Below are 115,343 nucleotides of genomic sequence, written 5' to 3'. Positions count from 1 at the left end.
TCGGCCACCGTGGCCTCAGGCGGCAGGATGACGGGTACGGGGGTCATCAGGCCGCCGGCGGTGTCCTCGTCGTATTCCAGCAGGCGCCGGACGTCCTCCGCGCCCTCGGGCTCCATCAGCTGGAGCAGTTCCTCCGCCTGCGCGGAGGGAAGCTCGCCAAGGAGGTCGGCGGCGTCGTCGGGGTCCATCTCCTCCAGCACGTCTGCAGCACGCTGGACGTCCAGGGCGGACAGGATCTCCACCTGGTCATCCTCAGGCAGTTCCTGGAGGACGTCCGCCAGGCGTTCGTCCTGCAGCTCACTGGCCACCTCGAAGCGGCGTTTGTCGCTCATCTCCTGGAGAGCCTCGGCGAAGTCCGCGGGCTTGAGGTCTTCGTGGTTCGCCACGAACTGGGTGGCAGCCTGCGGTTCGGTCCTTGGGCCCTGCAGGGCGTCCGCCCAGTCAATGATGAGGGTTTCGTTACGGCGGAGCCGGCTCAGCGGCGAGAGGGAATGGCCCCGCCTGACAAAGAGCTTGCTGACGAACCAGTCGCGAGAGCGGTGCTGGTCCATGGCAATGTCTTCGATGGTGGCATCACCGCTGCCGTCCCGGAGCGTGACGCGGCGGTCGAACATTTCCGCGACCACCAGTGTTTCGGCGCCGCGCTGCTCGAAGCGGCGCAGGTTTACCAGGCCGGTGCAAATGATCTGGGTCTGGTCTATGGAGGTGATCCGCGTCATGGGCACAAAGACCCGCTTCTTTCCGGGTACTTCCACCACGATGCCCACCACGTGCGGGGCGCCCTGGGCGCCGCGGGAAAGCACAACAACATCACGCAGCCGGCCCAGCCGGTCGCCCAGCGGGTCAAAGACGTCCAGGCCCAGCAGGCGCGCCACAAAGACGCGGGTAGGAGTTGTGCTCACTCCTACAGGCTACCGAGTCTGCTCTCTTTTAGCTGAATTTACAGGCGGCACACATAGTCATGGGCAAGAATGGGACTATGGCAAACATTTTTGGTGCTCCCAAAGCTGGCGGGCCCAACGGCGTGGACGAAGCCCGCGCAGTTCCCACCGGCGAAACCGTGGGCTCCTACACTTCCTATCTTGACGCGCAGAAGGCCGTGGACTACCTCGCGGACCAGCAGTTTCCGGTCCACATGGTATCCATCGTGGGCAACGAACTGAAGATGGTGGAACGGGTCACGGGGCGCCTGAGCTACCCGCGCGTGGCTCTGTCCGGAGCGCTGAGCGGCATGTGGTTCGGCCTGTTCGTGGGCGTTATGCTCTCCTTCTTCGCGCCGTCACCGGGATACTTCTCCATCCTGACGTCCGTGTTGATGGGCGCTGCGTTCTTTATGCTCTTCGGCATCGTCACCTACGCCATGCAGCGCGGAAAGCGCGACTTCACCTCCACCAGCCAGGTGGTGGCCACCAGCTATGACGTCGTCGTCTCGCCCGAGGCGGCCCACGAGGCACGCCGGCTGCTGCAGCAGCTGCCCATGACCCGCTCGGACGCGGCCGCGGGCAACGGGCCCTACACCCAGCGGGACTACCAGAACCAGCCCTACCAGCAGCCGGGCCAGGGTCCTGCCCGTCCCTCGGGCTGGAACGACCCCTACGGCCAGTCTTCGGGCAACCAGCCGTCGGGGTCTTCAGTGCAGGGGAGTTCCGCGTACGGAACGCCAACCGGGCAGCAGCCCGACGCCGGCGATCAGCAGCAGCCTGCGCCGTCACCTGCGCGGGCGGTGCGGTACCCCGACCTGCCGGACGGCCGGCCCCAGTACGGCGTCCGTCTTCCGCAGGGTCCCGCGGGCGAGGCGTCCGACGCCGGGCAGTCCCCGGCGCCGCACGTACCGGCGCGGCATTCGGCAGAACAGGCCGACGCCGGGCAGCCGGCGGACCATCGTCCGGCAGACGACCAGCGCCCGGATGATCTCCGGCAGTAATTCCCAGGCAGCAAGCCAAAAACAGAAGCGGGGCCACCGGAACTTTTTCCGGTGGCCCCGCTTTTTGGTGTGCCTAGCTGGCGCCGTCGGCCTCGCGGTAGATGCCCGCCATCCAGTCCTCCACGTCGTCCGCCTTGCGCGGCAGGGCGGCGCTGAGGTTCACCGGGCCCCCGGCGGTCATCAGGATGTCATCCTCGATCCGCACACCGATGCCCCGGTATTCAGCGGGAATGGCGAGGTCCTCTTCCTTGAAGTACAGGCCGGGTTCGATGGTGAACACCATGCCTTCGGTAAGGATGCCGTCCAGGTACAGCTCGCGCTTGGCCTGGGCGCAGTCGTGCACATCGAGGCCAAGGTGGTGGCTGGTTCCGTGCGGCATCCAGCGGCGGTGCTGCTGGCCCTCGGGGCTGATCGCTTCTTCGACGGTAACGGGCAGGAGGCCCCACTCCGCGAGGCGTTCGGCCAGGACCGTCGTGGCGGCGGTGTGGATGTCACGGAACCGTGTTCCTGGCTGAGCGGCAGCAAAGCCGGCATCCGCTGCGTCGAGCACCGCTTCGTACACTTTGCGCTGGACCTCCGAGAACACCCCGGTCGCCGGCAGGGTCCGCGTGATGTCGGCGGTGTACAGCGAGTCGACTTCCACGCCGGCGTCCAGCAGCAGCAGCTCACCGGCGTTGATGTTTCCGGTGTTGCGGGTCCAGTGCAGGACGGTGGCGTTGTTGCCCGAGGCAGCAATGGTGTCGTAGCCGAGCTCGTTACCCACCTCCCGGGCGCGGGCGAAGAAGGCGCCCTCCACGACGCGTTCGCCGCGGACGTGCGTCAGTGCCCGGGGCAATGCCTTGACTACTTCCTCGAACCCCTCCACGGTGGCGGCGACTGCGAGCTTCATCTGCTCAATCTCCCACTCATCCTTGAGCAGGCGCAGCTCAGAGAGCGCTTCGCTGAGCTTTTCGTCGAGGGCGTCGAGGACGGCGAGGTCCAGGTTGTCGGGGTCCTTGGCGGTGTTGTACCGGGCGGTGTCCACAAGGGCGTCGATGTTTTCGTCCACCTTGCGGACCAGGCGGATGGAGATGCCGCCAATTTCAGGGGCGCCCACGTTCTTGGTGATGGCCGTTTCGAGCTGGTCGATATGTGCCGTGGCAAGGCCGAGGCGGGCTTCGAACTCAGCGAGCGTGGGACGTGCGCCGATCCAGAACTCGCCTGAGCGTGAGTCGGCGTAAAACTGTTCGGTGTCGCGCCCGGCGAGCGGCCGGAAGTAAAGCGCGGCGCGGTGGTTGCCGCCGTCGTCGCCCTTACCTTCTTCAACGGGTTCCAAAATCAGGACAGCGTCCGGCTCGTGGTCAAGGCCAAGCCCGGTGAGGTGCGCGAAGCCCGAGTGCGGACGGAAGCGGTAGTCGCAGTCATTCGAGCGCACCTTCAGCGGTCCGGCGGGGATGACCAGGCGTTCGCCCTTGAACTGGTCGGAGATGGCTTTGCGCCGGGTCGCGGCGTGGCCGGCGACGGCGTCACGGGCCGGAAGTTCCTGGCTGGACGGCGCCCAGTTGCTGGCCATGAAGGCCTTGAAGGCGTCGGAACTGGGCCGCTGGGAGCGGTTGTTGACGCGCTCTTCCAGAGGCTGGGCAGCAGAATTTTGGGTGTTATCGGCATCGTTCACGGCACCATCGTCTCACCAGCATGAAGGCTTGGGCGAATACCGGAATGAACGGGGGAGCCGGGGTCTACTAGGCTGGGATGGTGAGGATTGACCTGCATGCCCACTCCAATGTTTCCGACGGCACGGAAAAGCCCGCCGACGTGATGGCCTCGGCAGCCCGCGCCGGGTTGGACGTGGTGGCCCTGACCGACCACGATTCCACCGCCGGCTGGGTGGAGGCGTCCGCTGCGGCAGCGGAGCACGGCGTGGCCCTGGTGCCCGGGATGGAAGTTTCGTGCCGAACCGAGCAGGGCATCAGCGTCCACCTGTTGAGTTACCTGCATGATCCTGCACATCTGGGGCTGCTGGAGGAAATCACCAAGGCCAAGGATGCCCGGCAGACCCGCGCCGAGCGGATGGTCACGCTGCTCGCTGAGGATTACCCGCTTACCTGGGACGACGTCATCCACCATGTGGCGCCGGGCGCCACCCTGGGCCGCCCGCACATCGCGGACGCGCTCGTGGCTGCAGGTGTGGTGGAGGACCGCTCCGAGGCCTTCGCCTCCATCCTCACCTCCCGGTCCCGCTACTTCATCCAGCACTACGCGCCGGACCCGGCCACCGCCGTCGAACTGGTCCGGGCAGCAGGCGGCGTACCCGTGTTCGCCCATCCGGTGGCCTCCTCGCGCGGCCGCATCGTGGGGGAGCAGGTGTATCAGGAGATGATTGACGCCGGGCTCGCCGGCCTGGAGATCGACCACCGGGACAACTCCGAGGACGGCCGCGGGTTCCTCCGCAGGCTCGCCGCCCGGCATGACCTGCTGATCACCGGATCGTCCGACTACCACGGGACCGGCAAACCCAACCTGCTCGGCGAAAACCTGACGGCGCCCGAGGTCCTGGCCCGCATCGAGGACATGGGGACCGGGACCGCCGTCGTCCGCCCCTGACCGCTCCCGCCCACCCATCTGACTGGCATTAGATGTCGTTTTGAGCGGTCAAAACGACATCTAATGCGAGCTAGTTGGGTGGGAACGAGCTGAACTCGGCGTGCGCACCCAGGCGCTTGGCCATGATGTCGATCGCGGGCTGGTTCTGGTCCACGCACACAAACTTCCGGCCGAGCTTTGCGGCGACGGCTCCCAGCGTGCCGGAGCCCGCAAAGAAGTCCAGGCACCAGTCACCGGGCCGGCTTGAGGCCGCCACCACGCGGCGGACCAGGCCTTCCGGCTTCTGGGTGGGGTAGCCGGTTTTTTCCTTGCCGGTGGGCGAGACGATGGTGTGCCACCAGACGTCCGTGGGCAGCTTTCCCAGTTCCCGCTTGGCGGGGGTGACAAGCCCGGGAGCCATGTAGGGTTCCCGGTCCACCTCGGCACTGTCGAAGTGGTACTTGGCCGGGTTTTTCACGTACACAAGAATGTTGTCGTGCTTTGTGGGCCAGCGGTTCTTGGCACGGGCGCCGTAGTCGTAGGCCCAGATGATCTCGTTAAGAAAGCATTCCCGGCCGAAGATGGCGTCCAGCATCACCTTGGCGTAGTGCACTTCGCGGTAGTCGAGGTGCAGGTACAGGGTGCCGTCCTCAGCCAGCAGGCGCCAGGCCTCGACGAGCCGCGGTTCCAGGAACGACCAATAATCGCTGAACGCGTCGTCGTAGCGGTGCAACGCCCCTTTGACGGTGTCGTAGGAGCGCCCCTTGAAACCCACCCGGTCGCCGGTGCCGCCTGCGTTGGCCACCATGGTGGTCTGCTGGCGCTGCTGTGGGCGGCCGGTGTTGAACGGCGGATCCACGTATATCAGTGTGAAGGCGCCGTCCGGCAGCGAGGGGAGGAACTCCGCGTTGTCCGCGTGTACCACCAGGCTGCTGCCGTCCGGCGCCCAGACAGTGTCAGTCATGAAGGGGATTAGGCCTCGGTGCTGCCATGCTGTGCCGCGGTGTCGCTGCCGGCCACTACCTCGCCGTTGCGCCGGCGGGTACGTGTCCGGGAACGGCGGGCACGCGAGGGCTGCTCGCCCTCGGTTGCAGCGGGGGCAGCGGCGGGTACGTCGCCGGCGGCAGCGGGGGCTGCAGCTGCATCGGAGGTACGACGGCGGCGCTCGCCCGTGCGGGCTGGGGAGTCACCGCCGGTGCGTCCGCCGTCGCGGGTTCCGCCCCTGCTGTCACGGCCGCGGCTGGTGCGGTCCCGCCCGTCGCGCTCACGGGACGGGCCGCCGTCACGGGTGCCGCGGCTGTTGTTCTTCTTGCCGGTTTCGCCCAGGTCCTCGAGGACCTCTGCATCCACCCCGGCAAGGGTGCGCTTGTCACGGGGCAGGCGGCCCTTGGTGCCCTCGGGGATGTCCAGGTCTTCGTAGAGGTGCGGGGAGGAGGAGTAGGTTTCGACGGGCTCGGGCACGCTGAGGCCCAGGGCCTTGTTGATGAGGCCCCAGCGCGGCATGTCGTCCCAGTCGACGAAGGTCACGGCGGTGCCCTTGTTGCCCGCGCGGCCGGTGCGGCCGACGCGGTGCAGGTAGATTTTTTCGTCTTCCACGCACTGGTAGTTGATCACGTGGGTGACGTCGTCCACGTCGATGCCGCGGGCGGCGACGTCGGTGGCCACCAGGACGTCCACCTTGTTGTTGCGGAAGGCACGCAGTGCCTGTTCGCGGGCGCCCTGGCCCAGGTCGCCGTGGATGGCAGCGGCGGCAAAGCCGCGGTCCACGAGTTCCTCCGCCACCTTGGCCGCGGTCCGTTTGGTCTTCGTGAAGATAATGGTGCGGCCGCGGCCGCGGGCCTGCAGGATGCGGGCCACCACTTCGGTCTTGTCCATGCTGTGGGCACGGTAGATCAGCTGCCGGATATCGCGCTTGGTCAGGCCCTCGTCGTCCGGATCTGCGGCGCGGATGTGGGTGGGCTGGGTCATGTAGCGGCGGGCCATGGCGATGACCGGGCCGGGCATGGTGGCGGAGAAGAGCAGGGTCTGGCGGACAGCGGGGGTCCCGGCAATGAGCGTTTCGACGTCGGGCAGGAAGCCGAGGTCGAGCATCTCGTCAGCTTCGTCCAGGATGACGATCTTGACGTTCTTCAGGCTCAGGTGCTTCTGCTTGTAGAGGTCGATGAGGCGGCCGGGCGTGCCCACCACGATCTCCACGCCCTTCGTCAAGGCCTCCACCTGGGGCTCGTAGGCACGGCCGCCATAGATGGTGGCGATGCGGGCGTTGCGTTTCCGAGACGCTGTCTGCAGGTCGTTGGCCACCTGCACGGCAAGTTCACGGGTAGGCACGATCACCAGGGCCTGGGGCGCGCCGGGAACGGCCAGCTTCTCATAGCCCGGGTCGTCCTGGCCCACCACGCGCTGAAGGGCGGGGATGCCGAAACCCAGAGTCTTGCCGGTACCGGTCTTGGCTTGGCCGATGATGTCGTGGCCGGACAGGGCAACCGGCAGGGTCATGGCCTGGATGGGGAACGGGTGGGTGATTCCCGCGTCGGCCAGAGATTCAACGATGTCAGCGCGGACGTTGTAGTCCGCGAAGGACTTTTCCTCGATCTCGTGGGGCAACTCGTCCGAGATGATGGTTTCTTCGGGCTCGATAACTTCGGTGCCGGTCTCGTCGGTCAGAAGCTGGTGGGTATGCAATTCACTCACTGGGGAGTTTCCTTATTCATTTGGGCAATGGCGCTGCCTGCTCAACGGGCCGGCCGCAAGGCTGTTCCGGAGCACGCTCGGGCGCACACGCAATTCCAGTGGAAGCCGATCGCGGGCTATCTAATTGCTGGCACTGGTGACCAACGGGTGTATCTCAAGATCGCGTAGGGGCGGGCTTGTTGGTTTCAAATCAAGGAAATCAACGACCGGGCATCCATTTCTACTTCTTCAGTCTAGCCGCAACAGCCCGATTCCCGGCTTTGGCCGCCAGGGGCCGTAGTTGCGGGCCGTGCCGCCGCTACTCGACGAGCTCGAAATGGACTTCCCGCGTGGCGATATCGGAGGAGACCAGGCGGACCCGGACCTTGGTGCCGGACTCCAGTTCGCCGGCGCAGCGGGCAGTCACCGCCGGATCTGCGATCTGGACGATCCCCGAACCGCCGTTGCCATTGCCGTTCTTCCCGTTGCCGTTGCCGTTCCTGCCGTTCTCTTTTTGCGGTTTGGACCCGGAGATGACAATGGCATCAAACTCCTGCCCCACGTGGTTGACCAGCAGGGCCGCCTCCACGGTATCCAGGGCCGTGCGCTCCATCCGGGATGCCAGCTGGTCGGAGCCGGCCATGATCTCGGGCAGGGACGGAAGGGCCTCCCTCGCCCATCCCGGCACTTCGCCGCCGCTGCTCAAAGCCTCGCAAATCACCAGCACAAAGCGGTCCACCAGCCGGCGCAGCGGGGCGGTGGTGTGCGCATAGGCGGCGCCGATGGCCGATTGCACCGCGTCCTCCGGGACGGACCCGTCAAAGGCCGTGTAGGCGGCGCCCCGGAACAGCATGCCGGCGGAGTGCATGATGGCCAGCTGGCGGGGTTCCGTCGGGTCCAGGCTCCGCAGGTATTCGCCGTAGCTGACTTCACCGTCCCAAGGCTTGCCCAAGGCCTCGGTCTGCAGCCGGAAGTGATTCAGGGAGCGCTCGTCCGGGGATGGCATGGTGCGCAGGATGCCCACCTTCCCCGCCAGCATGAGCTGGGCCGCAGCCATTCCGGTCATGAGGGATATCTGTGCGTTCCAGTCCTCCACCGGAAGCTGGGGAGCGGCGGCAATCCGGTAGCCGCCGTCGGGAAGCTGGACGATCTCCTGTTCCGGCATGTTCAGGCTGGCGCCGCCGCGGGCCCGCTCCAGCTCCACGCGCTTGAGCCCCACCTCCCTAAGGAGCAGCAGCACCGGGGCCGCGGTGCCGGCGTCGAGCTCGGCCTGCACGCCCTTGTAGCTGAGCTTCGCGCGGCTGCGCATCCGGGCCCGCTTTACCGCTACGGACTGCACCCCGGCGGCGCTGTCCAGGCGGAAGTCCCAGACGAACGCGGAGCAGTCCTGGCCGGGGAGGAGGCTTCCGGCCTGTTCGCTGATGACCTCCGGATGCAAGGGGATCCGCCCGTCGGGGGCATAGAACGTCTGGCCGCGCCGGCGCGTTTCCGCGTCCAGGGGCCCGCCGGGGGCCACGAAGGCGGGCACATCCGCAATGGCATACAGCACGTGGTAGCCGTCGCCGTCCGGCTCGATGAACAGGGCCTGGTCCAGGTCCGTCGACGACGCCGGATCGATGGTGATGAATTCGATGCCGGTGAGGTCATGGCTGGGGAGCTGCAGGGACTCGACGGCCGCCTTTGCGTCAGCCACCGCGTCCTCCGGGTAGGCGCCCGGCAACTCCAGCTCGGTCCGCAGGGCGCTCAGGGCCGCCTCGAGCGCGTTGTTGTGCTCGTGGACGTTGGGAGCCAGCCGATGGTGTGACACGAAAATCAGCCTAGTCCGAATTCCGGCCATAATGCAGGCGCCGTGCCCGGATCGCCGCACTTGGCTGATCCCGCCGCGGACGCCGCCGCTCTGGCGCCCGAAGTCAGGGCTTCCGGGCGTCCAGCGCCGCGAGCAGCGCAGCGGCGGCCGCTGCCGGATCGGAAGCTTCCGTAATGGCGCGGACCACCACGATCCTGCGCGCGCCTGCAGCCACCACCTGCTCCACGTTGCCATGGTCAATGCCCCCAATCGCGAACCAGGGGAGGCCGTCGTCGGACTGCCCTTCCAGGCCGGCCGTCCGCGCAGCTTCTGCGGCGTACTTCACCAGGTCGAGCCCTACCGCGGCCCGTCCCGGTTTGGTGGGGGTGGCCCAAACCGGGCCTACACAGAAGTAATCCAAGCCCGCCGGAGCCGAGGCTGCAGCCAGGGCGGCGTCCACCTGCGCCGGGCTGTGGCTGGAGAGGCCAATGGCGGCATTGCCGTTGAGCAGGGTCCGCGCAGCCTCGAGGGGCAGGTCCTTTTGGCCGATATGGAACACCGGGGCACCGGACAATACGGCGATATCCGCCCTGTCATTGACGGCCCAAAGCCGGCCGTGCCGCTCTGCCGCTTCCTTGAGGACGGCCAGCAGTTCGAGCTCCTCGGATGCCTCGATGTTCTTGTCCCTGAGCTGGATGATGTCCACGCCACCGGAAAAAGCGGCATCAACGAAATCCCCGAAATCCCCGCGGTCCGTGCGCGCATCGGTGCAGAGATAAAGGCGGGCAGCGTGAAGGCCGTTGCTGATCTTCGCGCTGCCAAGGACGTCAGTGCCGGCGGCAGGGGTGTGGGACACATTCATGGAGGAAAGCCTAGTTCCTCTACACTGGCCTCGTACTGCGGGAGCCCGCGGCAGCTGTCACAAAGCGCCGGGCTGAGAGGGCGTCAGAGCCGACCGCTTGACCTGATCCGGTTAATGCCGGCGTAGGGAAGGAGACACATGGGCGCACCTTCAGGCGCCCGCCCGGACGCGCCGTCCGGGCGGGCGGACAACATCGTCCACGCCGACGTCGCCGTCATCGGCGGCGGAGTCATCGGCCACAGCATCGCGTGGGAGGCGCAGCGCTCCGGCCGCGCAGTGGTGGTCATCGACGACGCGCCGGGGTCGGGGGCGAGCTGGGCTGCCGCAGGAATGCTGGCTCCGGTGAGCGAGCTGCACTACCAGGAGGAGGACCTCCTGGAATTCATGCTGGAGGCCTCCGTACGCTGGCCGGCTTTCGCCGCCGGCCTCGCTGCAGCTTCAGGGACAGATCCGGGATACATTACGACGCCGACCCTCGCCGTGGGAGCCGACGCCGGGGACCGCCGCGCCCTGATGGACCTGCGCACAGTCCAGCAGGCGAACGGCCTCTCCGTTGAACCGCTCACCGTCCGGGCAGCGCGGCAGCGGGAGCCGCTGCTCAGTCCCGGGATTTCCTGTGCACTGGACACCCCGGCGGACCACCAGGTGGATCCGCGGCTGCTGGTGGCCTGCCTGCAGGCCGCCCTGGCCGGCGGGCGTGCGGGTAACGGAGGCGGGAGCAGGGGCCGCGCCGCAGGGCACGGCACCGCAGCAGCCGGCGCCGTCGACGGTTATGCAGTCCCTGCCCGCGCGGCCGGGCTGCTGTGGCAGAACGGAAGGGTCGCCGGGGTACGCCTGGCAGGCGGGGGTGCCGTGTTGGCCGCCGAAACGGTGGTGGCGAACGGGCTGCACGCGGCAGCGCTGGAAGCACTGCCCGGCAATCTGCATCTGCCGCTGCGGCCCGTCTACGGGGACATCCTGCGCCTTGCCGTTCCCAAGCATGTGCAACCCCTGGTCACGTCCACCGTCCGCGGGCTGGTGCACGGCGTCCCGGTCTACATCGTCCCGCGCCGGGACGGCACAGTGGTGGTCGGGGCAACCCAGCGCGAGGATGCCCCCTCGGCCGCTGATGCCGTTTCCGCCGGCGGCGTATACCAGCTGCTCCGGGACGCGCTGGTGCTGGTCCCCGCCGTCGCCGAACTTGAACTGCTGGAAGCCACCGCCCGGGCCCGCCCCGGAACGCCGGACAACGCACCGCTGCTCGGGCGGGTACCCGCGGCGTCCGGGCCGGCCGGCCGGGACGCCCGTTATGTCGCCGGGCTCATCATTGCCACCGGCTTCTTCCGCCACGGAGTCCTGCTGGCTCCGGCGGCTGCCGCCGTCTGCCGGGACCTCCTGGACGGCGGGCCGGACCCGCGGTGGGCGGCCTTCAACCCTGGCCGTTTCTCCCGCTCCGGCTACCCGTCCACCAACCGCTTACGCCAAAAGGAAACAGCATGAACATCACCTTGAACGGAACCCGGCACCTTGTACCCGAGGGCGCCTCCATCAGCGCGCTCGTCAGCGAGGTCACCGGACGCCCCCTCGCTGCCACCGGCCAGGCCACCGACGGCCGGAAGCTTGGCGTGGCTGTCGCGCACAACTCCGAGGTAGTGCCGCGCAGCCAGTGGTCCGCCACCGCGCTCGCGGACGGCGACGAAGTCGAGCTCGTCACGGCCGTGCAGGGAGGCTGACACCATGACCGAAACCATCACCACCTCAAGCTCAACCGGCCAGGACGATCCGCTGGTGATCGACGGCGTCGCGCTGACCTCCCGGCTCATCATGGGCACCGGCGGTGCCCCCAGTCTTGACGGCCTGGGGGCGGCCCTCCTGGCCTCCGGAACCGCCCTGACCACCGTGGCCATGCGGCGGTACTCCACCGCGGAAACGGGCTCACTTTTCCAGCTGCTCGTGAACCACGGCATCCGCGTATTGCCCAACACGGCCGGCTGCTTTACTGCCCGGGACGCCGTGCTGACCGCCGAACTGGCCCGTGAGGCGCTGGAAACAGATTGGGTGAAGCTGGAAGTCATTGCCGACGAACAGACCCTGCTGCCGGACGCCGTCGAACTGGTGGACGCCACGGAGCAGCTCGTCAACAGGGGATTCAAGGTTTTTGCGTACACCAACGACGACCCTGTCCTTGCCCTGCGGCTCGAGAACCTCGGGGCCACTGCCGTGATGCCGCTGGGGGCACCGATCGGCACGGGACTGGGCATCCTTAACCCGCACAATATCGAGCTGATCGTCGCCCGCGCCTCAGTGCCGGTGGTTCTGGACGCCGGCATCGGCACTGCCTCGGACGCGGCCCTGGCCATGGAACTGGGCTGCGACGCCGTCCTGCTGGCCACGGCCGTGACCCGGGCACAGAATCCTGCCCTGATGGGGGAAGCCTTCAAACACGCGGTGATCGCCGGTAGGCTGGCACAAGCGGCCGGCAGGATACCGCGCCGCGAACATGCACTGGCGTCCTCGGCCATGGAGGGCCGGGCCGAGTTCCTCTAGGCCTCCCCCTGGTGCTGCGGGCGCCGGCCACCAGGCAAGGAGCAGCTATGGCCGGCAAGGACGTTCTTTCTCCCGAGCGGCTCGAGGACGCCTTGGCGGTCCTGCCGGACTGGCAGTACAGCGGGGGTGCGCTGGTGACCGCATACAAACTGCCGACGGCGGCTGCAGCGCTTGAGCTGATTGCCGCCGTCGGGCGCCTCTCCGAGGAGCAAAACCACCACCCTGACCTGGAGTGGCGGTACAACCTGGTGTACCTCCGGTATACCTCCCACGACGCCGGGGGAGAGGTCACGGCCCGCGACGTGCGCGCGGCCGAGGCAGTACGTGAAGCTGCAGCCGCGCTGCAGGCGGTTGCCGAGCCTAAGAAGCATCCCGCCGGCTCTTAACCGCCTGTGGCCACTGCCCCGGGCAGTGGCCACAGTATTGCGGTCCGGTTAGAGCTTTAGGGCGGCAGTAAGCCGTTCCAGGTCCTGCCTGGCCCTTGTGCGTCCCAGATAGAGGACAACGGCCACCGCCGCCGCAGTACCCAAAATAATGGGGAGGACCCACGGCAGCCACGTCATTCCCGGCCGGTAACCGAAGCCCGCAGCCATCAAAATGATCCAGGTAACAGCCCCCACACCCACGCTGACGGCGGCGGGAAGGACTGCCCCGTATTTTGTGTGCCGTTTGTCATTGGCCCAGACGATGAAACCTGCAGCTGCTGTTACCAGCACCACGATGGTCAGCGAAAGCATGCCTCTCCTTGGAATGCCGGCCCCGGGCCGGGGCTCGGGACTAGAACTGGCCGAAACCTACGCGGCGGACTTCTTCGGCTCCGATCTCGACGTAGGCGAGGGCCTTGCCGGGAACAATGATCAGGCGTCCCTTGTCATCCTTGAGCCGCAGTTCGCCGCCGCTGGTGATGGCTTCCTCCACAACTTTGGCTACGGAGTCTGCGTCCTGGACAGATTCCAGCACAATCTCGCGGCCAACATTCTGCACGCCGATCTTAATTTCCACAGGGGCCTCCCAGCCGTTCACGTTTCTCGGTTTATGTCTTATTTGTAGTCTAGGACTCTTTGGGGAAGCGAGAGATTCCGCGCCAAGCTAAACGGTAAATGAGGTCACTGGCCACATCCAGGTCCAGGTTCCCGTCTGTTTCGAGCCAGTACCGGGCACTGACCTGCGCCATCCCGGCAAGCCCGCGTCCCAGCAGCTCTGCCTCCAGGTGGGGGAGCTTTGTGTCCTCCGCGATGACGTGGGCAATGGCATCGGCAAACGTCCGGTTGAAGGTTTCCAGCCGCGAGCTGACGTCCGGATCGTTAATGAGGTCTGATTCGAAAACCAGCCGGTGGGCCTGGTCATCGTTGGCGATGAACTGGAAATAGGCGCGCATCACGGCCTGAACACGTTCGTCGTTGTCCGTGGTGGAGTTCAGCGCTCCCAGCATCAGTTCCGTGAGGGACGCCAGGTGGCTCTCGAGCAGGGCAAGGTACAGTTCCCGCTTCGAGGGGAAGTGCTGGTACAGGACAGGTTTGCTGACATGGGCGGTTTCGGCGATTTCGTCCATGGCGGCGCCGTGATAACCGTTGGCAACAAAGACTTCCTGTGCTGCGGTAAGAAGTTGTGCTCGCCGTTCGTCCCTTGGAAGCCGGGCGGACCGTTGCCCCGCGGGGCGCGAAGCGGTTTGGGGTTCGGCTGCGGACGGGCGGTCAGCCCGTGCTTCGTGGACCACAGTTGTCCTTCTTTCCCTTGCAGTTACCCCCACTCTACTTCGGGGTAATATGACCCGGCGGTATCCCGGGGCATACATTGAAGTATGGCTTCGTCATTCACGGCAAATGTTTCGGCTGTCTCACTGGATCCCCTGGTTGAACCGGCGGGTGCGCTCACTCCTGGCGAGGTGGAGCGCTACTCGCGGCACCTCATCATTCCCGAGATCGGCGCGCTGGGGCAGCGGCGGCTGAAAAACGCAAAAGTACTGGTGATCGGCGCCGGCGGGCTCGGATCACCCGCGCTGCTCTACCTGGCGGCCGCCGGGGTGGGAACAATCGGAATCATCGACGACGACGCCGTTGACCTCAGCAACCTGCAGCGCCAGGTCATCCACGGCGTGGCGGACGTGGGCCGGCCGAAGATTGAATCGGCGCGGGACGCCATCGCCGCCCTCAATCCGCTGGTGGACGTCCGGCTGCATAACGTCAGGCTCGATGCCTCCAACGCCCTGGAGCTGTTCGCCGGCTACGACCTCATCATGGACGGTGCCGACAACTTTGCCACCCGCTACCTGGTGAATGACGCCGCCGCCATCCTTGGCAAGCCATACGTGTGGGGCTCCATCTTCCGGTTTGACGGGCAGGTGAGTGTCTTTTGGGAAAAGCACGGGCCCACCTACCGTGACCTCTATCCTGAAGCGCCGCCGGCGGGCTCCGTTCCGTCCTGCGGCGAGGGCGGCGTGTTCGGGATGCTCTGCGCAGCCGTGGGGTCGCTGATGGTGACTGAGGCAGTGAAGCTGATTACCGGCGTCGGACGTTCATTGCTGGGCAGGGTGGCCCTGTTCGACGCCCTGGGCGGCAGCTGGCGGGAGATCCGCGTGTCCAAGGACCCGGCAGCAGAGCCCATCACTGAGCTGACCGACTACGAGGCGTTCTGCGGCATCACCCCGGCAGCGCAGGCGGACACGGAACACACGGTCACCGCAACGCAGCTGGCCACCATGCTGGCGTCCAGGAACGCGGGCCTGAAGGACTTCGAGCTGGTGGATGTGCGGGAGCCCGGCGAGTACGACATTGTGCGCATCGACGGCGCCGTGCTCATCCCGCAGGGACGGATCCTCGCCGGTGAGGCGTGGCAGGAGCTTCCGCAGGACCGGGACATTGTGTTCCTGTGCAAGGCCGGTACCCGCTCTGCGAACGTGCTGGCGGCGGCCCAAAAGGCGGGTTATCAGCGGGTCAGCCATCTCGACGGCGGAATCCTGGCCTGGGTGCGCGAGGTGGAGCCCAGCAAGCCGGTCTACTGACCCGCACCCCCTGCCACGCTCTCTCACTTACTGCACCTTTTTGCGGAACCTTCTCTCACTTCCGTGTGAATAGTGAGAGAGGGTTGCCGGAAAGTCTGCAGGATCTGAGAGAGGGTTGCCTGGGCGGTGGGTGGTCAGGCGCTTTCGAGGCCGCTGTGGTCCACCGGGCACTCGGCCTGTGGAGCTGCACGTGCTGCCGGCTGCTCCACGGTGATCCCGTAGAGGGCTTCCAGCGCTGCCACGTACTCGTCCTGCTGTCCGTTGGCGGCAAGTTCCCGGGCGCGCACCGTGGGGACGTGAAGAAGCTGTTTGACCATGCGCCGAAGTGCGAACTCCACTTCCTCGGCCGCGGCGGTGCAGCCGTGCCGGGCGCGGACTTTTTCCATCTCGGCGTCCAGGACGTCCATGGTGTGCCGCCGCAGCGCGACAATCGCGGAATCCACGGAACGGGCCTCCCGTTCCTGTTCAAAGGCCTTGGCGGCGCCGCTGACAATGCCGCTGGCCTGGGTGAGTGATTCAGCCTGTTCCTGCGGTGCGGCGAGGCGTACGGACTCCAGCGTCAGCAGCTCAACGCCGTCCAGTTCGCCCACGCCGGGGTCGAAGTCGTGTGTCAGGGCGAGGTCGATGGCAATCAACGGCTGCGGCGAATCCACACGTACCAGGGCAAGTTCGTCAGCTTCCACCCGGGTGTCGGAACCGCTGCAGCCGATCATCACGTCGGCTGCGGCAACGGCGGAATGGAGCGATTCGGCGTCGAGCGCAGTGCCGCCGCGAGTAGCGACAAACCCTTCAGCGCGGCCCGAAGAGGAGAAAACGGAGATGTCGGTGCAGCCGCGCTCACGCAGCAGAGCCATTGTGGCACCTGCGTAGGCTCCGGTGCCGAAGACCACTACCTTCTTGTTGGACCAGTCCGGGTTCTCGGACAGATCCGTAGCCAGGTCCAACGCCACGGAAACGATGGACAGGCCCCTGGAACCGAGGGCGGTCTGCGCGCCGACGTCCTTGGCGGTCTTGGAGGCGGCCTGGAAAAGGCGGACAAGCCCGGAACTTGCGGTTCCTTCATGCTGTGCGGTGATCAGTGCACGGCGTACCTGGCCGGCGATTTCACGCTCTCCAACCACCGCTGAATCCAGTCCGGCGCTGACGGCGAAGAGGTGCTGGCTTACTTCGGGTCCGGTGCGGGTGCTGAAGGAGCGGGAGACGAGCGGCTCGCTCAGTCCGCTGACTTCGCTGATCTGTGCGACGAGGGCGGCCCGGGCGGCCTCAACATCGTCCGGGTGGGGTGCTTCGCCGTAGATTTCGTACCGGTTGCAGGTGGCAAGGACCACTGCACCCGTCACTGCCGGCGATCCGGAGAGAGCGGATGTGGCGATCCCCGAAGCACCGCTGCTCAACTGAGCAACGGTCTCAAGATCGATGTCGGCGTGTGTAGCCACCAATGAGAAAAGAACCACAGCAGGTCAATCATAGCTTTTTCGTTCCTCGGTAGAACAACTGCCCGGCACCGAAGCGGGCGGCCGGGGCTGTGATTCCTGCCACGACGCGGGCGGGGCGCTCTGCCATGACAGCCTGTCGTTATCTTTTACTGCCGTTTTTGGGCACAATCAAAGGCATGACTTCGACCCCTGCCACGTCCGCTGCCGGCGCCCTTGCTGCAGACCATCCACTGGTGGATGGCCGCACCGCAGACTCGCCGCTGATCACGGCCTACCGGGGTGGAAAGCCGTCCCGCCGTCCTGTCTGGTTCATGCGGCAGGCCGGACGCTCCCTGCCGGAGTACCTCAAGGTCCGGGAAGGCATCGCCATGCTGGACTCCTGCCTGCGGCCGGAGCTTGCCTCGGAGATCACGCTCCAGCCGGTCCGCCGTCACGACGTGGACGCCGGCATCTTCTTTTCCGACATCGTTATCCCCCTGAAGCTCGCAGGGGTGGGCGTGGATATCGTCCCCGGAGTAGGTCCGGTCCTGGACAGGCCCGTGCGGACCGCCGCCGACGTCGCAGCCCTGCCGCAGCTGACCTGGGAGGCGCTTGAGCCCATCCGGGAAGCGGTTCGCCTTACCGTGGCAGAACTCGGCAGCACCCCCCTGATAGGTTTCGCCGGGGCGCCTTTCACCTTGGCGGCCTACATGGTGGAGGGCAAGCCGTCCCGCGACCACCTCGGACCGCGCACCATGATGCACGCGGACCCGGAGACTTGGCAGGCCCTCGCCAGCTGGGCCGCCGATGCGTCCGGCCTGTTCCTGCAGGCCCAGCTGGAAGCCGGCGCCTCCGCCGGGCAGCTGTTCGACTCCTGGGCGGGCTCACTGGGCCTGGCCGACTACTCAAAGTTTGTGGCGCCGGCATCCACCCGGGCCCTCGACCACGTGCGGCACCTGGGCGCGCCGCTCATCCACTTCGGGACCGGCACCTCCGAGCTGCTCGTGGCCATGCGGGACGTCGGCGTGGACGTGGTGGGCGTTGACTACCGCCTGCCGCTGGACGAGGCCAACCGCCGGCTGGGCGGGTCCGTCCCGCTCCAGGGCAACATCGACCCTGCCCTCCTCCCGGCCCCCTGGGAAATCCTCGAAGCCCACGTCCGCTCTGTTATCGCCGCCGGAGCGGCGGCACCCGGCCATGTCCTCAACCTGGGCCACGGCGTTCCTCCCGAGACCGACCCGGCCGTCCTGACCCGGGTCGTGGAACTCATTCACTCCATCTCGCCGGAGTAAACCGTGACGGGTCACCCGGCTGGTGCCCGGTCCGCGCTGGTGCTGGGCGGCGGGATAGCAGGCCTCCTGTCTGCCCGGGAGCTCGCTGCTGCCGGACACCGCGTCACAGTCCTCGAGGCCGGCGGGGAGTGGGGCGGCTGCGTAGGCAGCCACGTCGTAGCGGGCCTGACATTGGACAGCGGCGCAGAGTCCTTCGCCACCCGGTCCGACGCCGTCGCGGACCTGGCCGCCCAGTTGGGCCTTGCGGACAGGATCGTTGCGCCCCGGCCTGGCGGCGCCTGGGTACAGCTCCCGGACGGCCCCCGCGAACTTCCCAAGACCGGCGTTTTGGGAATTCCCGCCAACCCCTGGGATCCCGAAGTCCGCCGGTCCCTGGGCCTGCCGGGCTCGCTCCGGGCCTCCCTCGACAGGATCCTGCCGGCGTCCATCGGAACGAGTGCGGACGTTGTCAGCGTGTCCGCGCTCGTCCGAGCCCGTATGGGACGGCGTGTTCTTGAGCGGCTGGTAGAGCCCGTAGTGGGCGGCGTCCACTCTGCAGATCCGGGACTGCTCGACGTCGACATGGTGGCCCCCGGGCTTCGCGCCGGACTGCGGAAGCACGGCTCCCTGGCCGACGCGGTGGCTGCGCAGCGGCGCAACCGCAGCGGACCGGCCAAGGCAGGATCCGCCGTCGCGGGCCTCGAAGGCGGCATGCACACCCTGGTCAGCGCCCTCGTTCGTGACCTCCGTGGCCGGGGCATCACGCTCCTCGCCAATGTCCGCGCAACCTCGGTGGTGCGGACAGCGGATGGGTGGCGCGTTGGCGCCGCCGGGGAAACGTTCGACGCCGGTTTGCTGGCTGTGGCAGTGGACGGACCGGCCGCCGTCGGGCTGCTGCAGCACGAGGTCCCGGCCATAGCGGGAAAGCAACCCGGTTCTGGGCCCGACGTGCAGCTCGTCACCCTGGTCCTGGACAAGCCCGAACTGGACCGCCGACCCCGCGGCACCGGCATCCTCGTTGCGCCCCAAACTTCCGGCGTCCAGGCAAAGGCCCTGACCCATGCCACCGGCAAGTGGGATTGGCTGGCGGCCGCCGCAGGCCCCGGGCGGCACGTCCTCCGGCTTTCCTACGGACGGGTTGACGGCGGCGGCAACCAATTGGGCAGGCCGGATACGGACGATGGGCTCCTGGCAGCAGCACTTTCCGACGCATCGGCACTGCTGGGCGTGGGCATCAGCCGGCAGGACGTCGTGGACTGGGACGTTGTCAGGTGGGGCGGCTCCCTGCCCTTTGCCGCCGTCGGGCACCGTGCCAAGGTGATGGCAATTCGGGAAGCATGCAACGCCGTCGGCGGCCTGGCCGTGGTGGGCGGCTGGGCAGCCGGGAACGGACTGGCCGCAGTGGTGTCCGACACGGTGACGCAGATCCGGAGCCTGGCCGGCTGAACGTTGGTGCTGGTCAGCGGGACTACTGCGCCAAACACGCCGGCCTGGAAGCGTTGTTCGGCGCCCCACCGGTTTTTAGATCGGGCGACCCCGTAGTTAGGGTCGATGACTATGGTTTACAACAGGTCCGAGCTTTCCATGTCCCGGACCGGTACCAACGGGGGAGTCCGGCGCGGCGCAGCAGCCGCGGCAATCGGAGCGGTACTGGTTCTAGCCACAGGCGTCCCGGCGTCCCAGGCGGCTGAGGGATCCCCGAGCACTGGTGACCCGGCGGTTCCTGCCGTGGACACTCAATCCCTCCCGGTGGTAGCCCAGTTCCGGGGCAGTTCGGAGGATGCGCGCGAGGACGCGCCCGGGCAGAACCGCGGGAAGGACGCCAACGGTAAGGCTCCGGGAGGGAACGGGCATGGCCCTGGTTCTAAGCAGCACGCCGGTCCCAGCCCCGCTGCCACTCCTTCCGCGGTCCCGTCAGTACTTCGGCCAGCCGTAACGGCTAACCCGAAGCCCGACTCAACGCCCGCGCCCACTGCCCCTGCCGCAGTGTCACCGGCGCCGACATCCAGCGCCGCCGCATCCGGTACTCCGGCCGCCAGCCGCCCTGCGGCGCCCACCCCTGCCGGTTCCGCACCCGCATCGTCGGGGAAGGCGCCCGGCGTCGCGCCCACGGTTCCTGCCGCCGCTCCCGAGCTGCCCGCCGGCAGCGCCCCCGCGCCGGCCGCTCCGGCTGTTCCGGAAACGCCTGCAGCGGCGGGCGGGATCACGCCGGCAAAGCCGGCTTCGCCTGGATCGGACGCAGCCGGGAATTTCCCATCGGCAGAAAAAGACGGTGCCGTGACGGGCGCCGTGCCGGATGCAGCCCCGGCGGCCCGCGCCGCGGAAGGTGACCTCTCAGCGACCGGCGGGCAGGGGGCATATGTGCCGGTCTACTCGATGCCGCAGGCCCTGCCGGCGTGGACGCCCTACACCGCAGCGGTACCTGGCAACAGTGCCCGGACCAGTGCCAGCCTCACTGCCCAGCCGGAACCTAAGAGTGCCCTGGTATGGCTTGGCTCAGGGCTGGTAGGGGTTGCCGGCGCCGCGGGAATGGTTTTCTTCCGGCTGCGGAATCCCTAGGCCCGGCTGCCGGGAGCGCCGGAACAGCTGCCGATACTGTGACCTTAGTCACTTCTACGCACTGTAGAACTCGCTGGTTTCGACTTGACGGGTACGAGGGGGCAAACTTGTAACCATGAGCCACACTTCTGCCGAATCTGTCACTAAAACCGAAGAATCAGCCGAGCAGTTCTTTACCCTTTGGACGGTCTTCAAGCGCTCCGAAGCCCTGATCCGCAGCGCTGATGCTGCCGCCGACTTCGAAGCCCTGCTGGAACGGCTCGCCGAGGCGGGCGTGACGCATCGCGGCAGCTACGACGTTTCCGCAATGCGCGCAGATGCCGACGTGATGGTGTGGCTCCACGGCCCCAAGCCGGAAGCGCTTCAGCAGGCAATCCGCGATATCCGCCGGAGTACCCTTTTTGCCGGAACCGAGATCGTCTGGTCCGCGATGGGCGTGCACCGTGAGGCCGAGTTCGCGAAGAACCACACTCCCGCGTACTCCCGGGGGGTGGCACCTGCCGAGTGGCTGTGCGTTTACCCGTTTGTCCGCTCCTACGAGTGGTACATCCTGCCGGACGCTGAGCGCGGGAAGATGCTTCGCGACCACGGGCTGCTGGGCCGCGACTTCCCGCAGGTCATCTCCAACACCGTCTCTTCCTTCGCGCTGGGCGACTGGGAATGGATCCTGGGCCTGGAGGCGCCCGAGCTCGTGGACCTGGTGGACCTCATGCGCCACCTGCGCGCCACGGAAGCACGCAACCACGTCCGCGAGGAGATACCCTTCTACACCGGACGCCGGATTTCTCCCGCGGAAGTTGCAGAGGTGCTGGCATGAGCCCCCTTGACGCCCGGGATCCCGCGGGAGTTACCGCTCTCAATCCCGTAACCGAGGCGGGCCGGATGGCCCCCAAGGATTACGACGCCGTCCTGCTCGCGTCCTTCGGTGGCCCCGAAGGGCAGGAGGACGTGATTCCGTTCCTCCGCAACGTCACCCGCGGCCGGGGCATCCCGGACGAACGGCTCGAAGAAGTCTCGCACCACTACCGTGCCAACGGCGGCATCAGCCCCATCAACCAGCAGAACCGTGAGCTGAAGGCGGCCCTTGAGGCAGAGCTTGCCGCCCGGGGCATCGACCTTCCGGTGCTCTGGGGCAACCGCAACTGGGCCCCGTACATTCCGGAGACCCTGCAGGACGCCTACGACGCCGGGCACCGCCGCCTGCTCATGATCACCACCAGTGCCTACTCCTGTTACTCCAGTTGCCGCCAGTACCGCGAGGACATCGGCATGGCACTGACCGAGACCGGCCTGGACGGCCGGCTCGAGGTGGACAAGGTGCGCCAGTACTTCGACCACCCCGGCTTCGTGGAGCCTTTCGTCGAAGGCACCGCCGCGGGCCTGGCGGACGTGCAGGCAAAGCTTGCCGCCGCCGGCACGCCCGACGCTCCGGTTCAGATCCTGTTCGCCACCCACTCCATCCCCACGCGTGACGCAGACGCCGCAGGCCGGTCCGAGGGCGAACCCCGCGAATTCGAAGAGGGCTCGGCGTATGTTGCCCAGCACCTTGCCACCGCTGCCGTTGTAATCCAGCGTGTGGAAGAGGAATCAGGCCTCACCGCCCCCTGGAGCCTTGTCTACCAGTCCCGGTCGGGCGCCCCGCACGTGCCGTGGCTCGAGCCGGACATCAACGACGCCATCGAGGAGCTGGCAGGCCAGGGCGTCAAAGGCATCGTCATTGTGCCGCTCGGTTTTGTCAGCGACCACATGGAAGTTGTCTGGGACCTGGACACGGAAGCCCTGGAGACCTGCGCAAACCTCGGTCTCGCCGCGACACGCGTTCCAACACCCGGCACGCACCGCAAGTTCGTCAATGGCATGGTGGACCTGATTTCAGAGCGTACCGCCACCAACAACATCAGCGAACGCCCGGCCGTGACCGCCCTGGGGCCCTGGTACGACGTCTGCCGTCCGGGATGCTGCGCGAACTTCCGGGGTGAAAAGCCGACCATCGCAGGAGCGGACACCACTATCGGGACCGGCCACGATCCCTACCCCGGTGAAGCCGCCGGGGACCAGTCCGCCGCAGGCCAGTCCAGCCCGGCCGGGGGAGCGCCGCACCAGTGACGGTCCGTATCGGAACCCGTGCCAGCAAGCTGGCACTGACCCAGACGCAGCAGACTGCCGACCAGCTCGCCGCCGTCGGAGGCTTCCCCGTGGAGCTCGTCCACATCCGGACCGACGGCGACGTCCTCACCGGTTCCTTGTCGCAGATGGGCGGCACAGGCGTTTTCGTCGCTGCCCTGCGGGATGCGCTGCTGCGCAACGAGTGCGACGTGGCGATTCATTCGCTCAAGGATTTGCCCACCGGCCCGGCAGTAGGGCTGAGCCTGGCGGCGACGCCCAAGCGGGTGGATGTGCGGGATGTCCTCTGCGCGCGGGACGGCCTGAAACTGGCCGACCTTCCGCACGGCGCCACTGTGGGCACGGGCTCGCCCCGCCGTGCGGCGCAGCTCCGCACAGCCCGGCCCGATCTCGACATCATGGACATCCGCGGCAACGTGGACACCCGGCTGGGCAGGGTACCCGGGCTGCCCGGCAACGCAACGGATGAGGTGGCTGCGGGCAAGTCCTGCGACCTCGATGCCGTGGTTCTTGCTGCCGCAGGTCTGGAGCGCATCGGCCGGCTGGACGCCGTCAGCGAATTCCTCGAAACGGACGTTATGCTGCCCGCTGCCGGCCAGGGCTCGCTCGCCATTGAATGCCGCACCGCCGACGCCCCGCCCCGGCCGGGTTCCACCGACGGCTCGAGGGAAGTCCTGGCACAGGCACTTGGCGCGCTGGACGATCCGGATACCCGGCTCGCCGTCACCGCTGAGCGTGCCCTGCTGGCCCGGCTGGAAGCCGGCTGTGCAGCACCGGTGGGCGCCTATGCCTTCCGTAAGGGCAGCATGCTTCACCTTGAAGCCGTGGTCTGTGCCGTGGACGGCACCGCTTCGGTCAGGGACAAGCGGGCAACTGACGGGCTCACGGAAGTAGGGGCCACCCTGCTGGGCATCGAACTCGCAGAAATCCTCCTGGCCGCCGGTGCCGCCGATATCGCGGACCTGCAGGCCTCCTGAGCCGGCCGTGGAAGTGCCTGCCCGTGGTGTCCAGTACCCGCCAGACGGGGAGACCTGACCATGACGGACAGCAGCACGGCCGGCGCCGCTGCGGAGCTAGGGAGCGGGAAGCCGCTGGGCGGTGCCAAGGTACTGATAACCCGCAGCCCGGAACGGTCACTGCAATTTTTGGCGGCGCTTGCGGAGGCCGGCGCGGAGCCGCTCCTGCTTCCACTGATCGACTTCGAACGCGCCGCGGACCAGCACTCCCTGGATGTCGCCTGCGATGCGCTCGGCGCTGGCGCTTTCGACTGGCTGGTGGTGAGCAGTGCAACCACAGTCCACGTACTCAACGCCAAGGCAAGTGAACGGGGAGTGACGCTTCAGCAGTGGATTCCTGCGCGCACGCGGGTCGCTGCAATAGGACCGGCCTGCCGACGGCTCCTCGAAGCCGCCGGCCTTCCGGTGGCGCTGACGCCCAGTAACGAACAGTCCGCCGCCGGACTCCTGGAGGTCTGGCCTGCCGGCGCCGGGAAGGTACTGCTGCCCCAGGCGGACATCGCCCCGCCACGCCTCGCCGAAGGTTTGACGGCGGCGGGCAGCACCGTCACCGCAATCACCGCGTACCGTACGGTTGACTACCCGGCGGCAGCGGAGCGCAGGCTGGCAATACCGTCTGAGGATGCGGGACCGGGGCAGCCGACGCCGTCTTACTCCCTCCTGGCACCGGAGGCAGCCGCCGCAGACATCGCAGCCGGGAGGATCCACGCAGTGGTGGCGGCTTCGCCCAGCGCCGTGAGGCGCATCTTCGCGCTCCCGCTGTTGCGCCGATGCCGCCTGGTGGTGATCGGGCGGTCGACGGCGGAACAGGCCGCTGCTTTGGGCCTCCCCGTGGCAGCAGTCGCCGAAGAACCAACGCCCCGGGGGCTGGTTGCCGCCGTCGAAACGGCGCTCGGTGCAGGACAGCCCGCAGGTGAGCCGCCGTAAGGGGCAGCAAACGCCAGTTGGAACTTTCCCGCTTTACCCTCACCGTGAAGGACACCGAATGACTTTTCCGAGCCAACGCCCCCGCCGCCTGCGCACCACCCCCGCCATGCGCCGATTGACCGCTGAAACCCGGCTGGCCCCGGCAGAGCTGATTTTGCCGGCTTTCATCCGGGAAGGCCTCAGCGAGCCGAACCCCATCAGTTCGATGCCCGGCGTCGTCCAGCACACCACGGAGACGCTCAGGCGGGCAGCGGCAGAAGCCGTGCAGCTGGGCCTGGGCGGGATCATGCTGTTCGGCATCCCGGAGACCCGCGACGCAGAGGGCACTGCCTCCCTTGACCCTGAGGGAGTCCTGAACAAGGCCATCCGGGACGTCCGGGCAGAGGTGGGCGACGACCTGGTGATCATGAGCGATGTTTGCCTGGACGAGTTCACAGACCACGGGCACTGCGGCGTACTGGATGCCGGGGGGTACGTGGACAACGACCGTACCGTTGGGATCTACGCGCAGATGGCGGTAGCGCAGGCGGAGGCCGGAGCCCACATGCTAGGTCCCTCCGGCATGATGGACGGGCAGGTCGCGGCGATCCGCACCGCCCTGGACCAGGCAGGCCACACCAACACGTCCGTCATTGCCTATGCTGCAAAGTACGCATCGGCCTTCTACGGACCGTTCCGGGAAGCCGTGGACTCCCAGCTCAAGGGGGACCGCCGGACCTACCAGATGGACGCGGGCAACCGCACCGAAGCCCTCCGCGAGGTGGAACTCGACCTCGCCGAGGGTGCAGACGTAGTGATGGTGAAACCGGCCATGAGCTACCTTGACATCGTTGCCGACGTGGCGGCCATGAGCCCTGTCCCGGTGGCGGCCTACCAAATCTCGGGGGAGTACGCCATGATCGAGGCTGCGGCCGCGAACGGCTGGATCGACAGGCGGGCGGCCATCACCGAATCCGTGCTCGGTATCCGCCGCGCGGGTGCCCACATGGTGCTGACCTACTGGGCAGCGGAACTGGCCGGCTGGCTGAAGGAGTCGTCATGAGTGAAACAAGCACCGGCGGGGGAGCCGGTCTGGATCCGGCATCCTCGGGCCGCCTGCCGCAGCCCGCGGCGGGTCCCACCGTTTTGGGGCCCACGGAACCGGTGGGCGAAGGCCGCATCCTGATCGGGCTGAATACCTTTGGCGACGTGGGGGAGCATCGGGACGGCAGCTCCCAGTCGCATGCGCAAGTTCTGCGCCAGCTGCTGGAGCAGGCGGAGCTGGCGGACGCCGTCGGACTTCACGCCTTTGATGTTGGGGAGCACCACCGCAAGGACTACGCCGTGTCTGCGCCCGAGGTCTTCCTCGCCGCGGCTGCCGCCCGCACCACCCGGATCCGCCTCGGTTCGGCCGTTACGGTCCTCAGCTCCGACGATCCCATCCGGGTGTTCCAGCGCTTTTCCACCGTTGACGCGCTCTCCAACGGCCGCGCCGAAGTGATGCTGGGCCGCGGATCATTCGTTGAGTCCTTCCCCTTGTTCGGGCTGGATCTGGCGGACTACGAGGTGCTGTTTGAAGAGAAGCTTGAGCTCTTCGACAAGGTGCGTGCCCAGAAGCCGGTGCATTGGGAAGGCCGGACCCGGCCAGCAATTGCCGGGCTGAGCGTGTACCCGCCCCTGGAACGGCACCTGCTGCCCACCTGGATCGGCGTCGGCGGAACACCCGAATCGGTGCTCCGGTGCGCGCAGTACGGCTACCCCATTATTTTCGCGATCATCGGCGGGCAGCCGCGCGCGTTCCGCCCGCTGGTGGACCTGTACCGGGAGGCCATGTCCAAGTACGGCCACCCAATGCAGCAGGTTGCCACGCATTCGCCCGGCCACGTGGCAGATACGGACGAGCAGGCCCGGGAGGAGCTCTTTCCGCACTGGCTGAAGCTGCGGAACAAGATCGGGGCCGAGCGCGGCTGGGGTCCTGGCGGAAGGGGAGAGTTCGACGCCCTGTGTGCGCCCGAGGGGGCCCTCTACGTCGGCTCACCGGAAACCGTCGCCCGAAAAATTGTCCTGCTCAAACAGACCCTGGGCGTGGACCGTTTCGACCTCAAGTACAGCAACGGCCCGTTGCCGCACTCTGCCATGATGCGTTCCATTGAACTGCTGGGCACGGCGGTGGCGCCCCGGGTGTCGGAACTGCTCGGCAACTGACACGCCGGCCAGCTGAGAGAATAGGAACCATGACTTCCAGCAACCCTCGCAACGAGGCACTCTTCGACCGCGCCCGCCAGCTGATGCCGGGCGGGGTCAACTCTCCTGTACGGGCGTTCGGGTCCGTCGGCGGAACCCCGCGCTTTATGGTCGCTGCCAAGGGCCCCTACCTGACGGACGCCGACGGCAAGGAATACGTGGACCTGGTCTGCTCGTGGGGCCCCGCCCTGCTGGGCCACGCGCACCCCGCCGTACTCGATGCGGTCCACACAGCTGTGGACCGCGGCCTGTCCTTCGGCGCATCCACCCCGGACGAGGCGAACCTCGCGGCCATCGTCAAGGAACGTGTTCCTGCCGCCGAACGGGTCCGGATGGTTTCCACAGGCACCGAAGCCACCATGACGGCTGTCCGGCTTGCCCGCGGCTTCACCGGCCGGAACCTCATCATCAAGTTCGCCGGCTGCTACCATGGCCACCTGGATGGACTGCTGGCCTCGGCCGGCTCCGGCGTAGCCACCCTGGCAATGCCCGGTTCCGCCGGTGTCACCGAGGCCACGGCTGCTGAGACCCTGGTGCTGCCTTACAACGACCTCACTGCCGTCAAGGAAGCATTCGCCGCCCACGGACCCAACATCGCAGCAGTAATCACCGAGGCGGCTCCGGCCAACATGGGCGTAGTCACGCCCGGCGAAGGCTTCAACCTCGGCCTGTCCCGCATCACCCGCGAACACGGCGCGCTGCTCATCGTCGACGAGGTCCTCACAGGGTTCCGCACCGGTTATTCCGGCTACTGGGGCCTCACGGGCGGTGCGCCGGATGCCGCCGAGCCATGGGCCCCGGACCTGCTCACCTTCGGCAAGGTCATCGGCGGCGGAATGCCGACGGCCGCCCTCGGCGGACGTGCGGACATCATGGACTACCTTGCCCCCATCGGTTCGGTGTACCAGGCCGGGACGCTCTCCGGGAATCCCGTGGCGATGGCTGCGGGTGTGGCTACGCTGACCCACGCCACCCGCGACGTCTACTCCTACATCGACGTGCGGTCGCTGGAACTGTCCTCCGCCCTGTCCAGCGCCCTGGACGATGCCGGCGTGGACCACTCCATCCAGTTCGCCGGCAACCTGTTCTCGGTGGCTTTCGGAACCTCGGCCAGCGGCGTGCAGAACTACGCCGACGCCCAGGCGCAGGAGAGCTTCCGGTACGCGCCGTTCTTCCACTCGATGCTGGAATCCGGCGTCTACCTGCCCCCGTCTGTCTTCGAAGCCTGGTTCCTGTCCGCCGCGCACGATGACGCAGCCATGAACCGGATCTTCGACGCCCTTCCGGCCGCAGCAAAAGCAGCAGCCGCCGCCCGCGGCTAGGAAGCCAGGGCAGTCCCGGCGCCGGACACCCGGCGCCGGACAGCAAAAATCCCCGGTTGCATCATGCAACCGGGGATTTTTGTCAGCCCTTGGCAGTTGCTACAAGACGTCCGACAGGAAGTTCTTCAGGCGGTCCGTCCGGGGCTCGCTGAAGATCTGCTGGGGCGGTCCCGACTCGACCACCACGCCCGCGTCCATAAACGTCACCATGTCCGACACGTTGCGGGAGAAGCCCATCTCGTGGGTCACCACCACCATGGTCATGCCGCCCTTTGCGAGGTCCGTCATAAGCGCCAGGACGCCCTTGACGAGCTCAGGGTCCAGCGCGGATGTGGCCTCGTCGAAGAACATTACTTCCGGCTTCATGGCCAGCGCCCGGGCGATCGCCACGCGTTGCTGCTGGCCTCCGGAGAGGTTGGCCGGGCGGGCGTCTGCCTTGTGCTTAAGGCCCACCAGGTCCAGCTGCTCCAGGGCCTCGGCGCGGGCCTGCTCCTGCGACAGCTTCCGGAGCTTCCGCAGCGCCAGGGACACGTTGTCCACCACGGTCTTGTGCGGGAACAGGTTGAACTGCTGGAACACCATGCCGATCCGCTGCCGGAGTTCATCCGGGTTGTCCTTCAGGACCGAGCGGCCATCCAGCAGGATGTCGCCCTGGTCGGGTTCGATCAGCCGGTTCATCACCCGCAGCAGCGTGGACTTGCCCGATCCCGACGGACCGATCACAGAAGCCGTGGTGCCCTTCTCCACGTGCAGGTCAATGCCGCGGAGAACATGGTTGTGGCCGAACGAGAGGTGCAGGTTCTTGCCGGTCAGGGTTCCGGAAGCGAATTCCGTCATGCGTGTGCCCCCTTGCCGATAGGCGCTGCCAGCTCATCCGGTTCCTTCTTCTCCGGCTTGCCGGTACGCAGCCGGTTGTCGATGAAGTTCACGAAGTGCGTCAGCGGGACGGTCAGGATCAGATACAGCACCCCGGCGGCCACCAGCGGAGAAAGGTTGCCCGTGTTGGCCATGGCGTCATTTCCGATCCGAAAGATTTCCCGGTCGGAGGCAGCCAACCCCAGCATGAAGACCAGCGATGAATCCTTCAACAGCGAAATGAACTGGTTCACCAGTGCCGGAAGGACCCGCCGGATGCCCTGCGGCACCACCACCAGCCGCATGGAACTGCCGTAGCTGAATCCGAGCGCCCTGGATGCCTCCAACTGGCCCTTCTCCACGCTCTGAATGCCCGAACGGAAGATCTCACCGATGTAGGCGGCCGCGATCAGCGTCAGGGCCAGGATGCCCAGGGGGTAGGGGTTCCTGGACCCGGTGATTTCACGGGCTATGGGACTTAGCCCAATGCCGATGACAAGGATTACCAGGATGGCGGGGAGGCCCCGGAAGATGTCGGTGTAGATGCGCGCCAGCCAACGGACTCCCGCGTTGCGCGAGATCGCCATCATGGCCAGCCCCAGTCCCAGCAGGGAGCCGAGGACGCCGGAGGCTATGGCCAGGATCAGGGTGTTGGGCAAGCCCACCATGAAGAGGGCGGGAATGACTTTGGCCATTTCCTCCCAGTTGAAGAAGGTGTCAGCCAACTGGTCCAAGAGATCCATAAACGTCCCGGCTCAATCAGCTCTGGGGAACCGTGGCGGCCTTGCTGCCCGGCTTCCAGTCGCTCGGCGTTTCGCGGTCCGGGTACCACTCCTTGGTCAGCTTGGACCAGGTTCCGTCAGCGATTACGGCGTCCAGGCCGGAGTTCAGCGCGTCGATCAGCGGCTGGTTCTCCTTGGCGACGGCGTAGGCAGTGAAGTTCTGCGTGTTGACGACGGACTCGGCGATGACGGTGCCGTCGCCTTCCTTGACCTGTCCGGTGGCCTGCTGCGACGGAGCGACCCACGCGTCCACCTGGCCGTTGCGCACGTTGGCGTAAACGGTGGCGTAGTCCGGGAAGCGGATCGGCTCGAGCTTCAGGGTGTTGGTGACGTAGTCGTCCTGGACGGTGCCCTGGACAACGCCGATCCGGAGATCGCCCTTGAGGTCGGCGAACCCCTTGACGTCGCTGTCGGTCTTGGCCACTACTGCCATGAAGCCGAAGTCGTAGCCGTTGGTGAAGCCGACGTTTTGGCGGCGGGCGTCCGTGGTGGAGATGGAGGAGGAGCCGACGTCGAACTGTTTGGTCTGCACCTGGGAAAGCAGCGCCGAGAAGTCCGTGGCGACGAATTCGACCTCGAGGCCGAGCTTGCCGGCGATGGCGCGCAGCAGTTCGTTGTCGTAACCGGTGAACTTGCCGGAGGGGTCAATGAAGATGTTCGGCGGGGCGTCCGAGAGGGTGCCTACCTCGAGCTTGCCTTCAGTGTTGAGGCCGAGCTTTGTCTTGTCGATCTGATCGATCGGGGTGACGTCGGCGGTGGTGTACTTGTCCAGCGTCTGCTGGTCACTGCCGGCGAGGGCGTCCGTGGGCGTTCCGCTGGGCTCGGCAGAGCCTGAGCCGCCGCCGCACGCTGCGAGGGAAACCGCGAGGGCTAGTGCCACGGGAGCGGTAGTGAGCCACTTCATCGCTTTGATTTTCATCAGGTTGTCACTTTCATTGAGTCATAAGTCAACCGGGCCGCAAGGCTGCGCTGTTGGCGCCTGGCACCTGCCCGGTGCTGGTCAAGCAGGGCCGTGGCAGGGGTGACCGCAAAACTTTATTGTCTCACTACCGCTAATCCCACCCTGATGTCGAACAGCAGAGTACCGAGTCCGGATTCTAGCGAATCTTGTTCGCCCGAATGGTGCTCCGGCGGTCCGTCCTATCCCTCGGGGCGATTAGCAACGAATCCGCGGAGCCGTGAACGGGCCACCACATGAAGCGATATGACTGTGAAATATGTCTCCATGTGCTGTCCGGGACCTGCCGGTCAGAAGCCGCCGGTGCCGGCATCCTGCGGGGGGAGCACTGGCCAGTCGCCTTCAATGACAGCGGCCGGCTTGGTCTTGCGGAGGTAGCCCTGGAAATCGGCGGCCTGGCTCACGGCCCAGTCCACCTGAAGCTGGTGCAACTGACTGGCGGGCATGCTCAACGTCGGGAATTTCCCGGCCATGGCATCCAGGACCTTGAGGGTAGCCAGCGCATCAGCGGCGGACGTGTGGGCGTTGTCCAGGACTACGCCATACTCTTCGCACAAGGCCGTCAGTGTCCGCTTGCCCTTGCGGTAGCGGTCCACCTGCTTATTCATGATGTACGGGTCCAGGACCGGAAACCGCGTGAGCTGCGGGACGCCGTAGCGTGCCGATTCAGCAGCCAGGACCGTGAAATCATAGCTGGCATTGAACGCAATGACGGGAGTGCCGTCGTCGAAAAGCGCCTGCAGCACCGCGGCAAGCTCCTGTGTCACCTCTTGGGCAGGCCTGCCGTCACGCCTGGCCTGCTCAGTGGTGATTCCGTGCACATCACTGGCTTCGGCAGGTATTTCAACTCCCGGATCGGCCAGCCACTCATGTTCTGTGATGACCTCGCCCTTGTGATCCACAACAGTGACTGACGCCGTAACAATGCGGGCGGCGCGCGAGTTGCGGCCGGTGGTTTCGAGGTCGAAGGCTGCGCGGGGAAGGGTGTTCCAGGTGCTCATGCCACAACGCTAACGGGGGCCACCGACAATTCCCGGGAGCGCCACTGCGGCTACATTGGATCAATGCGGATTGAGTATGTGGAGGCGGTACTGGCCATTGTGAGGCTGGTTCCGGCAGGGTCCGCAGTTGCGTACGGCGACGTCGCTGAACTCCTGGGAGCGGGCGGCCCCAGGCAGGTGGGCTCAGTCATGAGCTCCTGCGGAAGCGGTGTTCCGTGGTGGCGCATCGTCAAGGCCAGCGGACAGGCGCCGGAGGGCCACCAGGCCGAAGCCCTCCGCCGCTACCTCCAGGAAGGAACCGTGTTGACCGGTGCCTACGAGTCCTATCTGCGGACGGGGGAGGGTTCCTGGCGTGTTGACCTCTCCGTCGCGCGCTGGGCGCCCGATGATGACGATTTGGACCGCATCGATACCGTCGCCGCAGAGCTGCAGCGCCGGGCCGGCAGAATGTCAGTGGCCGATGATGGAATGTCGGCGTGACAGTAACAGCTCCCTTTACAGGTCCCCGCGACGAGTACTGGCAGGAAACGGCAGAAGGCCTTGAAGCAGGGTTTGCTTCAGCAACAGAAGCCATGCCCGACGCCGGGACCGGGCTCCCTGCCCAGTCCGGCTTTCCGGGCCTCAGACTGCTGCCGCCACGGCACTTTCATGCCGACGCCCCGCTGCTGTCGTCGGATCAGCAGGCAGCTGTTGACGTGGCACAGGGCTCCGGGCCTGTCCTGGTTCCAGGGGCACCGGGAACGGGAAAAACAACGGTCCTGGTCGAAGCCGCGGTCACCCGCGTTTTTCGGGACGGAGTGGACCCTGAACGCATGCTCATCTTGGCTCCCTCGAGGCTGGCGGCGGACTCGCTGCGGGACCGGTTCACCGCCCGTCTGGACAGAAGCCTGAGCACCACCCCCGCCCGCACCTGGGCGTCCTACGCCTTCGATGTCCTCCGGCGTGCCAAGGCCGAAGGCGTGCTGCCCCTGCCAAGGCCGCCACGCCTCCTTTCCGGTCCGGAGCAGGACCTCATCATCAAGGAACTCCTTGAAGGCCACCGCCTGCCCGGGCTGGAGCTGCCGTGGCCGGAGGATCTCGCAGGAGCGCTGGAGACGCGCGGTTTCCGCCAGGAAGTACGGCAACTGTTCGATCGCGTTATCGAGTCCGGGCTGACGGCCGCTGACCTTGCTGACCTGGGCCGGCAGTGCGGCCGGCCTGACTGGATTGCCGCCGCGGGGCTGTATGCAGAGTACCGGGACGTCCTGGACCTGCGTATGCCTGAGGCTTTTGATCCGGCCGGGATCATCACCGCTGTGCGCCAGATCTTCCAGGACGTTCCAGAATTCCTGGAAGCCGAGCGCGAGCGGCTGCAGGTGGTCATCGTCGATGACGTGCAGGAGGCAAACCCGGCTGTCTTTGAGCTTCTGGCTGACATAGCCCGCAGGAAGGATTGCTTCGTATCCTTTTCCCCGGACACCGTAGTCCAGGGTTTCCGCGGGGCTCGCCCCGACCTTGTGGCCGAACTGCCGCAGCTGTTGTCGCCGGGTGCCCCGGTCCTGGAGCGGCCGCTGCGCTATGCACACCGGCACGGCCGGGTATTGGCAGACGCATGGCTGGGGGTTGCCGGCCGCATCTCCCAGCGGGCAGGCGGCCAGCTGGCACGCCAACTGGAGCAGCCGGCGGGGGACCGGGAGCAGGGCACGGTCGAAGCGCACCTGATGCCGTCACCGGTTCACGAACTGCGTTATGTGGCACAGCGCATTTTGGACCAGCACATCAACCATGGCAGGGACCTGGCCGGCATCGCAGTCATTGTGCGCAACGGCGCGCAGGTCAGCGAGCTGCAGCGTTACCTGTCCGGGCAGGGGATCCCGGTCCGGGTGCCCGTGGCCGAATCGGCCGTCCGGGACGAAGTGGCGGTTCGCCCCCTGCTCGACGCGTTCGCCGTCGCGCTGGATCCGGCGTTGCTGACCCCGGAAACAGCTGTATCCCTTTTGACGTCCCGTATCGGCGGTGCCACGTCCATCGAGCTGCGGCGGCTCCGGCAGTCGCTGAGGCGGGAGGAGCTCCTGGGCGGAGGAGGACGCACCAGCGACGACCTTCTCGTCGAAGCCCTGCTGGAACCGGGAGCGCTCTCTTCCCTCGGCATGGAAGGCCGCGCGGCGCGACGCACAGCAGGGATGATCCAGGCTGGACGGAAAGCTGCCTTCGAGCCCGGGGCCAACGCTGAGTCTGTACTGTGGGCGCTCTGGAACGCAACCGGCCTCTCGGCTGCCTGGACGGAAACGGCGCTGGCCGGCGGGCCGCACGGCGCCCGGGCCGACCGGGATCTCGATGCGATGATGGCGCTCTTCCACACGGCTGAGCGTTACGTGGACCAGATGCCCGGCGCCGGTCCGGAGCAGTTCCTTGAGTACCTGCTCAACCAGGAACTTCCCATGGACACCCTGGCCGCCCGGGCCCAGCTGGAGGACGCCGTGGAATTGATGACTCCGGCAAGTGCGGCAGGGCGGGAATGGCCTGTGGTGCTGGTGCCCGGACTCCAGGAAGGTGTGTGGCCGAACACGCGGCTCCGCGGCGAGTTGCTGGGCAGCACCCTGTACGCAGACGCCTTTGAACACGGAGCAGGTTACGCGCTGCAGCGGGATCCGCTGAGCCGGTTGCGGGACATCCGGTACGACGAACTGCGGAGCTTCTCGACGGCGGTGTCACGGGCACGTGAACTTCTGATCTGCACTGCCGTCTCCTCGGAGGACGATCAGCCGTCCTCCTTCCTGGATTATGTTTCACCCCTTCATCCGGATCAGCACGCCCGGTCCTACACACCGGTGGAGCGCCCCTTGACCTTGCGCGCTCTGGTTGCCGAACTCCGGCAGTATGCCCAACTGGACGGCCGGCATGCTGCTGAGGCGGCGGAAGCGGTGCGCGTCCTCGCGCGGCTTGCTGCTGTCGAGCCTCCCGTGGCCGGCGCGCACCCCGGAAGCTGGTGGGGGCTGCCACAGTTGACCTCTTCCGATGCCGTGGTTCCCCCCGGCGGGACAGTATTTGTGTCGCCGTCGAAAGTGGAGACCGTCCACAAGTCGCCGCTCGACTGGTTTGTGCAGGCAGCCGGCGGTGAAGCGGCCACCGATTTCGCCAGGAGCCTGGGCACTTTGGTTCACAGCATCGCCCAGGAATTACCTGAGGCGTCAGGAGCAGAATACGTAGCCGAACTCGTGCGGCGCTGGCCTGCGCTGGGGATGAAGGACAACTGGGAAGGAAGGCTTGATTTCCAGCGGGCCGAAGCGATGGTACGCAAGCTGGCCCAGTACGTGCTGGTCATGAGGAGCGAAGGCCGGAGCCTGCTGGGGGTGGAGCAGGACTTTGAGGTGAAGCTCCCCGATGTAGCTGTTGACCACGGTGCGCCCCGTGCAGCCGTCCTCCGCGGACAGGTGGACCGGCTGGAAATCGACAGCGAGGGCAGGCTGGTCATCGTGGATCTCAAGACAGGAAAACGCCAGCCGGGCAAAACCGAACTTGGCACGCATCCCCAGCTTGGCTCCTACCAGGCCGCGGTCCTTGCCGGGGCTTTCAATGACAACGCTGAAGGAGGTACCCCTGCGGTCCCGGGTGGTGCGATACTCGCCCAGCTTGGTACAGGCGCAAAAAACCCCGGCATCCAGCAGCAGGAGGCACTCGACCCGAAGGACAACTGGGCAATGGACATGGTGAAGGAGGCAGCTGCAGTGATGGGCGGCAGCGAATTTATGGCACGGCACGATCCATCAAAGGGCAGCCACGGCGGCCATGGCTGCCGGCTACCTGAAGTGTGCCCGCTGTGTGTACGGGGAAGGCAAGTAACGGAATGAGCGGGACAACAGTCTCCGCCGGGGCGCCGGAACCGCGCTTCACGCCGGAAAAGCTCTCTTTCCTGCTGGGCGAGAAGAACGTCCCCACGCCGGAACAGTCAGCCATTATCAGTTCACCGCTGACGCCGCGGCTGGTCATCGCGGGTGCAGGGTCCGGCAAAACCGCCACCATGGCGGACCGCGTGGTCTGGCTGGTGGCCAACGGCTGGGTCAGGCCTGAGGAAGTTCTCGGGGTGACATTCACCCGGAAGGCAGCCGGCGAGCTCGCGTCCCGCATCCGGGCCAAGCTGGCGGCCCTCCAGCGGCTGGCCGGGCAGGACACGGGGCACCGGCTGTTCCCGAAGGACGTGGCCACCAGTGAGTCCCTCGAGCCTAAAGTTTCCACCTACCACTCCTTTGCCAGCGGCATTGTTTCAGATTACGGACTCCGGCTGGGCGTGGAGCGGGACGTGGTCCTCCTCGGCGGCGCCCAGGCCTGGCAGCTGGCCACTGAAGTGGTGGAAGCCTACGACGGCGAATACGCGCACTTCCGTTCTGCCAAATCCACCCTGGTGAAGGCTGTCATCCAGCTTGCCGGAGAATGCGCGGAGCACCTTCAGGAGCCTGAGGACGTGGAAGCATGGCTGATGGCTCGGCTGTCCGAATTTGAGTCCCTGCCGTATCAGGAGGGCAAAAAGAAAAACCCGCCCCAGGCGGCGGCCGAGCTCGCCGGGATGCTCCGGACCCGAGCGAGCGTAGCGGACATGGTAGGCCGGTACGCGGCAGCCAAGCGGGCGCGGGGCGCCCTTGACTTCGGAGACCTGGTGGCCCTCGCGGCGAAGGTGGCGCAGGATGTCCCCTTGGCCGCCACCATGGAACGGCAGCGGTACAAGGTGGTGCTGCTCGATGAGTTCCAGGACACCTCCTACGCCCAGCTGGTGCTGTTCTCCCGGCTTTTCGGCGGAGGGCACGCGGTGACCGCAGTGGGCGACCCCAACCAGTCAATCTATGGCTTCCGCGGGGCCTCGGCCGGTCAACTCTTCCACTTCGTCCGTGCATTCCCTGTCCGCAATGGTCCAGCGGAGGCCGGGCAGTGGGCTCCTGCCCCCACCTCCTACCTGACAACGGCCTGGCGGAACGGCCGCTCCATCCTCGCGGTAGCCAATGTCATGTCGGAGTCCCTTGGGAAGGCGGAAGCCCAGCGGGGACCGGCGGGCGGGGGAGGGCGGGCTGCAGCGGATGTGCCTCCGCTGCAGCCGAGCCCGCATGCAGTTGAGGGAACAGTGGTGTTGGGGCGCTTCGGGACAGATGTTGATGAAGCGTGCGCGCTGGCTGATGACGTTCTCAAGTACCGGGTAACGGACTTCGAGCTCAAAACCGACGGCACGCCCGTACCGCCGGCCATTGCCGTCCTCTGCCGCCGCCGCGCGCAGATGGAAACTGTCCGGCGGCAGTTTGAGGCCAGGGGAATTCCCTATGAAATTGTCGGGCTGGGCGGGCTCCTGGATACTCCAGAGATCGTGGACCTTGTGGCCACCCTGCGTGTGCTGGCCGACCCTGGGCGCTCCGATTCGCTGATGCGCCTCCTGGCCGGTGCCCGTTGGCGCATCGGGCCCGCAGACCTGATGGCGCTGCGCGACTGGTCCAGCCAACTGGCGCGCCGTCGCGGGCAGGCTGCCGAAAAAACACCTGACGAGCCGTCGGATGAAGCCGGCGGAACTGTCGTCGAAAGCGATCTGACTGACGGGGCCAGCCTGGTGGAGGCCCTGGACTGGTTGCCCCGGGAGGGCTGGGTTTCTGCCAATGGCCGGTCCCTTAGCGCTGGCGCCCGCGGCAGGCTTGCGCGGCTGTCATTGGAGCTGCGGCAGCTTCGAAGCTACCTCGGTGACGACCTCACCACCCTGCTGGGTGAAGTTGAGCGGGCCATGCTGCTGGACATTGAAGTGGCAGCGCGGCCGGGCATCAGCATCCACCAGGCCCGCCGCAACCTAGATGCCTTCCAGGACGCTGCGGCAGGCTTCCTGCGGACGTCACAGCGCGTGGATATCCTCGCGTTCCTGTCCTGGCTGGAAGCTGCAGCTGTGGAGGAAAACGGCTTGGACGCGCCGGCCGCCGACGTCAACCGGGAGGCCGTGCAACTCCTGACGGTCCATGCATCCAAAGGCCTCGAATGGGATGTGGTCTTTGTCCCCGGACTCAATGCGGGGGCCTTTCCCAGTGACAGGGATTCCCGCTGGAGCAGCGGTTCGGCGGCACTGCCCTGGCCGCTCCGGGGTGACCGCGCCGACCTTCCCCAGTGGGACCTGGACCAGCCGGACCAAAAAGGCTGGCTGGACGCGGAAAAAGACTTCAAAGCGGACGTGCAGGCCCACGGGGAGTCAGAAGAACGCCGCCTCGCCTACGTCGCCTACACCAGGGCCAAGCATGTCCTCTGGGCATCCAGCCCTGCATGGGTCGGCGCAAGGGCAGGGCGTGCGCACATGTCACCGTTTCTTACCGAGCTCGAGAAACTCACAACGGTAACAGGGGTTTTGCCCCGCGCGGCTGCGACAGTCCATCCCAGGTCACTCAAGGAAGCTTCCCTTCCGGAGGAAAGCCCCCTGACCCTTGAGGCCGAAGTTGCCGTTTGGCCGTACGACCCCCTGGAGGGGCCCGTGGATCCTTGCACCGGCGAGCGGCTGCGTCTTTCGCGCGGACGGCGCGAAGCCATGGAAGCAGCTGCCGCCAATGTTCTTGCCGCCCTGGGAAACGCGCACGGGGAATCGCCCGTACCGGGCCAACCGGAAGTACCCGCAGCTGAGCCTGAGCCCGGCAAGGAGCTGACCGGCGTGGCCCGGGGATGGGCCCGCGAAGCGGCGCTGCTGCTGGAACGCCGCGCCAGGAGGAATGCCGGCAGGGACGTACACCTGCCCGGCCACATTTCCGCGTCTACCCTGGTGGAACTCCGGGAGGACCCCGCCGCAGTCCTTGGCAGGCTCCGCAGGCCTGTACCACGGGAACCGGGCATGTCGGCCCGGAAGGGCACCGCATTCCATGCATGGGTGGAGGAGTATTTCGGTACCGCCGGAATGCTGGACCTCGGCGAAGCTCCAGGCTCCGATGACCACATCGATGCTGCCTACGACCTTGACGCCATGGTGGCCACCTTCAAGGCGTCACCCTGGGCCGACCGGTCGCCGGCCTTTGTGGAGGTTCCTGTCGAAACCCGCGTGGGCGGCGTGGTCGTACGCGGCCGCATCGACGCCGTCTTCCAGGATGCCGACGGCCGGTGGGACCTGGTGGACTGGAAGACCGGACGGCGGCCGTCCGCTGCGCAGCTGAGGACCAAGGCCGTGCAGCTTGCCGTGTACCGCCTGGCCTGGGCCCGGCTGAAGGCAGTGCCTTTACAGGAAGTACGGGCAGCCTTTTTCTACGTCGCGGACAATGAGGTGGTGCGCCCCCACGATCTTGGAACAGCCGCAGAGCTCGAGGACATCGTGGCCGCTGCCCTTAGGTCCTCGTGACGTCGACAATGGAGATGGCGGCGGTGGAGGTGTCGTCCACTACTTTCCTCTCCTCCGCCTTGGGCTGAGGTTTGTTCTCCGCCCGGCTGCCGCTCTGCGCCTTGTCTGCGTCAGCGGCCTCTTTGCCGGTCTTGGCCGCGGGCTCCGCCGGGATGGCGGTGACGTGAACCGCCGGCTGGGCGGGGGCCTGGACGGGCAGCGGGACTACTGTGACGGAAGGCACCGCAACGGCAGTGCCGGCGTCGGCTGCCCGCATGACCGGCACGCCGGCAGCTGCGGGCACGTTGCCCACTGCGGGCACACTGCCCGTAGCCGGAGTCCCCGGGGCCGGCTGTGGCTCCACGCTGATAGGCTGCCCGCCGTACTCTTCGATGTCCCGGGCAAGGCTGCGAAGCATTTCCTCTGCTTCGGAAACCATGCCGGGGTCATCCGACGCGATTCCCTTCACCAGGTACTGGGCAAGGGCGAACTCGGCGGACAGTGCTGCCCGCCGCAGGAGGTGGTTGTCCGGCGTGTCGCGGCGCCCGGCAGTATAGGCACCCAGCACCGCGTCCACGAAGTCCTGCTCGTTAGAGGCTACAAGCCAGGCGAAATCGTCGGCAGGATCGCCGATCCGCAGATCGGTCCACCCGGTCACGGCAGTCACCCGCTGGCCTTCCACCAGGAGGTTATCTTCGTGAAGGTCGCCGTGCACCACACTGGGGTTGAAGCGCCACAACGAGACGTCTTCCATCGCGTGCTCCCAGCGGAGCAGCAGGGCCGGGGGGATTTTCCCGGTGGTTGCAGCCTGGTCAAGTTCATTCAGCCGGCGCTGCCGGAACTCGTTTGGCGTGTAGCTGGGCAGGTCGGCGTTGCTGACCAGCGAACGGGGCAGGTCATGGATGGCGGCAAGGGCAACGCCAATTTCGCGGGCAAGGGCATCCGGGCCAGCGGTCAATTCCTCGACGCTGCGCGTGCTGCCGGCCAGGTGCGAGTAGACGAACGTGCTCAAGGTTCCCAGCCGTACACTGCCGGCAACGGTGGGCATAAGGAAAGGCAGCTCGGCGCGGATGCCCGGGGCGAACGCCCGCAGCACGAGGAATTCCGTCTCCAGCCGGGCGCTTGCCTCGGCGTGGCGCGGCGAGCGGACCCGCCACCGCTTGCCCTCGGAATCGAGAAGGAGGGCAGAGTCGAAGTCCGCGGGGTCGTCCGGGGCAGAGCTAACGGCCGTCGGGGTCAGTCCGGGGACTGCCGCGGTTGCAACGGCTGCCAGTTCAATCGGTTTTCTTCTCACCGTTCCACGGTAGATTGCGTCCAGTCCAAGACACCGGTCCAAGGACGGCGAGTCTTCAGATAGTCCAAAACAGGGTAGGCATGCGGGCCCCGTGGGTGCGACGTGCCCCTGAATATCAATTGTCCGTTCCAGTCAGTACGGTGGACCCATGAGCCATGCGGAGTCTGTGACACCGGTCCAACCGGGAAAGGCAGCCCGGCTGCCGGCGAACCACCTGACGGAAACGGTACTCCCGGTCCCTCCTGCCCTGATCGACCGCGGATCTGTCGCCCGGGCCCAACCGGGGATGGTGGAAGAACTCCTGGCCGCAACCGACACCATGGCAGTGGTCATTTCCGGCCGGCAGGGCCTGGTCCAGGGCGGCGGACTGTTTATGGCGAAGGCAGGAGCACTGCGTGATGACCTTGCCGCTGCCGGTGCCGCACCGCGGCTGACCGTATACCTTGGTTCTGCCCTTCCTGACTCGGACCTGGCCCCGGGTACCCAGCTGCTGCTCTTCGTCCTGCCCGAAACAGTTGAGCCCGGAACGGCCGGCGTCCCTTTGGATGCAGCGTGGTCAGGGTTCCGCGATGTTGCCGGCGGACTGACCCCAACGCAGACCGCACTCTTCGTGGAAGCCAGCGCCATCGCCAACTGGCACGCCACCCACACGCATTGCCCGCGCTGCGGTTCGCTCACGGGCGTCGAGGCCGGGGGATGGGTACGGCGCTGCCCGGTTGATTCCTCGGAGCACTACCCCCGCACCGATCCCGCCATCATCGTCACCGTAGTGGGCCCGGACGGCCGCCTGCTCCTCGGCGGCGGCGGAGACCCTGCTGCCACAAATTATTCGACCCTGGCGGGGTTCGTGGAGCCCGGGGAGTCGCTGGAACAGGCGGTGGTCCGGGAGATCCACGAGGAAGTGGGAGTGCGGGTTACCGCGTGCCAGTATCTTGGCTCGCAGTCCTGGCCGTTCCCGGCCTCCCTTATGCTTGGATTTACCGCCGTCACTGAAGACGCAGAGGCAACGCCCGACGGCGTGGAGGTCACCAGGGCGCGCTGGTTCAGCCGCGAGGAACTCCAGGACGCCGTGCTCGCCGGTGAGATCACCATCTCCAGCCGGTTATCGATTGCCCGCTCCCTGATAGAGCACTGGTTCGGCGGACGTATTCAGGACCTGTCAGGTTCCTGAAACTTTAGTTATCCACCAGACTCCAGCACGCGGTAGTCGAGACGAAAAAGCAGCAAGAGTGACTACAGATATTTTTGACAGTGCAGCTTCCGTGGAGGACCGCATTCTTGGCGGGCTGGACGCGGAACAGCGCGAGGTGGCGAGCACGCTCAAGGGTCCCTTGTGTGTCCTTGCCGGTGCCGGGACCGGCAAGACCCGCGCCATCACGCACCGCATCGCCTACGGTGTGCACACCGGGGTTTACACCCCCCAGCGGCTGCTGGCCGTGACCTTCACTGCCCGTGCGGCGGCGGAGATGCGCAGCCGGCTGCGGGACCTTGGCGCAGGCAACGTCCAGGCCCGCACCTTCCACGCTGCGGCTCTGCGGCAGCTCCAGTTTTTCTGGCCGCAGTCTGTCGGCGGAACGCTGCCCAACCTGCTCGACCACAAAGCCCAGATACTTGCCGAAGCGGCCCGGCGGCTTCGGCTGAGCACGGACAGGGCCTCCATCCGGGACCTTGCCTCGGAAATAGAGTGGGCAAAAGTATCCATGCTGACCCCCGCCAATTACCTGGAAAACGCGCAGGACCGTGGCGCTCCGGGCGGTTTCGACCTCACCGCCGTCGCGAGGGTCTTCCAGTCTTATGAGGATGTCAAGACAGACCGCAACGTCATTGACTTCGAAGACGTCCTGCTGATTACCGTGGGCATCCTGCAGGAGGACGAAAAGGTCGCCGCCACCGTCCGCGAGCAGTACCGGCACTTTGTTGTGGACGAGTACCAGGACGTTTCACCGCTGCAGCAGCGGCTCCTTGAGCTGTGGCTGGGAGGAAGGGACGAGCTGTGCGTCGTCGGGGATGCAAGCCAGACCATTTACTCGTTCACCGGTGCCTCGCCGAAACACCTCCTGGAGTTCAAGGCCCGCTATCCACAGGCCAATGTGGTCAAACTGGTCAGGGACTACCGCTCCACGCCGCAGGTGGTCAAGCTCGCCAACGATCTGCTGGCCGGCCGGCGGAGCGGAGGAGCCGTTGCCGACGCGGCCTGGGCCGCGCCGCTCCAGCTGGTGGCGCAGCGGCCGTCCGGGCCGGCGCCCCAGTTCACGGAGTGCACGGACGATGAAGCGGAAGCCGCCACGGTGGCGCAGAAGATCAAGGCACTGCTCGACGCCGGCACTCCGGCCAGCGAGGTGGCTGTCCTGTTCCGCACCAACGGCCAGTCCGAAGCTTACGAACAGGCGCTTGCTGCCGCCGGCATTGGTTACCAGCTGCGCGGCGGCGAGCGCTTCTTTGCCCGCAAGGAAGTACGCGATGCCATCCTGCAGCTGCGGGCAGCCACCCGGGCAATTTCCGCCGAATCGCCGGAACCGCTGGGCCAGCTGGTCCGTGACATCGTGGCTTCCCTTGGCTACACGGATGCCGCCCCCCACAGCGGCGGTGCGCTCCGGGAACGCTGGGAATCCCTTGCGGCGCTGGTTGCCCTCGCCGATGAACTCGTCAAGAGCCGGGGGCCGGAGTTTGGCCTTGCTGAATTTGTCAACGAGCTTCAGGAACGTTCACTGGCCCAGCATGCACCCACGATGCAGGGCGTCACCCTTGCTTCCCTGCACGCGGCCAAGGGCCTGGAATGGGACGCCGTGTTCCTGGTGGGGCTCAGCGAAGGACTGATGCCCATCTCCTTCGCCGACTCGCCCGAATCGGTGGACGAGGAACGGCGGCTCCTCTACGTCGGAATCACCCGCGCGCGGGAACACCTGTCTCTGTCCTGGTCCACGGCCAGGACTCCCGGCGGCCGCGCCAACCGCAAACCGTCCAGGTTCCTGGACGGCCTGCGCCCGGATTCCGTGGCCGGCTCAAACATCAGGGGCAAAGGACCGGCTCCCCGCCGCAAGGCTGCCGCCCCGGCTGTATGCCGGGTTTGCGGCAGCATGCTGACCACCGGAGCCGAACGGAAGGTGGGGCGGTGCAGTGCCTGCCCGCCAAGCTATGAGGAACAGACCTTCGACGCCCTGAGAACCTGGCGGCGCGAGGTGGCGCTCGCTGCCGATGTACCCGCGTTCGTGGTGTTTACGGATGCAACACTCACCGCCATCGCGGAGGCCCGGCCGGCGTCGCTGGAGGAACTTGCGACGCTGGCGGGAGTCGGACCGTCAAAGCTGGAACGCTACGGGGAAGATGTCCTGCGGGTCCTGGTGGAAAGCACGTCCCTGTGATCACCACGGAGGGCGGTGCTCCCGTTGAGGTCCGCCGTTCCGCCCGCCGCACCCGCACGGTTGCGGCGTTCTGGGAAAACGGAACCGCCGTGGTCGCCATCCCGGCGCGGTTCACGGCAGCCCAGGAGAAGGAATGGGTTCACCGGATGCTGGCCAAACTGCACCGGCAGGGGGACCGGCGCTCAGCTTCCGCCAGGAGGCGTCCCGCCTCAGACGCCGCCCTGGCCGCCCACGCAGCCCAGCTCTCGGAAAGGTACCTCGGCGGAAAGGCCGTGCCGGCGTCGGTACGCTGGGTCGGTAACCAGAACTCGAGATGGGGTTCGGCCACCCCTGCGGACGGCACCATCCGCCTCTCGGACAAGCTGCGTCCCATGCCGCAGTGGGTCATCGACTACGTACTGCTCCATGAGCTCGCACACCTCCTGGTGGCCGGGCACAACGCCGCGTTTTGGAAGCTGCTGGAGGCTTACCCGGAGACTGCACGGGCGAAGGCCTTTTTGGAAGGAGTGTCCTTCGCCATGGCCCGCGGCCTGCCCGGCAGTAAAGCAGGGGACGCTACCGGCGTCACCCGTCCAGGGCAGGAGCACTGGGCGGACGACGCCGACTAGTCCTTAGCTCTTGGGCCCGCCGCCGGGCCCGTCCTGTCCGTCCTCCTGGCTGCCGGCGCCCGTCCCGTTGGTATCCGTGCCATCGGCAAGCTTGCCGTCCTGCCCGCCGTCGGCTTCTTCGGCTCCGCTGGAAGGAGCGTCGTCAAAGCCACCGCTCAGCAGCTTCTGCAGGGCATCGTCCACCTCAGTGTCGCTGGCTTCAGCGAGTTTCCGGCGTCCGCTGAAGCCACGGGGATCGTCCAGGTCCTCGGCAGTGGGCAGCAGGTCGGGGTGGTGCCAGATGGCGTCACGGCCTTCAACGCCGCGTTCTTCCTTCAGCGTTGCCCACAGCGTGGCCGCATCCCGCAGGCGGCGGGGACGAAGTTCGAGTCCCACCAAAGAGGCGAAGGCGTGCTCTGCCGGGCCACCCGTGGCACGGCGCCGGCGGACTGTTTCCCGCAGGGCGCTTGCGGATGGCAGGACCTTCTCCGTGGCCGCGGCAGTGAGTTCATCCACCCAGCCCTCCACCAGTGCGAGCGCTGTTTCCAGCTTTTCCAGGGCCTGGTCCTGGGCGGGCGTCCGCTGGGGCATGAACACGCCCTGGGAAAGGGCTTCCTGGATACCCTCCGGATTGCTGGGATCAAGGTCCCGGGCCAATTCCTCTATGCGGGAAGTATCAATGTGGATTCCTCGGGCGTAGGCCTCGATGGCGCCCAGCAGGTGGCCACGCAGCCAGGGAACCTGGACAAAGAGGCGGGCGTGGGCAGCTTCCCGGACAGCCAGGAAAAGCCGGATATCGTTCTCAGGCAGCGAAAGCCCTTCGCCGAAGGCAGCGACGTTGGTGGGCAGCAGGGCCATCTCCAGGTCTGCGAGGGGAACACCGATGTCGGTGGAGCTCACGACGTCGGTGGAGAGGGCGCCGATTGCCTGCCCCAACTGCATACCGAAGATCGCACCGCCCATGTTCTGGAGCATCGACGAGGCCCCGCCCATCATGGACTTCATTTCTTCGGGCATCTGCTCGGTCATCGCCGATGACAGTGCATTGGCGATGCTGTTCGCCACCGGCTCCGTCAGTCTCTTCCAGGTGCCGAGGGTGGCTTCGACCCACTCCGCCCGTGACCAAGCGCGCCCGATCAGGCCGGTGGCGGGAAGATCGGTGACAGGGTCGAGCCACAGTTCGGCGAGCCGGAGGGCTTCGTCCACTTCGCGGGACTGCTGGGGGTTGACTGACGGGTCAGCGCTGCCGGCTGCGACCCGCCTGGCGTTCTCGTGGGCCAGCTTCCAGTTCACCGGTCCTTCGGACGGTGCGCTCATCATGGCCTGCACCTGGGAAAACATCTGGGCCAGCAGGTTGGGGTCGTTGGGCAGGCCGGCCGCCTTGGCCAGTTCGGCAGGGTCGAAGTTTTCCATCCCCTGGCCGCCCATCAGGTTTTGCAGCATCTCTGTCAACGGGTCCTTGGGGGTGTCGTCGCCGTTGGACGGATTAAGTGGGTTGGAGGTCATGATCCCGCCGATCGTCGGTGTGACTGTTGATCAACCTTCACGGTACCCCGGTGGTGGTCGGCTGTCTGCCGCACCAGGTTGCCGTTCGCTGTCGGCAAAGAACTCCGCACGGCGGGCACCGGTAGTGTTGGTTCAGTGACTACGACCCGTGGCGGCAACCCCTCAGAGGACCACGCCGCCGAACTTTCCTCCCGCCCCTGGCACGGGGTGTCAGAGGGCTTTGAAACCGGCGCGCCGGCAGGTACCCCGGAAGCTGGAACGGCAGCGGTTCCGGGCGGACAGGAGCGCCGGGACAAAAAGGTTTCGGCCATGATGGTGGCCGGAGTAAGCGCCCTGGTGCTCGGACTCGCTGTGGGCACCCTGCCGGTGCCGTACGTCGTCGAAACACCCGGCCCGGCGTACAACACCCTGGGCCAGAGCCAGGGCAGACCGGTCATCACTGTCACCGGCCGGGGGACCTATCCTGCAGCGGGCAACCTTGACCTGACTACTGTGTACGTGAGCGGCGGTCCCAGCAGCCCGGTGAGCATCATGGGCGTTTTCTCCGCTTGGCTCGACCCGTCCAAGGCGGTGTACCCGCAGGAGTTGATCTACCCCACCGGGACCAGCAAGGAAGAGGCCGAGGAACAGAGCTCGGTCGCCATGGCCACGTCCCAGGAGAACGCTGTGGCGTCCGCCCTTAAGGAACTGGAGATTCCTTTCGGGCAGCAGCTCCAGGCTGCAGATCTTTCCGAGGGCTCTGCCGCGGCCGGAAAAATTGAGCCCGGCGACATCCTCAAAACCATCAACGGCAAGGACATCACGTCCCTCGCTGTTATACAGCAGGAACTGGCGGCAGGAAAGGGTGCCCCCGCCACAGTGGTGGTGGAACGCGCCGGCCGGCAGGTCACGCAGGAGATCACCCCGAAGGACAACGGTGCGGGGCGGTTTATTCTCGGTGTGATGCTCAAATACCTGTTCACCTTCCCCTTCAACGTGGAGATCTCGCTGGACAAAGTGGGCGGGCCCAGCGCGGGACTGATGTTTTCCCTCGGCATCATCGACACCGTCACTCCCGGAGACCTCACCGGAGGAAAACATGTAGCGGGTACCGGCACCATCACCCCCGACGGCGTGGTGGGGCCCATCGGCGGCATCGCTCAGAAGATGCAGGGCGCAAGGGCAGCAGGAGCCACCCTGTTCCTCGCCCCGGCTGCCAACTGCGGTGACGTGGTGGGCCATGTTCCTGACGGCCTGCAAGCGGTCAAGGTGGAGAGCCTTGCGGAGGCCCGCCGCGCCGTCGAGCTTGCCGGTTCCGGCGGGGACACATCCGGCCTTCCGGGCTGCACGACGAACTAGACTGGGCAGGAACTAAGCTTTACCGCCACTCGTGGCACTTAAGACGGACGAAACCAGCGTTTGACCGGTACGTACGTCGCTCGCACGCACGTTTCGAATAACTGACGACCAGCTATGAGGTACCGAGTTTGTCCCGTCCCGCCAGCACCATGTCCACAGGTAAACCCCCTTCAAGACGCGGGGCGTTGACGCCCACCCTGATCGTTGTCGCCCTGGTGGTAGTGGGCTTCATCTTCTTTGCCAATGTTTGGACCGATGTCCTCTGGTACCGGCAGCTTGGCTTCATCGAAGTGTTCGTTACCGAGAACCTGGCCCGGATCGCGATCTTCGCCGCCGGCTTCGCGGTGTTGTTCCTTGCTGTCTTCTTCGCCATCCGGATCGCCTACCAGTCCCGGCCGGTGTACGCCCCCGACTCCGAAATCCGCGACAACCTCAACCGCTACCAGGCGCAGCTCGAACCCGTCCGCCGGGTAGTCATGGTGGGCCTGCCCGTCCTCTTCGGCCTTTTTGCCGGCAGCGCCGCGGCGAGCCAGTGGCAGAAGGTCCTCCTGTTCTTCAACCAGGAACAGTTCGGCAAACAGGACCCGGAGTTCGGCCTGGACATCAGCTTCTACCTCATGACGCTGCCGTTCCTCGGTTTCGTTACCGGTTTCCTGATCAGCGTGGTGGTGATCGCCGGTATCGCAGGCATCCTGACGCACTACCTCTACGGCAGCATCCGGCTCATGGAGCGGGGGGTCTTCACCAGCCGCGCGGCGCAGATCCACATCGCCGTCACCGGCGCCGCTTTCCTGGTGCTGCTGGGCATCAACTTCTGGCTGGACCGCTACTCTGCAGTGCAGGGCAACAACGGACGCTGGGCTGGTGCCCTGTACACGGACGTCAACGCGGTCATCCCCACGAAGGCGATCCTCGCCGTGGCAGCTCTGCTGGTTGCCGTTTTGTTCGTTGTGGCTGCGGTGATCGGCCGCTGGCGCCTGCCCGTCATCGGAACCGCAATGCTGGTCATTACCTCCATCCTGGCCGGCGGCGTCTATCCCTGGGTGATCCAGCAGTTCCAGGTGCGCCCCTCCGAAGAGACGCTGGAAAAGGAATTTATCCAGCGCAACATTGAAAACACCCGTGCCGCCTATGGCCTGGATAAAATTCAAGTTGACCGGTACGACGCCACCAACACGGCCACTACAGGAGCGCTGGCGCCGGATGCCCAGACGACCGCCAACATCCGCCTGCTGGACCCGAACCTGATCTCTGACGCGTTCTCCCAGCTGGAGCAGTACCGCCCCTATTACCAGTTCCCGGAAGCGCTGAACGTGGACCGCTACGAAGTGGACGGCAAAATCCAGGACACCGTGATCGCTGTCCGGGAGCTGAACCCCACCAACGTGGCAACCAACCAGCAGGGCTGGCTCAACCAGCACGTTGTGTACACCCACGGCTACGGTGTGGTGGCGGCCAAGGGCAACAAGTTCACAGTCGACGGCAAGCCGGAGTTCCTCCAGTCGGGCATTCCCTCAACCGGCGTCCTCGGCGATGACTCGAGCTACCAGCCCCGGATCTACTTCGGCGAGTCCTCGCCGGACTATTCCATTGTTGGTGCACCGGACGGTGCCCCGGCCCGCGAGCAGGACAGGCCGTCAGGCGAGGGGGAGACCCAGTACACCTTCGAAGGCAACGGCGGGCCCAACGTCGGCACGTTCTTCAACAGGGTGCTGTACTCCATCAAGTTCCAGTCCTCCGATCTGCTGCTGTCGGACGGTGTTAACCCGGAGTCGCAGATCCTGTACGAACGCAACCCCCGTGAACGCGTGGAGAAGGTTGCCCCATACCTGACGGTTGACGGCAACGCTTACCCGGCCGTGGTGGACGGCCGGGTCAAGTGGATCGTGGACGGCTACACCACCAGCCAGTACTACCCGTACTCCCAGCAGGAGCAATTGTCGGACGCCACTGCTGACTCCCAGACCACGTCCGGGCGTGCGGTCGCCCTGCCCAACAGCACGGTCAACTACATCCGCAACTCGGTGAAGGCCACGGTTGATGCCTACGACGGGTCAGTCACCCTGTACGCCTGGGACGACCAGGATCCGCTGCTGAAGTCCTGGCAGAAGGTCTTCCCCACGTCGCTGAAACCGTTCTCGGAAATGTCCGGCGATGTCATGAGCCACGTCCGGTACCCGGAGGACCTGTTCAAGGTCCAGCGCCAGCTGCTGGGGGAGTACCACGTCACGGATCCGTCCAGCTTCTACAAGACCAACGACGCCTGGAGTGTCCCCGCGGATCCCACAGTGGACACCGACGTCAAGCAACCGCCGTTCTACATGTCCCTGCAGATGCCGGACCAGGAGAAGCCGGCCTTCCAGCTGACGTCATCGTTCATTCCGCAGATCGTCAACGGCAACGCCCGCAACGTTCTCTACGGCTTCCTCGCAGCTGACTCCGACGCCGGCAACCAGGCGGGTGTTAGAGCTGAGAGCTATGGCAAGCTGCGGCTGCTGCAGATCCCGCCGGAGATCCAGGTTCCCGGGCCGGGCCAGGCACAGAACAAGTTCAACTCTGACCCCACCGTTTCGCAGGCCCTGAACCTGCTCCGCCAAGGTGCTTCAGACGTGCTGAACGGCAACCTGCTCACACTTCCGGTGGGCGGCGGCATCCTTTACGTCCAGCCGGTTTACCTCAAGTCCACCGGTGAGACGTCCTACCCGACGCTGCAGCGTGTCCTTGTGGCCTTTGGTGACAAGGTCGGCTTCGCCCCAACCCTCGACGAAGCGCTTAAGCAGCTCTTCGGCGGCGACTCGGGGGCTGCTGCCGGTGACTCCGACAACAACGGCCAGACGCCCGCGGATCCGGCGGCTCCGGCCACCCCGGCGGGCGCAGATGCCAAGGCCGAGCTGAGGGCAGCGCTGGACGAGGCAAACGCTGCCATCCAGGCAGGCCAGGCCGCATTGTCAGCCGGTGACTTCGCAGCCTATGGTGAAGCGCAGAAGCGCATTGCAGCTGCCCTCCAAAGGGCGGTGGATGCGGAGGGCAAGATTCCGGTTGCCGCTCCCGAGGCAACTCCGGCTCCAGCTTCCACCGCGACGCCCGAGGCCACGCCTTCGCCCACCAGCTGACCACCCGGCAGCTGGCCGGCCATCGGCCTGCTGACCGGCAGCTGACCAGCACGTCGCCACCGTCGCCCGCTCCCTCCGGAGCGGGCGACGGACCGGCGAGACGGAGATCACGCCCCCGCGATTTGGCCTGGTGTTCACCGGCCGGTAAAGTAGTTCTTGCGACGCGGGGTGGAGCAGTTCGGTAGCTCGCTGGGCTCATAACCCAGAGGTCACAGGTTCAAATCCTGTCCCCGCAACTGACGGAAGTCCCGGACACTGGAAACAGTGTCCGGGACTTCCTGGTTTAAGCCGCCAGCCCGGACGCTGCGCCTGCGGGACAGCGTCACTCCCGGGTCTGGAGTTAGGCCGCCACTATGGATCGTGTAAAAACCTGCCGCCGAAGTAGGGTAGTGTTGTTTCAGCGACGCGGGGTGGAGCAGTTCGGTAGCTCGCTGGGCTCATAACCCAGAGGTCACAGGTTCAAATCCTGTCCCCGCAACTATAAGAAGGCCCCGACCGGCAGACAAGCCGGGCGGGGCCTTCTTTTTCCTTACATGTGGTTAGTTCCTAGTATTCTCTTTCGCAGAGCCTCACAGATTGTGAGCACTTCGCCAGTCATTCTCGAGAGGAATGTTGCTCGATGTCCACACCCACGAAAAGGCCCGGCACTGCCGCGGGCAAGCGGTCCCGACTCTACTGGGGTGTCCCCGCGGTCCTCGCGGTGCTGGTCCTCGTGGTGTTGATCGCCAAGTGGCTGATGGGCCTGCCCGCCGTTGCTTCATTCGTAGCAAACTATCCGGGCCATTCTGAGCTGCCGGCAGAAGCCCCGGAGGGATTCCCGGCCTGGCTTGCCTGGCAGCACTTCCTGAATGCTTTCTTCCTGCTGTTGATTATCCGCACTGGATGGCAGGTACGAACCACAACGCGCCCCAGTGGTCACTGGACGCGCAACAACAAGGGATTCATCAAGACCAAGAACCCGCCCACCAAGATCAGCCTTGAACTGTGGTTCCACCTCACCCTGGATGCACTCTGGATCCTCAACGGCCTGGTCTTCGCGGTGCTGCTGTTCGCCACGGGGCAGTGGATGCGGATCGTTCCCACCAGCTGGGATATCTTCCCGAACGCGCTTTCAGCCGCCCTTCAGTACGCCTCGCTGAACTGGCCCACCGAGAACGGCTGGGTGAACTACAACGCCCTTCAATTGCTCTCCTACTTCGTTACCGTGTTCATCGCGGCGCCGCTGGCATTCATCACTGGCCTGCGCATGTCCTCAGCCTGGCCCAAGAAGTCTGCCGGCCTCAATAAGGCCTACCCCATCGAATGGGCGCGGGCCGTCCACTTCCCGGTGATGATCTACTTTGTCGCCTTCATCGTGGTGCACGTTTTCCTGGTGCTCGCCACTGGGGCGCTGCGGAACCTCAACCATATGTACGGTGTGAGGGACGACGACGGCTGGTTCGGGTTCTGGGTCTTCCTCGCCTCGTTGGTGGTCATGACCGCGGCCTGGTTCCTGGCCCGCCCCATCTTCCTGCGGCCGATTGCGTCCCTGATGGGCAAGGTCAGCCGGTAGTACCTGCCGGCCGGCATCCGTCCCGCTCGCGGGTCCCTCAGTCCTTGAGTCGGCTGTAGGTCTCCAGGGCCCTTCCGCGCGACTCAGGCAGCCCGACCAGGGGCTTCGGGTAACCCGGCACGTTGTCGGCTTTCCACGGCTCGTGGATGGTCTTGCCGTCAAGGCGGGCGAGTTCAGGGACGAATTGGCGCAGGTACCGCCCAGCCGGATCGAACTTCTTGCTTTGCGTTACAGGGTTAAAGATGCGGAAGTAGGGGGATGCGTCCGCTCCGGAACCTGCTACCCACTGCCAGTTGGCGGGGTTGCTTGCGGCGTCAGCATCAACAAGGGTGTCCCAAAACCACTGCTCACCAATGCGCCAGTCGGCCAGCAGGTTCTTGACCAGGAAGGACGCCGTCGCCATGCGCACGCGGTTGTGCATCCAACCGGTCTGCCACAACTGCCGCATCCCCGCGTCCACCAGGGGGTAGCCGGTGCGGCCCTGCTGCCAGGCCTTCAGTTCGCCGCTGCTGAGTGACTGCCACTCAAAGCGGTCAAACTCCGGCCGGTAGTTGCGGGTGGCCAGGTTGGGGTTGGTATCCAGAAGATGCCAGCAGAATTCCCGCCAGCCGAGCTCGGACTGGAAGATCCCGACGTCGGCCGGCACCTTGCGGGGGAACCGCTGCCGGATTTCCCGCCACACCCGGAAGGGGCTGATCTCGCCGAAGCGCAGGTGCGGGGAAAGGCGGCTGGTTCCTTCGACTGCGGGCACGTTCCGGCCCGTCGCGTAGTCTTCCGCCGGTCCGTCCAGAAAGTCTTCCAGACGGCGCCGGGCACCGTCCTCTCCCGGTTCCCAAGTGTCGGCCAGGCCCCCGCTCCAGTCGGGGGAGTGCGGCAGGAGGTGCCAGCTGTGGAGATCTTCTCCGGCAGGAAGTCCCCCTCCCGGGCCTGGGGCGGGAGGGGGAAGCTGGTCCGGTGCACCGTGCGGCTCCCTGATGTCCCCTGCAGCGAGGCAGGCCCGCCAAAAGGGCGTGAACACTTTGTAGGGTCCGCCGCCGCCGGTGCGGATAGTCCAAGGTTCGAAGAGGAGGTTCGCCTGGCAGCTCGATGATGAAACGCCGTTGTCCCTGGCCCACTTCTCCACGGCGGCATCCACCGTGCGCTCCGGCAGTCCGTAGCGCCGGTTCCACAACAGGTGGGCAGCGGCCGTCTCGGCAGCCAGTTCCCGGAGAACGGTGGCCGCAGGTCCCCGGCGAAGGAGGAGCCGTGACCCTGCCTGCTCCAACGAGGTTGCCAGCGCGGAGAGCGAATGGTGCAGCCACCACCGGCTTGCTCCGCCCAGGGGCCGGATCCCCGCTGACTCCTCGTCGTGAATAAAGACAACGGTCACAGGCAAACCCAGCGCCGCCGCTTCGGTCAGTGCCGGGTTATCGTCCAGGCGGAGATCGTCGCGCAGCCAGACGATGGAAGTTGCATTGGAGGAAGCCATGCCACCACGGTACACAAACGGGCATAAGTAAGGCCGGGGTGGTGACCCCGGCCTTACTCGCCATCAGGGAAAATCCCTGCCAGCCGTCAGAGCTTGTCGAAATCAGCTTCGTTCACGGTGGACTCAGAACCCGCTGAACCGCCGGCACCCGCACCAATGGCAGGCTTGGCTGTGCCACCGGACTTCAGCGCGGCAAGGCGTGCTTCAATTTCCACCTGCTCGCCGAGGTCCTCAAGCTGGTTGAACTGGGCGTCCAGGCTGGACTCGGTGAGCTCCTGCTGTCCGCGGACCTTGGCCTCTTCGCGGCGGATCTTCTCTTCGAAGCGGCCCACTTCGCTGGTGGGATCCATGATGTCGATGCTCTTGATGGCATCGTGCACCTGCGACTGCGCGGCCGCCGTCTTGGAACGGGCCACCAGTTCGTTGCGCTTGCTGGTCAGCTGGTTGAGCTTGCCCTTCATCTGGTCCAGGCCGGTCTTGAGCTTGTCCACCACTTCGCGCTGGGAAGCAATGCTCGGTTCGGCCCCCTTGGCCTCGTTCTCCGCGGCGATCTGGCGCTGCAGTGCAACTTTGGCGAGGTTGTCAAACTTCTCCGCATCAGCCGGATTTCCGCTGGCGCGGTACTCGTCGGCCTTGCGCGACGCGGCGAGGGCCTTGTTGCCCCAGTCGCGCGAGTTCTTGACGTCCTCGTTGTAGTCGTCCTCGAGCATGCGAAGGTTGCCGATGGTCTGCGCCACGGCGGACTCTGCCTCGGCGATGTTGTTGGTGTAGTCCCGGACCATCTGGTCCAGCATCTTCTGCGGATCCTCAGCATTGTCCAGCAAAGTGTTGATGTTTGCCTTTGCCAGCTGTGCGATACGGCCGAAAATGGACTGTTTAACCATGGTGTTACCTTTCGTCCTGCTCTGTGGTGAGCACTGAAATCAGTGAACAGTTGTGTTGGTACAGATCGGTCAGCCGTGTGGTTCCGGCCGGGAGTGGGTTGCAGCTCTCAGAAGCTTCCGGAGTCGCCTCCGCCGAAGTCCCCGCCGCCAAAATCGCCACCGCCAAAGTCTCCGCCGCCCCAGCCGCCGCCGTCACTGTGGCCGCCGCCCCAGCCGCCGCCACCGCCGCCGTTGAGGATGGAGTTGATCAGGATGCCGCCGAGGATGGCACCGCCGAGTCCGCCGCCGCCTCCTCCGCCGAACATGCCGCCGCGGCCGTAGCCCTGGTTCGCGTAGCCATCGAAGTGGTCGACATCCGCCTGGGCCAGCTGGGCCGCCTGGGCAGCCAGGGCGTGGGCCTGCTGGGCGTACGTCAGGGCGGTTACCGGATCGGTGCGCGCGATGGACAGCGCGTAATCCAGGTTCCGCTGCGACTCCGCCAGCCGCGTGCGGGCTTCCGTTCCCACGCCACCGCGCCGGGCGGTGATGTAGTCGGAGGTGGCGCTGATCTGGGCCTGGGCAGACATGATGGTCTGCTGGAGCGACGCCTGGGCCCGGCGGGCCTGTTCCTGCTGGTCCCGGACACCGCTGAGCGCCTGGTCGAGTGACTGGTGGGCCGTCTCTACCCGCTGCAGTGTGGCGATGGGGTCGATCTTTCCGCCCTGGATTTCAGCCTTCACCTGGGCCAGTGCCGCTTCCACGGCGGCCACTGGGCCGGCAAGCTCCGAACGGGTTCCTGACTGGATCATTGCCCTTGCCTGCGCGAGGTCGTGGGACGTGTCCACTACTGCCGAGTCCAGGCTGCTGCGGGCCTCATCCAGGCTGGACGAGCGCTTGGAGATCGCGTCGAGGAGGACGTTCGTCTGGTGCAGGCTCTCCTCCGCGGCGCGGACTGCTACGGCGGCGAGGCTTCCTTCACCTTCACCCAGTTTCTGTTCTGCAGTGGCGGAAGCGTTCTGAACGAAAGCCAGCCGTTCCTTCGCCTGCAGGATGTTGTCCGAAACCTGTGCCAGCGCGGTCTCGGCATACTTGCTCCGAAGCGCGGTGAGGGACTGTTCGGCGCTGGAGATTTTCGCGTCAGCTTCCTGGGCTCCGGCGTTAACGGCTGCGAGTGCGCGGGGGGCGTTCTTTTCCAGCTCCCGGAGGGAATCGAAGTCTGCCTTCTGCTCCTGGAGTGACGCCAGTGCCGCCTCAGACCGGCGGATGATTTCGCCGAGCCAGGCGCGCTGCTGCTCTTCGGTGTCAGGAATGTGGTCGTCCAACTGCTGCTGCAGCTTGAACGATTCGGTCATGTGGCCCTTGGCTTCTTCGAGTGCCTTGGTGAAGTTGCCGACGGCGGAGTCGCCGTACTGCGCCTGGGCGAACATGAGTTCCTGCTCGCTGGACTTGATGGCGTCGTCGGCCTCGATGAGGAGGGAGCCGCTCTTGCGGCGCAGCTCCTCGATGGTGTGTGACGCCAACGGATCAACTTCGGCACCCTGCGGACCGTAGCTCGCGCTGGACGCCTGAGTGGCAGCTTTCCTGCGCTTGTTGCGGAAGTACAGGTACGCGCCGGCACCGCCAGCAGCCACGACTCCTGTTCCTACCAGGACAGCTGCGCCGGCACCGTCACCCGAGGGGACGTTGCCGCTGCCGCCGCCGGCTGCATCGCCGACTGCCGCAGCAGTGTCGATGGCTGCCTGCGCGAAATCACGCTTTCCGGCACCGAGGTTGGCGGCAATGGCGTTCTGCGAGATGTTGGAGCGCTTCGAGTAGATGGAGCTCGCCGAGTTCGGGGCGAAGTAATACCGCCCCTGATCTGTTGCTATGGCGAGAATGACATCAGCACGGCCCATGCCTTTTGCCTTGGCTACTTCCTGTCCCCAGGCGGCAGGATCGGCCGGGTTCTCGAAGGACCTAACCGTGACAACGTAGAGGTTGTACTTGTGGTCCTTCAGAAGCTTTTGTACGGCTTCCTGAACCTCGCCCTTGCGGCCGCCAAGGACATTGGCGTTGTCAACGACGTTTGTTCCGGACGGAATGGTGACCGGCGGCTCAGCCGAGGCCGCACCGGCAGGCACTGCCAGCAGCCCGGTAAGGCCGATCACGGCGAGAATACGTATGAACTTTGACCGCATGTGCAACCCTTCAGCACGCCTGACACCGATTCGGGACGAACCGGTCGTCTCAGAATGCAGCAGCGCCCCCACGCATGTGTGTAGCCGCAGGTCGCTGTGGCAATCATCTTGATTCTATGGTGCACCCCACAGGCCGTCCATTGAGCCGAATATGCCACCAGCGAAACGGTCGGAAACCGTGGGAACAGGCATAGGAACTCCAGCAAGCTCTCAGCAAACATCCGAGCTTGTTACAGGCAGGGAGTCCATAGTTAATTCAGACGAGGATGAAAGGAAGTCCCATGACTGAGAACCAAACCCCCGGCGTGTCTCCTGAGGGCCGCGGACCGGGCGGCCAGGATCCCTGGCAGCAGCCCACCGCCGACGCCGGGCGCAGCGCCGGGCAGGTTCCGGGTGCGGATGACGCAGTAGCCTCAAGCCGCGGGAACCCCACCGAGGAACTTCCGGGAGCGCGCCCGGCCTACCCGCAGCGCCAGCCGTCTCTCCAGCGCCAGCCGTTCTACGGACAGCCCGCTGCAGAGCAGACAAGCCCGGACCAGTCAGCGCACCACGAAGCCCCGGGGTCCCAAACCCACGACGGCTACTACGGCCAGGGCCAGCACAACGCCCAGTACACCGCACCCGGCGGTTATGGAGGCATGGTTCCAAACCCGAAGGACGCTCCGCGCAGGAAGGCGTCTTTTGGCGTCGGCACCTTGGTGGCTAGCATCCTGGCTGCAGGCCTGGTGGGCGGGGGAGTAGCAACCGTTGGCGCCGGTGAATTCTTTGACAACTCCGGTTCCACGGCTGCCACCAGCAGCAACAGCCAGCCCGGAACCGTCATCGTCAACAACCAGGATGACGTGAACGCCATAACGGCGGCCGCATTGAAGGCCTCGCCCAGTGTGGTGACCATCAGCGCTTCAAGCGGCGGCGCGGGGGGCACGGGTTCCGGCATCATTCTGGACGACCAGGGCCATGTCCTCACTAATACGCACGTGGTCACTCTGGATGGCCAGTCGGCCAACGCCGCCCTCGAAGTCCGGACCAGCGATGGCAGGGTTCTTACTGCCAAACTGGTCGGCACCGACCCTTTGTCAGACCTCGCCGTTATCAAAGTGGATAACGCCTCCGGCCTTACACCTGCCACGCTGGGCGACTCGGGGAAGCTCAACGTCGGCGACACTGCCATTGCCATCGGCTCACCGCTGGGTCTGACGGGCACGGTGACTGACGGTATTGTCTCCACGCTCAACAGGACCATCAGTGTCGCCTCTGCTGCAGCCCCGGAAGAGGGAGACAGCGCCGAGGGCGACGACGAGGGCGGGTTCCAGTTTGCACCCCCGGGGGGCGGCCAGAGCCAGCAACCGACGGCCCAGAACGACATCTCCATCAACGTGATCCAGACCGATGCCGCCATCAACCCCGGCAACTCAGGCGGTGCCCTGGTCAACAGCAGCGGCGAGATCATCGGCGTCAACGTGGCCATCGCCTCGGCCGGATCTGACTCACTGTCCTCCTCCAGCGGCAACATCGGTGTGGGCTTCAGCATCCCCATCAACCACGCCAAACGGGTTGCGCAGGAGATCATCGATACCGGGAAGGCGTCACATGGGCAGCTGGGCGTCAGCGTCAAAGAAAAGCCCGCCTCCAGCAACGGTTCGGGTTTCTCCGTCGGCGCGGATGTCGCCACCCTTGAGCCCGATTCGGCTGCGGCCAAAGCCGGAATCAAAGTGGGCGACGTCATCACCAAGTTCAACGATCTCGCCATCGGTGAACCGGAGCAGTTGACGGCAGCCGTACGCGAACAGCCTGCTGGTGCAAAGGTCAGGATCTCCGTCCTGCGCAACGGTGCAGAGCAAACCCTGGATGTCACCCTGGGGGCCGCAGCCAGCTAGCACCGCGCTTGCAGCAAGGACAGGAGACCAAGGAAGGCTCGACGGCGGTGTCCCCACTTCGGCGGGGACGTCGCCGTCGTCATTTGGGAACACCAGCGGAAAAGCTGATGGCCCTGACACAGGCGTTAACGGAAGTCGGCGCGCGGGCGCGCCTATGTGGTTAGCTAGGACCTACCCGTACGCCGGGCATTCCGCGGCCATGACCTCACCCGGCTGGCTGTCCACAAGCATGGAAGGCTGCTGTCGATACAGTGGAGAAGACATTGAAGATCATCGTCCTGGTCAAGCATGTACCGGACGCCCAGTTCGACCGTCACCTCAACGGGGAGGGGTACACGACGGACCGTGACGAAAGCATTTTGTCCGAACTGGACGAGTATGCGCTGGAGGCCGCCCTGCAGCTGGCCGAGGCGCGCGGTGGCAGCAAGGCAGGCAACCAGGTCATCGCCCTCAGCATGGGTCCCGCCGGTGCGGTGAACTCGGTCAAGAAGTCCCTGCAGATGGGTGCAACCGAGGGCGTGCACCTGTCGGACCCCGCCCTGGCGGGCTCGGACGCAGCCGCTACATCGCTGGCGCTTTCCGCAGCCGTCCGGTACCTGGGCCAGGACGCCCCGGTGGACCTGATCATCACCGGTATGGCCTCGACCGATGGCGAGACCTCCCTGGTACCGGCGCAGCTGGCTGAACGCCTCAACCTTCCCCAGGTCACGTTCGCCTCGTCCTTGGACGTGGACGGCGGACGGCTCGTGGCCCGGCGCGATGCGGACATGAGTTCCGAGACGGTGGAGGCCGACCTCCCCGCGCTGGTCTCAGTGACCGACCAGATCAACGAGCCGCGCTACCCCAACTTCAAGGGCATCATCGCCGCCAAGCGCAAGACCATCACCACCCTGTCCCTCACCGACGTCGGAGTCGATCCTGCCCAGGTGGGGCACGCCGGTTCCTGGACCACTGTGACCAACGCCGAGGAGCGGCCACCGCGCACCGCCGGCACCATCATCACCGACGAAGGCGACGCCGGCATCAAGCTGGTTGACTTCCTGGCCGCCCAGAAGCTGCTCTAAGAGGGAACACCAACATGGCAAAAGTACTTGTTTTCATAGACAACCCCGGCGCCGGGCTCAAGAAGAGCAGCCTTGAACTGCTCACCCTGGCACGTTCCCTTGGCGAAAGCGTTGTTGCCCTTAACGGGGAACTGCACCAGGAAGTGTCAGCTGCGTTTGCGGAGTATGGTGTCAGCGCTGTCCTTCGCCCCTCTGTGCAGGACCTGGACGACTACCTGGTGGCGCCCAAGGCTGCCTACCTTGCGGCCGCAGCCCAAAGCACCGGGGCCACCATCGTGCTGCTCGACAATTCCCCGGAAGGCAAAGAAATCGCCGCCCGGCTGGGCATCCGCCTCGCTGCCGGTGTCATTACCGACGTCGTGGGCGTGGATGCCGACGGGACAGCCCACAAATCCGTCCTTGCCGGCTCCTACAACACGTCGTGCAAGGCCACCACGCCCGTGTCCGTGCTGACCATCAAGGCCAACAACATTGTTCCGGAGCCGGCCGCCGCACCCAGTGCGCCGGAAACCCTTACGGTCGACGTTCCGGTTGGAAGCGCTGAGGCGGCAGCCCGGATTACAGCCCGTGAGCAGAAGGTTGCCAGCGGCCGCCCGGACCTGACGGACGCCCGCATCGTGGTGGCCGGCGGGCGTGGCCTCGACGGCGACTTCGGTCCCGTCGAAGAACTGGCAGACGCACTGGGAGCGGCCGTGGGAGCCTCACGTGCAGCCACAGACGCCGGCTGGATCAGCCACGATGCCCAGGTGGGGCAGACCGGCAAGACCGTTTCGCCGCAGCTGTACATTTCTGCCGGCATTTCCGGTGCGATCCAGCAGAAAGCCGGCATGCAGACGGCAAAGGTGATAATTGCGGTGAATAAGGACGCCGAATCACCGGTGTTCGAGATCGCGGATTTCGGCATCGTCGGCGACCTCTTCGACGTCCTTCCGCAGGCGACGGCAGAGATCAAGAAGCGAAAAGGCTGATTATTGGCTGCCTTCGCTGCGCCCTTCGAGAGCCCGTTCGACCCGGCCACGGACCGGGTTGGGCGGGTGCTCTGTTTTGCGGCGCACCCGGACGACATTGACTTCGGCGCCGCGGGTACCATTGCGGCCTGGACGGCGGCTGGTGTCCACGTCAGCTACTGCATCATGACCGACGGTGACGCCGGTGGTTTCGATCCGGCCCACCGCGCAAACATCATTGCCATGCGCGACGCCGAGCAGCGCCGTGCCGCAGAACTGGTGGGGGTGTCCGATATCCACTACCTGCATCAGCGCGACGGCTACCTCGAGCCTTCGCATGAGGTAATGCAGGGCGTGGTGAAGCTCATCCGCGAACTGCGGCCCGACGTCGTTCTTTCCATGCATCCGGAACGGAACTGGCGGCGGCTCCAGAAGAGCCACCCTGACCACCTTGCCGTAGGGGAGGCCGTGACCCGCGCCGTGTACCCCGCCGTGGAAAATCCGTTCGCATACCCGGAACTTGCCGGGGCCGGGCTGGAGGCGTACAAGCTGCCGTGGCTTTGGCTGTACGCCGGCCCGGACGAACGGGAAAATCATTTCGTTGACGTCACCGCGCACGTGGAGGCAAAGCTGAAGGCCATCCATGTCCACGTAAGCCAGCACCCGGATGTCGAGGCCATGGAATCAGCAGTCCGCCAGGGGATGCAGGTGAATGCTGCGCGGGCCGGATTTCCCGAAGGACACAGCGCCGAAGCGTTTCACGTTGTTGCTGTCAACGGACCCGGAACGATCGCCGGTTTCTAGCGTCCGCAGGCCACGAAAAACGCCACGCGGCTTTCGTTATCGGAAGCCGCGGGGCGTTTTTGCGCGCTCAGCCGGTGCTACGCGTCCAGGCGTGCGGCAGCAACCGTGGGAAGAGTGGGGGACTTGGATCCGCCGGCAGGCTCCACGGTGATCCCGAGAGCGGCGGCAGAGGCAATCCCCTCCACGACAGCAGGCTTGGACAGTGCCTCCGCATCCATGAGCCCCTGTGAGACTGGAGCTGAACCGTCCTTGGGGATCAGCCACATCTGGTAAACCTTGCCCTCGGGCGGGGCAGGAACGTCTTTCATCCTCACCACCGCGGCGTCCCGGGACGACGAGACCTGGACGGTGGCAGTACCGCCCCCGGCCACGTCCACCGAAGCTTCCCGGAGGTCTCCTGCCCGGACCACCTGCTTCAGGGGGTCATTTTGGTCGGCGATGTAAGACCCGACGCCCACTCCACCCAGCGCCAGCGCTGCTGCCGCCGCGATTCCGGCAAACCAGCGCCGGGCACCGGCCGGACGGCGCCGTTCCTCCCGGCGCTGCCGCGCCTTGGCGAGTTCATCACCAGAGCCCTGTGCGCCCGCTTGAGCGCCGGCCCCGGCTGACACGGCGGAATCAGGGGACGGCGCTGCACCGGTGTCCGGGCGCGCGTCTGCCGGCGGGCTCTGGGCCGGCAGTTGGGCGACGATCCGGTGGAAAAGGTCCGCGGGGGGCTCTTCCTCCGCCGCGAAAGTCCGGGAGAGTGTTTCCCTGGATTGGTTGACACGTTCGTAGAAGGAGTCCCGTTCCGCTGCCAGTGCCGTTGACATGTACTGCTCTATGGCCCGGCGTTCCCCGTCCGTTACCGCATCCAGCGCATACAGCTCGGCGAGGTCAACAGCGCGGCCCGAAGCGAGGTCGGCGGCAACGGTGTCGCCGAAGGCGCCGGGTCGGCCATTGTGTCCACTATTCATTTCGGTCATCTCAACTCACCCCCAAACAGGTCTTCAAGCGGATCAGTCCGTCGCGGATGCGGGACTTTATGGTGGGAACTGCGGTATTCAAGCGTTCTGCGACTTCGCGGTAGGTCAGGCCTCCGTAGTAGGCGAGGCGGACCGATTCCTGTTGCGTCTCGGTCAGCGTGCCCAGGCACCGAACCACGGCCTGCGCTTCGAGCCTGCTGTCCACCTCGTCGGACACACTGTCGTGGTCGACGTCCTGGGTACTGGCACCGTAACGGGCTTCGCGGTCAGTGGCCGATTGTGCTGACCGGACTTTGTCCACTGCACGCCGATGCGAGATGGTCATGAGCCAGGAGAGCGGGGTGCCGGCAGCCCTGTCGAACTTCGCCGCATTCTGCCAGACCTGAAGGAACACTTCCTGCGTGGTGTCCTCGCTGAGTTCGGCATCTATCAGGACCCTGCGCGCCATGCCGTACACGCGGCGGGACGTCAGCTGGTAGAACTCCGCGAATGCTGCACGGTCGCCCTGGCCTATCTGCTCCAGCAGCGCAGCGAGGCGGTGGCTGGCGTCGGCCGGTGGGTCTGTCACCGTGGCCGGAGCCTCCGAATGAGGTGCGTTGGGAGTTTCCATCACTGACAAGCATAAGTCTCCAAGGGACGGATCCTCTGCGCTCCCACCGGGGATGCGGCGGGATCTCCTGGAATCGGCCCGGAGAAGTGTCACCTGCCGCTCCTTCATCACTGTGGACTGTAATCAAAAGGGATTCGGTACGGCGGCGGTGGTGGATGGGCCGGGACCCGGAATTGTTTGGCTGGCAGTTCCTGCGGAACGGCAAACGGTACGGCCGCTCTGGGCCAGGTCCCGTGGCGTCAGAGCCGCGCCCCGGCAAAGCCCTGCTGGCGCCAGGCTTCGTACACGGCAATGGAGGCGGCGTTGGCAAGGTTCAGCGAGCGCAGCGCCGGCAGCATGGGCAGCCGCACGGTGGAGGTGACGTGCGGATCGGTTTTCAATTCCGGCGGCAGGCCCACCGATTCCCGGCCGAACATCAGGACGTCGCCGGGCTCGTAGGCGATGTCCGTGTAGCTGGCACTTCCGTCAGAGGTAAAGGCATAGACGCGCTCCGGCTGGAGATGCTGCCAGGCCTCCTCGATGGTCCCGTGCACGGTGACGACGGCGAGGTCGTGGTAATCCAGGCCGGCCCGGCGGAGTTTCGCATCCGAAAAGTCGAAGCCCAAGGGCTCCACCAGGTGCAGTTCGGCGCCGGTGATGGCGGCCAGGCGGATGGCGTTGCCGGTGTTGCCGGGAATTTCGGGGGCGTGGAAGAGGATGCGGAACACGGTCCCATCCTAGTCAACGCGGTCAGTGCATGCCGCGCAGCAGCCTGGCCAGTACCGGCACGTTGACAGTGTTGGGAGCCGGCCCGGACGCCAGGAACTCCTTCAGGCCCCGCACCATTCCGGCTGCGTTAACGATCCTGACCGTCTCCAGTGCGCCGGCTGAGCGGCGGTGCTGGTCGATCACCGGCTCGTGCAGGTTTCCTCCCGGGCTGTGCACAACAGTCCAGCCGGTGACATTGAGTTCCGGGAAGATGTCCTGCATGGCCCATACAACGTGTGCCAGTTGCGGCGGGGCTACCGAGCGTCCGCCATGGTTCAAAGTCCTGCCGTCCCAGGCATAGGCGCCCTTGGGCAAAAGCATGGAGCCAATCAGCGCCAGCCGGTAGCCGGACAGCACGGCGTGGTCGATGTGGCTGTTGTCCGCCGGTGACTGGAGCCCGTTGATAAGACGCGCCGCCGGGATGGCGGGCAGCACCTGGCGGGTCAGCAGCTGGACGGTGCGCATTTCCCGTTGGATCCGCGCTTCAGCGCCGAAGATCCCGCGCTTCCGCGGCATGCCGTGGACCTGCTGACTGGCTTCAGACAGCGGGATCAGGGGGACCCCGCCGTCGGCCGTGGAACCGAAGGGCGGGACGTAGACCGGAGGGTCACCGGCGGTGTTGCGGCTGCCGCCCGGCCTGTGGACGGTGGCGGAGGCCCTGCTGCCCGCCGGCGGTGCGTCAAAGTGCGGCTCCGCGTCCGTTTTCGCCCCGGCCGTGCCGGCCGCGTAGGACCGGTCGTAGGCTTTCCTGCGCTGGGGATCGATAAGGGTTTCGTAGGCGCTGGTTACGCGGCGGAAGGCGGCCGCGTCCCCGCCGTGGTCCGGGTGGGCGGTGCGTGCAGCACGCCGATAGGCCACCTTGATTTCTTTTTCCGTGGCAGTGACTGCCACGCGAAGCACCTGATAGTGGGAGCTGCTCTCGGTCAAGCACTCATCCTTCTGTTGGTGTGGCCATCCGCCGGGCAGCCCTGTGGGCCCAGCTTATCGGCCTTTGCCCTGACAACGATCGCCCCGGTGTTGAGGGTTCCCGGCCTCCGATTCAGGCGGGGCTGCGTCTGGACTCGTCAAGGTTGCGGCCTGCGGCGGCGGGGCATTGGAACGAATCGGAGTGGGGGTGGAAGAGCGGACGACGGCGGGGCGGGCCCCCAGTGCCTGGCCGGGAAAAGCGCCGGTGACGGCATGCGGATCAACCAGTCGGTGCTGGTAAAGGGTGATGACCGCGCGTCCATGGTGGCCCCCCCGCCGTCCAGCCAGCGTGGTGTCGCTAGAATTGGAGGGTGCCCGTTTACCTCGACCACGCAGCCACCACGCCACTTTCTGCCGAGGCGCTGGCTGCCCTGACGCGCGAGCTGGCCCGTACCGGAAACCCGTCTTCCCTTCATGGCTCCGGCCGCAGGGCGCGCAGAGCTGTGGAAGATGCCCGCGAAGACCTCGCCGCAGCGGCGGGCGCCCATCCTTCGGAAGTCATCTTCACCTCCGGCGGCACCGAAGCGGACAACCTTGCCGTCAAGGGCCTCTATTGGTCCAGGACGGGGGAGAACCCGGCACGGCGGCGCGTCCTGTGTTCCGCCGTCGAACACCACGCGGTGATGGACACCGTCGAGTGGCTGGAACGGCACGAAGGCGCGGAGGTCACCTGGCTTCCGGTTGACGCAGAGGGAGTGTTGGATCTGGCCTTCCTCGAAGCGGAGCTATCCCGGGACCCGGACACCATTGCCCTGGTGACCGTGATGTGGGCCAACAACGAGGTGGGAACCATCCAGCCCATCGGGCGCGTAGTGGAACTCGCGCACGCGGCCGGTGTTCCCGTCCACTCCGACGCGGTCCAGGCCTTCGGATCGTTGCCCGTTGACTTCAAGGCCTCGGGCCTGGACGCCATGTCCGTCTCGGGACACAAAATTGGCGGACCGGTAGGAGTAGGTGCACTGCTGCTGGGAAGGTCGGTGATACTTACCCCGGTCCAGCATGGCGGGGGCCAGGAACGCGACGTCCGCTCCGGCACCCTGGACACCGCTTCCATCGCCGCGTTCGCGGCTGCGGCCAGGAGTGCCACTGCGAGCCTCGGCCACGAATCCGCCCGGATTGCAGCTCTTCGTGACCGCCTGATCGACGGCGTCCGGGACCGGGTGCCGGAGGCAGTTTTGCGCGGCCCGGCCGGGAACGGCCGCCTCCCGGGAAACGCCCACTTTACCTTTCCCGGCTGCGAAGGCGACTCCCTGCTGTTCCTCCTGGATTTGGCGGGCGTGGAGTCATCCACCGGGTCAGCCTGCACAGCGGGGGTGCCGCGTCCCTCGCACGTGCTGCTCGCCATGGGGCTGGATGAGGAGACCGCGCGCGGGGCGCAACGCTTCACGCTGGGGCATGCCTCACGGGATGAGGATGTGGACGCGCTGCTGGCGGCGCTTCCCGACGCGTATTCGAGGGCGCGGCAGGCAGGCATGGCCGGCCATGAGTCCTCCATCCAGACAGCCGGCACCGTAGCCCGACAGGGTTTGGGCAGCCGCTGACATTGCCTTCCCGGCAGGCCGTAGAATGGATAGGCGAAGATCGTTTCCGCAAGCGTGCCTGCCTTTCCAACAACCTTTCTGGCAGCACCGGTAAAGCGGTCCGCAGCGCCGGCCACGAGCCGGAAAAGAACCCCAACAGGAAGCCAAAATGCGAGTTCTAGCAGCCATGAGCGGCGGAGTTGACTCCGCCGTCGCAGCCGCCCGCGCCGTCGAGGCGGGACACGACGTCGTCGGGGTCCACCTGGCGCTGTCCCGCATGCCCGGCACGCTGCGCACCGGAAGCCGGGGCTGCTGCACCATCGAGGACTCCCGTGACGCGTGGCGCGCCTGCGACGTCCTGGGAATTCCGTACTACGTGTGGGACTTTTCCGAACGCTTCAAAGAGGACGTTGTCCAGGACTTCATCGACGAGTACGCTGCGGGCCGAACGCCCAATCCGTGCATGCGCTGCAACGAACGGATTAAGTTCGCGGCGCTGCTGGAAAAGGCCATAGCCCTCGGCTTCGACGCCGTCTGCACCGGACACTATGCCAAGGTCATCGAGGACGCCGACGGCAACCGTGAACTCCACCGTGCCGCAGACTGGGCCAAGGACCAAAGCTACGTCCTGGGCGTCCTGACCCACGAGCAGCTTAAGCACTCGATGTTTCCGCTGGCCGAGACCCCCTCGAAGGCTGAAGTGCGTGCAGAGGCGGAACGGCGGGGCCTCTCGGTGGCCAACAAGCCGGACAGCCACGACATCTGCTTCATCCCGGACGGCGACACCGCCGGCTGGCTGGCCGAAAAGATCGATATGTCCACCGGTGACATCGTGGACGAAACAGGCACCAAAGTCGGGGAGCATCCCGGCGCCAACGCCTTCACCGTCGGCCAGCGCCGCGGCCTGAAACTGGGTACTCCAGCAGCCGACGGCAAGCCGCGGTTCGTCCTGGAGATCCGGCCCAAGGAAAACAAGGTGGTGGTCGGTCCCGAGGCCCTGCTGGCCATCGACGAGATCCGCGGCATCAAGGTGTCCTGGGCGGGACTGCCTATCGCGGAGGTGGAGACCGGCGCGGAGTTCGACTGCTACGCCCAGGTCCGCGCGCACGGGGACCCTGTCCCGGCGACCGCCCGCATGGAACTTCCCGAAAACGGGCCGGACGCTGCCGGCGGACAGTTGGTGGTCAGGCTGACCAACCCCCTCCGCGGCGTGGCCCCCGGGCAGACCGTGGTCCTTTACCAGGGCAGCCGGGTCCTCGGCCAGGCAACCATCGACGCCGCGCGCTCCCTTCAGCGAGCCGAACTCTAACCGCACTGGCAGACTCAAACGCCGCCCCGTTCCGCCGGGGCGGCGTTCTTTTTTGCGCCGGTCGCCGGGAAGTGAACAGGGCCCAGGTAAATTTTGTGTCTCAACTCACTAAATGGGCGCTTGTGGGGGTTGACTCTCTGATTGAATCTAGCCATCAGCACAGCGCGCTCCCGCCTCAGCAGAGGCACCCTACAGGGGTCGGCGGGGCGCGCACTCATCGAACAGAGAGTTCACAGATGACGAAGAGCAACAGGACACTGCACGGCGCGATCGCGCTGGCAGGTATCTCGGCACTTGCACTGACGGCCTGCACGGGCCCCTCAGGCGGCGGCGGAACATCAACCGGCGAGGCCGGCGGCGGTGCCATCACCTACGGAACCACTGACAAGGTCGTCACGCTGGATCCAGCCGGTTCGTACGACGGCGGCTCGTTCATGGTGATGAACCAGATTTACCCCTTCCTGCTTAATTACAAGCCCGGTACCGCCGACGCCAGCCCCGACATCGCCGAGTCAGCGTCCTTCACCAGCCCCACCGAGTACACGGTGAAACTAAAGCCGGGCCTGAAGTTCGCCAACGGAAACACCCTCGACTCCTCGGACGTCGTCTTCTCCTTCAACCGAGTGAAGGCCATCGACGATCCCAACGGCCCCGCCTCGCTCCTCTCGAACATGGAGAAGATTGAGGCGACGGACGCCAACACTGTCGTCTTCACCCTCGCCGCCGGAAACGACCAGGTGTTCCCGGGCGTCCTTGCCTCCAACCCGGGACCGATCGTGGACGAGCAAGTCTTCCCCGCGGACAAAATCATGGACGACGACGCGATCGTTGCCGCGAAGCCGTTCGCAGGCCAGTACACGATCGAAAGCTACAAAAAGAACGAGCTGATCAGCTTCAAGCCCAACCCTGACTACCAGGGCCTTCTGGGTGCGGCCGCCAACGACGGCGCCACACTTAAGCACTATGCTGACCCGAACAACCTGAAACTCGACGTCCAGCAGGGCAACATCGACGTCGCCGGCCGCATCCTCACCGCCACCGACGTCTCGGACCTGGAAAAGGACTCCAAGGTCAAGGTCCACAAGGGCCCCGGCGGTGAGCTCCGCTACATCGTCTTCAACTTCGACACCATGCCCTTCGGCGCGAAAACTCCGGAGGCTGATCCGGCCAAGTCCCTGGCCGTCCGTCAGGCTGTCGCGCACCTCGTTGACCGCGATGTCATCGCCTCCCAGGTTTTCAAGAACACCTATACTCCCGTGTACTCGTATGTCCCCAAGGAATTCGAGGGAGCCACGGAGCCGCTGAAGAGCCTCTACGGTGACGGCAGCGGCAAACCCAGCCTGGACAAGGCCAAGAAGGTCCTGGCCGACGCCGGCATCACCTCGGTGGTTGACCTCAAACTGCAGTACACGGACCGCTACGGCACATCCGCCGCCGACGAGTACGCCCTCGTGAAGGAACAGCTCGAAAAGTCCGGCCTCTTCACCGTGGACCTCAAGTCCACGGAGTGGACCACGTACACCAAGGAACGCCGGGCTGACGCCTACCCGGCCTACCAGCTCGGCTGGTTCCCGGACTACTCGGACGCGGACAACTACCTGACCCCGTTCTTCATCCCCGGCAACTTCCTCGGCAACCACTACGAAAACGCCGCCGTGACGGACATTGTGAAGAAGCAGCTGGTGACCACCGACAAGGCGGAGCGGAGTGAACTGCTGGGCCAGGCCCAGGAAGCCATCGCCAAGGATCTGTCCACGTTGCCACTGCTGCAGGGTGCCCAGGTGATGGTGGCGGGAACGGATGTCCAGGGAGTCGAAAAAACCCTTGACCCCTCGTTCAAGACCCGTCTTGGCGTGATGTCGAAGTAGGTCAACCGCCGGCCGGTTATGACCGCACGCGGGGCGGGACGCCTGCACGGCGTCCTGCCCCAACGTGCTGGCTGCAGTCCCGCACTCCTGCGCCGCGGTGCCGGCAACCACAACCTTAGGTACCCATGACAACACTTATCGACGCGCCCCCGAGCGACGCGGACGGCCTGCTGCCGCCCACAAAGAAAACTTCCGGCGGGGGGCTGGGCCAGTACATCCTGATCCGGTTCCTGCTGATCTTCCCTACGATCTTCATCCTCGTGACCATGGTCTTCTTCCTGATGAGGATCACCGGTGACCCCATCACGGCAGCGATGGGAGGCCGGCTCCCCGAGGACCAGCTCCAGGAGCGCATCCAGGCGGCCGGCTACGACCGGCCCCTCCTGATCCAATACTTCGAATACCTCGGCCAGCTGGCCACCGGCAACTTCGGCCGCACCCTCACGGACAACCGGGCTGTCGTCGAAATGCTCACCACCTATGGCTCGGCCACCCTGGAACTGACCATCAACGCACTGCTCGTCGCCCTCCTGGTGGGGATCCCCCTCGGAATGGTCGCTGCTCACCGCCGGGACAAAGCACCCGACGCCGTCCTGCGGGTTTTCGCCATCCTTTGCTACGCCACTCCCGTGTTCTTCGCGGGAATGCTGCTCAAGCTCACCTTCTCCGTCTGGCTGGGCTGGCTCCCGGTGGCAGGAAGGGCTAAAACATCCAGCGAGCTCGCCCTGACGTCACTCGAGGCGCCCACCGGGATCTACTGGCTGGACGCACTTCGCAGCGGAAACGTGGCTGCGCTTACGGACGTCCTGGCCCACGCTGTCCTTCCCGCGGTGGCACTGGGACTCCTGACTGCGGGAATCTTCCTCCGCCTTGTCCGGACCAACGTGATCGGAACCCTCGGCAGGGATTACGTGGAGGCCGGCCGGTCCAGGGGAGTCAGCGAATTCCGCCTGGTCACCAAGCACGCCTACAAGCCCGCCCTGATCCCCATCATCACCGTGATGGGCCTGCAGATAGCCGTCATGCTCGGCGGCGCGGTGCTGACGGAAAAGACGTTCGAATGGAAGGGCCTGGGCTTCCAGCTGGCCAACTACCTCACGGCCCGCGACTTCGTCGCCGTCCAGGGCATCGTGGTGCTGCTCGCCATCATCGTGGCCATGACCAACTTCATCGTGGACATCATCGCCGCGCTGATCGATCCCCGCGTGAGGTACTGACCATGAGCATCCCAGCTGTACCCGTCCCCATGGAAAGTCCCCGGGCCCCCTGGTACCGGCGCCTTCCCGTCATTTCGCATTACAACAAGAGCGTCGGGCTCCAGCGCGGCATGCTGGTGGCCGGACTGGTCCTCACCGGAGCTTTCATCCTGACCGCTCTCTTCGCCCCGCTGCTCGCGCCTTACGGCTTCTCCCAGCTTTCCGACGCCGACGGCAACTTCCCCACGCAGCAGGCACCGGGCGGCAAGCACCTCCTCGGTACCACAGTAGGCGGCTACGACGTCCTATCCCGGGTGGTCTGGGGAGCGCAGACGGCGATCCTGGTAATCGTCGTCGCCGTGGCCATGTCCATCGTTGTGGGTGTCGTGCTTGGGTTGGTCAGCGGCTACCTGGGCGGGTGGCTGGACCGGATCCTGGTTGTAATCGCCGACGCCGTCTACGCCTTTCCGTCGCTGCTGGTGGCCATCGTGATGGCCATCGTCATCAGCGGCGGCCAGTCCAGCCTCATCGGCGGCATCTTCGCCGCAGGCACAGCCATTACGCTGGTATTCATCCCGCAGTATTTCCGCGTCATCAGGGCCGAGACCGTCAGGTTGAAGGCCGAGCCGTTCGTTGAGTCCGCCAAGGTGGTGGGAGCCTCAAACATCCGCATCATGAGCCGCCACATCTACCGGAACGCCACCCGTACCCTGCCGCTGATCTTCACGCTCAACGCTTCCGAAGCCATCCTCACCCTTGCCGGACTGGGGTTCCTCGGGTTTGGTATCGAACCCAGCTCCGCCGCGGAATGGGGCTTCGACCTCAACAAGGCGCTCGCCGACACCACATCCGGGATCTGGTGGACCGGCCTGTTCCCCGGCCTGGCCATCGTGCTGAGCGTGGTGGGCCTGACCCTGGTGGGTGAGAGCATCAACGACCTCAACGATCCGCGCCTCCGTGGCCGCAAGAGCACGGGCGGCAGCCCACCGGCGCCGGCGGACACCAACGCCATTGAAACAGAAGTGGGGGCATCATGACCGTCAACCTCGACCCGTTGTCCGGCAGGCAGCCTGGCGAACACGATTCCGGTGGCGGCCGCCCGGTCCTCGACATCGACCACCTCCAGGTCACTTTCGCCACCGACGGCGGCCCGGTTCACGCCGTCAAGGATGTCAGCCTGGAGGTTCGAAAGGGGGAGGTGCTCGCAATTGTGGGAGAGTCCGGCTCGGGAAAAACGGTCACAGCCAAGACGATTCTGGGGCTGCTGCCGGAAACCGCCAGCAGTTCCGGTGCCGTTGTGATCAACGGGGCTGACGTCATCAGTGTCAGTGCTTCCCGCCTGCGCCAGATCCGGGGCCGTGACGTGGCCATGGTTTTCCAGGAACCGTCCACGGCGCTGAACCCGGTATTCACCGTGGGCTGGCAGATCGCCGAAGGCATCCGCGCGCACGCGGGTGGCGGCGGGAAGCGTGTTTCGGCCAAGGACGCCAAAATCCGGGCCATTGAAGCGCTGCGCAAAGTCGGCATCCCGGATCCGGAGCGCCGCGTCAACTATTACCCGCACCAGTTCTCGGGCGGACAAAAGCAGCGGGTGGTCATCGCCGCGGCGCTGGCCCTGAATCCCGGGCTCATCGTCGCCGATGAACCAACCACCGCGCTGGATGTCACCGTTCAGGCCGAGATCCTGGAACTCCTCCGGGACCTGCGGGACAAGTACGGCACATCCATCGTGCTCATCACCCACAACATGGGGGTGGTGGCAGACCTCGCGGACCGCGTGGTGGTGATGTACCAGGGGGGCGTTGTGGAGGAAGCGCCTGCCCGGACCCTGTTTGCCGAACCGCGGCAGGACTACACCCGGAAGCTGCTGGCCGCGGTACCGCACCTGGGGCACCACTCCGCTTCGAAAGGACTGTCCAGCCGGGCGCACCAAAATGAGGAAGTCCTGGTGGAAGCGGGCAACCTGACCATTGAGTACCCCGGCCGGCTGGGAGCACCGGCTTTCAAGGCCGTCGACGGGGTCAGCTTCACCCTGTCCAGGGGAGAAGTGTTTGGACTGGTGGGGGAGTCCGGTTCCGGAAAGACTACCATCGGCCGCGCCATCGCAGGGCTTAACAGGACCACCGGCGGCAGCCTCCGCGTGCTGGGCTACGAGATGCTGAACCTCCGCGAGCGCACCTTCAAGCCGCTCCGCAAGGACATCGGCTTCGTGTTCCAGGACCCGGCGGCCTCCTTCAACCCCCAGCTGACCATCGGGGACTGCATCGCCGAACCGATGGTCATCCACACCAGACCCAGCCCGGCGCAGGCACGCAAACGCGTCGGCGAGCTGCTTGAATCAGTCCAGCTGCCGGCGTCGTACGCAGGACGCTACCCCCATGAACTGTCCGGCGGCCAGCGCCAGCGGGCCTCCCTTGCACGAGCGCTCAGCCTGAATCCGCGGCTGCTCATAGCCGATGAGCCCACTTCGGCCCTGGACGTCTCGGTGCAGGCCAAGGTCCTGGAGCTGTTCAAGGACATCCAGCAGGAGTTCGGGTTCGCCTGCCTGTTCATCAGCCATGACCTGGCGGTGGTGGACACCCTGTCCTCCTGGGTGGGCGTGCTGTACAAGGGCAGGATGATGGAGCAGGGGATCGGCAGCGACGTCATGGGCAGTCCGCAGCACGACTACACACGGCGGCTCATCGCGTCCCTGCCCGTACCGGATCCGCAGGAACAGGCCAGGCGGCGGGAACAACACCGGGCGCTGCTCGGCATCTGAGGCGCTGTTGCCCCGGGTTCAGGTCAGCGCCGGTGCCGGGCCCCGGCGCCGGCGCTTAACACCCGGTCGAAAGCGGAGCCCTCCCATAGACTTGAACCATGACGCAGCACAACCTTCACACTCCTGGCTCCGATGACTTCGACCCCTCCGCCAGCTCACTGGCCGGCCAGGTGGACAACTCGGTGATGGCTGAACTGCTCTCCATCCGCTCCAGTATCGACAACATCGACGCCACCCTGGTCTATCTCCTGGCCGAACGTTTCAAGGCCACCCAAAAAGTGGGGTTCCTGAAAGCAACACACCGGCTGCCGGCCGGCGACCCTGGCCGCGAGGCAGCCCAGATCGCCCGGCTCCGCAGGCTGGCAGAAGACGCCCACCTGGATCCCGCGTTCGCGGAGAAGTTCCTGAACTTCATCATCGGTGAGGTGATCCGGCATCACGAGGCGATTGCCGAGGACCATGAAGCCGCGGCCGGTCAGCACCCGCAGGCATCAGCGCTCGCGTGAGCATCAGTGAACGGCATCAGGCAGGTCCCCGCGCCGCCGGCGGGAACCAGGCACCGCCGCAGGAAGTAACAGCAACCGGGCTGGGGCCGTGGCCAGGCGAAGATCCGGTGGAGGCAGCGAAAATCATCCGCGGGGAGCTGGGCAGCCCCCACTTGCCGTTCCTCGCCGAACTGCCGGACCGTGGCGTCGGTTCAGATGCAGTGGGGCGCACCGCCAGCCTCCTGGTGGAGTTGGCGGTGGACGTCCAGCCCTACGGTTGGCGCCTGGTGGACCGGCCCGGCAAGGACTTCCGCCGCGCCGCTTCAGCCCTTGCCACTGACATCAACATTCTGGCCGATGTAGCGGGGGCCGAGGAAAAGCCGGCGGACGAGGTCAAGGTCCAACTGGTGGGTCCGCTCAGCCTCGCGGCCAACCTCCACCTGCACAGCGGCGAGCGCGCCCTTCTCGACTACGGGGCACGCCGGGACCTGGCTGCTTCACTTGCTGCCGGCGTCGGGCTCTATCTGTCGCGGGTGTCGGCGGCTGTGCCTGGTGCCCGGCTGGTGGTACAGGTGGACGAGCCTGATATCGCAGCGATCCTGGCCGGCACCATCCCCACCTCCAGCGGTTACCGCACCCTGCGCGCCGTAGGGGCTTCGGAGGCGCGGGAGTCCTGGCGGGTGGTACTTGACGCTCTGCGGTCCGCCGGTGCCGCCGAGATCGTTATGGCTGTTCCTGAGATTGAGGCGCCCTTTGAACAGATCCTGGCAGCCGGAGCTGACGGTATTGCCGTTCCGTTGAAGGCCCTGACTTCCCGGCAGTGGGAACAACTGGCGGGCGCCGTGGAATCCGACAAGCGTCTGTGGCTTGGCGCCCTGGACGTCACGGGGAGCTCCCTGCCGAGGGTGGCCGACTGCGTGGAGGCAGTGCGGCGCCCCTGGCGGCAGTTGGGCCTGCCGGCAGAATCCCTCAGCGCCCTGCGCGTCACGCCGTCTGCCGGACTCGCCGGGGGCAGCCCGGCCCAGGCCCAGGCAGTCCTTGGCCGCCTCACCCAGCTGGCTGACGGGCTGAACCAGGTGGCCCAGGGGTAGCGGCAAAACACACTGCCAGTGCAGGCAGGGGAGCGGGGCTCAGACCCGGTTTTCCCAGCGGTCCGGCTGGGCGTACCGCGGCAGGAAGCTTTGCGCGGAGCTGCCGCCGGTGTAGCGGCGCAGACGGTAGTCGAAGCTTCCGGCGTAGACCAGCACCAGGCCGATCTGGGGCTGGATCACCTTGACCTGGATATGGTGCCTTCCGTTGTCGCCGTCGGCCGGGTCCCACCACTGTTCCGCGTAGGCTTTGGCGTCCAGGGCCGCGGGAAGGGGAATGCGGAGGGGGCTAAGGAAAAGCCGGGAAGCTTCGGAAACACCGCGGAGCCGCCCCTCCGGCGTTACGCCCAGATTCAGGTCCGTCACGAGCCGCCGGTACCGGCCCACGTAGTCCACGAGCTGCGGCTCCCCGTTCCTGCGGGTCACGCTGGTGGTGTCCTGGAAGATCCTTTTCCGGCCGGGGAAACGGATCTCACGGCGGGCCGTCAGGCTGGAACGGCCGAAGGGGTCCTGGTGGGCGTGGTTCTCGATCCGGAACGGAATGTTTTCACCGTACTCGGGGAAAAACGCTTCTTCTCCGCCGGTGAGCCGCAGCAGGGGACGCAGCCAGTCCTGCCTGCAGCCGACGACGTCGAAGGTACCCTCGCCTACGCCGTAGTGGCCGCTGCCTGGAACCAAGGAAAAGTACTCCTGCAGTTCGGGCTGCAACCGGTGGAAGTCCGTTCCCAGGGCCTGCTGGTAAATCGGTAAGTTCATGAAGACCTCCTTCTAAGGGGCACGGACAGCAATGGTGACTTCACAATCTACCTGCAGCCTTGAGCCTGATGTACATGTCAGCCAGCCGGGGCGGCAGTTCCTGCGGCTCGGCGTCGACCACCTCCAGGCCGTGGTGCCGGAGTTCGGCTGTTACCGCGGCGCGCTGCAGAAGGGTCCGCTCGGCAGCGGCGGCGCGGAAGACGCCCGCGGCACTGTTCCGCTCCCGCAGCATCAGCCCAAGCTGGGGGTCCCGGACTGCTGCGACCACCACAACGTGCCGTCGGGCCAGTTGCACGGCCGTTGGAATGAGGCCTTCCTCGGGCGCACCGCCATCCAGGGCGGTCAACAGCACCACCAGCGACCGGTGGACGGTGACGGCGCGGATCTGGCCGGGGATCGCTGACCAGTCCAGTTCAATGAGTTCCGCCTCCAGGGGGGCCATGGCCTGGACCATTTGACCGAGGAGATTACCCTGTCCTGCAGTACCCGCCCTGGCCCGGGTCCGGCGGTCAAAGGCCAGGAAGTCCACCCGGTCGCCGCCCCTCTCCGCGAGGACTCCCAGCAGGAGGGCCGCTTCCATGCCCGTATCAAGCCGCGGCTCGTCGTCGATCCTTGCCGCAGACGTCCTGGACGTATCGAGCACCATCACTACCCGACGGTCCCGCTCCGGCCGCCAGGTACGCACCACCACCCCAGACCGGCGCGCTGTTGCCCGCCAGTCGATGGAGCGGACGTCGTCGCCGCGGACGTAGTCACGCAGGGAATCGAACTCGGTGCCGGCGCCCCTGATCTGGACGGCAGCCTTGCCGTCGAGTTCGCGCAGCTTACGCAGTTTGGACGGCAGGTGGCGCCGGGAATGAAAAGGCGGCAGGACCCGCAGTAACCCGGGGCAGTCGAGGGTCCGCTGGCGGGCGGCCAGCAGCAACGGGCCGAAGGAGCGGATGGTGATGTGCGGGGCTTTGAGGTCGCCGCGGCGGACGGGCTGCAGTCGAACGGTGACGCGCCGGCCTTCCCCGGCCGGAACGTTGATGGCCTGCAGAGGATTTTGTGCCCCGGCGGAGGGCTGCCAAGCGTCCCGCAAAGTCCCGCGAACCCGGCGCCGTCCCTCGTTCCGGACAGTGACCCCCGGGACCGCTGTCCCATGCAGGGTCACGTTGCCGGCATCCTGGCGCGCAACGTGGACCTGGCGAAGCGAGCCGGCCAAAATTAGGTCCCCGGCCGCCAGTGCCAGCAGAAGGCCGGTTGTGAGGAGGACAGTTCCCCACCCGGGCAGCAACAGGACCGGCACCAGGCCCAGCAGCACCAGAATCACAAACCGCCCGGAAACGGCCATCAGCGCGGGACGGGCACGGAGGCGAGGATGGTGGCCAGGACGTCGTCTACCCGGACCCCGTCCATCTGCGCCTCGGGCTGCAGCGCCACCCGGTGCCGGAGGCAGGGCAAGGCCAGCGCCTTAACGTCATCCGGGGTGACGAAGCCCCGACCCGACAACCATGCCCAGGACCGGGAGGCGTTAAGCAGCGCAGTCGCGCCGCGGGGTGAGACGCCCAACTGGAAGGAGGGCGCCGAACGGGTGGCACGCACCAGGTCCACAATGTAGCCAATGATTTCGGGCCCGACCGCAACGGTAGCCACAGCGTGCCGGGCCCGCTCCAGCGCCGCGGCCCCCGCCACTGCCCGTACACCGGCGGCGGCCAGGTCCCGGGGGTCGAATCCGGCGGCGTGACGCCTGATGACTTCCATCTCATCCCCGCGCTCCGGCAGCGGCATGGTGAGCTTGAGCAGGAACCGGTCCAGCTGCGCTTCGGGGAGGGGATAGGTGCCCTCGTACTCCACCGGGTTTTGGGTGGCGGCCACGAGGAAAGGTGAGGGCAGCGGGCGGGAAACGCCGTCCACTGAAACCTGCCGCTCCTCCATGGCCTCGAGCAGCGACGCCTGCGTCTTGGGCGGTGTCCGGTTGATCTCGTCAGCCAACAGGAGGTTCGTGAACACGGGTCCTTCCCGGAACGAGAACTCCGAACTGTGCGAGTCGTACACCAAAGACCCAGTGACGTCCCCCGGCATCAGGTCCGGGGTGAACTGCACACGCTTGGTATCAAGGCTCAAAGCTGCGGACAACGCCCGGACCAGCAGGGTCTTTGCCACGCCCGGCACTCCTTCCAGCAGCACATGCCCCTGGGAAAGCAAAGCAACCAGCAGGCCGGTGACGGTTGCGTCCTGCCCCACCACAGCCTTTGCCACCTCATGGCGCACGTCCAGCAGTGCCTGCCGCGCCGCATCATGGGTGTTGTCAAGGACCCGGGAGCCGCCGCCTTGTTCGCTCATCGGCTGTTGACCTCTTTCTCTAAGGCGTCCAGTTCCTGAGACCAGGCCACAAGCCTGGACTCGGTGCCCGGACGTTCGTCAAGGAGTTGTTTGATGTCACGGGGCGGCCGGTCCAGGAACCGCGCCGTGGCCTCCGCCGCCTCATCGGCGGTAGCACCCGGCCCCAGCCGCAGCTTCCGCGCCAGCCGCACCAGGGTTCCGGCCCGAAGGTTGTCCCGTGCCTGTTCGACCGCATGCGAGTCGTGGTACAGCCGCGCCCTGCCCTCTGCAGTCTCCACGGCCTTGACCACCACCGGCAACGGCTCGAACACCAGCGGGCCATGGCGCCGGCCCCGCCACACGATCGCAGCCAGGGCCACCAGGGCGAGCCACAGGCCAAGGAAGCGTGCCCAGGCCGGCGCGAGCTCATCGAGCGTTTTCGGGGATACCGGGGTATCCAGGTCCGCCACGGACGGCAGGTACCAGACCAGGTCCTGTGAGCTGCCGAGGGTCCGGATTCCGAGGGCTGCGTTGCCCAGTTCATCCAGCCGTTCGTTACTGAGGATCGCCGTGCTGCCCAGGACTGTAACGTGCCCGTCCCCGCTGACGGCGAGCAGCCCGGCAGGGGACGCGGCCGGCCGGTAACAGGACGTCCCGCCGTCATACACAAAACCTGACCCGCTGTGAACCGGGCCCGCCGCTTCCGCATCAGCAAAGGAACAGCCCGGTTCCAGCACCGAGGACGCCTCAGGTACAACACCCGCCTGGCTGATCCCGGTGCCGAGCGCGGCAAGTGTCTGCAGCCGGGGCGTCACAACCACCAGGCGCTTCGCCGCGGCGGACAGTTCGCGCAGGCGGGAGTCATCAAGGAACCCATCCGGGTCGTACAGCAGGAGCGTGGGGGAATCACCGGCAGCCAGGGCGCTCATCGCTTCTTCGAACGTGGCAGCGTCCTGGATATGGACTCCGTGACGGCCCAGGATTTGGCCGACAGCCCGAGCCCCGTCCGGTCCGGGGTTATGGATGGACAGTGGAGTTCCGTCGCCGTGAGGCGCCAGTTGCCCCCAAATGACCAGTCCCAGCGCCGCGGCCACAACGGCTGCGAAGGCCCAGCACCGGCGGAGCCACCCGAACGTACTCCGGCGGGCAGTTCCGGATCCGCTTGTGCTGCTTTCTGTGCCGGGGACCGTAGAAGTCATCACAGCGTCGCTCGATCCTGCTGCCTGATGTCATCCTGCCGGCCGAGGCTTTTGGCGGGCTTCTGTACCTCGAGATCCTGGTCGAGGCCGGCCATGGCCTGGTAATCATCACTGGCCGCTGCCCAGTTGCCGTAACGGACCGCGTCAAAGATGCCGGCGGCCTGGTTCAGGCGGGCCGCTTCCGCCGGGAAAGGAACGGACAGGGCGAGCACCACCTCATCGGCGGTGCGGCCCGGCTGCGGATCCAGCACAGTACGGTCTTCCGCCGAGCGGACCAGCGCACGGAAACGGTCGACGACGGCGTCCCCCCACTTGCCTGCCGCGGCTGAAGTCTCCGCACGCTTCCGGTAGTCCGCAGCGGTCAGTTCGCTGTCGGGCTCGAACACTTCCGTCCGGTGCCGGGTTTTTGGGTTTAGGCGGGGCCGGGCCAGGATCACGGCGGCGGCGATAATTACTGCGATGACGATCCCGATCACCGGGCCTGGTACCGGACCCGCTTCGCCTGAAGGTCCGTCCAGGGTCAGCAGCCAGTCAAGGAAACTGCGCCACAGCGAGTCGAGCCAGCTTGGTTCAGCGTTACGGTATTCGGCTTTGGCAAGTTCCTCGACCGCCCATCGCCGGGCTTCCCCGGCGTCGGGGAGCACCGGAGCTTCAGCGTCCATCCGGCCAGGCTCCGCCGCGGCCCGCCCCGGGAAACATGCCCGGCCCCGGTGCAACCATCCCGCGCCCCGGGATGCCTTCAAAATCTGCGCCCGTTTCGAGCAGCCGGAGCAGGGCGAGGTCCAGTCCGTCCTTCCGCATCCGAAGATCCATGTAGAGCAACGCCATCACCGATGTCTGGAACGCAAAACCGACGGCACCGATCAGTGCAGCCAGGACGGCAGTCGCCACCCCCACCGCAACCGCCATGGCGACTTCCTGTCCCGTGCCGCCGTGCGGGGAGATGACGCCGCCAAGGAAGGTTGGCAGCAGGCTCACCGGAATCATCACCACCTGCCCGATGACGCCCACCATGATGCCCACCACCAGGGTGATGCCGAAGATCCGCCACCAGTTTCCCCGGGTCAGGGACCAGGAGCGGCGCAGGGCGGCAACCGCTCCGAGCTCTTCGATGACGACGGCGGCCGGCGCCACCATCAGCTTGATATAGACCCATACAAACATGGCAAAGAAGGCCGCCACTACGGGAATGAGCAAAAGGGCGCCGGTGCCTTCCAGGCCGGCGACCAACGCAACTGCCATGCCGGCCAGCACCAGGAAGGAAAGCAATCCCGCCGCCATCATCAGGGCGGCCAGACGGACCAGCGCCCATGCACGGGAACGGGCAAGGCCCCACATCTGCCGGAACCCTGTAGGGCGGTTGAGAATGGACCGGGCCACCGGTACCACCATCGCGCCCTGGAGCACTGCCGAGATAAAAAGCGTCAGGACTACCACCACCAGGACGGCGGCCACAAACCCCAGGGCGAGTGACGCGAGGCCTGCGGGGCCAGCGTCCTGCGCCCAGGCCTCGACGGAGACCAGGGATGTGGCTGTCACGGCCGTGATGACTGCGGCGAGGATGGCGGCGAGCGATTGCGCCAGCACGGCCGCGCCCAGCATTGCTTTTGCGTTGCGCCGGATTGTGTGGAAGGACCCGTCCAGGATTTCGCCGAACATCAGGGGGCGCAACGGGACGATGCCGGGTTTGGGCGGGGCCATATAGCGGGGCTGCCCGTAGGCCGGTCCTTGGTATGAGGGCCGGCCGTAGGGTGGGCTCTGCTGCGGGGGCAGGGGAGTGCCCTGCTGCCCTGGCTGCAATCCCCAGGAAACCTGGCCACCCCACTCAGGCTGACTGCCCCTGGCCTGCGGCGTTCCCCACTCCGGCTGACTCCGCGCTGCGGGCGGCACACCCCACCCGGGGTGCCGGCCCCACGCTGGGGGCGTACCCCATTCCGCCTCCCTTGCGGGGCGCGCGGGCTGGCCGTTTACGCCGGAAACACGTCCGTCGTCGTCGTGAGCATCGGCGCCAGGGCGGCCCTTGAAGCCGGGGTCCGTGCTGTGCTGGCCGCTATTGCCGGCCGGCCCCTCCCCGCCCAGGGGCTGCTGCGCGCCCGGTTCCTGTTGTGACACCCGTGTTCCTTCCCCCTGTACCAGTACCTCAGCCGCCGGCGCCCATGGATTAGCAGGCAGGGACGCCGGGGAATACCCAGGCATGAGGCCAGCCTATAGTTCGGCAGGCAGGCCTACCTAGCGTTCCGCCATGCCGCAACGCCCTGAACAGGACAAAGCCTGCCTGATAAGGGAATATATAACTATGAAGGCACGCATTCTGGTGGTAGACGATGACGAAGCGCTGGCCGAAATGATCGGGATTGTTCTTCGCAATGACGGCTTCGAGCCGGTCTTCTGCGCCGACGGCGCCAAGGCGCTCGACATCTTCCGTTCATCCCGGCCTGACCTGGTGCTGTTGGACCTTATGCTTCCCGGCGTGGACGGTATTGAGGTCTGCAGGCAGATCCGCTCGGAGTCTGACGTGCCCATCGTGATGCTGACCGCTAAGGCGGACACGTCGGACGTCGTCCGCGGCCTGGAATCCGGCGCCGACGACTATGTGCCCAAACCGTTCAAACCGGCCGAACTCGTGGCGCGCGTCCGCGCGCGGCTGCGGCCCGGCGACCAGAAAGCCCCGGAAACGCTGCGGATAGCCGACATCACCATCGATGTCGCCGGTCACACCGTGAGCCGGGGCAGCGAGCGGATTTCCCTGACGCCCCTGGAGTTCGACCTCCTGGTGGCATTGGCCCGCAAACCATGGCAGGTTTTCACCCGCGAACTGCTGCTCGAGCAGGTTTGGGGATACCGCCACGCCGCCGACACCCGGCTGGTCAATGTCCATGTCCAGCGCCTCCGTTCCAAAATCGAGCAGGATCCGGAAGCGCCGGAAGTTGTGTTAACGGTGCGTGGTGTCGGCTACAAAGCAGGGGCCTGACCCCGCAGTTCCCCAGGGGGGACCTGCCAACGCGCCCGGAGCGGAACAATCCTCGGAACCGCACGGCGCACCTGACGGGCCCGAGCCCGGCACGTCTCTGGAGCACAAGGCCCTGCATAAGGCTGCGGAGCACACCGACGCCGTAACCGGCAGCTTCCACAGGTTGTCTTTCCGTACCCGGATCTGGCAGCGCCGCGCTTTGATCGTGACCCTCAGAGTAGCCCGGCTGGTCCGCACAGGATTCCGGCGGTTCCTTCCGGCACTCCGCTACCTGGGGCAGGTCCTGCACCAGCGGTGGCGCCGCTCCCTGCAGTTCCGTACCGTTCTCACCACGCTGCTCCTCGCGGTCACCTCGTTTGCGGTGGTGGGCGCGTACCTGTCGAACCAGATCGCCAACAACCTTTTCCAGGAGCGGCTAACCCAGGCCGAGTCGGAGACACGCTACAACGTCAAGCAGGTCCAGGACACGTTCGACGGCGCCCAGGTCACCGACCAGTCCAGCGTGATCACCCTGGTGTACGACACCCTCAACGCCGTGGAGGGCCGCGGCTCGGTGATCCAGCGCAGGTATGTCTTCGAGGCCATGCCCGAACAGACAAAGCCCCGGAACCGGTGGGTGGAGTCACGGGCCTCGGATCAGCTGACGGTCAGTGTTATTCCGCCCGAACTGCGCAAAGCCGTACAGGAGTCCGGAAAGGACCAGTACTGGGCCTCCACCGTGATCCCGGTTGGAACCGAGGACCGTCCCGGCATCGCCGTGGGCAACAAAGTGACCTTCAACGGAACCGTGTATGAGCTGTACCTGATTTACGACCTCAACACCGCCCAGCAGACCCTCGACGAAATTCAAAGCGTGCTGTGGGCCGGCGGCGCCGTGCTGGTCCTGATGATCGGCGCCATCGCCTGGTATGTCACCCGCAACGTCGTCAGCCCCGTCAGCCACGCTGCCATGGTCTCCGAGAAACTGGCGGCAGGCCAGCTGCAGGAGCGCATGGTGGTCCGCGGCGAAGACGAGGTGGCCCGCCTGGGCGCCTCCTTCAACCACATGGCAGCCAGCCTCCAGGAACAGATCACCCAGTTGGCCACGCTGTCCCAGATGCAGCAGCGCTTTGTGTCCGATGTTTCCCACGAACTCCGGACGCCGCTAACCACCGTCCGGATGGCCGCGGAAGTGCTTTACGACGCCAGGGAAGAATTCGATCCCATCAACAAACGTTCCGCCGAACTCCTCTACAACCAGGTGGAGCGGTTCCAGTCCCTCCTCTCCGACCTGCTGGAGATTTCCCGCTTCGATGCCGGCGTGGCCATGCTCGACGCCGAGCCGGAGGACATCCTGCAGGTGGTGGCCCACGTGATTGAAGGAGCGGCTCCCGTCGCCGCCGAATACGGCTCCGAGATCATCCTGAGCGCCCCTTCCGGTGCCATCATTGCGGAAATGGATGCCCGCAGAATTGACCGTATCCTGCGCAACCTCATCCTCAACGCTGTGGAACACGGCGAAGGGAAACCGGTGAGGGTCACCGTGGCAGCGAGCCAGACCGCCGTCGGAATAGCCGTCAGGGACTATGGAATTGGCATGGCGCCGGCTGAAGCGGCCCGCGTCTTTGACAGGTTCTGGCGCGCAGACCCTGCCCGTGCCCGCACCACCGGAGGAAGTGGACTCGGCCTGTCCATTGCCATGGAGGACACCAAGCTCCACAACGGCTGGTTGCAGGCGTGGGGGAAGAAGGGCAGCGGAGCGAACTTCCGGCTGACGTTGCCCCTCCGCCAGGGCGAGGACATCGATAAGTCGCCGGTCCAACTGGAACCGGAGGACATCACTATTCCCGGCGAAAGGGACAACCGGAACATGCTGGTGCTGGAAGCCGGCGGAGCGCCGCTTGCTCCGGCGTCGCCGTCGAAGGAGACCACATGACAGGCCACGCCCCGCGCCGGGCCAAGCCCGTAGCTTTACTGCTGGTCCTGCTGGTGGCACTGCTGGCCGCATGCGCCCGCATTCCCACTTCCGGGCCGGTGGGCAAAAGCAGCGAGGGAAGCGCCGGCAACCTCAGCGCACCCGTGTTCCTGCCGGCGGCGCCGCAGGCAGGCGCTGCGCCCGAAACCATCATCGACTACTTCTACCGGGCCGGCAGCGGCTACGAGGACGATTACGCCGTCGCACGGCAATACCTGACCCAGGCAGCGTCGGTTTCCTGGAAGCCGGACCAGCGTGCCCTTGTCTACCGCGAGGCCAGGGTGGTGGCAGCGGAGGCCGAGAATGTCTACAACTACGAACTCGACGTCGCCTACACGGTCGACGCGGACGGCATCGCCACCCAATCCCCGCAAGGAACGGTGGAAAAGATCCCGGTAACGGTCACCCAGGTGGACGGGGAATGGCGCATCTCCGCCCTTCCGGACGGGACGGCTATTGCTGAAGAGACGTTCAAGGTTATCTACGGCGCCTACCCCATTTATTTCTATGACCCGAGCTTTACGTACGCGGTGCCGGACGTGCGCTGGTTCATCAGGAACAAGACAGTCAAGGCCATGACCAGCGCGCTGCTTGCAGGGCCAGCCCCTTACCTTCGTGGTGCCGTAGTGAGTGCCTTTCCTTCGGGGATAAAGCTCGCCCGCGAGTCGGTGCCGGTCGTCTCAGGGGCGGCCCAGGTGGACTTGACTGCCAAGGAACTGACAGAAAGCTCGCCCGAGGACCGCCTGCGGATGCAGATGCAGCTGACCCTGACCTTCCGCAGCCAGCCGGACGTGGTCAACGTGGAGTTGCGCGCAAACCAGGACCTGATCCGCGTGGAGGACAACGGCTCGGTGCTGCCGCCCACGTTGGACAAGAGCGTGCCACCGCGCCAGATCGCGGTCAGCGGCAACGAACTGGTGCGGTACGAGAACAACCGGGTGTCGCCACTGCCGGACATACAGCCGGTGTCTTCCCTCAATCCGCGGTTCCCCGCAGAATCCCAGGTATCGCAGACCGCGGCCTTCCTCAACGACAGCCGTACCACTCTTTACAGCATCAGTCCCGGCCAGCCCGCACGGGCCCTGACCACGCGGAGCACCCTGACCGGGCCGTCCTTCGGGCCGAATGACTGGGTGTGGTCTGCGGGGCCGGGAGCATCGGGGGAAACCGAAGTTGTTGCCTACCGCCCCACCGGTGTGGCCGAGGGAGCCCACGTTCCGTCAGTGACCCTGGCACCTGCCTGGCTGGCTGGACGAACCGTGAAGGACCTCCGGATTTCGCGCGAAGGAGTGCGGGCGCTGGTGATTTCCGAACAAAACGGGAAAACCCGCGTGCAGGTGACCGGCATTATCCGGGCCGGGGACGGAACTCCCCGTGAGCTGACACCGCCGGTCACCCTGGCCACCGACAGCGAGCCGGACCAGGGCGTTTGGGTCAGCGACACCACTATCGCGGTGATGAGGGGGGCGGCGGCATCAAACGTTACTCCCGAACTGCTTTCCCTCACGTCGGGACAGCCCCAACAGCTGGCCCCGTGGCCCGGACTCGTGGCACTGAGCGCCGGCAACGGTCCCGAGGAGATCTACGCCCAGTCCGCCGAAGGCATCTTTCAACGGTTGGGCAACGGCTGGTCCCCGCAGATCAAGGGTCCCATCGACCCGTCCTTCCCCGGCTGATGCCGTAACCCCAGCGGGCTTTGAGACGCCCGTCACCCAGGGCGTTGTCCACATGGACGGGGGAACGGACTGTACTGGGAGCAAGTTTGGGCCGAAGCTTGTCCGCGTGAGGAACACAACCATCGTGGCGGCCGGAGCGCGAACAAGGATGCGGCTGGACCCGGACCTTTTACCCGCAGAACCGTCTGCTGCCCACCGCGCCGAGTATCAGAGCCCCCTCCTGCGACTGGTGGATTCCGCCGCCGGAGCCGTGACAGACCTGCTGGCGCTCGCAGTACCCGTGGACTGCGTGTGCTGCGGAGCCGAAGACCGGGCCCTCTGCGTACAGTGCGACCGCCACATCCGCCACCTCACGCGCCACCCCTTCCGGGCTGAAAGCGGAGCACCTGCCCTGATGGACGTCGGCGGGACCGTCCTGCTGCCGGTTGTGGCTGCGGGTGTATACAGGGACGAGCTGGCACAGGCCCTGTTGTCCTTTAAGCGGCACGGCCAGTTTCAGCTCAGGCGCAGTCTTGGCCGGGCGCTCGCCGGCGGCGTCCGCTCGGCAGCGCCGGGAAGGGAGGTGGCATGGCTGGTTCCGGTGCCGAGCAGCAACGCCGCCTTCCTGAAGCGCGGATTCAGCCCTGTCCACCTGCTCCTGCACGAAGTGTCACGGCAACTGCCGGGTTTCAGCGTGCAGGACGTGCTGGAAAAATCCGGATCAGGTAGCCTGCAGCTGCCCGGAGGCCAGAAGGGGCTGGACCGCGGAGGCCGCGCCAAGCGCGTGCGCGGTTCCATGCGGGTTCGCCGCCGCCGGAAGGAGGACATGGTTGGAAAGCGCTGCATCATCATCGACGACGTCCTGACCACCGGCGCCACACTCGCCGAAGCCGCCCGCGCGCTGCACCTGTCAGGAGCCATTGTGGCCGGCGCTGTGGTTCTGGCAGCGACACGCCCGCCTGACTCTTATGGGCCGGTGCCGCCTCCGCTGAACTGCGGGTAACCGCGCATGACTTTCGAAAAAAATAAACCAGGAAAGGATGAATAACATGTGGCTATGAACTAACGTCGGGTGTGGGTACCAAGAACAGAATGTACCTGTCGATGGCGGCTCGGAGAGGGGCTCGACTGTCAAACAGATCGGCCCCGGGAAGTGCTGCCATCGTGTCACCGAAGTCATTTGGAGGGCACCATGGAGTTTATGATCAGCGGACGAAATCTGACAGTTTCAGACCGGTTCCGCGAGTATGCCGGGGAGAAGATCTCGAAAATCGAGTCGCTGGGCGACAAAGTCCAGCGCGTTGATGCCAAAGTTTCCAAGGAGACCAGTTCACGGCAGACCGGCGACCAGTTGACAGTCGAGGTGACAGTTCTGGGCAAGGGACCGGTAATCCGCGCCGAAGCTAGCGCCGCTGACAAATTTGCTGCATTCGACCTCGCGTACAACAAGCTGCTTGAGCGGCTCCGCCGGGCCAAGGACCGCAAGAAGGTTCATCACGGAAGGCACACGCCTAAAGCTGTCCGTGAAGCAACTGCAACACTGGAGCCCGCCAGCACCCACGAACCCCTTTATGTCGAAGCGAGCCACCGGAACGAAACCACCGAGCCCCCTGCAGAGACATCACCCTACGACGTTGACAACGACATCCCCGCCGGTGATTCCCCGGTCCTGATACGGCGCAAGGTTTTCCCCGCCGCCCAACTTTCCCTCGACGACGCGGTGGACAACATGGAGCTCGTCGGCCACGATTTCTACCTTTTCGTGGACAAGGCTACGAATACGCCGTCCGTCGTTTACCGGCGCCGCGGCTGGACGTACGGCGTCATCACCCTGGACCATGAGTGCGAACCGGGTGACACCGTGGTCGAAGAAAAAATCATCGCGTACCGTTCGGATGACGCAGCAGCCAACGCCTAGGGTGGTGAACACCATCCGCAGAGAGGACTGACGTGCCAGCGACGCTGAGCCTGAACCAGGCCCGGCGGATCGCCCTGGCGGCACAGGGACTCGACAAAGGACGGCCCACCGGCCCCGTGACTTCACGGACGGTGGGCCGCACCTTTGCCCGGCTCCAGCTCGTCCAGATTGATTCCGTCAACGTGTTAGCCAGGAGTCACTTCCTGCCTTTCTTCTCCCGGCTGGGGAACTACGACCGCACCATCCTTCAACGGATGTCCGGTACCCATCCCCGGCGCATGGTGGAGTACTGGGCGCATGAAGCCAGCTATATCCGCCCCGAACACTTTTCGGACCTCCGGCTGTGGCAAAAAAGGGCCTGGGTAGGCGCCGCCGGAATGGACCCGGGCGTGCGTTCCGCCATATCTGCCAGGATCCTGGAAACGCTCGCTTCCTCACGCCCCATGACTGCTGCCCAAATTGCGGCCAGGATCGGTCACGTAGAGGAGAAACAGACGGACAACTGGGGCTGGAACTGGAGCGCCGTCAAGCGCGTCCTGGAACACCTGTTCGAGGAGGGCCTGGTTTCGGCGGCCTCCAGGACTGAGCAGTTTGAGCGTAAGTACACACTGACTGCCAGGGTGCTGCCGCATGTGTCCCTTGCAGACGATGGTGAACCCGATCCCGGCCCAGCGCTGCATCGGCTCATCGACGCGGCGGCCCAAGCACACGGCATCGGAACCGTGCGCTGTTTCGCCGACTACTTCCGCACTCCCGTCAAGGCCGCGGCCGCCTCCGTGGAATATCTTGTGGATTGCGGGCGGCTGGAGCGCGTGACCGTGACCGGCTGGAACCGCGAAGTGTTCCGCCACGCCGAAGCCAAGCTGCCGCGCAGCGCAACCGGCCGGGCACTGGTGAGCCCTTTTGATTCCCTGGTCTTTGAGCGTCGCAGGCTGGAGGAACTCTTTGGGTTTCACTACCGGATTGAGATCTATACCCCGGAGGACAAGAGGCGTTACGGGTACTACGTCCTTCCTTTCCTCCTGCGCGACTCGTTGGTGGCACGGGTGGACCTGAAGGCTGACCGCTTAGGCGGGAAATTGCTGGCTAAATCAGCCTTCGCCGAACCATGCGCCCCGGCGGACACCGCCGTCGAACTCGCCGCAGAGCTTCGGTTGATGGCGGCGTGGCTGGGACTTCCCGATGTGGAGGTGGGCTCGCGCGGCGATCTGGCCAACGCCCTGGCAGAGGCCGTAGCCGGCACTCAACCCGTATCCGCTCTCAGGGAACAAACAGGCCGCGGGGCCGCGTGTCTCCCGTAGACTAAAAACGCCAGAATTCGGCGGCATCAGACTGGGAGCAACTTCACGTGGCATCACTCATCGAAAAACTTCTCCGCACCGGCGATAAAAAAACGCTCCGGCAGCTGCGGAACTATGCCGACTCCATCAACGCCCTGGAAGACTCATTCAAGACCTTCACGGACGCCGAACTCCGTGAAGAAACGGACCGGCTGCGCGAGCGCCATCAGGAGGGCGGGGAGAAGCTTGATGACTTGCTTCCCGAGGCCTTTGCCGCTGTCCGGGAAGCTTCCTCACGAACTCTGGGCATGCGCCACTTCGACGTCCAGCTGATGGGCGGCGCGGCCCTGCACCTGGGCAACATCGCGGAGATGAAGACCGGTGAAGGCAAAACTTTGGTGGCAACTGCTCCTGCCTACCTCAATGCGCTCACCGGCAAGGGCGTCCACGTCATCACCGTCAATGACTACCTGGCCGAATACCAGTCCGATCTTATGGGCCGCGTCTACCGTTTCCTCGGACTGACCAGTGGCTGTATCCTCGCCAACCAGGACCCGGCCGTGCGGCGCCACCAGTACGCCTCAGATATCACCTACGGCACCAATAACGAGTTCGGTTTCGACTACCTCCGCGACAATATGGCCTGGGACAAGTCCGAACTGGTTCAGCGCGGGCACAATTTCGCCATCGTTGACGAAGTCGACTCCATCCTCATCGATGAAGCCCGTACCCCGCTCATCATTTCCGGTCCCGCCCAGGGAGACACCAACCGCTGGTACAGCGAGTTCGCCAAGGTGGTCCTGCGGCTCCAGCCGGAGAAGGACTACGAGGTGGACGAAAAGAAGCGCACCGTTGGTGTCCTGGAAAGCGGCATCGAAAAGGTGGAGGACTACCTCGGGATCCAGAACCTATACGAATCCGCCAACACCCCCCTCATCGGTTTCCTGAACAACGCCATTAAGGCCAAGGAACTTTTCAAGCGGGACAAGGACTACGTCATCCTCGACGGCGAAGTCCTGATTGTTGATGAGCACACCGGCCGCATCCTGGCCGGCCGCCGCTACAACGAGGGTATGCACCAGGCCATCGAGGCCAAAGAAGGCGTTGAAATCAAGGCTGAGAACCAGACGCTGGCCACTGTGACCCTGCAGAACTACTTCCGTATGTACGGCAAGCTCTCGGGCATGACCGGAACTGCCGAAACCGAGGCAGCGGAATTCATGAGCACCTACAAGCTGGGTGTGGTGGCCATTCCCACCAACCGGGACATGCAGCGGATCGACCAATCGGACCTGGTCTTCAAGAACGAGACAGTGAAGTTTGACGCCGTCGTCAAGGACATCGCCGAGCGGCACGAAAAAGGCCAGCCCGTTCTGGTGGGCACCACGAGCGTTGAAAAGAGCGAATACCTGTCCCGGCTTCTTGCCAAGGAAGGCATCCGCCACGAAGTTTTGAACGCCAAGAACCACGCCCGGGAAGCAGCCATCGTGGCGCAGGCAGGCCGGAAGGGCGCTGTTACCGTGGCAACCAACATGGCCGGGCGCGGTACGGACATCATGCTCGGCGGCAACGCCGAGTTCACTGCAGTGGCCGAACTCGCCAAGCGCGGGCTGGATCCTGAAGAAAACTCCGAGGAATACGAGTCGGCGTGGCCTGGGGCCCTCGAAGCTGCCAAGCAGTCTGTCAAGGACGAGCACGAGGAAGTCCTCAACCTGGGCGGCCTCTATGTGCTCGGAACCGAACGGCACGAGTCGCGCCGCATCGACAATCAGCTTCGTGGCCGTTCCGGCCGCCAGGGCGACCCCGGCGAGTCCCGTTTCTACCTGTCGCTGACCGACGACCTCATGAGGCTCTTCAACTCCGGTGCGGCGGAGCGCCTGATGAACAGCTCGGTGCCGGACGACGTCGCGCTGGAATCCAAGCTCGTCTCCCGTGCCATCGCTTCAGCCCAGGGCCAGGTGGAAGGCCGAAACGCCGAACAACGCAAGAACGTGTTGAAGTACGACGACGTCCTGAACCGCCAGCGCGAAGCCATCTATGGCGACCGCCGGCGGATCCTCGAAGGAGACGACCTGCACGAGAAGGTGCAGTTCTTCGTGGAGGACACCATCACCGCCCTCATCGATGCTGCAACGGCCGAGGGCAACGGCGACGATTGGGACTTCAACCAGCTCTGGACCAACCTCAAGACCCTGTACCCGGTGAGCGTCACCGCCGATGAGATCATCGAGGAAGCCGGCGGAAAGTCCAGGCTTACCGTGGAGTTCCTGAAGGAGGAGCTGCTCTCTGACGCACGCCTGATGTACCAGGCCCGCGAAGAAGCCATCGGTTCCGAAAGCATGCGCGAGCTGGAGCGCCGCGTGGTTCTGTCAGTCATCGGACGCAAATGGCAGGAACACCTATACGAGATGGATTACCTCAAGGAAGGCATCGGCCTGCGCGCAATGGCCCAGCGTGATCCCCTTGTTGAGTACCAGCGTGAGGGCTTCACCCTGTTCCAAAGCATGATGGAGGCCATCAGGGAGGAAAGCGTAGGATTCCTCTTCAACCTCGAAGTGGAAGTCACCCCCGCGCAGGACGTCGTGGTGGGGGACGATGAGGGTGGACATACCGAGCACGTGGAGCCGCAGGTCCGGGCAGCCGGGCTGGAAGCGCCCGCTCAGCCTGCTCAGCTGCAATACACCGCTCCGCGTGAGGATGGCGGCACACAGACCCGCGTGGAAACCCGGTCTTCAGGCCGGTCAGGCAACCCCGCGAAGGCTGCGGCGCAGGATCCGACCAGGCGGCCGGCCAAGAAGAAGAAGCGCTGACCCGTTACGGGTAAAGGCTGGTAACCGAAGTTGGAGCAGGGCCGGGAGTTGTTCCCCGGCCCTGTCCCGTCTCCGACCGAGTCAGCCTGCCGCTGCCGCTGCCGCGCGCCGTCAGCCAATGACAAGCTCGGTCACCCGCCACACTTGTTTGCCCCGCTCGAGCCGGACAGCAACCGCCCGGGCGCGGACATCGTCCACCACAACGGTGCTGGCCTCATAGATACCGTCCGCCACTTCGCAGACGCGCACTGAACGGACGACGGAGTTCCTGTGCAGCCGTGCCAAGGCTGGGTTCCCGCTTCGTGTGATTTCGCGCCTGATGAGGGAAGCACGGTGCTGCAGCGCTGCCAGGCAACGCGGATCAAGCCGCCGTGCCAGCTGGTGGACGGGGCGGATTCCTGCGAGCACCTCCATGGCCGCCTGGACAGTGCCGCGGGTGACCGCCCGCACCTCCGATAAGTCATCAAGAGGACGCACTACCGGAGGCTGGGTTCGGGTATGCGCTGCAGGGGAAGTGGCCGCCGGAGGCTGCGGTGGAAGCCGCCGGGGCGTGTGATTAGCCTGGCGCGCTTGTGGTGGGAGGGCTCGAACAGGTATGGCTGCAGTCATGACTTTCCCCTTGGCTGGTAGCTGGTGTTGGTGTGAATCGTTTGGGGCCGGCCCTGCTTAGGAGGCCGCCGGCGGCTGCAGAACTTGTCCTGGGAGCAGCACATCGGGATTGTGGCCGATGACTGACCGGTTGGCTTCGTACCACCGGGGCCATTGGGTGGCAATTTCAACATCCGAGGCCCCTGGCCCCATTGCCTGCGCTGCCACGTCCCAGAGTGTGTCTCCTGCCAGCACTGTGACGGCAGCGGCATTGCCCGTAGCGCCCGAGGCGGTGCGTGCAGCAGGGGCCGTCAGCAGTCCCGGGTCCGATGGCGGGGCAGACGGCTGCCAACCCGGATGAGTCTCGGATGCCGGAACTTTAGGGTCGGGGCTGCCGTCCTCCATTGAAACTGGAGCTGGGTCGCTCCCGGTGCCCCCCGCACCGGGAGGGGAGGCTGGAGCCGCGGCTCGAACCGATGCAACCTGGTCCTGGGGAGGAGTCCATTCCGGTCCGGGTAGCCCGGTATGCGCAGTCGCGGCGGGGCCTGTTACCAGGTGGATCGAAAGTACGCCCAGTACCAGCCGCTGCATCAGGGCAGGTGAGAAGTTCGCGGTTAAGGAAGCCGCGCGGGTTTTGCCCTTCCGTTCGAGGAGCGTGGTGGCGCAGGCGAAGAACAATCCAAGGAACCACCAACCCACCAGTACAGCGCCGGCGGCCGCCGCGGCTGCCCCCAACAGGTGCTCAGCATCGAGTTCCTGGTGACGGGCTGAGGACTCCTTCCATTGCTCCAGAATCCCTGAACCCGCGGCAAAAAGCAGGATACCCAGGAGCAGTATGGTTGTAGCGCTTACGGCGTCAGTCCACCGGACAGGCTCTGGCGATCTAGTCATCAGGTTTCCTTTTGATGCAGTTTGATGCAGTTTGATGTTGTTATGCCCAGTGTGCACCCGTCCTTCATTCTTTGTCCAGACGTTGGACTGAAGTAGGAACCGTTATTGACGTCCGATGGTGCGGGCCCTACTCTGGCCGAATGCGCTGGGATTCACTCTTTGATGATCTCGAGAGCCAAATTGCAGAGACGGACCGGCTGGCCCTGGACGCCGAAGTGAACGAGCGGATCCGGGCGGAAATGGTTGGCCTGGAACTGGTCGACCGGTTGCGGGCAGGTCTGGGCTGCCGGCTGACTGTCCACGTTGCCGGCGGTGAGTCTTTTTCCGGGGTGCTCACCCACGCCGGTGGAGACGCCCTGGTGCTCGACGAGGAACAGCATCAGTTGCTTATTCCCTACGCGGCAGCAGTGCGCTATATGGGACTCGGCCGGGTGTCGCTGGCTGAAGCGTCGTCCGTGCGCCGTGGAATTGGGCTGGCGAGCGCCCTTCGCGTCATGGCCCGGGACCGGGCGGAACTTTCAGTTCTGACCGGGAATGCCGGCGGCATAGTTCGGCTGGCAGGAGTCATAGACCGGGTGGGACGGGACTACTTTGACCTCGCTGTCCTCGCCCCGGGCGAGGCGCGCCGCAGCCACCACGTTGGCCAGATTGCCACTATCCCCTTCGCCGCATTGGCTGCCATCAGGTCGCGGCGGGCGGACGGGATCTGACCGCCGGCGGGCCGAGCACCAAGGGAGACCGGAGGAATAAGCCCGTGAGAGTCAGACCGACTTGGACTTTGATTCCTGAATCATCCGGCTTGCTTCGGCGTACCGCTCCTCGATGTACTGCTCAAGCATCTTTTCCTCGACCCGCCACTGCCCGCGGCCGCCGACCTGAATAGCCTTGAGCTCACCGCTTCGGACTAGGGCATATGCAGCCGGAGAATTAATCTGCAGCTGCTCGGCAACATCCGCGAGTGTAAGAAACCTGGGCATACACCCATTTTGCCCCACAACCGAGCGTTTTGCTGGTGTTATCCACAATTTGGCCTTGTTTGGCCTGATGACTTTTGTTCCTGCGTCCCTGCCGTAACAATGAGGGAGTCCGGACACACACAACAGTCGCGGTGCGCATAGGGGGAGAAACGGTAATGGTTCCTGAATCAGCTGCCACTGCGGCAAGGTTGAAACGGCCTTCATGGAAGGACCCCCGCTTACTGGTAGGTGTTCTCCTCGTGCTGGCATCCGTGGCTGGCGTCGTTGTCCTGGTGGGGAGCGCGGACCGGACCACGGAGGTTTATGCTGCCCGTGATGGCATCGCCGTGGGCGAAAAGCTGACCTCGGAAAACTTGGTCCGTGCCAAGGTGAGGCTCGGGGAGACCGAGGCGCAGTACGTCACGGCCGAGTCGGGCCTGCCGGAGAATATGGTGGCGGTGCAAAGGATTGGCAAGGACCAGCTCGTTCCCCGGGCAAGCCTTGGCGCAGTAGATGAATTGGACCGCAAGCCGGTTGCCTTAGCCATCGAGGAAATCTTGCCGGCGCAGGCGGTTGCAGGTGCCAGGGTTGATGTCTGGGTAGCCCAGCCGGATGCCCGAAACGGCTTCAGCGAACCGAAGCTTCTGCTGCCGGGAGCTGAAATAGCCGAGGTGACGGAAGGTTCAACAGCCCTTGGATCCTCCCGCACCACGGTGTTGATGGTGTTGGTGGAGGACAGCCAGATGCCCGCCCTGCTGGGCGCACAGGCAAACGAAGCGAAAATCTCTGTCGTGTGGAACCCCGGGGGCGGCACCCGATGAGTATTCCCGTCGTCACTGTCGGACAGAGCCGTGAGGACCTGGTTGGCGGCCTCGAACGCTTGCACGGTCCGGTTACCGTGGTTCGGAGATGTGCAGAACTGGCCGAGCTGCTGGCGGCATGCCAGAGCGGACTGGCACGGGCCGCCGTGGTTGCCGAGGGTTCCGAAGGCTTGACCGCGTCCCTCGTCGATCGGCTGGGAGCGGTCGGTGTCGCTATTGTCGCCCTGACCGATTCCCCGGAAGAGGCTGCGAGACTCCGGGGGATAGGAGTTGCCTCGGCCCTGACAGGCGTGGAATCAGCCATGCTATCCGACAGGATTACCGAGGCCGTGGCCCAGCTGACGGGCGGCGGGCAACTGGGCACGTACTGGAGTAATGCCGCCGATACCGGGGCTGCCCTCCAGCCCGTTCCGGCGAAACCGGAAAGCAGCCCCGACGAGCCCGGCCCGGGACGGATTATCGCTGTCTGGGGCCCTGCGGGGGCACCCGGGAGGACTATCGTAGCGGCGAATATCGCAGGCGAACTCACCGCCGAGGGAAAGACAGTCATCCTCGTGGACGCCGACAGCTACGGTGCGAGCATCGCGGCTGTGCTGGGCCTGATGGATGAGTCCGCCGGCCTGGCCCAGGCATGCAGGCTCGCAGACCAGGGGCTCCTGGATGCGGAAGCACTAAGAAAAGTAGCAACGCCAGTCACCACTAAACAGGGTACTTTCCGCGTCCTCACCGGGATCACCCGTGCAGACCGGTGGACGGAGCTCAGGGCCTCGGCACTGGCTCTCGTCCTGGAACGGGCGAAACAGCTTGCCGAGGTGGTTGTGGTGGATACCGGATTCTGCCTTGAGGCTGACGAGGAACTCAGTTTTGACACCATGGCCCCACGCCGCAACGCCGCCACTTTGCGCTCCCTCGAACTGGCCGACACTGTTTACGCTGTGGGCGCCGCGGATCCTGTCGGAGTGCCAAGACTCGTGCGGGGGTTGGCCGAGCTTGTGACCGCCGTTCCACAGGCTGCCCCCATTGTTGTGATGAACAAGGTGCGGGCCTCCTCGGTAGGCCGGAGCCCTGAACGGCAACTGCAGGAAGCATGGCAGAGGTTCGGACCGGCAACGGAGCTGAAAGCATTCCTTCCTGAAGACCGCACCGCTGCCGATGCAGCTCTGCTCCGAGGATCGCTGTTGCTGGAGGCTGCACCGGAGTCGCCCCTTCGCCGGGCCATTGCGGAGCTTGTTTGTGCACCCGCCCAGCGAAATGCAAAAAGCTCTGTATTTTCTTCCACAGCAGCCCGGAAGCTAAAAGACTAGGCTCGCGGTAAGAGCTGCAAGGAAGCAGCGAAAATCTTGTGATGGAGGCGTGTGTCGATGTCGTCTGGATCCAGCGTGGAGGATCAGCCCCTTTCCATTGAAGGCCAGGAAGGCTTCATCGGGGACTACTATCAACACCTAGCCGATGAGGATGCACGGAGCTATCCGGCAGACACCCTGACAGCGCGGGCGGAAGCGCACCGGAACGTGGCGTCGGTGCGGAAGCCAGGCCAGGCCCTCGTTTCGATTCTGGACGAGGAAGACAGCAGCGTGGTCTTCGTTGTCACGGACGACATGCCGTTCCTGGTCGACTCCGTCAATGCGGAGCTCGTCCGCCAGCATGCAGCCATCAGGCTTGTGGTGCACCCTCTTTTCGTGGCTACCCGTAACAGGGACACCGCGGCGCTGGTAAAGGTGAACAAGGTGCCTTCGCATCTGGGCATCTCCAGTGGTGATACCGCTGCCATGCCCAATCTGTCCCACCTCATAGCGCAGGGTGAAAACGCCTCGCATATGGAGTCCTGGATCGCCGTCGAAATCAACCGCGTTTCCGAGGAAGCGAAAGCAGCGCTGCTCGAAGGTCTGCAGAGGGTACTGAGCGATGTCCGTGCAGCCGTTGAGGACTGGCCGCAGATGCGCCAGAAAGCGCTGCAAATCGCGGAAAGCCTCGACAAGGTTGCGAACCCGGCGCAGATCGCGGAGCTCCGCCAGGCGAAGGACCTCCTGCACTGGCTTGACGACGGGAACTTCACGTTCCTGGGGTACCGCGAGTATGACCTCATCAACGTGGACGGGGAAGACGTCCTCGAGCTGCGTGAAGACAGCGGCCTCGGGCTGCTGCGCGCTGCGGCAGATTCTCCGCACATCCAGCACCTCACGGACACGGGCAGGAAAAAGGCGCGCGAAAAGCGCGCGCTCGTGATCACCAAGGCCAATTCCCGTTCCACCGTCCACCGCTCTGCGTACCTGGACTACATTGGGGTCAAGAGTTTTGACGCCGCCGGCAATGTCAACGGAGAGCGTCGCTTCATCGGACTCTTTGCCACCAGCGCCTACACCGGTTCCGTCCGGAATATCCCGATTATCCGGGAAAAGGTCGATGCGGTCCTGGGCAGCGCAGGTTTCCCTCCGGATTCCCACTCGGGGAAGGACCTCCTGGGAATCCTGGAAACCTACCCCAGGGATGAGCTCTTCCAGATCGAGGTCCCGGACCTCGCAGCCACAGCCCTCGGCATCCAAAAACTCCAGGAGCGGAGGCGGACCCGGCTCTTTTTGCGCCCGGACATCTACGGGCGGTTTATGTCCGCCGTCGTCTACCTTCCCAGGGACAGGTACACCACCAACGTCCGCCTCCGCATTGAGCAGGAACTACGCGAGACGTTCCAGGCCGTGTCAATCGACTATGAAGCGCGCATGACAGAGTCGGCACTCGCCCGGCTGTTCTTCCGTATCCGCCTGCCCAAGGGGGCGGATTTCAGCAACGTCAACACCGAGGAACTGGAGAAGCGGCTGGTGCGTGCCGCCCGTTCCTGGAGTGAAGGCATCGCGGAAGTCCTGCGGGAAGGGCGGGACGTTGCAGAGGCAAAGGAGCTGGCCGCCATCTGGTCGGAGGCCTTCCCCGCAAGTTATCGCGTTGACTACGAAGTTGAGGACGCCCTGGAGGACATCGCCCGCTTCGAAAGATACGGCGCGACGGCGGAACGGACTGCCGGCACCAAGCAGGAACGTCCCGGCGTCCATGTCTACCTCCCTGAAGGAGCGGGGGCGACACTCGAGGAGGACGCCCGCGTCAAGCTCTACATGCTGGAGCCCAAAAGCCTGAGCCAGATCCTGCCCTTCTTCCATAACCTTGGCCTGGAGGTCCTTGACGAGCGGCCGTTCGAAATCGAGACCGCGGACCGCAGGGATTTCTTCCTCTACGACCTGGGCCTCAAGTATCCGGCCGGAGTTGATCCTGTTTCCACCGGCCAATTGTTGGCTGATGCGTTCTCAGCCGCAGTCACCGGCGCCGCTGAATCGGACGCCTTCGACCGGCTCGTCCTGCGGGAGGGCCTGCAGTGGCGCCAGATCACGGTGCTGCGTGCCTACGCCCGCTACATGCGGCAGATGGGCAACGCCAACTCCTTCGGTTTCATGGCCGACACCTTGCTGGCCAATCCCGATGTGACGAAGGGGCTGAGCGCGCTTTTCGCTGCCCGCTTTGATCCTTCCCTGAACGAGGAAGAACGGCTGGAGGCGCAGGCGTCCGTCCGCGAGGGTCTGGCAGCGGCCATCGAAAAAGTTGCGACTCTTGACGCCGACAGGGTGCTGCGAACCTTCGTGAACCTCATCGAGTCCACGCTTCGGACCAACTTCTACCAGTACAAGCCACACCTGAGCTTCAAGCTCAACCCCGCAACAATTGAAGGGCTGCCCTTCCCCCGCCCCATGTTCGAAATCTGGGTCTATGCACCACGCGTCGAGGGCGTTCACCTCCGCTTCGGCAAGGTAGCCCGGGGCGGGCTGCGCTGGTCCGACCGCCGCGAGGATTTCCGCACCGAGGTGCTGGGCCTGGTCAAGGCACAAACGGTCAAGAACGCCGTCATCGTCCCCACCGGAGCCAAGGGCGGCTTCTTCGCCAAGCAGCTTCCCGACCCTACCCTCGACCGCTCCGCCTGGATGGCCGAAGGCATTGAAAGCTACAAAACCTTCATCCGCGGTCTCCTCGATCTCACTGACAACCTCGTCACTGGGGGAGACGGCGAAAGGCTGGTGCCGCCGTCGGACGTTGTAAGGCACGACGACGACGATTCCTATCTCGTGGTGGCGGCAGACAAGGGAACCGCGACCTTTTCCGACATCGCCAACGGCCTGGCGCAGGAATACGGGTTCTGGCTCGGCGACGCGTTTGCCTCCGGCGGGTCGGTTGGATACGACCATAAGGCGATGGGCATCACCGCGCGCGGCGCCTGGGAATCCGTGAAGCGCCACTTCAGCGAGCTCGACCTGGACACCCAGACCCAGCCCTTCACGGTGGTCGGGGTGGGCGACATGTCCGGCGACGTGTTCGGCAATGGCATGCTCCTCTCACGCCACATCCGGCTTGTCGCCGCCTTCGACCACCGCCACATCTTCCTCGACCCCAACCCGGACGAAGAAACCTCCTTCGTGGAGCGGCAGCGGCTGTTCGAATTGCCGAGGTCCTCATGGGACGACTACAACAAGTCCCTCATCAGCGAAGGCGGCGGCGTCTTCGCCAGGCAGGCCAAGTCAATTCCTGTTTCAGCCCAAGTGCGGGCCGCCCTGGGCCTTCCCGCTGAAACCACCGAGCTCAGCCCGCCGGAACTCCTGCGTGCAATCCTGCTGGCTCCTGCCGACCTGCTGTACAACGGCGGAATCGGCACCTACGTCAAGGCGAGCACGGAGACCAACGCTTCTGTAGGGGACAAAGCCAATGATGCCATCCGTGTTGACGGCAAGGACCTGCGCGTGAAGGTGGTGGGCGAGGGTGGAAACCTGGGGATGACCCAACGCGGCCGCATTGAGGCAGCTCTGCAGGGGGTCATTCTCAACACCGACGCCATCGACAACTCCGCCGGTGTTGACTGCTCGGACCATGAGGTCAACATCAAGATCTTCGTGGACCGGATGGTTGCTGCGGGGAATCTGTCGGCAGAAGAGCGTGCAGGTTTCCTTGCCTCCATGACCGATGAGGTGGGCCGGCTGGTGCTGGAGGACAACATCGACCAGAACATCCTGCTGCTGAACGACCGGACCAAGGTGGCAGAGTGGAGTCCCAGCTATGAGCGGCTGATGGACTGGCTGGAGAAAAAGGCTGACCTGAACCGTGAGCTGGAGGCGCTTCCCACCACGGCAACCCTGCGGGAACGGTTGCAGCAGGGACAGGGACTGACGTCGCCGGAGCTGTCCGTGCTGGCCGCCTACGCCAAGATTGAGCTGGCGTCCGCACTGCGGGACAGTGATTTGGCTGATGACCCGTGGTTCAGGAAAACGCTGCGGGCCTACTTCCCCGAGCAGCTGCGCGACCGGTTTGACGCGGAGCTGGACACCCACCCACTGCGGCGCGAGATCATCGCCACAGTCGTGGCCAACGACATGATCAACATGGGCGGCATTACTTTCGCTTTCAGGACCATGGAGGAAACTTCGGCCTCGGAAGTGGCTGTGGCCAAAGCGTTTGTTGCCCTGCGGGAGGTGTACGAGCTCGACGTAATGGTCGAGGAGCTGAACAACCTGCCGGCATCGTTCCCCACCGAGCACTGGAGTACCGTCCACCTGGACATCCGGCGGCTGCTCGATAGGGCCGTCCGGTGGCTGCTGGGGCAGGGCAGCGTTTCGCGGCCGATTGCCGAGGTCGTCGGTGAATTCAAACCCCTCGTGGATCCCATGCGCGCCCGCCTGCTGGACTACCTGCGCGGCGATGACCGGGACCGGGTTGCCGGCTGGCTGGAAAATGCGCGCGATTGGGAGCTGCCCGAAGGGCTCGCTCTCCGCTGGGCTGAGCTTTTCGAGAGCTTTGTCCTGCTGGACATCGCAAAGATTGCCCGCGTCCGCAAGGATCCCGTGGAGGAAATAGCTGCCGTCTACTACACCGTCTTCAACCGGTTCCACGCAGATTCGCTGTTGGAGCGCATCAGCAGCTTGCCGCGGCAGGACAGGTGGCAGGCGTTGGCCAGGGCAGCCCTGCGGGATGACCTGTACTCGACTATTTCGGACATGACGACCGCGGTGCTGGACGCCACCAGCGCAGCGCTCTCGCCGGAGGCGCGCCTGAAGGATTGGGAGGCCCTGAACGCGGAGCAGTTGGGCCGGGCCAAGAGCATGTTCGATGAGGTCAATGCGCTTGAAGCCGACGACATGGCCTCACTGTCGGTAGCATTGAGGCTCTTGAGGTCAATCGTTCGACGCTAGCGAGTCCGGCGTCGCAAATGGAGGTGCAGTGGCAATCTTTACGGACCCCATCAGGGAACATGCTGATTTCGGGCCGGGCGATGCCGAATGGCTGCACCTCCTGGTGGGGGACTGGCAGATGGTTGCGGACCTGGCGTTCGCGGACCTCGCCCTCTGGTTCCCCCACCCTGACCACGGCTATGTGGCACTGGCGCATGTCCGGCCATCCACCACCCATACGGTGTTCCACGGTGACTTCGTGGGGGATCCCATCCGCTCCGATCTCCAACCGCTGGTGGACAAGGCATGGAACAGCCGCTCTATTGAGCGTTCCAGTGAAACCAACTGGAACAGCGACATGGCGCTGCGGGTGGAGGCCGTTCCCATGGTGCGGAACGGCCGCACGCTGGCCGTAGTCACCACGCACATGGATCTCTCGAGCTCGCGTATGCCGTCCCGGCTGGAGCTGACGTACCGGCAATGCGCGTACGACCTTCTCAGGATGGGCACCCTGGGCCTGTGGCCGGACTTCGCGTCTCCCACGGGTTCCCGCCGCGGTGCCCCGCGTGTAGGCGACGGGCTGATCCGGCTCGACGCCGAGGGCATCGTGCAGTACGCCAGCCCCAACGGTGTCTCCGCTTTCCGGCGCCTCGGTGACGGGGAATCGCTGGAGGGGCGGTCGCTGGCGGAGGTCACGGCAAGCCTGCTGAAGGACCGGCGCATGGTTGACGAGACGTTGCCCCTGGTGGTGACCGGCCGGATGCCGTGGCGCAGCGAGATTGAATCGCGCGGGGTGAGCCTGTCCCTGCGCGCGATCCCGCTGCGGGATGAGCAGCAGCGCTTCGGCGCCCTGGTTCTCTGCCGGGATGTTTCCGAACTGCGACGGCGGGAAATGGAGCTGGTGACCAAAGATGCGACCATCCGCGAGATCCACCACCGCGTTAAGAACAACCTGCAGACTGTTGCGGCGCTGCTGCGGATGCAGTCCCGCCGCATGGTGAGCGACGAGGCGAAGCAGGGCCTGGAGCAGGCGATGCGCCGCGTGGCCACCATCGCGCTGGTCCACGAGACGCTGTCCCAAGGTCTGACGCAAAGTGTGGACTTTGACGAGCTGATCGGGCGGCAGTTCCGGCTCTCAGCAGAGGTCGCCTCGCCGTCGCAACAGGTCCGGACCGAGCGCTCCGGCATGTTCGGCGAACTGCCCAGTGACTTCGCCACACCCTTGGCCCTGGTCATCAATGAGCTGGTTACCAATGCCGTGGAGCATGGCCTTGAGGGGCGTACGGGAACAGTCTGGCTGTTGGCCGACCGCTCCGAAGGGGAAGAAGGCGGGGAAGAGCTGACTGTCACTATCGCCGACGACGGCGTGGGGCTTCCCGAGACGCCTCACGTTGAGGGGCTTGGCCTGCAGATCGTTCGTACCCTGGTGACCAGTGAGCTCGGCGGCACCATCCAGTGGCAGCCGCGCGAAGGCGGCGGCACTGCCGTTCAGATCCGTCTAAGCCTCGAAGCCAAATAGTCGGGGGACAGCAAAAGGCCCCGGCGGCAACCTTGCGGTTGCTGCCGGGGCCTTTTCTTGAAATTTTGTTGGCCGGTGTGCCTAATGGAGTCAGGAGGCCCGGCGGGCGCGGGCTGCCCGGCGCTTGAGTGCGCGGCGCTCGTCTTCGCTCATGCCGCCCCAGACACCGGCATCCTGGCCAGACTCGAGGGCCCACTGCAGGCAGGTGTCCACCACCGGGCAGCGGCGGCACACGCTTTTCGCTTCCTCAATCTGCAGGAGCGCCGGGCCTGTGTTTCCAACGGGGAAGAACAGTTCCGGGTCCTTTTCAAGGCACGCTGCGCGGTTACGCCAATCCATGCTGATCAGTTGCTCCAATTCTGGGAAAAGCTCTTTGTGAAATTATTCACTAGTAGCTACAAAGGAAAGGGGCCCGACAGGGCCCCGTTGGTCATCTGCATCAAGCCTGTCATGTTAACGCTGTGTAAACAAGAGGTAATAAGGCTTGAAATCCCGGGAACGCTGAGCGATGCATCACAGTAGCGGCAGCGGCCCTCACCACTGTCCGACTATGTCCGGTAGGGTGCCAATGTGTCAAGACCTCCCGAGTACCCCACCGACCCTCCGAGCGACTCAGGCAGCGCAGGCAAAGGTCCTGAGGAGGCTCCGCCGGGACCGCATACGCGTAGCACCCACGGGGGCCGGCCCCCGGCTGTCCTCGTGGTGGCGCTGGTTGTGGCGGCGGAGGCGACAGCCCTGCTGGCAGCCGCGGCCTGGTACGGCTACCAGTTGGCGGCCGGCAGTCCGGTCCTTTCATTTTGGGGCGCAGTCTTCACCCTTGTGCTGCTGCTGGCCTTCTCTGCTTGGTTGTTCGCGGTAGCTGTGTTCCTTTACCGGGGATGCCGCTGGACCAGGGCGGCCGCGCTGGTGGCGCAATTGTTTGCTTTGACCATCGGTTTTCCCACTCTGACTGGCGGTCTGCCTTTGGCTGGGTTGGCCATCCTGGTCCCGGCCGTTTGCGCCATCGTGCTGTTGTTCCATAACAAGGTCATCAGTTTTGCCTCCCGGACCGGAAGCACAACCCCGGCCCTCTGACCGCTTGTCCGGCAGCACCTGTGTGCGGGCCTGTCTGCATGTCCTGGCCGGCATCCTTCTGTGTCATCCCTTGAGAACTATCTGCCGTAAGTCTGGCTACTGGTTCTGGGGCGGTTCACTAGCGTTCCCGCGGATCATGCTTGGAGATGGGTCCAGCCCAGCCGACTTGGATATTGCGGGCGTGGCCCTGGGCGACGAGAACGCCCCTGCCGGGCGGTGCGCCGGCATCCACGTCGAACCTGATTCCAAAAAGATCACCATCCTGTAGTGAACGTGGTGCTAGCAGGAGTCCCGTCCCGGCCGAGCGGGAGTTTATGACCAGCGGCACACGTTGTATGAGCAAGGAGCTGTAGGACGCGGTGAGGGCCACGGGGTAACCCAAGGCGTGCATTTCCGATAAAACCCGGATGGCCTCGGCGGGGAGAAGATCGGCATCATCGGCCAACGCGACGGTTCCCTTTGGTGTTTCGCCTGCCGCTGCGGCGGCCAGTTCCCGCTGCCAGAAGTCAACCGGGTCCGTCCCGTCTTCCGGGAAGAGCCAAGGGCCGCCGCCGGGGTTCATCAGCGGCAGCGCGCGAAGGACATTGGTTTTTCCCGATCCAGATCCTCCGAGGACGGTGAAGACTCCTGCCACCGGCAGCCTGAAGGACATGGGGACTAGTTCATCACCGCCCACACCCACGAGGACCTCGCGCGGCGTGGTGCTGCCCCGCGCGGGTCTTAATTGGCGCCCACGGGTCAGGGCTTGTTCCATCCCGGGTGGCTCCGTGTTGGGACGTATTTCTGTGGCTTCCACCAAGGACGGCAATTGTTCAACTTTGAATGGGCGCGTACTTGCTGGGCAGCTCGAGTTTCCCGCACTACTCGCGCTTGCATGGCTGTCCTCGTCGTCCGCATTGTCCATGCTGGTTGTGTTGTTATTCATGCTCGCTGCTGGTCCGGACTCCCAGGACTGGTCAGGGGCGGCGCTGTACAGCTGGCAAGTGGCCGGACCGCCACGCGCGACGGGACCAAATGCTACGGCGCGGCCTCTAACCTCGGCCGTAGAGGGCATTCGGGGCCACGCTATCCGGCTGTCCGGATTTGAACCGGTGGGGAAGTAAAGCCGGTTGGGAAGTGCCGGGATGCCCTTGAGCTGACAAGTTCGCGGTCGCCGGAAACCAGCACAATGATCGCTGCACCTGCGCCGTCACGGGTCAGGTCCTGGACAAGTTCTTCGGCCCAGGACAAAGTCCCGGCACGGAATGCCGAAAGCCACGAACCCCAGCCAGCGATGACGAGGAGCAAAGGCACTTTGTCCTGTTCATGGGATTGGCTTTGCCGGCGTGACAGTTCCTTTTTCAGGCGTTCCAGCACGCGGACGGCCCGCCGCAGGTCGTGCAGCCCCACATACGCCCCGATACGGGGGTGATTCGCCGTGCGGTGAAGGGTACCCCCTGCATCCAGGATGTAGCCGTGCGCTTCAAAGGGGTGCGAAAGCACTTGCATCACTGCCAGTTCCAAGGCATCTGTGCCCCCGGAGGACGGGGCGCCGATGAGGGCCAAGTGACTGTCCTCAGCAGGATTCCACGTAAGTGGCGCCACTCTTTGCTGTTCCGGCAGGTCCAGCAGGCCGAGGATCATCGATCCTGCCACGCTCGTGCGACTGCCTGCCGGAGTTGCTGATATCGCCTCCTGGGGTCCCCCCAGATCCGGTGGGAGGGGACGGGCGACTGGTCGCCTAGGCCTCCGGCCCTTCCGCTCACACCAGAGGTCCTGCATCATAGCCACGAGTGGTGCTGCAGCCTGCGCGGGCGATTCGGCAGTGGCGACACTTTCAGAGCCACCCGTCTTGTCGAAGGCAAGACAATCGATGGCGGGCTGCACGGTGACGGCGGCGCTCGTGCCGAACGCGCACCGGGTTGGTCCCGCGGAAGCGGCCTGAAATTCCTGGGGAGCTTCCGTGCCGCGCGCCAGGAAGGCGCGCCCAGGGGCATCAATGCTGATGGCCGCCGCAACCTTGGAATTGATGATGTCCAACGACTCCATCTCTGACTGGACCCGAAGCGCAATGCTCGAGGTCACATTGGCCCGGATGTCCGCTGTCAGCGCTCCTTGCGGGCGCTGGGTGGCCATGACCAAGTGGATTCCCAGCGAGCGGCCAATGGCCGCTATCCGCATCAGTTCCCGAAGTACTTCTGGGGCATCGTCCACGAGCATGCGGAACTCATCGATGACGATGACCAGATGGGGAAGTGGGAAGTCATGTGCCGCAGGGGTGGACTCGTATGCCGCTAAGTCCGGCACCCGCGCGGTAGCCAACGCTTCCTCGCGCAGGCGGATTTCCGCACGGAGGGAAGTAAGGGTGCGTTCGAGCTCGTAGGCGGACAGGTCCGTCAGGAGCCCGACGCAATGCACCAGTTCCGCTAGGGGCCCGAGCCCGGAGCCGCCCTTGAAGTCGATGAACAGGAAATTAACCCGCTCCGGTGGGTGGCTGAGGGCCAAAGCCAGGGTGAGGCTGCGGAGGAGTTCCGACTTGCCGGAACCGGTGGTACCGGCGACCAGCAGATGGGGGCCGTCTGTCTGAAGGTCCAGAGTGCGTGGTCCGGTGGTACCCAGCCCTAGAGGAAAGTGAAGACGTTGTTCCCGGGCGCTGGCATTCCAGCGGGCGGCAGTTTCATGGGGTGAGAGCGGCAGCACGTCCTGGAGTGAGCACACTTCGGGGACAGCGGACTCCGCGCTTTCCCGTGGTTCCGGATGGGATGCCAGGTGCCGGCAGAAGCTGAGGAAGACACTTTCTGGTGCCAAGTCAGGGACAAAGGTTATGTTGCCGGCGGCGAGCCGCAGGAGTGATTTCTGCTCGGATAGCTCCACATCTGCACCCGCACCTTCCCCGGCCGCGAGGAACTCAAGGACCTGCCAACCGAGCGCCGCGGCACTTTCACAGATTGCGCCGTCGTCGCCCGCGGCCGCGGCAGCGGCAGGATCCAGCAGCAGGAGTACGCCGTGCCGGTAGTTCCGCCCGAAGCCCTCATCCAGGATGCGAAGTAAGTCCGGTACAGAAGGGGTGAGAGTGACAGCAGCTAAATACCTGGCGCCCAGAGGAAGTCGGTCTGCTTCCCCAAAGATGATGATTCGTGTGCCCTGGCCCCTGGGATAGCCCGCAAGCTGCATGACGAGCGAACGGACGAGGCCGTCCGTCTCTGCCTGTGGTCCGCGGAACGTGGTTTTGATGGATGCCGGGTCCAGCGATACAGGAACAGCGGCCAGGGTCGGAAGGTGGACGGAGGAGATGGAAGGCTCGACTTTCACGTTGGCGGGTTGCGGAGCCTCCCCAAGCCGCAGCCAGACTCTTTCCTCGGTGGAGCAAATAGGGTTGCGGCCCTGTCTCTGACTGACGACCAGCACGAGAACCGCAAGTGATGGGCCGGCCCGCCGTCGTCGCTTTTGGTCTTCTGCCATAGCGGCCATGACTGCTGTTGTCAGGTCGCGGCGCTGCCTGCGATGTGAGGCGAGGGGCACGAGGACAGACACCGCCGAGGCGGCAGCAAAGGCCAGGAACATCCACATGCCGGTGAGCACGGCAAGTCCTATCCCAACCAGCAGGGGAAGAATAGCGGCCAGTAGGAGGGCCGCCCTGTTGGCTGTATCCATTCGGCCGGGGACGGTGAAGGGCTGACGGGTGGAGGCACCGGCGTCGGCAAGTTCTTTATCCGTTACATCCATGAAGACCAGCGACATGCTTGTGTTGCCGCAGGTGATGATTGAGCCTGTGGAAATGACGGCGACGCGGACCCGTTCGCCGTCGATGCGGATGCCGTTAGCGCTGTCCAGGTCGATAATCATGATGGCTGTGTCTGTAACGTCGAGGCGGGCGTGTTCCCGCGACAGTTCTGGGTCGGGGATCACGATGCGGGTGCCGCTTCGCCCAATTGAGTAGGAACCCCGCCGCAGCGGGACAACGGTGCCCGCTCCCACGCCGGTGTGGACCGCCAGTGCGAGGTGCGCGTCCTCGGCCCTCGCCCGCTGTTGAACTTTGCGGGCATTCCGCTGGGTAGGCCCATCGACAAGGACGGCGCCGTTAACCAAGGGGGCCAAGTTCACGGTCATCAAGCGGATGTCTTCGCCGTTGATAGTGACCGGCCCTGTTCCGAAGTGCTGAATCAGCTGGGCATGTACATGTTCACCGGTGGTCCCCTCAGGTGCATCTATGGTCAGCTCCCGGGGTAGTTCCTGCAGCCCCGCACTTGGGCTGCGGACCAGCGTGCAATGAAATTTCATGGGTACGAATCCTTACGGCCTTTTCGCCCACGCTAGTGAGCGCTGCAACGCGTTGCCTGGATCAGTGTTTGTATGTGGACAAGCACCGACGCCGCTTGATGAGGATCACCACAAACGCCTTGGTCGCGCTTGATTCGACGGGCGCCATAGTGCCTCGGGTAGGCTAGAGCAGCAGACAATGCGCACCATTGCGCTGCCCGCATTCAAACCAGGAGATTTTGTGACCGCTGACCTTGTCATCGTAGGGTCCGGCTTTTTTGGCCTGACAATCGCAGAGCAGGCCGCTACTGAGCTCGGCTTGAAGGTTGTCGTTATCGACCGCCGCCACCACATCGGCGGCAATGCCTACAGCGAAAAAGAAGAGCAAACGGGTATCGAGGTGCACCGCTACGGTGCCCACCTGTTCCACACCTCCAACGAGCGCGTGTGGGAGTACGTCAACCGGTTCACCACCTTCACGAACTACGTTCATAAGGTCTATGGCGTGCACAAGGGCGAGGTTTACTCCCTGCCTATCAACCTGGCCACCATAAACCAGTTCTTCCGTGCCAACTTGACTCCTGGCCAGGCCAGGGACCTCATTCAGGAGCAAGCCGGTGAGCTTGCGGGTACCGATCCGCAGAATCTTAATGACAAGGGCATTCAGCTGATCGGGCGGCCGCTGTATGAGGCATTCATCAAGCACTACACCGGCAAGCAGTGGCAGACGGATCCAAAGGACCTGCCGGCGGGCATCATCTCGCGGTTGCCTGTTCGCTACAACTACGACAACCGGTACTTTAATGACAAGTACGAGGGTCTCCCCACAAACGGTTACACCGCGTGGATCGAAAAGATGGCCGAGCACCCGAACATCGAGGTCCGGCTGAACACCGACTTCTTCGACGAGTCGCACGAGTTCAGCAAGAACAAGGTCGTGGGCAACATCCCGGTAATCTACACGGGCCCGGTTGACCGTTACTTTGACTACGCCGAAGGCGACCTCTCATGGCGCACCATCGACTTCGAGGAGGAGGTTCTCGAAGTGGGGGACTTCCAGGGCACATCAGTAGTGAACTATAACGACGACGACGTGGCGTACACGCGCGTTATCGAACCTCGCCACTTCCACCCGGAGCGGGACTACCAGACGGAAAAGACCGTAATCATGCGCGAATTCTCACGCTTCGCGGAGAAGGGCGACGAGCCCTATTACCCCATCAACACCTCCGCCGACCGGGACCGGTTGCTCAAGTACCGCGACCTGGCGGCAGCAGAGAAGGACGTCCTGTTCGGCGGACGCCTGGGTACCTACAAATACCTGGACATGCACATGGCCATTGGGTCCGCGCTCAGCATGTTCGACAACAAGATCCGGCCGCATTTTGAAAGCGGCGCAAAGCTGGAAAGTGGAGGCGTGGACGCATGAGCGTGTCCGTGGACTTCGAGCTCCAGAGGGTCGTTTTTCCTCCCCCTGGCGAGTTCGATGCCATCGAATTATACGTAGACGCGGGAAGCGCGCTGGGACTTCATCTTGTTGAGGACGACAGCCTCTACCGGAACCCCAAACTGCCCGAGAATAAACTTCACGTCGTGGGTTCCAGCCCTGTCGAGGCCCACCATGAAGACTTTCTGTCCCGCACCTCTATGAAGGTAAGGCCCGGACAGCACGTCTCTTTCGCTACGTACTTTAACGCCTTCCCTGCCAGTTACTGGCGTCGGTGGACCACTGTCAGCTCTGTACAGTTGAAGGTTGTAGCAGAAGGCACTGGCAGCGTGATTGTATTCCGCTCGAATGCCCGCGGTGTCCCGCAACGATTGCAATCCATCCGCGTCAACGGCCGTCAGGACATAGAGCTGGATTTGCCGTTGGAGATGTTCGGTGATGGGGGCTGGTACTGGTTCGAAATGGTTGCCGGTGACTCGGAGCTGAGCCTGATAAGTGCATCCTGGTACACAGGGAATGAGCCTGTAATCGCTACTGGCGAGTCGACTACGATTCAGATCACCACAATGAACAAACCCGACTTCTGTATCGCCAACGCCAGAATCCTCGCTGCCAACCCTCATGCTCTCCGAAGCGTGAAGGAAATCCTGGTAGTAGATCAGGGCACTAAAAAGGTCCGGGACGAGCCGGGGTTCGAAGAGGTGCAACAACTCCTTGGGGACAAACTCCGAGTAGTGGAGCAGGACAATTTGGGGGGCTCCGGTGGCTTTTCCCGGGGAATGGCCGAAGCGGTTGATAATGGCAGCGAATTCGTCCTGTTGCTGGACGACGACGTGCTGGTTGAGCCGGACAGTATCGAGCGGATCATTGCTTTTGCCCGGTTCAGTAGGAAACCGACCATAGTCGGAGGCCACATGTTTGACCTCTACAGCCGCACTACTCTTCATACATTTGGTGAAGTCGTGGACCCCTACAGGCTGAGTTGGGTCAGTCCAGACACAGATGTTGAATATCGGCATGATTTCCGGCAACGGAATCTTCGCCAAACGCCCTGGATGCATAGGCGTGTTGATGTGGACTTCAACGGCTGGTGGATGTGCCTTATCCCTACGGCCGTCATTCGCGGGATTGGCCTTTCTCTTCCACTGTTCATCAAGTGGGATGACGCCGAGTATTCCTTGCGGGCCAAGGAAGCCGGGTTCCCCACTGTCTCGCTCCCGGGAGCTGCTCTCTGGCACGTTTCCTGGATAGACAAGGATGATTCCTTGGGCTGGCAGGCATACTTTCACGAGCGCAACCGCCTTATTGCTGCTTTGATCCACAGCCCGTTCCCCAAGGGGGGACGCGTGCTCCGTGAATCCTTCCAGAACAACGTCAAGCACCTGATTTCCATGCAGTACTTCGCACAGGAAGCCCGCATCATGGCGCTCCGTGATGTGTTGCGAGGTCCTGGACAGCTACACGCTGAGTTGCGATCGAAGTTGGCGGAGGTCAACAAGCTACGTTCCCAGCACCCGGAAGCTCAGATCCGCACGGATGTTGATGACTTCCCTGCTGTCGGTCTGGCCCGGGGTGGCCGGGGCGGCGCTGCCCCCGTAATGCCAGCCAAGAAGGACCTGCCGAAGTGGGCAGCAAAGACTGTGCTTCGCCAAGTATTCAGAAGGCCGGAACCCCAGAGTTTGGAGCGTCCTCAGGCTCACCTTGCGCACCGGGAGAATAAGTGGTGGACCCTTTCCTCATACGACAGCGTCCTCGTTTCAAATGCCGAAGGCACTGGAATATCCTGGTACCGACGAAATCCCCAACTCTTGAAAAAGAAAATGTTGGAGGCCTCGCAATTGCAGGCCCAGTTGTTCCGACAGTGGGAAACCTTGGCGGCGGAGTACCGTAAGGCAGTACCCGACATAACCTCCCTTGAGTCATGGCAGGCGACATTCAAGTCCTCTGTGCGCGCTTCTTCAAAGGACCGCGGTTGATGGCTCAGAGTGAGGAGCTGATCAAACCAGGCAGTGGGCGGGGCCTGCTGGATGTGTATGCCAATCGCTTTTTGCTAAAGCTTCTTGTGCGCAAGGAAATCAAGATCCGCTATCGAGGATCAGCACTGGGTCTGTTGTGGTCCTATATGAAGCCCCTTATGCAGTTCCTTGTCTACTTTGTTGCTCTGGGCATATTCCTGAACCTGCAACATGGCACCCCGAATTACGCGATTTATCTTTTCTCTGGAATTGTTTTCATTAACTTCTTCACAGAGGCTCTTGGCAATTCCACCCGATCTATAGTGGACAACAGGGACCTTATTCGAAAGATTTACCTTCCCCGCGAACTCTTCCCTGTCGCAACAGTCTGGGTATCTGCTGCGCACTTTCTTCCCCAAGCTGCAGTACTTGTCGGGGCGTGCCTGATTGCAGGATGGACGCCCTCGGTCCTGCAATTGGTGGCTGTTCTGGCGGCCTTTGTCATGGTGTCGGTCCTGGCCACCGGCCTCGGGCTTTTGTTCGGTGCCGCTAACGTCTACTTCCGGGATTCCGAGAACCTCGTCGACATGATGCTCATGATCGTTACCTGGGCGTCGCCGGTGCTTTATGTCTGGACAATGGTGGAGCGGGTGATGGGCCCCTGGTTTTGGGTTTATCAGCTGAACCCTCTCACGGTTGGGGTTGAGATATTTCACTGGGCCTTCTGGTATCCAACTCTTGACCCTGATCAGGTGCCGCTGGTTACACTGCCGCCCGACCTTGTAACGCATTGGTTGCCTGTGGCATTCTGCATCTCTCTTGTCATTCTCTTTGCAGGCCAAGTTGTGTTTCGTAAGCTGGCCACCCACTTCGCTCAGGAGCTCTAGTTGGTCGACATTGATAACAGGGCAATTAGCTGCGTTGGAGTTCGTAAACAGTTTGTCCTTCGACATACCCGCTCGATGAAGGAAGCGCTTGTTTGGTTGATGCGCGGCCGAAAAGGTGACCTGTCCAAGAAGTTTGACGCCCTGAAGGATGTTTCCCTCGATGTCCAGCACGGTGAAACGGTAGCCCTGCTTGGACTGAATGGTTCGGGCAAATCAACGCTTTTGAAGCTTATCTCCGGAGTGCTGCAACCCGACAGTGGGACAGTCCTGACACGGGGGCGCGTGGCGGGCCTTATTGAAGTTGGTGCTGGCTTTCATCATGATCTCAGCGGCCGCGATAATGTCTATCTCAATGGCGCCATCTTGGGAATGACAGAAGCCGAAATAGATGAAAAGTTTGAATCAATTGTCAGCTTTTCTGAAATCGGTGAGTTCATAGATACCGAAGTAAAGTTCTACTCTTCGGGAATGTATCTGCGCCTGGCTTTTTCCATTGCCGTACACACCGATCCTGAGGTTTTCCTCATAGATGAGATCCTAGCGGTAGGAGACGAGCCGTTTCAGCGCAAGTGCATAGCGAAGATCAAAGAACTGGCCGCGAGGGGTAAAACCCTTTTTGTTGTTAGCCACGATCTTGACCTCGTATCCACCATTTGTGAGCGCGGCGTGCTGCTGCAGCACGGTCACGTCGTTATGGACGGTGAAGTTCACGATGTTGTAGCCGAACTGCGAAACCGTTCCAGGGCTCAGTAGCCACAAGCTCCAACACTGAAGCTGCCAGCAAGAATTAGCAAGCGCCCGTGGAGGTTTTCCTCCGACCTACGGGGCATGATCGGAGAACCACCATGCAGGAAAGCGCAGCCGGGTTGGCGCAAAATCTCACACGTCGATCGTTGCTGGCAGCGATTGCTGCGTCGCCCTTGCTGCTCGGCGGGTGCGTGGGAAATGCGGACACGCAGGCTGGTCCTTCCGAAACGGCGACTTTTCCGGTCACGGTCACCCATGCCTTCGGGTCCACCAGCATCGGCTCGGCACCTGCCCGCATAGCAACACTCGGTTACGCCAGTCACGATGTGTGTATTGCCTTAGGCGTAGTGCCGGTGGGAGTGCCACAGTACGAGGCGCGGGGGTTTGGCACCAGCCTTTGGTTCAATAAGGCGGTAACCAGCATGAACGCCGTCATGCCCGTTCAGTACAGGTACGACGACGAAGATCTTCCCTTGGATGCGCTGGAATCGGTGAAACCCGACATCATCCTGGCGGTGAATTCGGGAATAACAAGAGAACAGTACGAAGACCTCACCAAAATTGCACCAGTCGTGGCATTTCCCGGCCAACCGTTTGGGACAGACTGGCAAACAACGACAACTACGGTCGGAAGGGTCCTCGGAAAACCGGAGGCAGCGCGCGAGCTAGTTGAAGGAATTCTGGAGGACATCGCAAAGGCGAAGTCCAGCTACACCGATCTGGAAGGATCAACTTTCCTCTATCTCGGTGCGAGCACGGCGCCGGGTGCGGACTTTGAGGTGTACGACTACGACTCCAACCAAGTTCGGATACTGGAAGAATTTGGCGTGGTCCCCGCCCCTGTCCTGCAGAAAGTGGTGGCTGAAGGGAAAAGGAAGGCGGTTGACTCTGGCACGGGTCCCTTCCTGTGGGAGTCACGCCGCGCAGCCGAACTTCAAGCTGACATTTATGTCGTAGCCGTCTCCGATAAGAATGGAATCGTGGAAGACGGCGTCTTGGACAGATTACCCGGGGCAGAACGTAAGTCATTAGCCCTCCTCCAAACTTCCGACGACGCGCTCGCGCTGGCAGAGGCATCGCCGTTGGGGGTTAAGTGGGCAACGTGGACTGTCCTGCCCGAGCTCGCCAGGGCCGCCTACGAGGCCAAAAAAGCCAGCTAAGGCGTCGACCACAGCCCCAGGCAGATTCCTCGATCGCTTCGCGCGGTCCTGCGGACTTGTGGTGTATTGCCGGTAACGAGGCAAAGCCCGGGTGGGCCATGCTGGCCCGGTGCCGGGCAGGTAGCTACTAAGCGGGAAAACGCGTAGTCCCTACTGTAGCCGCGCGGGCCGGCCGGGGATTACGGTGGCGGATGCACGACGGCAGACCGCCGACCGTGGCTCCCGCAGTAGCCGAGGGTAATCAGCGGGCCAAAGGTACGACTGTCTGCCGGCAGGGGAAACCAAGACGGCCGGGTGAGGACGGGTGGAAGTCATGAAGCAATTCTGGGTTTTCGGGGCTGCCGGTCCGCTCACGAATGACCGTCCGCCGTCCTTGCAGTCCTCGTCGGGCGCGGCCAAGGGGAGAAACGGCAAAAGACCACCAACAAACCCCTGGTTCGCGGTCCCGCTCTCCTTCGTGCTGGTGCTTTGCGGCGCGTCTCTCTGGGCCGGCCCGGCCGCCCAGGCGGTCGACGAGGGCATGGTGAGCGTGACCTTTGACGACGGGTGGGCCAGTCAGTACGAAAACGCGCTTCCCGTCCTGAACAAGTACGGGGTACCGGCCACGATGTATATTTCCTCGGCACTGGTCAACGCGCAACCGACTTACATGACACAGGCGCAGATCCAGGCATTCGCCAACCGCGGCGACCAAATCGCGTCCCACGCCGTCAGCCATGCGGATCTGACTACCCTTACCCCCCAACAGCTCGATGACGAGCTCGGGCGGAGCAAAGCGGCCCTGCAGCAAATGTTCGGACCCTCAGCCGCAGTTGATTTCGCCAGTCCATACGGCGCGTCCAATTCAACGACCACCTCGGCGGTCCAGAAATACTACGCCACGCAACGCAACACGAACGTCGGGTTCAACGCCCAGGCGAGCTTCAATCCGTACAACATACTCGTGCAGAACATTGTTTCAACTACTACTGCCGCCACGGTGCAGGGCTGGGTTAATACCGCGAAAGCTGACAATACTTGGCTGGTCCTGGTGTACCACGAGGTAGGAGCTAACCTCGGTGCCGGCATTTACCATACGGACACTGCCGTGCTCGACGCGCATATGGCGACGGTGAGGAACAGTGGGCTGCCTATGGTCACGGTCCGCCAGGGCGTCACGGCGTTCAACTCTCCGGGATCGCCAACGACTCCGGCTGCTGCCGCTAGTGCCATTGCTGCGGTAGCGGCAGCAAACCCGGGCCTTGGAGCGGCCACCGGTGGCATACTCTGTGGGCTAGTCAACGGCGGCTGCTACCAGATGTACGAAGGCGGCGCCATTAACTGGTCGCCGGCTACTGGGGCGCATTATTCGGTTGGTGCGATCCGCCAGGCGTGGGGGCGAACCGGTTTTGAGCGGGGGCGTCTTGGTTACCCGACCTCTGATGAGGTTGGCGGCCTCATTAACGGCGGCGTTTACCAGCTTTATCAAGGCGGCGC

Annotated in this window: 92 protein-coding genes, 2 tRNA genes, 1 pseudogene and 1 riboswitch (1 of these 96 running past the window's edge); of the genes and pseudogenes, 60 read left to right on the top strand and 35 right to left on the bottom strand. The window is 64.9% G+C overall.

All coding sequences use genetic code 11. From position 1 onward, the window contains the following. A protein-coding gene (locus tag AC5RTE_RS13085; RefSeq protein ID WP_494041835.1) for a magnesium transporter MgtE N-terminal domain-containing protein crosses the window boundary here: on the bottom strand, nt 1-902 show its 5' portion. Its footprint begins 382 nt before the window's first position; only the first 902 of its 1,284 coding nucleotides appear in the window; the start codon lies at nt 900-902; the stop codon falls past the left edge of the window. Nucleotides 903-979: 77 nt separating this feature from the next. Between AC5RTE_RS13085 and AC5RTE_RS13080 the strand changes: the two genes are divergently transcribed. After that, nucleotides 980-1,924, top strand: coding sequence for a YflT domain-containing protein (locus AC5RTE_RS13080; protein WP_494041834.1), 945 nt, complete (start codon nt 980-982; stop codon nt 1,922-1,924). A gap of 73 nt (nt 1,925-1,997) precedes the next feature. On the opposite strand, the gene AC5RTE_RS13075 is transcribed toward AC5RTE_RS13080, so the two are convergent. Further along, nucleotides 1,998-3,578: an aminopeptidase P family protein gene (locus tag AC5RTE_RS13075; RefSeq protein WP_494041833.1), complete on the bottom strand. Its 1,581-nt coding sequence runs from the start codon at nt 3,576-3,578 to the stop codon at nt 1,998-2,000. 80 nt (nt 3,579-3,658) lie between these two features. Between AC5RTE_RS13075 and AC5RTE_RS13070 the strand changes: the two genes are divergently transcribed. After that, nucleotides 3,659-4,507 (top strand): PHP domain-containing protein, encoded by an 849-nt coding sequence (locus AC5RTE_RS13070; protein WP_494041832.1) that lies wholly within the window; start codon nt 3,659-3,661, stop codon nt 4,505-4,507. Nucleotides 4,508-4,577: 70 nt separating this feature from the next. On the opposite strand, the gene AC5RTE_RS13065 is transcribed toward AC5RTE_RS13070, so the two are convergent. From AC5RTE_RS13065 to thiE, 4 genes are all read right to left on the bottom strand, one after another. Beyond that, nucleotides 4,578-5,450: a DNA-methyltransferase gene (locus AC5RTE_RS13065; protein WP_494041831.1), complete on the bottom strand. Its 873-nt coding sequence runs from the start codon at nt 5,448-5,450 to the stop codon at nt 4,578-4,580. An 8-nt stretch (nt 5,451-5,458) separates the two neighbouring features. Then, complete coding sequence (locus tag AC5RTE_RS13060) at nt 5,459-7,177, bottom strand: DEAD/DEAH box helicase (RefSeq protein ID WP_494041830.1); 1,719 nt, start codon at nt 7,175-7,177, stop codon at nt 5,459-5,461. Between the two features lie 298 nt (nt 7,178-7,475). Then, a complete protein-coding gene (locus AC5RTE_RS13055; protein WP_494041829.1) occupies nt 7,476-8,963 on the bottom strand; it encodes an RNB domain-containing ribonuclease in 1,488 nt (495 codons plus the stop codon). Nucleotides 8,964-9,066: 103 nt separating this feature from the next. Next, a complete protein-coding gene (thiE, locus tag AC5RTE_RS13050; RefSeq protein ID WP_494041828.1) occupies nt 9,067-9,804 on the bottom strand; it encodes a thiamine phosphate synthase in 738 nt (245 codons plus the stop codon). A gap of 27 nt (nt 9,805-9,831) precedes the next feature. Further along, nucleotides 9,832-9,950, top strand: a riboswitch (TPP riboswitch). On the opposite strand from thiE, the gene AC5RTE_RS13045 reads away from it, so the two are divergent. From AC5RTE_RS13045 to AC5RTE_RS13030, 4 genes are all read left to right on the top strand, one after another. Continuing rightward, nucleotides 9,943-11,283: an FAD-dependent oxidoreductase gene (locus tag AC5RTE_RS13045; RefSeq protein WP_494041827.1), complete on the top strand. Its 1,341-nt coding sequence runs from the start codon at nt 9,943-9,945 to the stop codon at nt 11,281-11,283. Its footprint overlaps the riboswitch before it by 8 nt. Beyond that, entirely contained in the window at nt 11,280-11,516 is a 237-nt protein-coding gene (gene thiS / locus AC5RTE_RS13040; RefSeq protein WP_494041826.1) for a sulfur carrier protein ThiS, read from the top strand. Before AC5RTE_RS13045 ends, thiS begins: the two co-directional genes overlap by 4 nt. A gap of 4 nt (nt 11,517-11,520) precedes the next feature. Then, nucleotides 11,521-12,330 carry a thiazole synthase gene (locus AC5RTE_RS13035; RefSeq protein ID WP_494041825.1) on the top strand — a complete coding sequence of 270 codons (810 nt, stop codon included), beginning with the start codon at nt 11,521-11,523 and terminating at the stop codon, nt 12,328-12,330. Nucleotides 12,331-12,377: 47 nt separating this feature from the next. Beyond that, a complete protein-coding gene (locus AC5RTE_RS13030; RefSeq protein ID WP_494041824.1) occupies nt 12,378-12,716 on the top strand; it encodes a 4a-hydroxytetrahydrobiopterin dehydratase in 339 nt (112 codons plus the stop codon). Between the two features lie 48 nt (nt 12,717-12,764). Here AC5RTE_RS13030 and AC5RTE_RS13025 read toward each other — a convergent pair whose 3' ends face one another. Genes AC5RTE_RS13025 through AC5RTE_RS13015 form a run of 3 tightly spaced genes read right to left on the bottom strand, consistent with a single transcriptional unit; the run spans nt 12,765 to nt 14,047 of the window. Next, nucleotides 12,765-13,067, bottom strand: a complete 303-nt coding sequence (locus AC5RTE_RS13025; RefSeq protein WP_494041823.1) for a hypothetical protein — start codon at nt 13,065-13,067, stop codon at nt 12,765-12,767. Nucleotides 13,068-13,107: 40 nt separating this feature from the next. Further along, the gene (locus AC5RTE_RS13020) at nt 13,108-13,332 is read right to left on the bottom strand and encodes a DUF3107 domain-containing protein (RefSeq protein WP_494041822.1); all 225 of its coding nucleotides are present in this window, start codon (nt 13,330-13,332) and stop codon (nt 13,108-13,110) included. Nucleotides 13,333-13,381: 49 nt separating this feature from the next. Continuing rightward, a complete protein-coding gene (locus AC5RTE_RS13015; protein WP_494041821.1) occupies nt 13,382-14,047 on the bottom strand; it encodes a TetR/AcrR family transcriptional regulator in 666 nt (221 codons plus the stop codon). Between the two features lie 84 nt (nt 14,048-14,131). Here AC5RTE_RS13015 and moeB point away from each other — a divergent pair, with 84 nt between their 5' ends. Then, nucleotides 14,132-15,331: a molybdopterin-synthase adenylyltransferase MoeB gene (gene moeB, locus AC5RTE_RS13010; protein ID WP_494041820.1), complete on the top strand. Its 1,200-nt coding sequence runs from the start codon at nt 14,132-14,134 to the stop codon at nt 15,329-15,331. Between the two features lie 134 nt (nt 15,332-15,465). Here the strand turns inward: moeB and AC5RTE_RS13005 are convergent, their stop codons facing one another. After that, nucleotides 15,466-16,785, bottom strand: a complete 1,320-nt coding sequence (locus tag AC5RTE_RS13005) for a glutamyl-tRNA reductase (RefSeq protein ID WP_494041819.1) — start codon at nt 16,783-16,785, stop codon at nt 15,466-15,468. Between the two features lie 158 nt (nt 16,786-16,943). Here AC5RTE_RS13005 and hemE point away from each other — a divergent pair, with 158 nt between their 5' ends. The 10 genes from hemE (at nt 16,944) to hemL (ending at nt 28,188) form a co-directional block, all read left to right on the top strand. Beyond that, nucleotides 16,944-18,038: a uroporphyrinogen decarboxylase gene (hemE, locus tag AC5RTE_RS13000; RefSeq protein WP_494041818.1), complete on the top strand. Its 1,095-nt coding sequence runs from the start codon at nt 16,944-16,946 to the stop codon at nt 18,036-18,038. A gap of 3 nt (nt 18,039-18,041) precedes the next feature. Beyond that, nucleotides 18,042-19,463 (top strand): protoporphyrinogen oxidase, encoded by a 1,422-nt coding sequence (gene hemG / locus AC5RTE_RS12995; protein WP_494041817.1) that lies wholly within the window; start codon nt 18,042-18,044, stop codon nt 19,461-19,463. Nucleotides 19,464-19,568: 105 nt separating this feature from the next. Further along, complete coding sequence (locus AC5RTE_RS12990) at nt 19,569-20,576, top strand: hypothetical protein (protein ID WP_494041816.1); 1,008 nt, start codon at nt 19,569-19,571, stop codon at nt 20,574-20,576. Nucleotides 20,577-20,691: 115 nt separating this feature from the next. After that, the gene (gene hemQ, locus AC5RTE_RS12985) at nt 20,692-21,393 is read left to right on the top strand and encodes a hydrogen peroxide-dependent heme synthase (protein WP_494041815.1); all 702 of its coding nucleotides are present in this window, start codon (nt 20,692-20,694) and stop codon (nt 21,391-21,393) included. Beyond that, complete coding sequence (locus AC5RTE_RS12980) at nt 21,390-22,682, top strand: ferrochelatase (RefSeq protein WP_494041814.1); 1,293 nt, start codon at nt 21,390-21,392, stop codon at nt 22,680-22,682. Before hemQ ends, AC5RTE_RS12980 begins: the two co-directional genes overlap by 4 nt. Next, nucleotides 22,679-23,677 (top strand): hydroxymethylbilane synthase, encoded by a 999-nt coding sequence (hemC, locus tag AC5RTE_RS12975; RefSeq protein ID WP_494041813.1) that lies wholly within the window; start codon nt 22,679-22,681, stop codon nt 23,675-23,677. The genes AC5RTE_RS12980 and hemC overlap by 4 nt, the downstream gene beginning before the upstream one ends. Nucleotides 23,678-23,737: 60 nt before the next feature. Continuing rightward, nucleotides 23,738-24,643: a uroporphyrinogen-III synthase gene (locus AC5RTE_RS12970; protein WP_494041812.1), complete on the top strand. Its 906-nt coding sequence runs from the start codon at nt 23,738-23,740 to the stop codon at nt 24,641-24,643. 58 nt (nt 24,644-24,701) lie between these two features. Further along, the gene (gene hemB, locus AC5RTE_RS12965; RefSeq protein WP_494041811.1) at nt 24,702-25,685 is read left to right on the top strand and encodes a porphobilinogen synthase; all 984 of its coding nucleotides are present in this window, start codon (nt 24,702-24,704) and stop codon (nt 25,683-25,685) included. Further along, nucleotides 25,682-26,827 (top strand): LLM class flavin-dependent oxidoreductase, encoded by a 1,146-nt coding sequence (locus AC5RTE_RS12960; RefSeq protein WP_494041810.1) that lies wholly within the window; start codon nt 25,682-25,684, stop codon nt 26,825-26,827. The genes hemB and AC5RTE_RS12960 overlap by 4 nt, the downstream gene beginning before the upstream one ends. 29 nt (nt 26,828-26,856) lie before the next feature. Next, the gene (hemL, locus tag AC5RTE_RS12955; RefSeq protein ID WP_494041809.1) at nt 26,857-28,188 is read left to right on the top strand and encodes a glutamate-1-semialdehyde 2,1-aminomutase; all 1,332 of its coding nucleotides are present in this window, start codon (nt 26,857-26,859) and stop codon (nt 28,186-28,188) included. Between the two features lie 99 nt (nt 28,189-28,287). On the opposite strand, the gene AC5RTE_RS12950 is transcribed toward hemL, so the two are convergent. The 4 genes from AC5RTE_RS12950 to AC5RTE_RS12935 form a co-directional block, all read right to left on the bottom strand. Further along, on the bottom strand, nt 28,288-29,025 hold the full coding sequence (locus AC5RTE_RS12950; protein WP_494041808.1) for an amino acid ABC transporter ATP-binding protein: 738 nt from the start codon (nt 29,023-29,025) through the stop codon (nt 28,288-28,290). Then, nucleotides 29,022-29,786, bottom strand: coding sequence for an amino acid ABC transporter permease (locus AC5RTE_RS12945; RefSeq protein WP_494041807.1), 765 nt, complete (start codon nt 29,784-29,786; stop codon nt 29,022-29,024). The genes AC5RTE_RS12950 and AC5RTE_RS12945 overlap by 4 nt, the downstream gene beginning before the upstream one ends. 16 nt (nt 29,787-29,802) lie before the next feature. Then, entirely contained in the window at nt 29,803-30,744 is a 942-nt protein-coding gene (locus AC5RTE_RS12940) for an ABC transporter substrate-binding protein (RefSeq protein WP_494041806.1), read from the bottom strand. Nucleotides 30,745-31,073: 329 nt separating this feature from the next. Then, nucleotides 31,074-31,784, bottom strand: coding sequence for a 3'-5' exonuclease (locus AC5RTE_RS12935; RefSeq protein ID WP_494041805.1), 711 nt, complete (start codon nt 31,782-31,784; stop codon nt 31,074-31,076). A 63-nt stretch (nt 31,785-31,847) separates the two neighbouring features. Here AC5RTE_RS12935 and AC5RTE_RS12930 point away from each other — a divergent pair, with 63 nt between their 5' ends. From AC5RTE_RS12930 to AC5RTE_RS12915, 4 genes and pseudogenes are all read left to right on the top strand, one after another. Beyond that, entirely contained in the window at nt 31,848-32,264 is a 417-nt protein-coding gene (locus AC5RTE_RS12930) for an MGMT family protein (protein ID WP_494041804.1), read from the top strand. Nucleotides 32,265-32,356: 92 nt separating this feature from the next. Beyond that, the gene (locus AC5RTE_RS12925) at nt 32,357-35,614 is read left to right on the top strand and encodes an ATP-dependent helicase (RefSeq protein WP_494042026.1); all 3,258 of its coding nucleotides are present in this window, start codon (nt 32,357-32,359) and stop codon (nt 35,612-35,614) included. Further along, a pseudogene (locus tag AC5RTE_RS12920) lies at nt 35,611-36,594 on the top strand (UvrD-helicase domain-containing protein); the annotation flags it as partial. The gene AC5RTE_RS12925 and the pseudogene AC5RTE_RS12920, both read left to right, overlap by 4 nt. Nucleotides 36,595-36,762: 168 nt before the next feature. Continuing rightward, on the top strand, nt 36,763-39,096 hold the full coding sequence (locus tag AC5RTE_RS12915; RefSeq protein WP_494042025.1) for a 3'-5' exonuclease: 2,334 nt from the start codon (nt 36,763-36,765) through the stop codon (nt 39,094-39,096). Here AC5RTE_RS12915 and AC5RTE_RS12910 read toward each other — a convergent pair. Next, complete coding sequence (locus AC5RTE_RS12910) at nt 39,083-40,369, bottom strand: macrolide 2'-phosphotransferase (protein WP_494041803.1); 1,287 nt, start codon at nt 40,367-40,369, stop codon at nt 39,083-39,085. The two genes, AC5RTE_RS12915 and AC5RTE_RS12910, sit on opposite strands and share 14 nt — an antisense overlap. 148 nt (nt 40,370-40,517) lie before the next feature. Here AC5RTE_RS12910 and nudC point away from each other — a divergent pair, with 148 nt between their 5' ends. The 3 genes from nudC to AC5RTE_RS12895 are packed head-to-tail and all read left to right on the top strand — an operon-like array spanning nt 40,518 to nt 44,339. Then, nucleotides 40,518-41,540 carry an NAD(+) diphosphatase gene (gene nudC / locus AC5RTE_RS12905; protein WP_494041802.1) on the top strand — a complete coding sequence of 341 codons (1,023 nt, stop codon included), beginning with the start codon at nt 40,518-40,520 and terminating at the stop codon, nt 41,538-41,540. Nucleotides 41,541-41,598: 58 nt separating this feature from the next. Next, nucleotides 41,599-43,731, top strand: a complete 2,133-nt coding sequence (locus AC5RTE_RS12900; protein ID WP_494041801.1) for an ATP-dependent DNA helicase UvrD2 — start codon at nt 41,599-41,601, stop codon at nt 43,729-43,731. Continuing rightward, the gene (locus tag AC5RTE_RS12895) at nt 43,728-44,339 is read left to right on the top strand and encodes a M48 metallopeptidase family protein (protein WP_494041800.1); all 612 of its coding nucleotides are present in this window, start codon (nt 43,728-43,730) and stop codon (nt 44,337-44,339) included. The genes AC5RTE_RS12900 and AC5RTE_RS12895 overlap by 4 nt, the downstream gene beginning before the upstream one ends. Nucleotides 44,340-44,342: 3 nt before the next feature. Here AC5RTE_RS12895 and AC5RTE_RS12890 read toward each other — a convergent pair whose 3' ends face one another. Next, entirely contained in the window at nt 44,343-45,824 is a 1,482-nt protein-coding gene (locus tag AC5RTE_RS12890) for a zinc-dependent metalloprotease (RefSeq protein ID WP_494041799.1), read from the bottom strand. Between the two features lie 309 nt (nt 45,825-46,133). On the opposite strand from AC5RTE_RS12890, the gene AC5RTE_RS12885 reads away from it, so the two are divergent. The 5 genes from AC5RTE_RS12885 to AC5RTE_RS12865 all read left to right on the top strand — a co-directional run bounded on the left by AC5RTE_RS12885 (nt 46,134) and on the right by AC5RTE_RS12865 (nt 51,827). Next, nucleotides 46,134-47,162, top strand: a complete 1,029-nt coding sequence (locus AC5RTE_RS12885) for a YlbL family protein (RefSeq protein WP_494042024.1) — start codon at nt 46,134-46,136, stop codon at nt 47,160-47,162. Nucleotides 47,163-47,311: 149 nt separating this feature from the next. Next, nucleotides 47,312-50,275, top strand: coding sequence for a UPF0182 family membrane protein (locus tag AC5RTE_RS12880; RefSeq protein ID WP_494042023.1), 2,964 nt, complete (start codon nt 47,312-47,314; stop codon nt 50,273-50,275). Nucleotides 50,276-50,437: 162 nt separating this feature from the next. Beyond that, nucleotides 50,438-50,511 (top strand) — tRNA-Met (locus AC5RTE_RS12875). Between the two features lie 168 nt (nt 50,512-50,679). After that, a tRNA-Met gene (locus tag AC5RTE_RS12870) sits at nt 50,680-50,753 on the top strand. Between the two features lie 141 nt (nt 50,754-50,894). Further along, entirely contained in the window at nt 50,895-51,827 is a 933-nt protein-coding gene (locus AC5RTE_RS12865) for a cytochrome b/b6 domain-containing protein (protein ID WP_494041798.1), read from the top strand. A 37-nt stretch (nt 51,828-51,864) separates the two neighbouring features. Here the strand turns inward: AC5RTE_RS12865 and AC5RTE_RS12860 are convergent, their stop codons facing one another. The 3 genes from AC5RTE_RS12860 to AC5RTE_RS12850 all read right to left on the bottom strand — a co-directional run bounded on the left by AC5RTE_RS12860 (nt 51,865) and on the right by AC5RTE_RS12850 (nt 56,335). Next, nucleotides 51,865-53,295 carry a cryptochrome/photolyase family protein gene (locus tag AC5RTE_RS12860; RefSeq protein WP_494041797.1) on the bottom strand — a complete coding sequence of 477 codons (1,431 nt, stop codon included), beginning with the start codon at nt 53,293-53,295 and terminating at the stop codon, nt 51,865-51,867. Between the two features lie 86 nt (nt 53,296-53,381). Continuing rightward, nucleotides 53,382-54,179: a PspA/IM30 family protein gene (locus tag AC5RTE_RS12855; protein ID WP_494041796.1), complete on the bottom strand. Its 798-nt coding sequence runs from the start codon at nt 54,177-54,179 to the stop codon at nt 53,382-53,384. A 107-nt stretch (nt 54,180-54,286) separates the two neighbouring features. Continuing rightward, complete coding sequence (locus AC5RTE_RS12850; protein ID WP_494041795.1) at nt 54,287-56,335, bottom strand: TPM domain-containing protein; 2,049 nt, start codon at nt 56,333-56,335, stop codon at nt 54,287-54,289. Nucleotides 56,336-56,616: 281 nt separating this feature from the next. Between AC5RTE_RS12850 and AC5RTE_RS12845 the strand changes: the two genes are divergently transcribed. The 4 genes from AC5RTE_RS12845 to AC5RTE_RS12830 all read left to right on the top strand — a co-directional run bounded on the left by AC5RTE_RS12845 (nt 56,617) and on the right by AC5RTE_RS12830 (nt 61,027). After that, nucleotides 56,617-58,212, top strand: a complete 1,596-nt coding sequence (locus tag AC5RTE_RS12845; protein ID WP_494041794.1) for a S1C family serine protease — start codon at nt 56,617-56,619, stop codon at nt 58,210-58,212. Between the two features lie 263 nt (nt 58,213-58,475). Further along, entirely contained in the window at nt 58,476-59,276 is an 801-nt protein-coding gene (locus AC5RTE_RS12840) for an electron transfer flavoprotein subunit beta/FixA family protein (RefSeq protein ID WP_494042022.1), read from the top strand. Between the two features lie 14 nt (nt 59,277-59,290). After that, nucleotides 59,291-60,244 carry an electron transfer flavoprotein subunit alpha/FixB family protein gene (locus tag AC5RTE_RS12835; RefSeq protein WP_494041793.1) on the top strand — a complete coding sequence of 318 codons (954 nt, stop codon included), beginning with the start codon at nt 59,291-59,293 and terminating at the stop codon, nt 60,242-60,244. 3 nt (nt 60,245-60,247) lie between these two features. Next, nucleotides 60,248-61,027 (top strand): PIG-L deacetylase family protein, encoded by a 780-nt coding sequence (locus AC5RTE_RS12830; RefSeq protein ID WP_494041792.1) that lies wholly within the window; start codon nt 60,248-60,250, stop codon nt 61,025-61,027. A gap of 77 nt (nt 61,028-61,104) precedes the next feature. On the opposite strand, the gene AC5RTE_RS12825 is transcribed toward AC5RTE_RS12830, so the two are convergent. The 4 genes from AC5RTE_RS12825 to AC5RTE_RS12810 all read right to left on the bottom strand — a co-directional run bounded on the left by AC5RTE_RS12825 (nt 61,105) and on the right by AC5RTE_RS12810 (nt 64,276). Beyond that, nucleotides 61,105-61,983, bottom strand: a complete 879-nt coding sequence (locus AC5RTE_RS12825) for an anti-sigma factor (RefSeq protein WP_494042021.1) — start codon at nt 61,981-61,983, stop codon at nt 61,105-61,107. A 10-nt stretch (nt 61,984-61,993) separates the two neighbouring features. Then, nucleotides 61,994-62,602: an ECF RNA polymerase sigma factor SigK gene (sigK, locus tag AC5RTE_RS12820; RefSeq protein ID WP_494041791.1), complete on the bottom strand. Its 609-nt coding sequence runs from the start codon at nt 62,600-62,602 to the stop codon at nt 61,994-61,996. A gap of 239 nt (nt 62,603-62,841) precedes the next feature. Further along, nucleotides 62,842-63,309: a tRNA (cytidine(34)-2'-O)-methyltransferase gene (locus AC5RTE_RS12815; protein WP_494041790.1), complete on the bottom strand. Its 468-nt coding sequence runs from the start codon at nt 63,307-63,309 to the stop codon at nt 62,842-62,844. A gap of 22 nt (nt 63,310-63,331) precedes the next feature. Then, nucleotides 63,332-64,276: a J domain-containing protein gene (locus tag AC5RTE_RS12810; RefSeq protein ID WP_494041789.1), complete on the bottom strand. Its 945-nt coding sequence runs from the start codon at nt 64,274-64,276 to the stop codon at nt 63,332-63,334. Between the two features lie 350 nt (nt 64,277-64,626). On the opposite strand from AC5RTE_RS12810, the gene AC5RTE_RS12805 reads away from it, so the two are divergent. From AC5RTE_RS12805 to AC5RTE_RS12770, 8 genes are all read left to right on the top strand, one after another. Beyond that, nucleotides 64,627-65,856 carry a cysteine desulfurase family protein gene (locus AC5RTE_RS12805; RefSeq protein ID WP_494041788.1) on the top strand — a complete coding sequence of 410 codons (1,230 nt, stop codon included), beginning with the start codon at nt 64,627-64,629 and terminating at the stop codon, nt 65,854-65,856. Between the two features lie 148 nt (nt 65,857-66,004). After that, a complete protein-coding gene (gene mnmA, locus AC5RTE_RS12800; RefSeq protein WP_494041787.1) occupies nt 66,005-67,144 on the top strand; it encodes a tRNA 2-thiouridine(34) synthase MnmA in 1,140 nt (379 codons plus the stop codon). Nucleotides 67,145-67,380: 236 nt separating this feature from the next. After that, complete coding sequence (locus AC5RTE_RS12795; protein WP_494041786.1) at nt 67,381-69,012, top strand: ABC transporter substrate-binding protein; 1,632 nt, start codon at nt 67,381-67,383, stop codon at nt 69,010-69,012. A gap of 125 nt (nt 69,013-69,137) precedes the next feature. Further along, nucleotides 69,138-70,229 carry an ABC transporter permease gene (locus AC5RTE_RS12790; protein ID WP_494041785.1) on the top strand — a complete coding sequence of 364 codons (1,092 nt, stop codon included), beginning with the start codon at nt 69,138-69,140 and terminating at the stop codon, nt 70,227-70,229. A gap of 2 nt (nt 70,230-70,231) precedes the next feature. After that, on the top strand, nt 70,232-71,245 hold the full coding sequence (locus AC5RTE_RS12785) for an ABC transporter permease (protein WP_494041784.1): 1,014 nt from the start codon (nt 70,232-70,234) through the stop codon (nt 71,243-71,245). Continuing rightward, entirely contained in the window at nt 71,242-72,969 is a 1,728-nt protein-coding gene (locus tag AC5RTE_RS12780; protein ID WP_494041783.1) for an ABC transporter ATP-binding protein, read from the top strand. Before AC5RTE_RS12785 ends, AC5RTE_RS12780 begins: the two co-directional genes overlap by 4 nt. A 98-nt stretch (nt 72,970-73,067) precedes the next feature. Beyond that, on the top strand, nt 73,068-73,475 hold the full coding sequence (locus tag AC5RTE_RS12775; RefSeq protein WP_494041782.1) for a chorismate mutase: 408 nt from the start codon (nt 73,068-73,070) through the stop codon (nt 73,473-73,475). Continuing rightward, the gene (locus AC5RTE_RS12770) at nt 73,472-74,545 is read left to right on the top strand and encodes a uroporphyrinogen decarboxylase/cobalamine-independent methonine synthase family protein (RefSeq protein ID WP_494041781.1); all 1,074 of its coding nucleotides are present in this window, start codon (nt 73,472-73,474) and stop codon (nt 74,543-74,545) included. Before AC5RTE_RS12775 ends, AC5RTE_RS12770 begins: the two co-directional genes overlap by 4 nt. A gap of 39 nt (nt 74,546-74,584) precedes the next feature. Here AC5RTE_RS12770 and AC5RTE_RS12765 read toward each other — a convergent pair whose 3' ends face one another. From AC5RTE_RS12765 to AC5RTE_RS12740, 6 genes are read right to left on the bottom strand one after another with little or no spacing between them, the layout of a single operon-like run. Continuing rightward, nucleotides 74,585-75,298 (bottom strand): DUF4166 domain-containing protein, encoded by a 714-nt coding sequence (locus AC5RTE_RS12765; protein WP_494041780.1) that lies wholly within the window; start codon nt 75,296-75,298, stop codon nt 74,585-74,587. Between the two features lie 40 nt (nt 75,299-75,338). Further along, nucleotides 75,339-76,631, bottom strand: a complete 1,293-nt coding sequence (locus AC5RTE_RS12760) for a DUF58 domain-containing protein (RefSeq protein ID WP_494041779.1) — start codon at nt 76,629-76,631, stop codon at nt 75,339-75,341. Further along, nucleotides 76,631-77,623, bottom strand: a complete 993-nt coding sequence (locus tag AC5RTE_RS12755) for an AAA family ATPase (protein WP_494041778.1) — start codon at nt 77,621-77,623, stop codon at nt 76,631-76,633. The genes AC5RTE_RS12760 and AC5RTE_RS12755 overlap by 1 nt, the downstream gene beginning before the upstream one ends. After that, on the bottom strand, nt 77,620-78,801 hold the full coding sequence (locus tag AC5RTE_RS12750) for a DUF4350 domain-containing protein (RefSeq protein ID WP_494041777.1): 1,182 nt from the start codon (nt 78,799-78,801) through the stop codon (nt 77,620-77,622). The genes AC5RTE_RS12755 and AC5RTE_RS12750 overlap by 4 nt, the downstream gene beginning before the upstream one ends. After that, nucleotides 78,801-79,463 (bottom strand): DUF4129 domain-containing protein, encoded by a 663-nt coding sequence (locus tag AC5RTE_RS12745; RefSeq protein ID WP_494041776.1) that lies wholly within the window; start codon nt 79,461-79,463, stop codon nt 78,801-78,803. Before AC5RTE_RS12745 ends, AC5RTE_RS12750 begins: the two co-directional genes overlap by 1 nt. Beyond that, the gene (locus tag AC5RTE_RS12740) at nt 79,453-80,913 is read right to left on the bottom strand and encodes a proline-rich domain-containing protein (protein ID WP_494041775.1); all 1,461 of its coding nucleotides are present in this window, start codon (nt 80,911-80,913) and stop codon (nt 79,453-79,455) included. Before AC5RTE_RS12740 ends, AC5RTE_RS12745 begins: the two co-directional genes overlap by 11 nt. A 184-nt stretch (nt 80,914-81,097) precedes the next feature. On the opposite strand from AC5RTE_RS12740, the gene mtrA reads away from it, so the two are divergent. The 7 genes from mtrA to secA all read left to right on the top strand — a co-directional run bounded on the left by mtrA (nt 81,098) and on the right by secA (nt 91,389). Beyond that, nucleotides 81,098-81,772, top strand: a complete 675-nt coding sequence (gene mtrA / locus AC5RTE_RS12735; protein ID WP_494041774.1) for an MtrAB system response regulator MtrA — start codon at nt 81,098-81,100, stop codon at nt 81,770-81,772. Between the two features lie 163 nt (nt 81,773-81,935). Continuing rightward, nucleotides 81,936-83,687 carry an MtrAB system histidine kinase MtrB gene (mtrB, locus tag AC5RTE_RS12730; RefSeq protein WP_494042020.1) on the top strand — a complete coding sequence of 584 codons (1,752 nt, stop codon included), beginning with the start codon at nt 81,936-81,938 and terminating at the stop codon, nt 83,685-83,687. Continuing rightward, a complete protein-coding gene (locus AC5RTE_RS12725) occupies nt 83,684-85,402 on the top strand; it encodes an LpqB family beta-propeller domain-containing protein (protein ID WP_494041773.1) in 1,719 nt (572 codons plus the stop codon). The genes mtrB and AC5RTE_RS12725 overlap by 4 nt, the downstream gene beginning before the upstream one ends. A gap of 106 nt (nt 85,403-85,508) precedes the next feature. Next, a complete protein-coding gene (locus tag AC5RTE_RS12720; RefSeq protein WP_494041772.1) occupies nt 85,509-86,384 on the top strand; it encodes a ComF family protein in 876 nt (291 codons plus the stop codon). A gap of 189 nt (nt 86,385-86,573) precedes the next feature. Then, nucleotides 86,574-87,299 carry a ribosome hibernation-promoting factor, HPF/YfiA family gene (gene hpf, locus AC5RTE_RS12715; protein ID WP_494041771.1) on the top strand — a complete coding sequence of 242 codons (726 nt, stop codon included), beginning with the start codon at nt 86,574-86,576 and terminating at the stop codon, nt 87,297-87,299. A 32-nt stretch (nt 87,300-87,331) separates the two neighbouring features. Then, nucleotides 87,332-88,600: a winged helix-turn-helix domain-containing protein gene (locus tag AC5RTE_RS12710; protein ID WP_494041770.1), complete on the top strand. Its 1,269-nt coding sequence runs from the start codon at nt 87,332-87,334 to the stop codon at nt 88,598-88,600. 47 nt (nt 88,601-88,647) lie between these two features. Next, nucleotides 88,648-91,389, top strand: a complete 2,742-nt coding sequence (gene secA, locus AC5RTE_RS12705; RefSeq protein ID WP_494041769.1) for a preprotein translocase subunit SecA — start codon at nt 88,648-88,650, stop codon at nt 91,387-91,389. Nucleotides 91,390-91,500: 111 nt separating this feature from the next. Here the strand turns inward: secA and AC5RTE_RS12700 are convergent, their stop codons facing one another. Further along, entirely contained in the window at nt 91,501-91,866 is a 366-nt protein-coding gene (locus AC5RTE_RS12700; protein WP_494041768.1) for an Rv3235 family protein, read from the bottom strand. Nucleotides 91,867-92,055: 189 nt separating this feature from the next. Then, complete coding sequence (locus tag AC5RTE_RS12695; protein WP_494041767.1) at nt 92,056-92,868, bottom strand: LysM peptidoglycan-binding domain-containing protein; 813 nt, start codon at nt 92,866-92,868, stop codon at nt 92,056-92,058. A gap of 140 nt (nt 92,869-93,008) precedes the next feature. Here AC5RTE_RS12695 and AC5RTE_RS12690 point away from each other — a divergent pair, with 140 nt between their 5' ends. Further along, complete coding sequence (locus AC5RTE_RS12690; protein ID WP_494041766.1) at nt 93,009-93,578, top strand: hypothetical protein; 570 nt, start codon at nt 93,009-93,011, stop codon at nt 93,576-93,578. Between the two features lie 51 nt (nt 93,579-93,629). Here AC5RTE_RS12690 and AC5RTE_RS12685 read toward each other — a convergent pair whose 3' ends face one another. After that, nucleotides 93,630-93,845, bottom strand: coding sequence for a helix-turn-helix domain-containing protein (locus tag AC5RTE_RS12685; RefSeq protein WP_045729765.1), 216 nt, complete (start codon nt 93,843-93,845; stop codon nt 93,630-93,632). Nucleotides 93,846-94,000: 155 nt separating this feature from the next. On the opposite strand from AC5RTE_RS12685, the gene AC5RTE_RS12680 reads away from it, so the two are divergent. The 4 genes from AC5RTE_RS12680 to AC5RTE_RS12665 are packed head-to-tail and all read left to right on the top strand — an operon-like array spanning nt 94,001 to nt 102,358. Next, nucleotides 94,001-94,645 (top strand): hypothetical protein, encoded by a 645-nt coding sequence (locus AC5RTE_RS12680; protein ID WP_494041765.1) that lies wholly within the window; start codon nt 94,001-94,003, stop codon nt 94,643-94,645. Continuing rightward, on the top strand, nt 94,642-95,949 hold the full coding sequence (locus AC5RTE_RS12675; RefSeq protein WP_494041764.1) for a CpaE/TadZ family protein: 1,308 nt from the start codon (nt 94,642-94,644) through the stop codon (nt 95,947-95,949). Before AC5RTE_RS12680 ends, AC5RTE_RS12675 begins: the two co-directional genes overlap by 4 nt. A 57-nt stretch (nt 95,950-96,006) precedes the next feature. Beyond that, nucleotides 96,007-100,860, top strand: coding sequence for an NAD-glutamate dehydrogenase (locus AC5RTE_RS12670; RefSeq protein ID WP_494041763.1), 4,854 nt, complete (start codon nt 96,007-96,009; stop codon nt 100,858-100,860). Between the two features lie 28 nt (nt 100,861-100,888). Further along, nucleotides 100,889-102,358 (top strand): sensor histidine kinase, encoded by a 1,470-nt coding sequence (locus AC5RTE_RS12665; protein WP_494041762.1) that lies wholly within the window; start codon nt 100,889-100,891, stop codon nt 102,356-102,358. A 90-nt stretch (nt 102,359-102,448) separates the two neighbouring features. Here AC5RTE_RS12665 and AC5RTE_RS12660 read toward each other — a convergent pair whose 3' ends face one another. Further along, on the bottom strand, nt 102,449-102,697 hold the full coding sequence (locus tag AC5RTE_RS12660) for a WhiB family transcriptional regulator (protein ID WP_015937605.1): 249 nt from the start codon (nt 102,695-102,697) through the stop codon (nt 102,449-102,451). A gap of 231 nt (nt 102,698-102,928) precedes the next feature. Here AC5RTE_RS12660 and AC5RTE_RS12655 point away from each other — a divergent pair, with 231 nt between their 5' ends. Further along, nucleotides 102,929-103,432, top strand: coding sequence for a hypothetical protein (locus AC5RTE_RS12655; protein WP_494041761.1), 504 nt, complete (start codon nt 102,929-102,931; stop codon nt 103,430-103,432). Nucleotides 103,433-103,550: 118 nt separating this feature from the next. Here the strand turns inward: AC5RTE_RS12655 and AC5RTE_RS12650 are convergent, their stop codons facing one another. Together AC5RTE_RS12650 and AC5RTE_RS12645 are read right to left on the bottom strand one after the other, a co-directional pair. Then, entirely contained in the window at nt 103,551-104,186 is a 636-nt protein-coding gene (locus tag AC5RTE_RS12650; RefSeq protein ID WP_494041760.1) for a hypothetical protein, read from the bottom strand. A 311-nt stretch (nt 104,187-104,497) separates the two neighbouring features. After that, a complete protein-coding gene (locus tag AC5RTE_RS12645) occupies nt 104,498-107,692 on the bottom strand; it encodes an FtsK/SpoIIIE domain-containing protein (RefSeq protein WP_494041759.1) in 3,195 nt (1,064 codons plus the stop codon). Between the two features lie 220 nt (nt 107,693-107,912). On the opposite strand from AC5RTE_RS12645, the gene glf reads away from it, so the two are divergent. The 6 genes from glf to AC5RTE_RS12615 all read left to right on the top strand — a co-directional run. Beyond that, nucleotides 107,913-109,100 carry a UDP-galactopyranose mutase gene (gene glf / locus AC5RTE_RS12640; RefSeq protein ID WP_494041758.1) on the top strand — a complete coding sequence of 396 codons (1,188 nt, stop codon included), beginning with the start codon at nt 107,913-107,915 and terminating at the stop codon, nt 109,098-109,100. Next, a complete protein-coding gene (locus AC5RTE_RS12635) occupies nt 109,097-111,094 on the top strand; it encodes a glycosyltransferase (RefSeq protein ID WP_494041757.1) in 1,998 nt (665 codons plus the stop codon). The genes glf and AC5RTE_RS12635 overlap by 4 nt, the downstream gene beginning before the upstream one ends. Further along, nucleotides 111,094-111,960 (top strand): ABC transporter permease, encoded by an 867-nt coding sequence (locus tag AC5RTE_RS12630; protein WP_494042019.1) that lies wholly within the window; start codon nt 111,094-111,096, stop codon nt 111,958-111,960. The genes AC5RTE_RS12635 and AC5RTE_RS12630 overlap by 1 nt, the downstream gene beginning before the upstream one ends. Further along, nucleotides 111,961-112,713 carry an ABC transporter ATP-binding protein gene (locus tag AC5RTE_RS12625; RefSeq protein WP_494041756.1) on the top strand — a complete coding sequence of 251 codons (753 nt, stop codon included), beginning with the start codon at nt 111,961-111,963 and terminating at the stop codon, nt 112,711-112,713. A 92-nt stretch (nt 112,714-112,805) separates the two neighbouring features. After that, complete coding sequence (locus AC5RTE_RS12620) at nt 112,806-113,867, top strand: ABC transporter substrate-binding protein (RefSeq protein ID WP_494041755.1); 1,062 nt, start codon at nt 112,806-112,808, stop codon at nt 113,865-113,867. A 313-nt stretch (nt 113,868-114,180) separates the two neighbouring features. Further along, nucleotides 114,181-115,343: polysaccharide deacetylase family protein (locus AC5RTE_RS12615; protein ID WP_494042018.1), on the top strand; the 1,163-nt coding region annotated here is incomplete at its 3' end.

The sequence above is a fragment of the Arthrobacter sp. K41 genome, assembly GCF_059089645.1.
This window is presented reverse-complemented; position numbering and strand designations above follow the sequence as displayed.

What these genes read in the sequence shown, in the direction of transcription:
- AC5RTE_RS13080 (WP_494041834.1), top strand. Translation starts at nt 980, where the DNA reads ATGGCAAACATTTTTGGTGCTCCCAAAGCTGGCGGGCCCAACGGCGTG.
- AC5RTE_RS13065 (WP_494041831.1), bottom strand. Translation starts at nt 5,450, where the DNA reads ATGACTGACACTGTCTGGGCGCCGGACGGCAGCAGCCTGGTGGTACAC.
- thiE (WP_494041828.1), bottom strand. Translation starts at nt 9,804, where the DNA reads ATGAATGTGTCCCACACCCCTGCCGCCGGCACTGACGTCCTTGGCAGC.
- AC5RTE_RS13045 (WP_494041827.1), top strand. Translation starts at nt 9,943, where the DNA reads ATGGGCGCACCTTCAGGCGCCCGCCCGGACGCGCCGTCCGGGCGGGCG.
- thiS (WP_494041826.1), top strand. Translation starts at nt 11,280, where the DNA reads ATGAACATCACCTTGAACGGAACCCGGCACCTTGTACCCGAGGGCGCC.
- AC5RTE_RS13035 (WP_494041825.1), top strand. Translation starts at nt 11,521, where the DNA reads ATGACCGAAACCATCACCACCTCAAGCTCAACCGGCCAGGACGATCCG.
- AC5RTE_RS13030 (WP_494041824.1), top strand. Translation starts at nt 12,378, where the DNA reads ATGGCCGGCAAGGACGTTCTTTCTCCCGAGCGGCTCGAGGACGCCTTG.
- AC5RTE_RS13025 (WP_494041823.1), bottom strand. Translation starts at nt 13,067, where the DNA reads ATGCTTTCGCTGACCATCGTGGTGCTGGTAACAGCAGCTGCAGGTTTC.
- moeB (WP_494041820.1), top strand. Translation starts at nt 14,132, where the DNA reads ATGGCTTCGTCATTCACGGCAAATGTTTCGGCTGTCTCACTGGATCCC.
- hemE (WP_494041818.1), top strand. Translation starts at nt 16,944, where the DNA reads ATGACTTCGACCCCTGCCACGTCCGCTGCCGGCGCCCTTGCTGCAGAC.
- AC5RTE_RS12990 (WP_494041816.1), top strand. Translation starts at nt 19,569, where the DNA reads ATGACTATGGTTTACAACAGGTCCGAGCTTTCCATGTCCCGGACCGGT.
- hemQ (WP_494041815.1), top strand. Translation starts at nt 20,692, where the DNA reads ATGAGCCACACTTCTGCCGAATCTGTCACTAAAACCGAAGAATCAGCC.
- AC5RTE_RS12980 (WP_494041814.1), top strand. Translation starts at nt 21,390, where the DNA reads ATGAGCCCCCTTGACGCCCGGGATCCCGCGGGAGTTACCGCTCTCAAT.
- AC5RTE_RS12970 (WP_494041812.1), top strand. Translation starts at nt 23,738, where the DNA reads ATGACGGACAGCAGCACGGCCGGCGCCGCTGCGGAGCTAGGGAGCGGG.
- hemB (WP_494041811.1), top strand. Translation starts at nt 24,702, where the DNA reads ATGACTTTTCCGAGCCAACGCCCCCGCCGCCTGCGCACCACCCCCGCC.
- AC5RTE_RS12960 (WP_494041810.1), top strand. Translation starts at nt 25,682, where the DNA reads ATGAGTGAAACAAGCACCGGCGGGGGAGCCGGTCTGGATCCGGCATCC.
- hemL (WP_494041809.1), top strand. Translation starts at nt 26,857, where the DNA reads ATGACTTCCAGCAACCCTCGCAACGAGGCACTCTTCGACCGCGCCCGC.
- AC5RTE_RS12950 (WP_494041808.1), bottom strand. Translation starts at nt 29,025, where the DNA reads ATGACGGAATTCGCTTCCGGAACCCTGACCGGCAAGAACCTGCACCTC.
- AC5RTE_RS12945 (WP_494041807.1), bottom strand. Translation starts at nt 29,786, where the DNA reads ATGGATCTCTTGGACCAGTTGGCTGACACCTTCTTCAACTGGGAGGAA.
- AC5RTE_RS12940 (WP_494041806.1), bottom strand. Translation starts at nt 30,744, where the DNA reads ATGAAAATCAAAGCGATGAAGTGGCTCACTACCGCTCCCGTGGCACTA.
- AC5RTE_RS12935 (WP_494041805.1), bottom strand. Translation starts at nt 31,784, where the DNA reads ATGAGCACCTGGAACACCCTTCCCCGCGCAGCCTTCGACCTCGAAACC.
- AC5RTE_RS12930 (WP_494041804.1), top strand. Translation starts at nt 31,848, where the DNA reads ATGCGGATTGAGTATGTGGAGGCGGTACTGGCCATTGTGAGGCTGGTT.
- AC5RTE_RS12925 (WP_494042026.1), top strand. Translation starts at nt 32,357, where the DNA reads ATGCCCGACGCCGGGACCGGGCTCCCTGCCCAGTCCGGCTTTCCGGGC.
- AC5RTE_RS12915 (WP_494042025.1), top strand. Translation starts at nt 36,763, where the DNA reads ATGTCGGAGTCCCTTGGGAAGGCGGAAGCCCAGCGGGGACCGGCGGGC.
- nudC (WP_494041802.1), top strand. Translation starts at nt 40,518, where the DNA reads ATGAGCCATGCGGAGTCTGTGACACCGGTCCAACCGGGAAAGGCAGCC.
- AC5RTE_RS12890 (WP_494041799.1), bottom strand. Translation starts at nt 45,824, where the DNA reads ATGACCTCCAACCCACTTAATCCGTCCAACGGCGACGACACCCCCAAG.
- AC5RTE_RS12885 (WP_494042024.1), top strand. Translation starts at nt 46,134, where the DNA reads ATGATGGTGGCCGGAGTAAGCGCCCTGGTGCTCGGACTCGCTGTGGGC.
- AC5RTE_RS12880 (WP_494042023.1), top strand. Translation starts at nt 47,312, where the DNA reads ATGTCCACAGGTAAACCCCCTTCAAGACGCGGGGCGTTGACGCCCACC.
- AC5RTE_RS12865 (WP_494041798.1), top strand. Translation starts at nt 50,895, where the DNA reads ATGTCCACACCCACGAAAAGGCCCGGCACTGCCGCGGGCAAGCGGTCC.
- AC5RTE_RS12860 (WP_494041797.1), bottom strand. Translation starts at nt 53,295, where the DNA reads ATGGCTTCCTCCAATGCAACTTCCATCGTCTGGCTGCGCGACGATCTC.
- AC5RTE_RS12855 (WP_494041796.1), bottom strand. Translation starts at nt 54,179, where the DNA reads ATGGTTAAACAGTCCATTTTCGGCCGTATCGCACAGCTGGCAAAGGCA.
- AC5RTE_RS12850 (WP_494041795.1), bottom strand. Translation starts at nt 56,335, where the DNA reads ATGCGGTCAAAGTTCATACGTATTCTCGCCGTGATCGGCCTTACCGGG.
- AC5RTE_RS12845 (WP_494041794.1), top strand. Translation starts at nt 56,617, where the DNA reads ATGACTGAGAACCAAACCCCCGGCGTGTCTCCTGAGGGCCGCGGACCG.
- AC5RTE_RS12835 (WP_494041793.1), top strand. Translation starts at nt 59,291, where the DNA reads ATGGCAAAAGTACTTGTTTTCATAGACAACCCCGGCGCCGGGCTCAAG.
- AC5RTE_RS12825 (WP_494042021.1), bottom strand. Translation starts at nt 61,983, where the DNA reads ATGAATAGTGGACACAATGGCCGACCCGGCGCCTTCGGCGACACCGTT.
- sigK (WP_494041791.1), bottom strand. Translation starts at nt 62,602, where the DNA reads ATGGAAACTCCCAACGCACCTCATTCGGAGGCTCCGGCCACGGTGACA.
- mnmA (WP_494041787.1), top strand. Translation starts at nt 66,005, where the DNA reads ATGCGAGTTCTAGCAGCCATGAGCGGCGGAGTTGACTCCGCCGTCGCA.
- AC5RTE_RS12795 (WP_494041786.1), top strand. Translation starts at nt 67,381, where the DNA reads ATGACGAAGAGCAACAGGACACTGCACGGCGCGATCGCGCTGGCAGGT.
- AC5RTE_RS12790 (WP_494041785.1), top strand. Translation starts at nt 69,138, where the DNA reads ATGACAACACTTATCGACGCGCCCCCGAGCGACGCGGACGGCCTGCTG.
- AC5RTE_RS12785 (WP_494041784.1), top strand. Translation starts at nt 70,232, where the DNA reads ATGAGCATCCCAGCTGTACCCGTCCCCATGGAAAGTCCCCGGGCCCCC.
- AC5RTE_RS12780 (WP_494041783.1), top strand. Translation starts at nt 71,242, where the DNA reads ATGACCGTCAACCTCGACCCGTTGTCCGGCAGGCAGCCTGGCGAACAC.
- AC5RTE_RS12775 (WP_494041782.1), top strand. Translation starts at nt 73,068, where the DNA reads ATGACGCAGCACAACCTTCACACTCCTGGCTCCGATGACTTCGACCCC.
- AC5RTE_RS12765 (WP_494041780.1), bottom strand. Translation starts at nt 75,298, where the DNA reads ATGAACTTACCGATTTACCAGCAGGCCCTGGGAACGGACTTCCACCGG.
- AC5RTE_RS12760 (WP_494041779.1), bottom strand. Translation starts at nt 76,631, where the DNA reads ATGGCCGTTTCCGGGCGGTTTGTGATTCTGGTGCTGCTGGGCCTGGTG.
- AC5RTE_RS12755 (WP_494041778.1), bottom strand. Translation starts at nt 77,623, where the DNA reads ATGAGCGAACAAGGCGGCGGCTCCCGGGTCCTTGACAACACCCATGAT.
- AC5RTE_RS12750 (WP_494041777.1), bottom strand. Translation starts at nt 78,801, where the DNA reads ATGACTTCTACGGTCCCCGGCACAGAAAGCAGCACAAGCGGATCCGGA.
- AC5RTE_RS12745 (WP_494041776.1), bottom strand. Translation starts at nt 79,463, where the DNA reads ATGGACGCTGAAGCTCCGGTGCTCCCCGACGCCGGGGAAGCCCGGCGA.
- mtrA (WP_494041774.1), top strand. Translation starts at nt 81,098, where the DNA reads ATGAAGGCACGCATTCTGGTGGTAGACGATGACGAAGCGCTGGCCGAA.
- AC5RTE_RS12725 (WP_494041773.1), top strand. Translation starts at nt 83,684, where the DNA reads ATGACAGGCCACGCCCCGCGCCGGGCCAAGCCCGTAGCTTTACTGCTG.
- hpf (WP_494041771.1), top strand. Translation starts at nt 86,574, where the DNA reads ATGGAGTTTATGATCAGCGGACGAAATCTGACAGTTTCAGACCGGTTC.
- AC5RTE_RS12695 (WP_494041767.1), bottom strand. Translation starts at nt 92,868, where the DNA reads ATGACTAGATCGCCAGAGCCTGTCCGGTGGACTGACGCCGTAAGCGCT.
- AC5RTE_RS12690 (WP_494041766.1), top strand. Translation starts at nt 93,009, where the DNA reads ATGCGCTGGGATTCACTCTTTGATGATCTCGAGAGCCAAATTGCAGAG.
- AC5RTE_RS12685 (WP_045729765.1), bottom strand. Translation starts at nt 93,845, where the DNA reads ATGCCCAGGTTTCTTACACTCGCGGATGTTGCCGAGCAGCTGCAGATT.
- AC5RTE_RS12680 (WP_494041765.1), top strand. Translation starts at nt 94,001, where the DNA reads ATGGTTCCTGAATCAGCTGCCACTGCGGCAAGGTTGAAACGGCCTTCA.
- AC5RTE_RS12675 (WP_494041764.1), top strand. Translation starts at nt 94,642, where the DNA reads ATGAGTATTCCCGTCGTCACTGTCGGACAGAGCCGTGAGGACCTGGTT.
- AC5RTE_RS12670 (WP_494041763.1), top strand. Translation starts at nt 96,007, where the DNA reads ATGTCGTCTGGATCCAGCGTGGAGGATCAGCCCCTTTCCATTGAAGGC.
- AC5RTE_RS12660 (WP_015937605.1), bottom strand. Translation starts at nt 102,697, where the DNA reads ATGGATTGGCGTAACCGCGCAGCGTGCCTTGAAAAGGACCCGGAACTG.
- AC5RTE_RS12650 (WP_494041760.1), bottom strand. Translation starts at nt 104,186, where the DNA reads ATGGAACAAGCCCTGACCCGTGGGCGCCAATTAAGACCCGCGCGGGGC.
- AC5RTE_RS12645 (WP_494041759.1), bottom strand. Translation starts at nt 107,692, where the DNA reads ATGAAATTTCATTGCACGCTGGTCCGCAGCCCAAGTGCGGGGCTGCAG.
- AC5RTE_RS12635 (WP_494041757.1), top strand. Translation starts at nt 109,097, where the DNA reads ATGAGCGTGTCCGTGGACTTCGAGCTCCAGAGGGTCGTTTTTCCTCCC.
- AC5RTE_RS12630 (WP_494042019.1), top strand. Translation starts at nt 111,094, where the DNA reads ATGGCTCAGAGTGAGGAGCTGATCAAACCAGGCAGTGGGCGGGGCCTG.
- AC5RTE_RS12620 (WP_494041755.1), top strand. Translation starts at nt 112,806, where the DNA reads ATGCAGGAAAGCGCAGCCGGGTTGGCGCAAAATCTCACACGTCGATCG.